This is a genomic window from Pseudomonas sp. DSP3-2-3 (genome assembly GCF_049898225.1).
Classification (GTDB): domain Bacteria; phylum Pseudomonadota; class Gammaproteobacteria; order Pseudomonadales; family Pseudomonadaceae; genus Aquipseudomonas.
This window is the reverse complement of record NZ_JAFCXH010000005.1, coordinates 1-113,606: the sequence shown is the minus strand read 5'-3', so window position 1 is coordinate 113,606 and position 113,606 is coordinate 1. Positions and strand designations below refer to the sequence as shown.

106 protein-coding genes, 1 tRNA gene, 1 rRNA gene and 2 pseudogenes (1 of these 110 running past the window's edge) are annotated in these 113,606 nt (G+C 59.1%); 51 read left to right on the top strand and 59 right to left on the bottom strand.

Annotation, left to right across the window (positions count from 1 at the left end; translation table 11 throughout):
- Positions 1 to 659 carry the 5' portion of a D-isomer specific 2-hydroxyacid dehydrogenase family protein gene (locus ACP7E4_RS07875; protein ID WP_426115143.1) on the bottom strand. The gene continues 292 nt to the left of window position 1, outside the view, so the window shows 659 of its 951 coding nt (coding positions 1–659); the start codon lies at positions 657 to 659; its stop codon lies off the left edge, out of view.
- A gap of 52 nt (positions 660 to 711) precedes the next feature.
- Complete coding sequence (locus tag ACP7E4_RS07870; RefSeq protein ID WP_426115145.1) at positions 712 to 2,082, bottom strand: LLM class flavin-dependent oxidoreductase; 1,371 nt, start codon at positions 2,080 to 2,082, stop codon at positions 712 to 714.
- A gap of 430 nt (positions 2,083 to 2,512) precedes the next feature.
- On the opposite strand from ACP7E4_RS07870, the gene ACP7E4_RS07865 reads away from it, so the two are divergent.
- From ACP7E4_RS07865 to ACP7E4_RS07845, 5 genes are read left to right on the top strand one after another with little or no spacing between them, the layout of a single operon-like run.
- The gene (locus ACP7E4_RS07865) at positions 2,513 to 5,041 is read left to right on the top strand and encodes a TonB-dependent receptor plug domain-containing protein (RefSeq protein WP_426115147.1); all 2,529 of its coding nucleotides are present in this window, start codon (positions 2,513 to 2,515) and stop codon (positions 5,039 to 5,041) included.
- A 44-nt stretch (positions 5,042 to 5,085) separates the two neighbouring features.
- Entirely contained in the window at positions 5,086 to 6,762 is a 1,677-nt protein-coding gene (locus ACP7E4_RS07860) for an ABC transporter substrate-binding protein (protein ID WP_426115149.1), read from the top strand.
- Positions 6,763 to 6,771: 9 nt separating this feature from the next.
- Positions 6,772 to 7,689 (top strand): ABC transporter permease, encoded by a 918-nt coding sequence (locus ACP7E4_RS07855; protein ID WP_426115151.1) that lies wholly within the window; start codon positions 6,772 to 6,774, stop codon positions 7,687 to 7,689.
- Positions 7,686 to 8,603 (top strand): ABC transporter permease, encoded by a 918-nt coding sequence (locus ACP7E4_RS07850; protein WP_426115153.1) that lies wholly within the window; start codon positions 7,686 to 7,688, stop codon positions 8,601 to 8,603. Before ACP7E4_RS07855 ends, ACP7E4_RS07850 begins: the two co-directional genes overlap by 4 nt.
- Positions 8,600 to 10,309: an ATP-binding cassette domain-containing protein gene (locus ACP7E4_RS07845; protein ID WP_426115155.1), complete on the top strand. Its 1,710-nt coding sequence runs from the start codon at positions 8,600 to 8,602 to the stop codon at positions 10,307 to 10,309. The genes ACP7E4_RS07850 and ACP7E4_RS07845 overlap by 4 nt, the downstream gene beginning before the upstream one ends.
- Before the next feature lie 168 nt (positions 10,310 to 10,477).
- Here the strand turns inward: ACP7E4_RS07845 and ACP7E4_RS07840 are convergent, their stop codons facing one another.
- Positions 10,478 to 11,371, bottom strand: a complete 894-nt coding sequence (locus ACP7E4_RS07840; protein ID WP_426115157.1) for a LysR substrate-binding domain-containing protein — start codon at positions 11,369 to 11,371, stop codon at positions 10,478 to 10,480.
- A 245-nt stretch (positions 11,372 to 11,616) separates the two neighbouring features.
- On the opposite strand from ACP7E4_RS07840, the gene ACP7E4_RS07835 reads away from it, so the two are divergent.
- Together ACP7E4_RS07835 and ACP7E4_RS07830 are read left to right on the top strand one after the other, a co-directional pair.
- The gene (locus ACP7E4_RS07835; protein ID WP_426115318.1) at positions 11,617 to 13,698 is read left to right on the top strand and encodes a TonB-dependent siderophore receptor; all 2,082 of its coding nucleotides are present in this window, start codon (positions 11,617 to 11,619) and stop codon (positions 13,696 to 13,698) included.
- 212 nt (positions 13,699 to 13,910) lie between these two features.
- Positions 13,911 to 14,198 (top strand): hypothetical protein, encoded by a 288-nt coding sequence (locus ACP7E4_RS07830; RefSeq protein ID WP_331148873.1) that lies wholly within the window; start codon positions 13,911 to 13,913, stop codon positions 14,196 to 14,198.
- Between the two features lie 23 nt (positions 14,199 to 14,221).
- Here ACP7E4_RS07830 and ACP7E4_RS07825 read toward each other — a convergent pair whose 3' ends face one another.
- Positions 14,222 to 14,452 carry a DUF2934 domain-containing protein gene (locus ACP7E4_RS07825; RefSeq protein ID WP_426115160.1) on the bottom strand — a complete coding sequence of 77 codons (231 nt, stop codon included), beginning with the start codon at positions 14,450 to 14,452 and terminating at the stop codon, positions 14,222 to 14,224.
- A 396-nt stretch (positions 14,453 to 14,848) separates the two neighbouring features.
- Here ACP7E4_RS07825 and ACP7E4_RS07820 point away from each other — a divergent pair, with 396 nt between their 5' ends.
- The gene (locus tag ACP7E4_RS07820) at positions 14,849 to 15,868 is read left to right on the top strand and encodes a fatty acid desaturase (protein WP_426115162.1); all 1,020 of its coding nucleotides are present in this window, start codon (positions 14,849 to 14,851) and stop codon (positions 15,866 to 15,868) included.
- On the opposite strand, the gene ACP7E4_RS07815 is transcribed toward ACP7E4_RS07820, so the two are convergent.
- Complete coding sequence (locus ACP7E4_RS07815; RefSeq protein ID WP_426115164.1) at positions 15,817 to 16,407, bottom strand: flavin reductase family protein; 591 nt, start codon at positions 16,405 to 16,407, stop codon at positions 15,817 to 15,819. The genes ACP7E4_RS07820 and ACP7E4_RS07815 overlap by 52 nt on opposite strands.
- A gap of 289 nt (positions 16,408 to 16,696) precedes the next feature.
- Between ACP7E4_RS07815 and ACP7E4_RS07810 the strand changes: the two genes are divergently transcribed.
- The gene (locus ACP7E4_RS07810) at positions 16,697 to 16,963 is read left to right on the top strand and encodes a DUF2790 domain-containing protein (RefSeq protein ID WP_426115166.1); all 267 of its coding nucleotides are present in this window, start codon (positions 16,697 to 16,699) and stop codon (positions 16,961 to 16,963) included.
- 119 nt (positions 16,964 to 17,082) lie between these two features.
- Here the strand turns inward: ACP7E4_RS07810 and katG are convergent, their stop codons facing one another.
- Complete coding sequence (gene katG / locus ACP7E4_RS07805; RefSeq protein WP_426115168.1) at positions 17,083 to 19,347, bottom strand: catalase/peroxidase HPI; 2,265 nt, start codon at positions 19,345 to 19,347, stop codon at positions 17,083 to 17,085.
- A gap of 357 nt (positions 19,348 to 19,704) precedes the next feature.
- The gene (locus tag ACP7E4_RS07800; RefSeq protein ID WP_426115170.1) at positions 19,705 to 20,139 is read right to left on the bottom strand and encodes a GNAT family N-acetyltransferase; all 435 of its coding nucleotides are present in this window, start codon (positions 20,137 to 20,139) and stop codon (positions 19,705 to 19,707) included.
- Between the two features lie 431 nt (positions 20,140 to 20,570).
- Here ACP7E4_RS07800 and pcaD point away from each other — a divergent pair, with 431 nt between their 5' ends.
- Complete coding sequence (gene pcaD / locus ACP7E4_RS07795; RefSeq protein WP_426115172.1) at positions 20,571 to 21,359, top strand: 3-oxoadipate enol-lactonase; 789 nt, start codon at positions 20,571 to 20,573, stop codon at positions 21,357 to 21,359.
- Between the two features lie 9 nt (positions 21,360 to 21,368).
- Here pcaD and ACP7E4_RS07790 read toward each other — a convergent pair whose 3' ends face one another.
- From ACP7E4_RS07790 to ACP7E4_RS07750, 9 genes are all read right to left on the bottom strand, one after another.
- Positions 21,369 to 23,945, bottom strand: coding sequence for a bifunctional diguanylate cyclase/phosphodiesterase (locus ACP7E4_RS07790; protein ID WP_426115174.1), 2,577 nt, complete (start codon positions 23,943 to 23,945; stop codon positions 21,369 to 21,371).
- A gap of 123 nt (positions 23,946 to 24,068) precedes the next feature.
- The gene (locus tag ACP7E4_RS07785; RefSeq protein WP_426115176.1) at positions 24,069 to 24,830 is read right to left on the bottom strand and encodes a 1,6-dihydroxycyclohexa-2,4-diene-1-carboxylate dehydrogenase; all 762 of its coding nucleotides are present in this window, start codon (positions 24,828 to 24,830) and stop codon (positions 24,069 to 24,071) included.
- Between the two features lie 10 nt (positions 24,831 to 24,840).
- The gene (benC, locus tag ACP7E4_RS07780) at positions 24,841 to 25,863 is read right to left on the bottom strand and encodes a benzoate 1,2-dioxygenase electron transfer component BenC (protein WP_426115178.1); all 1,023 of its coding nucleotides are present in this window, start codon (positions 25,861 to 25,863) and stop codon (positions 24,841 to 24,843) included.
- A 10-nt stretch (positions 25,864 to 25,873) separates the two neighbouring features.
- On the bottom strand, positions 25,874 to 26,362 hold the full coding sequence (gene benB / locus ACP7E4_RS07775) for a benzoate 1,2-dioxygenase small subunit (protein ID WP_426115180.1): 489 nt from the start codon (positions 26,360 to 26,362) through the stop codon (positions 25,874 to 25,876).
- Entirely contained in the window at positions 26,359 to 27,735 is a 1,377-nt protein-coding gene (locus ACP7E4_RS07770) for a Rieske 2Fe-2S domain-containing protein (RefSeq protein ID WP_426115182.1), read from the bottom strand. Before ACP7E4_RS07770 ends, benB begins: the two co-directional genes overlap by 4 nt.
- A gap of 106 nt (positions 27,736 to 27,841) precedes the next feature.
- A complete protein-coding gene (locus tag ACP7E4_RS07765) occupies positions 27,842 to 28,789 on the bottom strand; it encodes an AraC family transcriptional regulator (protein WP_426115184.1) in 948 nt (315 codons plus the stop codon).
- Between the two features lie 92 nt (positions 28,790 to 28,881).
- Positions 28,882 to 29,787: a catechol 1,2-dioxygenase gene (catA, locus tag ACP7E4_RS07760; protein WP_426115186.1), complete on the bottom strand. Its 906-nt coding sequence runs from the start codon at positions 29,785 to 29,787 to the stop codon at positions 28,882 to 28,884.
- Between the two features lie 51 nt (positions 29,788 to 29,838).
- Positions 29,839 to 30,129, bottom strand: a complete 291-nt coding sequence (gene catC, locus ACP7E4_RS07755; protein ID WP_426115188.1) for a muconolactone Delta-isomerase — start codon at positions 30,127 to 30,129, stop codon at positions 29,839 to 29,841.
- 75 nt (positions 30,130 to 30,204) lie between these two features.
- Positions 30,205 to 31,326, bottom strand: coding sequence for a muconate cycloisomerase family protein (locus ACP7E4_RS07750; protein WP_426115190.1), 1,122 nt, complete (start codon positions 31,324 to 31,326; stop codon positions 30,205 to 30,207).
- 102 nt (positions 31,327 to 31,428) lie between these two features.
- On the opposite strand from ACP7E4_RS07750, the gene ACP7E4_RS07745 reads away from it, so the two are divergent.
- Entirely contained in the window at positions 31,429 to 32,295 is an 867-nt protein-coding gene (locus ACP7E4_RS07745) for a LysR family transcriptional regulator (RefSeq protein WP_426115192.1), read from the top strand.
- A 14-nt stretch (positions 32,296 to 32,309) separates the two neighbouring features.
- Here the strand turns inward: ACP7E4_RS07745 and ACP7E4_RS07740 are convergent, their stop codons facing one another.
- The 12 genes and pseudogenes from ACP7E4_RS07740 to ACP7E4_RS07685 form a co-directional block, all read right to left on the bottom strand.
- Complete coding sequence (locus ACP7E4_RS07740) at positions 32,310 to 33,191, bottom strand: NAD(P)-dependent oxidoreductase (protein WP_426115194.1); 882 nt, start codon at positions 33,189 to 33,191, stop codon at positions 32,310 to 32,312.
- 19 nt (positions 33,192 to 33,210) lie between these two features.
- A complete protein-coding gene (locus ACP7E4_RS07735; RefSeq protein ID WP_426115196.1) occupies positions 33,211 to 34,554 on the bottom strand; it encodes an MmgE/PrpD family protein in 1,344 nt (447 codons plus the stop codon).
- 47 nt (positions 34,555 to 34,601) lie between these two features.
- Positions 34,602 to 35,369, bottom strand: coding sequence for an SDR family NAD(P)-dependent oxidoreductase (locus tag ACP7E4_RS07730; RefSeq protein ID WP_426115198.1), 768 nt, complete (start codon positions 35,367 to 35,369; stop codon positions 34,602 to 34,604).
- A complete protein-coding gene (locus tag ACP7E4_RS07725) occupies positions 35,366 to 36,214 on the bottom strand; it encodes an N-acyl homoserine lactonase family protein (protein ID WP_426115200.1) in 849 nt (282 codons plus the stop codon). Before ACP7E4_RS07725 ends, ACP7E4_RS07730 begins: the two co-directional genes overlap by 4 nt.
- A 21-nt stretch (positions 36,215 to 36,235) precedes the next feature.
- Positions 36,236 to 37,018: a carboxymuconolactone decarboxylase family protein gene (locus ACP7E4_RS07720; protein ID WP_426115202.1), complete on the bottom strand. Its 783-nt coding sequence runs from the start codon at positions 37,016 to 37,018 to the stop codon at positions 36,236 to 36,238.
- A gap of 24 nt (positions 37,019 to 37,042) precedes the next feature.
- Complete coding sequence (locus ACP7E4_RS07715; protein WP_426115204.1) at positions 37,043 to 37,432, bottom strand: cupin domain-containing protein; 390 nt, start codon at positions 37,430 to 37,432, stop codon at positions 37,043 to 37,045.
- On the bottom strand, positions 37,429 to 37,863 hold the full coding sequence (locus ACP7E4_RS07710; RefSeq protein ID WP_426115320.1) for an NAD-binding protein: 435 nt from the start codon (positions 37,861 to 37,863) through the stop codon (positions 37,429 to 37,431). The genes ACP7E4_RS07715 and ACP7E4_RS07710 overlap by 4 nt, the downstream gene beginning before the upstream one ends.
- Positions 37,864 to 37,869: 6 nt before the next feature.
- Positions 37,870 to 38,343 (bottom strand): annotated as a pseudogene (locus ACP7E4_RS07705) (NAD(P)-dependent oxidoreductase); the annotation flags it as partial.
- 40 nt (positions 38,344 to 38,383) lie between these two features.
- The gene (locus tag ACP7E4_RS07700) at positions 38,384 to 39,736 is read right to left on the bottom strand and encodes an MFS transporter (RefSeq protein WP_426115206.1); all 1,353 of its coding nucleotides are present in this window, start codon (positions 39,734 to 39,736) and stop codon (positions 38,384 to 38,386) included.
- A gap of 50 nt (positions 39,737 to 39,786) precedes the next feature.
- Entirely contained in the window at positions 39,787 to 40,182 is a 396-nt protein-coding gene (locus ACP7E4_RS07695) for a carboxymuconolactone decarboxylase family protein (RefSeq protein WP_341523479.1), read from the bottom strand.
- A gap of 91 nt (positions 40,183 to 40,273) precedes the next feature.
- Positions 40,274 to 41,701 carry an aldehyde dehydrogenase family protein gene (locus tag ACP7E4_RS07690; protein WP_426115208.1) on the bottom strand — a complete coding sequence of 476 codons (1,428 nt, stop codon included), beginning with the start codon at positions 41,699 to 41,701 and terminating at the stop codon, positions 40,274 to 40,276.
- A 38-nt stretch (positions 41,702 to 41,739) separates the two neighbouring features.
- Positions 41,740 to 42,630: an NAD(P)-dependent oxidoreductase gene (locus ACP7E4_RS07685; RefSeq protein ID WP_426115210.1), complete on the bottom strand. Its 891-nt coding sequence runs from the start codon at positions 42,628 to 42,630 to the stop codon at positions 41,740 to 41,742.
- 177 nt (positions 42,631 to 42,807) lie between these two features.
- On the opposite strand from ACP7E4_RS07685, the gene ACP7E4_RS07680 reads away from it, so the two are divergent.
- On the top strand, positions 42,808 to 43,134 hold the full coding sequence (locus ACP7E4_RS07680; RefSeq protein ID WP_426115212.1) for an NIPSNAP family protein: 327 nt from the start codon (positions 42,808 to 42,810) through the stop codon (positions 43,132 to 43,134).
- A gap of 231 nt (positions 43,135 to 43,365) precedes the next feature.
- On the opposite strand, the gene ACP7E4_RS07675 is transcribed toward ACP7E4_RS07680, so the two are convergent.
- The 3 genes from ACP7E4_RS07675 to ACP7E4_RS07665 all read right to left on the bottom strand — a co-directional run bounded on the left by ACP7E4_RS07675 (position 43,366) and on the right by ACP7E4_RS07665 (position 44,676).
- Positions 43,366 to 44,046 carry a GntR family transcriptional regulator gene (locus ACP7E4_RS07675; protein WP_426115214.1) on the bottom strand — a complete coding sequence of 227 codons (681 nt, stop codon included), beginning with the start codon at positions 44,044 to 44,046 and terminating at the stop codon, positions 43,366 to 43,368.
- 155 nt (positions 44,047 to 44,201) lie between these two features.
- Complete coding sequence (locus tag ACP7E4_RS07670; protein ID WP_426115216.1) at positions 44,202 to 44,483, bottom strand: helix-turn-helix domain-containing protein; 282 nt, start codon at positions 44,481 to 44,483, stop codon at positions 44,202 to 44,204.
- 4 nt (positions 44,484 to 44,487) lie between these two features.
- Positions 44,488 to 44,676, bottom strand: a complete 189-nt coding sequence (locus ACP7E4_RS07665; RefSeq protein WP_426115218.1) for a hypothetical protein — start codon at positions 44,674 to 44,676, stop codon at positions 44,488 to 44,490.
- A gap of 33 nt (positions 44,677 to 44,709) precedes the next feature.
- On the opposite strand from ACP7E4_RS07665, the gene ACP7E4_RS07660 reads away from it, so the two are divergent.
- Together ACP7E4_RS07660 and yghU are read left to right on the top strand one after the other, a co-directional pair.
- Positions 44,710 to 45,321: an SDR family NAD(P)-dependent oxidoreductase gene (locus ACP7E4_RS07660; protein ID WP_426115220.1), complete on the top strand. Its 612-nt coding sequence runs from the start codon at positions 44,710 to 44,712 to the stop codon at positions 45,319 to 45,321.
- Positions 45,322 to 45,387: 66 nt separating this feature from the next.
- The gene (gene yghU, locus ACP7E4_RS07655; protein WP_426115222.1) at positions 45,388 to 46,227 is read left to right on the top strand and encodes a glutathione-dependent disulfide-bond oxidoreductase; all 840 of its coding nucleotides are present in this window, start codon (positions 45,388 to 45,390) and stop codon (positions 46,225 to 46,227) included.
- Positions 46,228 to 46,406: 179 nt separating this feature from the next.
- On the opposite strand, the gene ACP7E4_RS07650 is transcribed toward yghU, so the two are convergent.
- The 4 genes from ACP7E4_RS07650 to ACP7E4_RS07635 all read right to left on the bottom strand — a co-directional run bounded on the left by ACP7E4_RS07650 (position 46,407) and on the right by ACP7E4_RS07635 (position 51,153).
- Positions 46,407 to 47,360 (bottom strand): 2-hydroxyacid dehydrogenase, encoded by a 954-nt coding sequence (locus ACP7E4_RS07650; RefSeq protein ID WP_426115224.1) that lies wholly within the window; start codon positions 47,358 to 47,360, stop codon positions 46,407 to 46,409.
- Between the two features lie 76 nt (positions 47,361 to 47,436).
- Positions 47,437 to 48,597, bottom strand: coding sequence for an L-talarate/galactarate dehydratase (locus ACP7E4_RS07645; protein WP_426115226.1), 1,161 nt, complete (start codon positions 48,595 to 48,597; stop codon positions 47,437 to 47,439).
- A 36-nt stretch (positions 48,598 to 48,633) separates the two neighbouring features.
- Entirely contained in the window at positions 48,634 to 49,947 is a 1,314-nt protein-coding gene (locus ACP7E4_RS07640) for an MFS transporter (protein WP_426224884.1), read from the bottom strand.
- A gap of 261 nt (positions 49,948 to 50,208) precedes the next feature.
- Positions 50,209 to 51,153 (bottom strand): LacI family DNA-binding transcriptional regulator, encoded by a 945-nt coding sequence (locus tag ACP7E4_RS07635; RefSeq protein WP_426115230.1) that lies wholly within the window; start codon positions 51,151 to 51,153, stop codon positions 50,209 to 50,211.
- Between ACP7E4_RS07635 and ACP7E4_RS07630 the strand changes: the two genes are divergently transcribed.
- Positions 51,152 to 51,292, top strand: a complete 141-nt coding sequence (locus ACP7E4_RS07630; protein ID WP_426115232.1) for a hypothetical protein — start codon at positions 51,152 to 51,154, stop codon at positions 51,290 to 51,292. The two genes, ACP7E4_RS07635 and ACP7E4_RS07630, sit on opposite strands and share 2 nt — an antisense overlap.
- Positions 51,293 to 51,407: 115 nt before the next feature.
- Here ACP7E4_RS07630 and ACP7E4_RS07625 read toward each other — a convergent pair whose 3' ends face one another.
- Positions 51,408 to 51,872, bottom strand: coding sequence for a hypothetical protein (locus ACP7E4_RS07625; protein WP_426115234.1), 465 nt, complete (start codon positions 51,870 to 51,872; stop codon positions 51,408 to 51,410).
- Between the two features lie 290 nt (positions 51,873 to 52,162).
- Entirely contained in the window at positions 52,163 to 53,128 is a 966-nt protein-coding gene (locus ACP7E4_RS07620; protein ID WP_426115236.1) for an AraC family transcriptional regulator, read from the bottom strand.
- A gap of 105 nt (positions 53,129 to 53,233) precedes the next feature.
- Between ACP7E4_RS07620 and ACP7E4_RS07615 the strand changes: the two genes are divergently transcribed.
- Complete coding sequence (locus ACP7E4_RS07615) at positions 53,234 to 54,484, top strand: MFS transporter (RefSeq protein WP_426115238.1); 1,251 nt, start codon at positions 53,234 to 53,236, stop codon at positions 54,482 to 54,484.
- Between the two features lie 265 nt (positions 54,485 to 54,749).
- Here the strand turns inward: ACP7E4_RS07615 and ACP7E4_RS07610 are convergent, their stop codons facing one another.
- Genes ACP7E4_RS07610 through ACP7E4_RS07595 form a run of 4 tightly spaced genes read right to left on the bottom strand, consistent with a single transcriptional unit; the run spans position 54,750 to position 59,766 of the window.
- Positions 54,750 to 57,131: a hypothetical protein gene (locus ACP7E4_RS07610; RefSeq protein ID WP_426115240.1), complete on the bottom strand. Its 2,382-nt coding sequence runs from the start codon at positions 57,129 to 57,131 to the stop codon at positions 54,750 to 54,752.
- A 45-nt stretch (positions 57,132 to 57,176) separates the two neighbouring features.
- Entirely contained in the window at positions 57,177 to 57,926 is a 750-nt protein-coding gene (locus tag ACP7E4_RS07605) for an ABC transporter permease (protein ID WP_426115242.1), read from the bottom strand.
- Positions 57,927 to 57,937: 11 nt separating this feature from the next.
- Positions 57,938 to 58,930: an ABC transporter substrate-binding protein gene (locus ACP7E4_RS07600; protein WP_426115244.1), complete on the bottom strand. Its 993-nt coding sequence runs from the start codon at positions 58,928 to 58,930 to the stop codon at positions 57,938 to 57,940.
- On the bottom strand, positions 58,927 to 59,766 hold the full coding sequence (locus ACP7E4_RS07595) for an ABC transporter ATP-binding protein (protein ID WP_426115246.1): 840 nt from the start codon (positions 59,764 to 59,766) through the stop codon (positions 58,927 to 58,929). Before ACP7E4_RS07595 ends, ACP7E4_RS07600 begins: the two co-directional genes overlap by 4 nt.
- Before the next feature lie 146 nt (positions 59,767 to 59,912).
- On the opposite strand from ACP7E4_RS07595, the gene ACP7E4_RS07590 reads away from it, so the two are divergent.
- On the top strand, positions 59,913 to 60,644 hold the full coding sequence (locus ACP7E4_RS07590) for a GntR family transcriptional regulator (protein ID WP_426115248.1): 732 nt from the start codon (positions 59,913 to 59,915) through the stop codon (positions 60,642 to 60,644).
- 730 nt (positions 60,645 to 61,374) lie between these two features.
- Here the strand turns inward: ACP7E4_RS07590 and ACP7E4_RS07585 are convergent.
- Positions 61,375 to 61,462, bottom strand: a tRNA-Ser gene (locus tag ACP7E4_RS07585).
- 122 nt (positions 61,463 to 61,584) lie between these two features.
- Between ACP7E4_RS07585 and ACP7E4_RS07580 the strand changes: the two genes are divergently transcribed.
- From ACP7E4_RS07580 to ACP7E4_RS07550, 7 genes are all read left to right on the top strand, one after another.
- A complete protein-coding gene (locus tag ACP7E4_RS07580) occupies positions 61,585 to 62,256 on the top strand; it encodes a Bax inhibitor-1/YccA family protein (protein ID WP_020290233.1) in 672 nt (223 codons plus the stop codon).
- A 102-nt stretch (positions 62,257 to 62,358) separates the two neighbouring features.
- The gene (gene tusD / locus ACP7E4_RS07575) at positions 62,359 to 62,751 is read left to right on the top strand and encodes a sulfurtransferase complex subunit TusD (RefSeq protein ID WP_426115250.1); all 393 of its coding nucleotides are present in this window, start codon (positions 62,359 to 62,361) and stop codon (positions 62,749 to 62,751) included.
- 1 nt (position 62,752) lies between these two features.
- On the top strand, positions 62,753 to 63,115 hold the full coding sequence (tusC, locus tag ACP7E4_RS07570; protein WP_426115252.1) for a sulfurtransferase complex subunit TusC: 363 nt from the start codon (positions 62,753 to 62,755) through the stop codon (positions 63,113 to 63,115).
- Entirely contained in the window at positions 63,115 to 63,414 is a 300-nt protein-coding gene (gene tusB / locus ACP7E4_RS07565) for a sulfurtransferase complex subunit TusB (protein ID WP_426115254.1), read from the top strand. Before tusC ends, tusB begins: the two co-directional genes overlap by 1 nt.
- Positions 63,411 to 63,746, top strand: coding sequence for a TusE/DsrC/DsvC family sulfur relay protein (locus tag ACP7E4_RS07560; RefSeq protein WP_426115256.1), 336 nt, complete (start codon positions 63,411 to 63,413; stop codon positions 63,744 to 63,746). The genes tusB and ACP7E4_RS07560 overlap by 4 nt, the downstream gene beginning before the upstream one ends.
- Positions 63,743 to 64,744: a glycosyl transferase family protein gene (locus ACP7E4_RS07555; RefSeq protein ID WP_426115258.1), complete on the top strand. Its 1,002-nt coding sequence runs from the start codon at positions 63,743 to 63,745 to the stop codon at positions 64,742 to 64,744. Before ACP7E4_RS07560 ends, ACP7E4_RS07555 begins: the two co-directional genes overlap by 4 nt.
- A 94-nt stretch (positions 64,745 to 64,838) precedes the next feature.
- Entirely contained in the window at positions 64,839 to 65,846 is a 1,008-nt protein-coding gene (locus tag ACP7E4_RS07550; RefSeq protein WP_426115260.1) for a glutathione S-transferase family protein, read from the top strand.
- A gap of 77 nt (positions 65,847 to 65,923) precedes the next feature.
- Here ACP7E4_RS07550 and cysG read toward each other — a convergent pair whose 3' ends face one another.
- The 6 genes from cysG to ACP7E4_RS07520 all read right to left on the bottom strand — a co-directional run bounded on the left by cysG (position 65,924) and on the right by ACP7E4_RS07520 (position 73,478).
- On the bottom strand, positions 65,924 to 67,318 hold the full coding sequence (cysG, locus tag ACP7E4_RS07545; RefSeq protein WP_426115263.1) for a siroheme synthase CysG: 1,395 nt from the start codon (positions 67,316 to 67,318) through the stop codon (positions 65,924 to 65,926).
- The gene (gene serS / locus ACP7E4_RS07540; protein WP_426115265.1) at positions 67,319 to 68,599 is read right to left on the bottom strand and encodes a serine--tRNA ligase; all 1,281 of its coding nucleotides are present in this window, start codon (positions 68,597 to 68,599) and stop codon (positions 67,319 to 67,321) included. It abuts the gene before it with no gap.
- A 16-nt stretch (positions 68,600 to 68,615) separates the two neighbouring features.
- Positions 68,616 to 68,990, bottom strand: a complete 375-nt coding sequence (gene crcB, locus ACP7E4_RS07535) for a fluoride efflux transporter CrcB (RefSeq protein ID WP_426115267.1) — start codon at positions 68,988 to 68,990, stop codon at positions 68,616 to 68,618.
- A 2-nt stretch (positions 68,991 to 68,992) separates the two neighbouring features.
- Complete coding sequence (locus ACP7E4_RS07530; RefSeq protein WP_020290223.1) at positions 68,993 to 70,315, bottom strand: replication-associated recombination protein A; 1,323 nt, start codon at positions 70,313 to 70,315, stop codon at positions 68,993 to 68,995.
- A 19-nt stretch (positions 70,316 to 70,334) separates the two neighbouring features.
- Positions 70,335 to 70,958: an outer membrane lipoprotein chaperone LolA gene (lolA, locus tag ACP7E4_RS07525; RefSeq protein ID WP_426115269.1), complete on the bottom strand. Its 624-nt coding sequence runs from the start codon at positions 70,956 to 70,958 to the stop codon at positions 70,335 to 70,337.
- A 78-nt stretch (positions 70,959 to 71,036) separates the two neighbouring features.
- The gene (locus tag ACP7E4_RS07520) at positions 71,037 to 73,478 is read right to left on the bottom strand and encodes a DNA translocase FtsK (protein ID WP_426115271.1); all 2,442 of its coding nucleotides are present in this window, start codon (positions 73,476 to 73,478) and stop codon (positions 71,037 to 71,039) included.
- A 429-nt stretch (positions 73,479 to 73,907) separates the two neighbouring features.
- Here ACP7E4_RS07520 and aat point away from each other — a divergent pair, with 429 nt between their 5' ends.
- From aat to infA, 3 genes are all read left to right on the top strand, one after another.
- Positions 73,908 to 74,621, top strand: a complete 714-nt coding sequence (gene aat, locus ACP7E4_RS07515; RefSeq protein WP_426115273.1) for a leucyl/phenylalanyl-tRNA--protein transferase — start codon at positions 73,908 to 73,910, stop codon at positions 74,619 to 74,621.
- Positions 74,622 to 74,644: 23 nt separating this feature from the next.
- Positions 74,645 to 75,352, top strand: a complete 708-nt coding sequence (locus ACP7E4_RS07510) for an arginyltransferase (protein ID WP_065833781.1) — start codon at positions 74,645 to 74,647, stop codon at positions 75,350 to 75,352.
- 100 nt (positions 75,353 to 75,452) lie between these two features.
- Positions 75,453 to 75,671 carry a translation initiation factor IF-1 gene (gene infA, locus ACP7E4_RS07505; RefSeq protein ID WP_002553999.1) on the top strand — a complete coding sequence of 73 codons (219 nt, stop codon included), beginning with the start codon at positions 75,453 to 75,455 and terminating at the stop codon, positions 75,669 to 75,671.
- A 141-nt stretch (positions 75,672 to 75,812) separates the two neighbouring features.
- On the opposite strand, the gene clpA is transcribed toward infA, so the two are convergent.
- Together clpA and clpS are read right to left on the bottom strand one after the other, a co-directional pair.
- Positions 75,813 to 78,083 carry an ATP-dependent Clp protease ATP-binding subunit ClpA gene (clpA, locus tag ACP7E4_RS07500; RefSeq protein WP_065833780.1) on the bottom strand — a complete coding sequence of 757 codons (2,271 nt, stop codon included), beginning with the start codon at positions 78,081 to 78,083 and terminating at the stop codon, positions 75,813 to 75,815.
- 30 nt (positions 78,084 to 78,113) lie between these two features.
- Complete coding sequence (gene clpS, locus ACP7E4_RS07495; protein WP_341523450.1) at positions 78,114 to 78,476, bottom strand: ATP-dependent Clp protease adapter ClpS; 363 nt, start codon at positions 78,474 to 78,476, stop codon at positions 78,114 to 78,116.
- Between the two features lie 222 nt (positions 78,477 to 78,698).
- Here clpS and cspD point away from each other — a divergent pair, with 222 nt between their 5' ends.
- On the top strand, positions 78,699 to 78,974 hold the full coding sequence (gene cspD, locus ACP7E4_RS07490) for a cold shock domain-containing protein CspD (protein ID WP_426115276.1): 276 nt from the start codon (positions 78,699 to 78,701) through the stop codon (positions 78,972 to 78,974).
- A gap of 93 nt (positions 78,975 to 79,067) precedes the next feature.
- On the opposite strand, the gene icd is transcribed toward cspD, so the two are convergent.
- Positions 79,068 to 80,324, bottom strand: a complete 1,257-nt coding sequence (gene icd, locus ACP7E4_RS07485; RefSeq protein ID WP_426115323.1) for an NADP-dependent isocitrate dehydrogenase — start codon at positions 80,322 to 80,324, stop codon at positions 79,068 to 79,070.
- A gap of 487 nt (positions 80,325 to 80,811) precedes the next feature.
- On the opposite strand from icd, the gene ACP7E4_RS07480 reads away from it, so the two are divergent.
- From ACP7E4_RS07480 to nuoN, 22 genes are all read left to right on the top strand, one after another.
- The gene (locus ACP7E4_RS07480; protein WP_426115278.1) at positions 80,812 to 83,040 is read left to right on the top strand and encodes an NADP-dependent isocitrate dehydrogenase; all 2,229 of its coding nucleotides are present in this window, start codon (positions 80,812 to 80,814) and stop codon (positions 83,038 to 83,040) included.
- A gap of 130 nt (positions 83,041 to 83,170) precedes the next feature.
- Positions 83,171 to 83,617 (top strand): NUDIX hydrolase, encoded by a 447-nt coding sequence (locus ACP7E4_RS07475; protein WP_426115280.1) that lies wholly within the window; start codon positions 83,171 to 83,173, stop codon positions 83,615 to 83,617.
- A 60-nt stretch (positions 83,618 to 83,677) separates the two neighbouring features.
- On the top strand, positions 83,678 to 84,808 hold the full coding sequence (mnmA, locus tag ACP7E4_RS07470; protein WP_426115282.1) for a tRNA 2-thiouridine(34) synthase MnmA: 1,131 nt from the start codon (positions 83,678 to 83,680) through the stop codon (positions 84,806 to 84,808).
- Complete coding sequence (hflD, locus tag ACP7E4_RS07465; protein WP_426115284.1) at positions 84,808 to 85,428, top strand: high frequency lysogenization protein HflD; 621 nt, start codon at positions 84,808 to 84,810, stop codon at positions 85,426 to 85,428. Before mnmA ends, hflD begins: the two co-directional genes overlap by 1 nt.
- A gap of 130 nt (positions 85,429 to 85,558) precedes the next feature.
- Positions 85,559 to 86,929 carry an adenylosuccinate lyase gene (gene purB, locus ACP7E4_RS07460; protein WP_426115286.1) on the top strand — a complete coding sequence of 457 codons (1,371 nt, stop codon included), beginning with the start codon at positions 85,559 to 85,561 and terminating at the stop codon, positions 86,927 to 86,929.
- A gap of 84 nt (positions 86,930 to 87,013) precedes the next feature.
- Complete coding sequence (locus ACP7E4_RS07455; protein WP_426115288.1) at positions 87,014 to 88,180, top strand: JmjC domain-containing protein; 1,167 nt, start codon at positions 87,014 to 87,016, stop codon at positions 88,178 to 88,180.
- The gene (locus ACP7E4_RS07450; RefSeq protein WP_020290208.1) at positions 88,173 to 88,598 is read left to right on the top strand and encodes a GNAT family N-acetyltransferase; all 426 of its coding nucleotides are present in this window, start codon (positions 88,173 to 88,175) and stop codon (positions 88,596 to 88,598) included. The genes ACP7E4_RS07455 and ACP7E4_RS07450 overlap by 8 nt, the downstream gene beginning before the upstream one ends.
- A 162-nt stretch (positions 88,599 to 88,760) precedes the next feature.
- Positions 88,761 to 89,501: a secretin N-terminal domain-containing protein gene (locus tag ACP7E4_RS07445; protein ID WP_426115290.1), complete on the top strand. Its 741-nt coding sequence runs from the start codon at positions 88,761 to 88,763 to the stop codon at positions 89,499 to 89,501.
- 554 nt (positions 89,502 to 90,055) lie between these two features.
- Complete coding sequence (gene aceA, locus ACP7E4_RS07440) at positions 90,056 to 91,381, top strand: isocitrate lyase (RefSeq protein WP_020290206.1); 1,326 nt, start codon at positions 90,056 to 90,058, stop codon at positions 91,379 to 91,381.
- Positions 91,382 to 92,094: 713 nt separating this feature from the next.
- Positions 92,095 to 92,508 (top strand): NADH-quinone oxidoreductase subunit A, encoded by a 414-nt coding sequence (locus ACP7E4_RS07435; RefSeq protein ID WP_426115292.1) that lies wholly within the window; start codon positions 92,095 to 92,097, stop codon positions 92,506 to 92,508.
- Positions 92,509 to 92,518: 10 nt separating this feature from the next.
- Positions 92,519 to 93,193 (top strand): NuoB/complex I 20 kDa subunit family protein, encoded by a 675-nt coding sequence (locus ACP7E4_RS07430; RefSeq protein ID WP_020290204.1) that lies wholly within the window; start codon positions 92,519 to 92,521, stop codon positions 93,191 to 93,193.
- Between the two features lie 74 nt (positions 93,194 to 93,267).
- The gene (gene nuoC / locus ACP7E4_RS07425) at positions 93,268 to 95,049 is read left to right on the top strand and encodes an NADH-quinone oxidoreductase subunit C/D (RefSeq protein WP_426115295.1); all 1,782 of its coding nucleotides are present in this window, start codon (positions 93,268 to 93,270) and stop codon (positions 95,047 to 95,049) included.
- A 2-nt stretch (positions 95,050 to 95,051) separates the two neighbouring features.
- Entirely contained in the window at positions 95,052 to 95,549 is a 498-nt protein-coding gene (gene nuoE / locus ACP7E4_RS07420) for an NADH-quinone oxidoreductase subunit NuoE (RefSeq protein WP_020290202.1), read from the top strand.
- Positions 95,546 to 96,904, top strand: a complete 1,359-nt coding sequence (nuoF, locus tag ACP7E4_RS07415) for an NADH-quinone oxidoreductase subunit NuoF (protein WP_331152172.1) — start codon at positions 95,546 to 95,548, stop codon at positions 96,902 to 96,904. Before nuoE ends, nuoF begins: the two co-directional genes overlap by 4 nt.
- A gap of 135 nt (positions 96,905 to 97,039) precedes the next feature.
- Complete coding sequence (nuoG, locus tag ACP7E4_RS07410) at positions 97,040 to 99,757, top strand: NADH-quinone oxidoreductase subunit NuoG (protein WP_426115297.1); 2,718 nt, start codon at positions 97,040 to 97,042, stop codon at positions 99,755 to 99,757.
- Positions 99,754 to 100,761 carry an NADH-quinone oxidoreductase subunit NuoH gene (nuoH, locus tag ACP7E4_RS07405; protein WP_065833767.1) on the top strand — a complete coding sequence of 336 codons (1,008 nt, stop codon included), beginning with the start codon at positions 99,754 to 99,756 and terminating at the stop codon, positions 100,759 to 100,761. Before nuoG ends, nuoH begins: the two co-directional genes overlap by 4 nt.
- A gap of 11 nt (positions 100,762 to 100,772) precedes the next feature.
- Positions 100,773 to 101,321 (top strand): NADH-quinone oxidoreductase subunit NuoI, encoded by a 549-nt coding sequence (nuoI, locus tag ACP7E4_RS07400; protein ID WP_020290198.1) that lies wholly within the window; start codon positions 100,773 to 100,775, stop codon positions 101,319 to 101,321.
- A gap of 9 nt (positions 101,322 to 101,330) precedes the next feature.
- Positions 101,331 to 101,840 carry an NADH-quinone oxidoreductase subunit J gene (gene nuoJ, locus ACP7E4_RS07395; protein WP_426115300.1) on the top strand — a complete coding sequence of 170 codons (510 nt, stop codon included), beginning with the start codon at positions 101,331 to 101,333 and terminating at the stop codon, positions 101,838 to 101,840.
- On the top strand, positions 101,837 to 102,145 hold the full coding sequence (gene nuoK / locus ACP7E4_RS07390) for an NADH-quinone oxidoreductase subunit NuoK (RefSeq protein ID WP_020290196.1): 309 nt from the start codon (positions 101,837 to 101,839) through the stop codon (positions 102,143 to 102,145). The genes nuoJ and nuoK overlap by 4 nt, the downstream gene beginning before the upstream one ends.
- Positions 102,142 to 103,995: an NADH-quinone oxidoreductase subunit L gene (gene nuoL, locus ACP7E4_RS07385; protein ID WP_426115302.1), complete on the top strand. Its 1,854-nt coding sequence runs from the start codon at positions 102,142 to 102,144 to the stop codon at positions 103,993 to 103,995. Before nuoK ends, nuoL begins: the two co-directional genes overlap by 4 nt.
- Positions 103,996 to 104,034: 39 nt before the next feature.
- Positions 104,035 to 105,567, top strand: coding sequence for an NADH-quinone oxidoreductase subunit M (gene nuoM, locus ACP7E4_RS07380; RefSeq protein ID WP_426115304.1), 1,533 nt, complete (start codon positions 104,035 to 104,037; stop codon positions 105,565 to 105,567).
- Between the two features lie 7 nt (positions 105,568 to 105,574).
- Positions 105,575 to 107,044 (top strand): NADH-quinone oxidoreductase subunit NuoN, encoded by a 1,470-nt coding sequence (gene nuoN, locus ACP7E4_RS07375; RefSeq protein WP_426115306.1) that lies wholly within the window; start codon positions 105,575 to 105,577, stop codon positions 107,042 to 107,044.
- Positions 107,045 to 107,102: 58 nt separating this feature from the next.
- On the opposite strand, the gene ACP7E4_RS07370 is transcribed toward nuoN, so the two are convergent.
- From ACP7E4_RS07370 to ACP7E4_RS07340, 7 genes and pseudogenes are all read right to left on the bottom strand, one after another.
- Positions 107,103 to 108,167 carry an AI-2E family transporter gene (locus ACP7E4_RS07370; RefSeq protein ID WP_426115307.1) on the bottom strand — a complete coding sequence of 355 codons (1,065 nt, stop codon included), beginning with the start codon at positions 108,165 to 108,167 and terminating at the stop codon, positions 107,103 to 107,105.
- 169 nt (positions 108,168 to 108,336) lie between these two features.
- Positions 108,337 to 109,092, bottom strand: coding sequence for a methyl-accepting chemotaxis protein (locus tag ACP7E4_RS07365; RefSeq protein WP_426224883.1), 756 nt, complete (start codon positions 109,090 to 109,092; stop codon positions 108,337 to 108,339).
- Between the two features lie 102 nt (positions 109,093 to 109,194).
- Positions 109,195 to 109,926, bottom strand: a pseudogene (locus tag ACP7E4_RS07360) (cache domain-containing protein); the annotation flags it as partial.
- 227 nt (positions 109,927 to 110,153) lie between these two features.
- The gene (locus ACP7E4_RS07355) at positions 110,154 to 111,479 is read right to left on the bottom strand and encodes a sensor histidine kinase (protein ID WP_426115309.1); all 1,326 of its coding nucleotides are present in this window, start codon (positions 111,477 to 111,479) and stop codon (positions 110,154 to 110,156) included.
- Positions 111,476 to 112,144, bottom strand: a complete 669-nt coding sequence (locus ACP7E4_RS07350; RefSeq protein ID WP_426115311.1) for a response regulator transcription factor — start codon at positions 112,142 to 112,144, stop codon at positions 111,476 to 111,478. Before ACP7E4_RS07350 ends, ACP7E4_RS07355 begins: the two co-directional genes overlap by 4 nt.
- Positions 112,144 to 112,452, bottom strand: a complete 309-nt coding sequence (locus tag ACP7E4_RS07345; protein ID WP_426115313.1) for a PepSY domain-containing protein — start codon at positions 112,450 to 112,452, stop codon at positions 112,144 to 112,146. The genes ACP7E4_RS07350 and ACP7E4_RS07345 overlap by 1 nt, the downstream gene beginning before the upstream one ends.
- A complete protein-coding gene (locus ACP7E4_RS07340) occupies positions 112,453 to 112,761 on the bottom strand; it encodes a PepSY domain-containing protein (protein ID WP_426115315.1) in 309 nt (102 codons plus the stop codon). It lies immediately after the preceding gene.
- 251 nt (positions 112,762 to 113,012) lie between these two features.
- On the opposite strand from ACP7E4_RS07340, the gene queD reads away from it, so the two are divergent.
- Complete coding sequence (gene queD / locus ACP7E4_RS07335) at positions 113,013 to 113,369, top strand: 6-carboxytetrahydropterin synthase QueD (protein WP_080290856.1); 357 nt, start codon at positions 113,013 to 113,015, stop codon at positions 113,367 to 113,369.
- A gap of 125 nt (positions 113,370 to 113,494) precedes the next feature.
- On the opposite strand, the gene rrf is transcribed toward queD, so the two are convergent.
- A 5S ribosomal RNA gene (rrf, locus tag ACP7E4_RS07330) occupies positions 113,495 to 113,606 on the bottom strand; the annotation flags it as partial.

Genomic DNA, 113,606 nt, shown 5'->3' with positions numbered 1-113,606 from the left:
GGCTTGGCGTGGCGCAGCAGTTCGCTATCGACCAAATGCCGGGTGCCGCCGGTCGCGGGCGCAGCCAGAACCACATGGTCGGATTCGGCAAACAACGCTTGCAGGCTCGGCGCCCGTTCCACGCCCTGCACATCAAATGGTTTACCCGAGCGATTCAGCGCAATCACCTTGATGCCCAACGCCAACGCCCGAGTGGCCAGCGCACTGCCGATCGCCCCGAAACCGACGATACCCAACACGCTGCCGCTGACCAGTTGCAAAGTGAAGCGCTGCCACTGCGATACGTCCTTGATCCACACCTGCGGAAAGTTCTTGGCCCCCGCAAAAATCGCCGCCAGAGCAAACTCCGCCACCGCCACCGACGAAGTGCCACGCGCTGAAGATACCTTGGGCACCTCGAACAACCAGTCGGGATAAGTATCGATGCCGGACGAGGACAATTGCACCCATTGCAATTTGAAGGGCCAGCCTTGGGGCCGCGCTGGCTGGACGCTGGTACCCGGTTTGATCAGCGGGCGCGCCAGCAGAATCGTCGCTTCGGCGGGAATCGACAGCGGCAAACCAGGCCCGATGCCAATGATGTTGTACTCCGGCAAACGCTGGCGCAGCAGCGCGTTGACCTCTTCGTCGTGCTGACTGGCTATTACGGTCTGTGTCATCAGTTACCTCGTGCCGATGGCTGGGCGAACAGGAATTCAGCGGCGCAGCGCATCAATGCGCCACTTCGGGGATTTGCTCGGCGGCGGTGTCTTGACTGGCCGGTTGCGCACGTGCGGAATGGCGATTGGCCGGAACCGGCAGGCCGAGATGCCCGCGCAAGGTGTCGTGGCTGTATTCGCTGCGGAACAGGCCACGCTCGCGCAGGATTGGCAGGACTTTGTCGGCAAACGCGGCAAAATCACTGGGCGCGGTGAGGCGGATATTGAAACCGTCCACTGCGCCTTCAACGAACCAGCGCTCGATTTCATTGGCCACGGTCAACGGCGATCCAACGAAGGTGGAATAGCGCGTGGCGAAGCGCAGCGCGGCCTGGCGCAGGGTCAGGCCTTGCTCGCGCGAAGTGTTCTTGATGTGTTCGGCATGCCCGCGATAACCATTGCTGCCCAGGTCGCCCAGCTCCGGAAAGGGTTCGTCCAGCGGGTACTGGCTGAAGTCGTGATAGTTGAACGGCCGGCCCAGCTCCACCAACGCTTTGTTCAAATCCAGCTCGCCATGCAAGTCACGTTCGATCTGCCGCGCCTGCTCGTCGGTGTCGGCGATGATCGGCGCGATGCCGGGCAGAATCACCACGTGATCAGGATTGCGTCCGGCCGCCGCAGCGCGCTGCTTGATGTCCTGGTAATACGCCTGGGCATCTTCAAAGTTGTCCACCCCAGCGAAGATTCCTTCCGCGAAATCTGCCGCCAGGGCGCGGCCCGACTCGGAAATACCGGCCTGGAAAATAACCGGCTGACCTTGCCTGGAGCGCTGGATATTCAGTGGGCCGGTGACCGAAAAGAATTCACCTTGATGGTCGAGCCGATGCTGGCGCCGTTTATCAAGGAAGGTCCGGCTTTGTTTGTCGCGGGGGAAGGCATCGTCTTCGTAGCTGTCCCACAAACCCTGCACCACTTCAACGTGCTCACGGGCACGGCGATAGCGGTCAGTGTGATCAATGTGTTGTTCGCGACCAAAATTGCCGGCGGCACCCTCAAGCCCGGTCGTCACCACGTTCCATCCGGCGCGGCCGTTGCTGATCAAATCCAGCGAGGCAAACTGCCGCGCCACATTGAAGGGTTCGGTGTAGGACGTGGTGAGGGTGGCCACCAGGCCGATCTTCGAAGTGGCCCCGGCAACGGCTGACAGCAGCGTCAACGGCTCCAGTCGATTGAGGTAATGCGGCGCCGATTCCGGGGTGATGTACGGGCTGTCGACGATGAACACCAGGTCGAATTTTGCCGCCTCGGCCTGCTGCGCCTGACGCCGAAACCAGTCGATATCCACGCTGGCATCGCCGGGAATTTCCGGGTTCAGCCATTCGTTTTGAGTGGTGCCCACGCCCGTGAGGATCGCCCCGAATTTAAGTTGACGCTGCTTCGCCATGCTGAATATCCCCTGTGTCGTTGGCGGCTAACAAGCCGGGTTCGGGGATGAACATAAGCGTTGGATGCAAGCCTGTGAAATGCCGAAGGGATCTAACCTAATATTATTTTAGGTTATCAAATCATCCTGATTAATCAGAAGATCGCATAATCATGCGATGAAATTCTTATCGCGTTAAGAAGTTAACCAATCGATGGACCAGTCATTTTGGTTATAAACACAACATGATTAATTATTATATTTATACGAATTCATAATGCTAAATTCTGATCAACATCTCGCCAAGCGTGCTACCAGACATCTGCATTGACATAGATTCAGGGCCACCACCACCTTCCCCTCGAATGTGCACGAACTCCGTCAGGCGACCATAACCAGAGAAACCACGAACCTGCCGGAACTTGCATCCGGCGGCGCACGGAGCGATGCCTTGACTATCCATTTCGCACACAGCAACCGGGTCGCCAGACCCGCGAAGAAAAACCTTGCCGCCCGACGCGCCGGTGCCCTGTTACCCCTGACCTTGCTGGCGTTTTCAGTCAGCGTCGCGGCGCAGGAAACCGACACCGAAGAAAAACGCCTGGCCACGGTGGTGTCCACCGGCGTCCGCGGCGCCGAGCGTACCGTGGCCGAAAGTCCAGCGCCCATTGACGTGATTTCTGGCGACGCGGTGCGCAAATCCGGACGCGCCGGGCTTTCCGAAGTGCTCTCCAAGCTGTTGCCGTCGATGAATTTCGGCTCGAACAACGGCGGCCTGGGTCAGATCAACCGACCGCTGACCAACCGCAGCCTGGCACCCGCCTACACCCTGGTGCTGGTCAACGGCAAACGCCGCCACAAGACGGCATTTCCGGCGTCCGGTTCGGTGGATAACAGCGGCGCCAACGCGGTGGACCTGGACACCATTCCGGTCAGCGCTGTGCAGCGCATTGAAGTGCTCAAGGACAGCGCGGCTGCGCAATATGGATCGGACGCCGTGGCCGGAGTGATCAACGTGATCCTCAAGGACGCGTCCAGCGGCGGGCATATCTCGGCGCAAACCGGGCAGTTGTACGAGGGCAACGGCGAATCGAGCCAAGTGGAGGGCGACACCGGTTTCGAACTCGGCGACGGCGGTTTTCTGCACCTAAGCGCTGATGTGCGCAAACGCAATGCAACGACCTACAACAACAAGGCCAGCGGCAGCAATTGGTTCGCCCTGCCCAACGGCCAGCCTGACCCGCGAGAAGCCAACTGGGATCGCGACGGCTTGCATAACGGCGATCCGGAACTGAAGAATTACAACCTGGCCTACAACGCCGTGCTGCCCATCAATAACGGACTGGAGCTGTACTCCAACGGCACTTACGGCGAGCAGGATGCGGTGATCGGCAACAACAAACGCCGGGCCAATGGAGACGGCAACATTCTGGAGCTGTTCCCCAACGGTTATTTCCCCACCAATGACATTCACTCCGAGGATTTCCAGGCACTGGCCGGCATACGCGGCGATCTGGGCGAGTGGAAATGGGACATCAGCAGCAGCCTGGGGCGCAACCGCGTCGAACACGCCAGCGACTTCACCATCAACCCGTCACTTGGGCCGACCTCGCCCACCAGTTTCAGCGATCTCGGCACCTGGCAGAACACCGAATGGACCAACAACCTCGACGTCAGTCGCGGCTATGAGATCGGTCTGGCCAAGCCGCTGCAGGTTTCCTGGGGGGCGGAGTTCCGTCGCGAACGCTTCCAGACTTTCGCCGGGGACGAGATCGGCTATCGCAACGGCGGCTATGTCTACCCAGCGCTGCAACCCAACGGCAGTCCCAACCCGCTGGCAGGTTTGCCAGCTCAAGTCGGCGCCCAGGCAGCGACCATCGTGCGGCCGGAATACGAAGTCGATATCGAGCGCAAAAGCTATGCGACCTATCTGGATCTGGGGATCAATCCCACGGAAAAATGGTATGTGGGCCTTGCCGGACGCTTCGAGCATTTCGACGACAGTTCGGGCAACACCTTCAACGGCAAATTCAATTCGCGGTATGACCTCACCGACACCTTCGCCATTCGCGGCACGGTGGGCAGCGGTTTCCGTGCCCCGTCGTTGACGCAGATCGCTTTCACCGACGCCAACAGCCTGACCGCGCGCAACCCCGACGGCTCCATCGTGCCGGCCTTGAACTTGCTGGCGCCAGTCGATTCGGACGTCGCCAAGGCGTTGGGCGCTGAAGATCTCAAAGCCGAGAAAACCTTCAACCTGGGCGCCGGTTTCGTCTGGCGGCCGCTGCCTTCGTGGAACCTCACCGCCGATGCCTACCAGATCGACATCAAGGACCGCATCAGCCGCACCGAAGCCATCTATGGCCCGGCGCTGTCGCCGATCCTCAGCCAAGCCGGGCTGAACTCGGGCTATCGGGTTTCGTACCACGCCAACGCGTTCGACACCCGCACTCGTGGCGTGGATGTGGTCAGCGACTACACCTGGCGCCCGCAAGCGTTGGGGCTGGTGCGCTGGACGACGGCCTTCAATTACAACAAAACCACCATCACCGGGCGCAAGGCTGCGCCGGATGTGTTGTCGTCCTTGGGCAGCAATAGCGGCGGCAGCCTGACCTGGGTAGGTCGCTCCCGTGAAGGTGACCTGACCGAAGCCACGCCGAAAACCAAGTGGGTGTTGGGCGCGAACTGGCTGATCAACGACTTCGACATCAATCTGCAAACCACCCGCTACGGCAAGGTCAAGGTCTTGCAACAGCTGGAAAGCGGCGACCGCAGTTTCGGCGCCAAGTGGATTACCGACCTGGACGTCAGCTACGCGCTGACTGACGCAATCACCGTGTCGCTGGGCGGCGTGAACATTTTTGACGTGCGCCCCGATGACAACGCTGTCGTCAACAACACCGGCGGTTACATCTACGGCAACCCGCCGTTCTCCCCTGCTGGCGGGTTCTGGTACACCAAACTCGCTTACGACTTCTGATCCCATTCACGCAAATGGTCGGCTTGCCGACCCTAAGGTTCACCATGAAAACGTTGCCCTACAGCCTTGCCTTCACTCTGGTCGCCAGCACCTTGCTGGCTGGCTGCGACAACCCGAAAACGCCAACCCAAAGCGCTGCCACGAACACCACTGCCACAAAAACCGTGGACACCAGCAAACCCGCGGCCGGTGGCGAAGTTTCATGGGGTATTACCACCGAGCCGGTGTGCTTCGATCCGCACCGCTCGGGGCAGCAAAACAGTTTTATCGTGATCCGTAACTACGTGGATTCGCTGATCGGTAAACAGGCTGACGGCAGTTTCGCGCCATGGCTGGCCAAGAGCTGGAGCGTATCGCCGGATGGTCTGAATTACACCTTCGTTCTGCGCGATGACGTGACGTTCACCGACGGCGCGCCGTTCGACGCTGCGGCAGTCAAAGCCAACCTGGATTACACCAAAGACCCGAAAAACACCGCGCTTGCGGCGGCGTTTCTTGAGTATTACGACCGTACCGAAGTGGTTTCCCCCCATGAAGTGAAAATCGTGCTGGCGCGCCCGGATTCGGCGATGCTGGAGTCTCTGTCCAGTGTCAAACTGGGTTTCCTGTCACCCAAGACCTTGACCAACGGCGCCGATCTGTGCGCTGGCGGCCCAGGGCTGGTGGGCACCGGGCCGTTTGTTTTCCAGAGTTATCAGCGTGGCCAGTCGGCGCGTTTCGTCAAGAATGCCAGTTACAAATGGGGTCCGGGTTACGCGAAAAACAAAGGCGCGCCGTATCTGGATGCAGTGACCTATCGCTTTATCCCGGAATACGCGGTCCGTGCCGGGGCCTTGAGTTCCGGGCAAGTGGACCTGATCGAAGGTGTGCAACCCAGCGATATCCCGCTGTTCAAGGACGCCGAAGGCTTTCAGTACCTGGTCGGCCCCTCGGCGGAAACCTCGTTCACGCTGAACATCAATTACACCCATGGCGTCGGCACCGATGTACGCGTGCGTCAGGCGTTGCGCGACGGTTTTGACGTGGATGCGGTGGTCAAGAGCCTGTATCTGGGCACCGTGCCGCGCGCCTGGTCGAACATCGGCCCGGATAACCCGGCCTACAACAAAGCCCTGGTCGGCACCTGGGGCAACAACGTTGCCAAGGCCAACGCGTTGCTGGATGACGCAGGCTGGACCGGTCGCGACGATCAGGGCTATCGCACCAAGGATGGCCAGCGCCTGCGCATCGAAGTCGGCTTTCCGCAGCCCTACGTGCGCGACAATCGCGACCTGTTGATCCAGTCGATTCAGGCCGCTGTGAAGAAAAACATCGGCTTCGATCTCGACCTGCGCATCACCACCGGCGGCGATTGGGCCAAGACCCGCGCCGACGGCAGCTGGCACATTTATCCGAATACCCTTAACCCGTCCGACAGCGCCCTGTCGTTGCGCGACGTGCTGGGCAGCACCGGTTTTTACAGCGGCGTTCGCGAGAAAACTGACCCGATTATCGTCGGACTGATCGACAAAGCGCGTGCGACTTCTGACCTTGCAGCACGTCAGCCGATTCTCGACAGCATCCAGCAACGCGCCGTGGACCAGGCCTACATCGTGCCGCTATTCGCCCCCAGCTATCAGATCGCCGCCAAATCCAGCCTGCATGACCTGAGCTTCGAAGCGCAGCTCGACTCGCCCTCCAACCTCTACGACGCCTGGTTAAGCTCGGGTCCGTCCAAATAAGGAGCTGTCATGTGGCGTCCGGTGCTTACCCGAATATTGAGCAGCCTGATGGTGATCTGGCTTAGCGTTTCCGCGGCCTTTGTCGCCCTGCATTCATTGCCGGGCAACATCGCTGATGTGCTGGCCGGTGATGTGGAATATCCCGGCCTGCGCGAAGCCATCGCGGCGGAATGGGGTCTGGATAAATCGCTGCCCGAGCAATATCTGGATTTCCTCGGACGTCTGGTGGAAGGCAATCTCGGCACGTCCTACATCATGCGCATGCCGGTTTCCGACATCCTCGCCTCGCAGCTCTGGCCGACCATTGAGCTTGCGCTGAGCGCTGGCGCCCTGGCGATTGTGCTGTCCATCGGCATCACGTTGCTCACTGCCGGGCGCAGCTTGCGGCTGCGCAAAGTGGCGTCGCTGTTCGAACTGGTCTGCACCTCAACCCCGGTATTCTGGATCGGCATCCTGCTGTTGATGCTGTTTTCGTTCCAGTTGCGTCTGTTCCCGGTAGCCGGCGCGCAAGGCTGGCGCTCGCTGGTGCTGCCCGCCGTGACTCTGGCGCTGCCCACCGTGGGCCTGCTCTCGCAGGTGCTGCGCGAATCCATGGAGAAAGTCCTCGAACAGCCCTTTATCACCACGCTGCGCTCGCGGGGCCTGAGCGAAACCCGGCTGCGCAGCGGTCACGTGTTGCGCCATGGCTTGCTGCCAATCGTCACCCTCGGTGGCTGGCTGATTGGCGGCTTGCTGGGTGGTGCGGTGATCACTGAGAAAGTATTCGGCCGACCGGGGCTGGGCACCGTCACCCTCAACGCCATCACCAGCCAGGACGTGCCGGTGGTGCTCGCCGTGGTCCTGCTGGCAGCGGCTATCTACGTGTCGATCTCGACCTTGCTCGACATCGTTTATCTGTTCATCGACCCGAGGCTGAGACATTCATGACCCTTTCATCGGCACGCTCGACCGTACGTTCACCGCAGCCACTGGATACACCGTCGGAAAACCCGACCGTCGTGCTGCCGGAAAATCTTGCGTGGCAACCCGCACGTCAGTCACTGCCGTTGGGGGTCAAGCTGTCGCTGGGGTTTTTACTGGTGCTGTTGGTAACCGTGACGGTGCCGCAGTTATTGACCAGCTACGACCCGCTGAGCGGTGACATAAGCCAGAGCCTGCAAGCGCCGGGCACCGCGCATTGGTTTGGCACTGACCGGCTGGGCCGCGATGTGTTTGCCAGGGTGATTCACGGCGCGCGTTACTCATTGCTGATCGGCATTGCGGGCATGCTGATCAGTCTGGTGCTGGGCGTATTTTTGGGGATCATTGCCGGGATGAAGAACCGCTGGCTGGATGAAATCGCCTCGCGGATTTTCGACGTGCTGTCAGCCTTTCCCGGCGTGTTGCTGGCGCTGCTGGTGATCGCCTTGATCGGCCCCGGCATGATCAACGTTGCGATTGCCATTGGCATCGCGGGCATTCCGAAATTCGGCCGAATGGTGCGCAGCCAGACGCAACTGGTGCGCAAGGCTGATTACGTGACTCACGCCAGTTTCTACGGCCAGAGCCGCGCCCAGGTTTTCTACAAGCACTTGCTACCGAATGTGATGGTCGCAATCCCGATTCTGGCCACCATCGATATCGGCAGCTCGATCATGGCCGTGTCCGGGCTGAGTTTTCTTGGCCTTGGCCCACAACCCCCCACGCCGGAATGGGGCGTGATGCTCGCCGAAGGTCGCGATGTGTTGCGCACCGCCTGGTGGCCCAGCGTATTTCCCGGTGTCGCGATCACGTTGACGGTGATCGCCTTCAGCCTGATCGGCAGCCATGTCCAACGTCGTTTCGAGGGCCGTCAGCCATGAGCGTTTCCCGGTTGAATAACCTGCCACAAGCGCTGGTTGAGGTGCATAACCTGAGCATCGGTTTCGCCGGTGCCAACGGCGGTCGGCCGCTGGTACGCAACGTCAGTTTCAGTATCAAGCCGGGGCAATGTGTCGCGCTGGTGGGCGAGTCGGGATCGGGCAAAAGCATCACTGCGCGAAGCGTATTGGGCCTGTCCGGGGACGGCGCGCAGATAAGCGCCGACAGCTTTCGCATTGCCGGACGCGATGCGCTGGCGTTCACCGGGCAAGACTGGCGGGCGCTGCGCGGCACCTTTGCCGGGCTGGTCATGCAGGACGCGCTGGTGTCCCTGGACCCGCTGCGCACCATCGGCCAGGAAACCGCCGAAGTGCTGATCCGCCACGACTTGCTCAAAGGTCGCCAGGCGCTGACCGCCAAAGTCCATGACGTGCTGCAACAGGTGGGCATAACTGACCCGCAATTGCGCGCCGGGCAATACGCCCATGAACTGTCCGGCGGCCTGCGCCAGCGCGGTCTGATTGCCTCGGCGATTGCCGCAGGTCCGGCGCTGATCATCGCCGACGAACCGACCACCGCGCTGGACGTAACCGTGCAGCAGCAAGTGATCAGCGTGCTCGCCGAGCGGGTGAAGAACGGCGCGGGCCTGCTGTTGATCAGCCATGACCTGGCGCTGGTGGCGCAGATCGCCGACTTCGTGCACGTGCTGCATGAAGGTGCAGTGGTGGATGCCGGACCGGTGGCCGAAGTGCTGCGCAATCCCCGCCACGCTTACACCCGACAATTGCTGGCGGCGGTGCCATCGGCGCAATCGCGCGGGCACAAACTCAGCTCGGCGCGCATCGTCGCAGCGGTTCCCGGCGCTGAAGGTTTGTCAATTCGCCGTGAAACATTGACCCGACACCAGATTGAAGATCGAACCGTGCTTGAGGTGCAGAACATCTCGAAACGCTATGGCGCAGGCGGCTGGGGTCGCAAGGCGCGGCCATTCACAGCCCTGCACGACGCTTCGTTTGCGATCCGCAAGGGTGAAGTGCTGGGCATCGTCGGCGAGTCCGGTTCCGGCAAGACCACTTGCGCCAACATTGTGCTCGGCTTGCTGACACCGGACACTGGCAGCGTGAAAGTACTCGGCCAGACCTGGAGCGGCATCGCCGAACAACAGCGCCGCCCGTTGCGTCGGCACATGCAGTACATCCCGCAGGACCCGCTCAGCTCATTCGATCCGCGTTACACAGTGCTGCAAGTGATCGCAGAGAACCTGCCAGACCCAACGCTCAATCCGGCGCAACGCCAGGAGCAGGTGGTGGAACTGCTGCGCCAGGTCGGTCTCAACGAAAGCCTCTTGCAGCGTCGCCCGCTGACGCTGTCCGGCGGCCAGCGTCAACGCATCGCCATTGCCCGCGCCCTGGCGGCGGCCCCTGCCCTGCTGATCTGCGACGAACCGGTTTCGGCGCTGGATGTCTACGTGCAAGCGCAGGTTCTGGACCTGATCGCCGAGTTGCAGGCGCAGTACCAGATGTCGCTGCTGTTCATCTCCCATGATCTGGGCGTGGTGCAGCACATCAGTGATCGGGTGCTGGTGTTTCATCAGGGCCACATCGTCGAACAAGGGCCCACCGAACAACTGTTCGCCGCGCCGCAACATGCGTATACGCGGACGTTGTTGGGGGCGGTGGCGCACAACAAAGTACCGTCGCTCGATTGATATGGATTGGAATGAGGGAATTTATTCCCGAAGCGATCTATCCGGCGCTGGAGATGCATCGCCTGTCCTGGCGCTTTCCCGGATAAATCCGGTCCCACACAGTCTGCACAGGTTCGCGAGGCGCTATTTCTGATCACCCAGGACCGACGCCTCGCCAACAGGTTGGCTCTACGGAACCAGCTCCTTCAGCTCTTGCGTGAGGAAATCCAGAAACGCCCGGGTTTTCATCGGCACCCGCCGCGCTGACGGGTAAACCGCGTTGATGGAAATCGGCGGTGCCTGCCAGTCGCACATCACCGCCACCAGGCGTCCTTCAGCAATCGATTGTTCGACGATGAAGGTCGGCAGCAATGCGATGCCCATCCCCGCCTCCGCCGCCTGTGCCAACAGGTCGCCATTGTTGGCGTGCAACGGGCCGGTTACGTGGACTTTCTGGGTTTCCTTGCCATTGCTCAATTGCAGGCTGACGCCGCTTTGCAGATAGCCATAATTCAGACACTGATGCGCCGCCAGATCCCGTGGGACTTGCGGCGTACCTGCGCGGGCCAGATAGGCCGGTGCCGCCACCAGGACGCGAGGCGCAGGCGCCAGATGCCGCGCCACCATTGAAGAGTCGGCCAGGCTGGCGATACGGATCGTGATGTCGAAGCCACCCTTGACCGGGTCGACCTGCTGATCGCTGAACACCAACTGCAGCTCCACTTTGGGATGCAATTCGTAGAATTTGGGGATCAATGGCCCGAGTCGGCGCAAGCCGAAGGACATCGGCGCGTTGACCCGCAATACCCCGCGTATTTCACCGAGACCGGTGCGGGCGCGCTGCTCCGCCTCATCCACCGAAGCCAGGACCTCACGACATGCCTCGTAGTATTCCGCGCCTGCTTCGGTCAGATGCAGGCTGCGCGTGGTGCGTTGCAGCAATTGGACGCCGATGGCTTCTTCCAGCGCCTGAATCTGCTTGCTGACTTTGGATCGCGGCACCGCCAGCGCTCTGGCTGCGGCAGCGAAGCCGTTTTCGCCAACGGTGGTGACGAAGGTGCGCATGCATTCGATACGATCCATGACCGTCCCTGAAATGGAAACAATGAGGCGCGACTTTAATTAAATGTTTCCAAAGTTGCCATCTTGATCATTCAGCAGCGCCGGCGTGAGCCCTCCATCTGAATGTATGCAAGTTGATACAGTCCCGGAATTGGCAGATATGTCTTGGCTTACCCCGGCCAACAAAGTAATAATAAACATTCTCATTTACATCTTTTTACGGAATGAATTCAGTGCTCACCCGACCGCGTTCTTATCGCTGCGCCATGCTTGCCCTAGGTTGTGTTCTGCTGCCCACGCTCTCCAACGCGGACGATTCGGTCACCGAATTGGGCGCGACTGACATTCAGGCTACCGGCGAATCGCAAAGCGCCGGTTACACCCGGGCGACCACCAGCACCGCGAGCAAGTCCGAAGTGCCGGTCAAGGATGAAGCACAGACCGTGAATTCAGTGACGCAACAGACACTGGACGACTATCAGATCAAATCACTGAACGACGCAATGAAGTTCGTCAGCGGCGTTTCGGAAACCAACACCCTGGGCAATAGCAAGGACGCGGTAATCAAGCGCGGCTTTGGTTCCAACGACGACGGGTCGATCCTGCGCGACGGCATTCGTTCGGTCGTGGGCCATAACGTGGGGGCCACCACTGACCACATCGAAGTGCTCAAAGGCCCGGCAGCGCTGCTCTACGGTGCGGCGGAACCGGGTGGCATGATCAACGTCATCAGCAAGCAGCCGCAGTTCACCCGGCAAACCACCCTCTCGGGCTCGGCCTTCAGCGAAGGCGGCGGGACGTTCGGCCTGGATACGACCGGCCCGTTGGGTGACACCGGCCTGGCGTACCGGTTGGTCGCCGAGCGCGGCAATGAAGACTACTGGCGCAACTACGGCACCAATGAAAATACGCTGGTTGCCCCTTCGCTGAGCTGGGTCGGCGACCGCGCGAGCATGACTCTGGCTTATGAATACAACGACTATTCCAGCCCGTTCGACCGCGGCACGGTGTTCAGCAACGGCAGTCCGGCAGCGGGCAGCTACAGCAAACGCCTGGACGAGAGCTGGGCCAAGACCGTCGGCATCAGCGAGACCGCCACGGCACGGTTCGAGTACCAGCTTAGCGACACCTGGAAAACCCGGGCAACCTACGGCTGGAACAACGACCGTTACAGTCTTTCCATCGCCCAGCCGACCAGACTCAGCAATGGCACGCTGACCCGCCAGGCCAATGGCGGCCATTACGACTATGAAAGCCGCTACAGCGCGCTGGATTTCATTGGCGAACAGCAGCTGTTCGGCCAGCGCCATGACCTGCTCGTGGGCATAGACAACGAAGCCTCAGACAAGTATCGCGGCAAGACCTATCGCAACACGACCACCCAGACCATCAACATCTACGATCCACAGTACGGCAAGCTGGCCGAGCCCAGTGTGGTCAGCGCAGCACAGAGCAACACGCGCAACGAGCTGACGTCCACGTCGGTGTATTTCAAGGATAACTGGCACTTGAACCAGCAGTGGATTCTGGTCCTTGGCGGTCGCCAACAGCACTACGACCAGTACGGCGATCAGGGCCTGGGCAAGTCTTACCAGCTGAACCGCGACGACAACGGCGATACGTTCATTCCATTTGCCGGACTGGTCTATCAGCCCACTGAAGCGCTGTCGCTGTATGGCAACTACAGCCGCTCCTTCGTCCCCAACGACACGGTGGACGACGTCGGCAATACCTTTGATCCAGAGGAAGGTCGCAGCTATGAAATCGGTGCCAAGTACAACCCGTCACAAGCGCTGAACATCAACCTGGCGCTGTTCGACATCGTCAAGAAAAACGTCGTGACCACCTCGACGATCAATGGCGTGAGCGTCGCTGAAGCGGCAGGCAAGGTCGGCTCCCGTGGGCTGGAACTGGACGTTACCGGAAAAATTGCACCGCGCTGGGACGTGATCGGCACCTACGCTTATACCCACACCGAGATTCTTGACGATCCGGACGACGAAGGTAATCGCCTCAATAATGCCCCCATGCACACCGCCAGTCTGTACCTGACTCACCATCTCGCCTTCCCGGAAACCACGGGGCAGTGGCATGCCGGCAGCGGCGCGCGGTATGTGGGCAAGCGTCCGGGCGACAACGACAACAGTTTCTGGATGGACAGCTACACCGTTGCCGACGCGTTCCTGCGTTGGGATCTGCCTACTCAAGGCTATAAGACGCGCCTGCAGTTCAACGTCGACAACCTGTTCGACAAGCACTACTACCCGTCAAATACCGGCAGCGGTGAACTGCAAGTCAATGTCGGTGAGCCGCGAACAGCACGTCTTTCAGCAAGCGTGACGTTCTAGACCGCAAACCGACAGTCGCAAGCATCGTTTTCCAGGATGCTTGCGACAGCCCCTCCTTTGCCCCGCTTCGCCGGTTTCTAAAGAGATTTGCTGCGCCCGTGAACCTTTTTGCAGTTTTCCGGTCGCGGACGCTAAAGTCTGCCTGCACCTGCCGATACAAGTTGTAGAGCGCGGAAATCACCGGCGCAGCTTTGATGACAGACAGGCATTCAATGGACACTATTTTTTTGCTGGTTGAGCACGGTCGCGACCAAGGTGAAGTCTACATTCATGGCTGGTTCGACGATGAACGAGCGGCGAAAGAGACCGCTGAAGCGATGGAGTGGAAGGCCTACCGCGAGGAGTCCAAGCGCCAGCACCAATGGTCTTCCCAGCCTCTGCTGGCACCCGACCAGACAACTCATCGGCGCTTCTGGGTCAAGGGCATTGCCAAAATGGAACAGGCTTTTGCACCCGCAGCGATGATGCCTGCTGTGACCGCGTCTACCGCCGTTCACTGATCAGACGCTCCGCCCTCGCAACCTCAGCGTCGCTCGGAGCCCGGCTTGTCAGGCTGATCGGGGTCTTGCTGATCCGGGTCGGGCAACAACGCCTCGACGGCCGCCCTGTCGACACTGCGCGAAGGCGTCATCGCCACTGATTCGGCCAGTTTGGTCGCCATCTGCCAGTGACGCTCGTGATGGCCCTCGGGTTTGCCCTCGGTTTCCCAGATCATTGTCGCCAGCTGACGCACGGTTTCTTCGTCGACGTTCATGTGCTGTGTTCTCCAATAGGATCGTGTGACATCGCCGGCCTTGGCGTAAGCACTCCGGCCAACGTTACGCCAGTTCACAATCGAAACAATACGCGTCACAGGCTCGATCTCCCTAACGTAAACAATTTGCCGAGGCTACCGGTCGATGGTTCGGACATCTGGGCTGTCCCAAACGATAAGTGGAAACGGTAGACCCCTGCCTTTTCTGCCGAGTTCAGTCGGGTTTGGTTAGCGGTAGCGCTCCATGCCCCATAAAGACGCGCTGACTAATTCGAAACAGCTATATAAAGCTATGGATTAGTGATTATTCACGCATAACAAAGCTTGATAGGGTGCGTCTACCAGACCACTGGCCGCCACGACATCCTGAATGCCGAGAATCTGGTCACTTGCCCTATGTCTAACTACCTCGACGCCGCACACCGCGTTCGCATCCTTGAGCTGCAAGCCTCCTGGACTGCCCGCAGCGACTGGCCCACCTGGCTGCTGTTGCTCGGCACTTACTCGGCATGGTTCGCCCTGATTCATTACGCGCCGCTGTTGGGCCAGACGCTAACGCTGCTGCTGTTGATTCCGGTCATCACCTTCTGGATGTCGCTGCAGCATGAGCTGCTGCATGGCCACCCTTCCCCGTGGCGCTGGCTGAATAAACTTTTGGGTTATGCGCCGCTGGCGATCTGGTATCCCTACACGCTGTATCGCGACAGCCATCTGCTGCACCACCGCGACGAGGAATTGACCCGGCCGCAAATGGACCCGGAGAGCCGCTACCTTGACGCGCAAGCCTGGCAGCGCAGCGGCGTCTTGCGGCGCGCTGTGCACTGGTTGAATAAAACCTTGTACGGGCGCCTGTTGGTGGGGCCCGCGCTGGCGCTGGGCGGTCTTATTGTCGAAGAGTCTTCAAGGCTGCGGCGCGGCGTGCTGCAAGCCTGGCTGATGTGGCTCAGCCACGGCGCGTGCGTGGTCGCGGTGCTGGCGTTCGTCACGCTGCATGGCGAACTGCCGATACTCGGTTACCTGCTGTCCAGCGTGCTCGCCTTGGGGCTATCCATGGTGCGCTCCTACTACGAACACCGCCCCGCCCAGGCACCGGAGCAGCGTTCGGTGATCAACGAGGCGGGCTGGCCGTGGCGCTGGCTGTTCCTGAACCTGAATTTGCATCTGATCCATCATGACCTGCCCGGCCTGCCCTGGTATTTGCTGCCCATGGTCTACACCGAGCGTCGCGAAGACTGGTTGCGCCGCAGTGGCCAGTTTCTGGTCAACGGCTATGGCGAACTGTTCCAGCGCCACGGCTTGCGACCCATCGACAGCCCGCAGCATCCCTGGCATTCAGGCTCGACAACTGATGTCACGCCGAATCGTCAGTCACTCTCGGTCGCTGGCTCGACATTGAGCACTTCACCGATCGCATAGAAATGCCCGCCAGCGATGTAGTGCAGGCTGCGCAATGCCGGATCGGCGTGCTCGAAATGCCAATGCCCATCGCGGAACACGCGAGTGTCGGACCATGCGCCAACCACTTCACCAATAAACAGATCGTAAGCCTGCTGATTGTGCGGCTCAGGAATCAGCTTACAGAGCAGCCAGCCGGAACATCCGGCGACGCAAGGCACGTCCTGCCCCGCCAGATCAACCCACTCCACGCCCGCATGCGCCAGCTTTTGCGCATCATCATTCAGGCTGGTGGTGCCCACTTGGTGGGTCAACTGCAACTGCGCCACGGTGGGCACCTGAATGACGAACATGCTGCTGCCCTCGACAAACTCCCGGGTCCTGGTGGCTTTATCCAGCACTACGGTCAGTTTTGGCGGCATGAAATCCAGGGCGCAGGCCCAGGCGGCGGCCATGACGTCGACGCCGCCATCATGGGCAGCAGACACCAGAACCGTCGGGCCGTGATTGAGGAGTCGATAGGCCTTGGCGAGATCGACCGGAGCGATGTGACTGTTCAAGCAACTTCTCCTGCAGGACGAGCAGACGGCGTTGCGCCGCCGATAGTCCGCAAGCATGTCGAATACGCAGAGCACCGGCAAGGGCCAGGCAGTGATCCTGCGAAGAGCCCGTTCTTGCGCCCCAACGCTCGTTCTCGGCCCAACTGTCGTCAATGTGTATCAGCGCGACTGATGCCAGCTATTGCTCATTACTATTTCTGCAAATTCCTCAAGGCGCACAGAATCGCTGCCAGAAGCAAACGAAATGAAACGTTGCTTCCAACCACTTCTCACTTAAGGAATACACACCATGAAAACTCCACTGTTCGCCGCACTCTTGATGGTTAGCGCATTCGCCTCGGCCAATGACAATGTCCCTAACGTCGCAGCTGCCGAAGTTGAGCAGTACAGCTACTCCGAGCCGCTGGATATCAACAAAGTCATCAGCATCACCACCGCTGAGAACGTCAATCCAATCCGCGGTACTGTTGAGTCGCACATGGTCTACACCGATCACAAAGGTGTCATCCACAACCTCGAATACACCACTGAAGCCTACAGCGACCAGGACAGCTGATCGTGATTCACGATTCCGAGGTAGCAGCGAACCCAGCTTGTCGCTGCCTCGTCCAACTTGATAGCCACAGGCAGCCTCGCCTCCACGAAGCTGCCTGATTCATTTATCACACCGTCAGTTCATCGAAGATCAAAGCGATCGAGATTCATCACCTTGTCCCAGGCAGCCACGAAGTCTTTTACGAACGTCTCCTGCGCGTCCGAGCTGGCGTAGACTTCAGCCAGCGCCCGCAGCTGCGCGTGGGAGCCGAAGACCAGGTCTACCCGGGTGCCCATCCATTTCACCTGGCCGGTTTTGCGATCACGCCCTTCAAACTCCTCCGCTGCTTGCGAAACGGGTTTCCACTCGGTGCTCATGTCCAACAGGTTGATGAAGAAGTCATTGGTCAACGCTTCGGGCCGACTGGTGAACACACCATGGGGGCTCTGTTTGTAGTTTGTATTCAACACCCGCAGGCCACCGAGCAGCACGGTCATCTCTGGCGCGGTCAGGGTCAGGAGTTGCGCCTTGTCGATCAGCAAAGCCTCGGCCGAAAGGCTGTAGCGACCTTTGGCATAGTTACGGAAACCATCGGCAGCGGGTTCGAGAAAGCCGAACGACTCCACATCTGTCTGCTCCTGAGACGCGTCCATGCGCCCCGGCGAAAATGGCACGGTCAGGGTTTGTCCGGCATTTTTTGCCGCCTGTTCGATGCCGGCACAGCCGCCCAGTACGATCAGGTCCGCCAGCGAGATTTTTTTGCCGCCAAACTGCGTCTGATTGAATTCGGCCTGAATCCCTTCAAGGGTTTCCAGCACGCTCGCCAATTGCTCGGGCTGGTTGGCCTGCCAGAACTTTTGCGGTGCCAGACGCAGACGCCCACCATTGGCACCACCCCGTTTGTCCGAGCCACGGAAGGTGGACGCGGCTGCCCAGGCGGTGGACACCAGCTGCGCCACCGACAAGCCGCTGGTCTGGAGCTTGCTTTTCAGCGCGGCAATGTCGGCTTCATTGACCAGACCATGATCGACTTCCGGAATCGGGTCTTGCCAGAGCAACTCTTCAGCCGGCATTTCCGGGCCGAGGTAGCGCGACAGCGGTCCCATGTCGCGATGGGTCAGCTTGAACCAGGCGCGGGCGAACGCATCGGTCAACTGGTCGGGGTTTTCAAGAAAGCGCCGGGAGATTTTTTCATAGATCGGATCAAAGCGCAGGGCCAGGTCCGAAGTCAGCATCGACGGTGCGCGGCGCTTGGACGGGTCATGGGCATCCGGCACGGTATCGGCACCCGCGCCATCTTTGGGCCGCCATTGATTGGCGCCAGCCGGGCTTTTGGTCAGCTCCCATTCAAAACCGAACAGGTTTTCCAGATACTGGTTGCTCCATTGAGTCGGCGTTGAAGTCCAGGTCACCTCCAGGCCACTGGTGATGGTGTCGGGGCCTTTGCCCGTGCCAAAACTGTTTTTCCAGCCCAGCCCTTGTTCTTCAAGACCGGCGGCTTCCGGTTCGGCACCCACATTGTCCGCAGGCCCGGCGCCATGAGTCTTGCCGAAGGCGTGACCACCCGCGATCAGCGCGACCGTTTCTTCGTCATTCATCGCCATACGACCGAATGTTTCGCGGATATCTTTTGCCGACGCTACCGGATCCGGATTGCCTTCCGGGCCTTCGGGGTTAACGTAGATCAGCCCCATTTGCACCGCAGCGAGGGGATTTTCCAGGTTGCGGCCCTGGTTGTCAGTGCGACTTTCTTCGGTGCCATGCTTATCGGCTTCGGCCACCAGCACACCCTCTCCCGGCGGTTGGGCTTCCTTGCCGTAGCGGGTATCACCGCCGAGCCAGGTTTTCTCGGACCCCCAATAGATGTCCTCATCAGGTTCCCAGACGTCCGGACGCCCGCCCGAAAACCCGAAGGGCTTGAAGCCCATGGACTCCAGCGCGACGTTGCCGGTGAGCACGATCAGGTCGGCCCAGGAAATCTTCCGCCCGTATTTCTGCTTGACCGGCCAGATCAGCCGGCGCGCCTTGTCGAGGCTGACGTTATCCGGCCAGCTGTTGAGTGGTGCAAACCGCTGTTGACCGGCACCGGCACCGCCGCGACCGTCACCGGTGCGATAGGTACCCGCGCTGTGCCAGGCCATGCGAATGAACAGCGGCCCGTAATGACCAAAGTCCGCCGGCCACCAGTCCTGGGACTCGGTCATCAGCGCATGCAGGTCTTGCTTGACCGCTGCCAGGTCGAGGCTCTTGAATGCCTCGGCGTAGTTGAAGTCTTCGCCCATGGGATCGGACAAGGACGAGTGCTGGTGAAGAATTTTCAGGTTCAGCTGATTCGGCCACCAGTCGCGGTTCGTGGTGCCACTGCCAGCGGCTTGACTGAACGGACATTTCGATTCATTTGCCATGTGCGAGCTACCTTTGGTCGAGTTCATCCGCTTGCCCGGGCCGGTCTGAGCGACGGGGGAAGATGAATAGAATCAATGGCACGGGACCAGCTGCTGGTTTTTCTACCGTTGTGTCCACACGAATTCTTGATATCGGCAATCAGCTTGCCTACGGGGGCGGTCCACGGCGGCAGAGCAGGCGCCTGGCTCATGCCTCTCTCCTGCTATCAGGTCAACCGCTGGCCTGCGCCAACGGTAGATCAAGCCTAGTCGCCTCCTGTGAAGGTTTCTAATAGACGCAGCGTTAATAGGTGATAGTCATACTCTGTCAGCTGCCCGCGCGTTCAGGCTACGAGAGAAGGTGTTGAAAACGTCGTATCAAGCGTTGCCATGCCCCGACCGGGTAAACGAATACCGGTCAATGTCGGTTCGAAGCTGCCAGCCCTGGCCTTGCCAATACTGCGCGGCGGCTGCATTGGTCTTGAACACATCAAGGTGACATTTAAGGATGCCCTGCGCTTCAAGACTGGAAAGACAATGCTGGACCAGCGACGTGGCGATGCCTTGCCGGCGATATTCGTCAAGCACCACCAAATGTTGCAGATAACCCCGGCGACCGTCATGTCCGCACATCACGCACGCGGCGAGCGCGCCCGCAACTTCGGCAACGAAACTCATTTCGGGATTGCGCAGCAAGTAACGAGCAGTCGCCTCGCGAGAGTCGGCATCACGTAACGAGATGCCTGGAGTCTTGCTCATGAGCTCGATGACCGCATCGTAGTCGGCCAGGGTCATGACGCGGATAGTGAACATTGGAATTAGCCCGGTTGATGAATTTGGGGTTCAGCAGATTAACACTCGCTGGAGCGTGGCTCGCATGGTTGAACTTGAAGTCACCCGATGTTCCATGTGACGGAACAATCCATGGTCAGGCCATTTCCTGTGGGAGAGGACTTGCCCTCGATGGCGGTAATTTCAGCACTGCAAGTGGGTCAGTGATCAGGGTCGTCTGGGCTGGCTATCGAGGACAAGTCCTCTCCCACAAAAGCTCTTCCGTCACAGTCGGGCATTCCCACCATGGAATCTCCAACGTTGGTCTCGAATCCGACAATCAACTCATTCTCCAATACCTGCCCGGTATCAAGCCAGACCCATCGGATATTGGACCCGTGACCAGACGGGATGCGATCTTGAGTCGGATAAACCATGTATTGCTCGCATCGTAGCGAGTCCAAGGAACCTCAATGCCGACAATTTCTCTGCCTGATGGCGATCTCTACTACCAGCTGGACGGGCCCCAATCTGCACCGGTCTTACTGCTCTCCAATTCCCTCGGCACCCACTTGGGCATGTGGGACGCGCAAATTCCGGCGCTAACCGAGCATTTGCGGGTGTTGCGTTATGACACGCGCGGGCATGGCCAGTCATTGGTCAGCGCTGGCCCTTACACCATCGAGCAAAATGGCCGGGACGTGCTCGCGTTGCTGGACGCGCTGGGCATCCGGCAGGCAGATTTTTGCGGTTTGTCGATGGGTGGCCTGATCGGCCAGTGGCTGATGCTCAATGCCCCGCAGCGGCTCAGACGCGTGGTGCTGTGCAACACCGCCGCGAAAATCGCCAGCCCTGAGGTGTGGAATCCGCGCATTGAAGCGGTACTGCGCGACGGCCGCCCGGCGATGCTGGCCCTGCGTGACGCAACCATTTCCCGCTGGTTCACGCCCCGCTTCGCCGAGACGCAGCCTGGGCAAGTCAACCGCCTGGTCGAGATGCTCGCCAACACTTCGCCCGCAGGCTATGCGGCCAACTGCGCAGCGGTGCGTGACGCCGACTTTCGCGAGCAGATTGCGACGGTACGCTTGCCGGTGCTGGTGGTCAGCGGCGACCAGGACCCGGTGACTACCGTGGCAGACGGAAATTTCATGGTGAACGCAATCAAAGGCGCTAAAGGGGTGGTATTAAATGCAGCACACCTGTCGAATGTGGAAGCGGGTCAAGCCTTTACCGCCGGGGTTCTGGATTTCCTCCTGAGTTAATGCTGTCGGTCATGTGCCCTCAATCTCTAATGTTCCCAGGAGCGCATTGAAGGATTGAACGTCCATTGGCCGGTTCAGGAAATAACCCTGGCCCTCATCGCAGCAAACGGCTTTGAGCAGTTCAAGATGCTCCGCCGTTTCGATGCCTTCGGCCGTTACCGTCAGGGACAATGCACGTCCCAGACCGACGATGGCCCGGACAATGGACTGGTCATCCGCGCTTTCGCTCAGGCGATTGAGGAAGCTGCGGTCGATTTTCAGGCCATCGAACGGGAACGAGCGCAGGTAGCTCAGCGAGGAATAGCCCGTGCCGAAATCATCCATGGACAGCCGAACGCCAAGCCGTTTAAGGGCATGCATGAGCTCAAGCGCACCTGCGGCGTCGTCGAGCATGACGCTTTCAGTAACTTCGAGTTCGACCCGCGACGGATCGATCCCGGTGTCGGCGAGCGCCTGCTGAATCCGCTCGACCAGGTTGCCGCGCTGGAACTCTGTCGGCGACAGGTTTACGGACACGAACAGTCCTGCGGGCCAGTCGGACGCGCATTGGCAAGCGGTATTCAGCACCCAGTTGCTCAACGGCAGAATCAGCCCGGTTTCCTCGGCGATGGGGATAAATGTGTCTGGCGGTATCAGGCCGCGCTGCGGATGTTGCCAGCGCACCAGCGCTTCGGCACCCACCATCCGGCCGTCCGCGATGCGGTAGCGCGGCTGGAAATGCAGGCGAAGTTCGCCGTTTTTGATGGCAAAGCGCAGATCGTTTTCCAGTCGCCGACGTTCGATGATCCGGGCGTTCATGTCATCGGCGAAAAAGCGCCAGGTGTTGCGGCCGCCGGCCTTCGCCTCGTACAAGGCCATATCGGCGTAGCGCAGCAGTTCGGCTGCCAGGGAAGCATCGTTGGGGGCCATGGCGATGCCAATGCTGGCGCTGATGAAAATATCCTGCTCATCGATGTCTATCGGCTGCTCGATGGAATCGATCAACCGACGGCACAAGGCTTCGACGCCTTCCTGGGAGCTGATATCGGTGAGGATCAGTACGAACTCGTCACCGCCGATCCGCGCTACGAGGTCGCCGCTGCGCAGGCACTCCGCCAGACGCCGCGAAACTTCGTTGAGCACCCGATCACCGGCAGCGTGGCCCAGCAGGTCGTTGACCGGCTTGAAGCGGTCAAGGTCCAGACTGAGCATTACCAGCGGCTGGTCGGGGGTCGGCATCGCCTTGAGCTTCCCGTCAAGAAACTCCTGCAGCCGTATCCTGTTCGGCAATCCGGTCAGCGCATCATGCTGCGACAGGAACTCGATGCGCCGCCGCGCTTCAACTTCCTCGGTGACATCTGTCGCAGTGCCACGAAAACCATTGCCTGGCAGTTCACGCGCAGACAAACGGGTGATTCTTGCATCGCCTCTTACATCCACATAATTGCACTGGAAGCTGATGCAGGGCCGACGATTGGGAATGCTCAGGCACTGCGATAAAGCGCCGAGTTCGGTGCGCAGCAAATCGTCGATGGTTGCGCCAATCCAGGTTTCTCTGGACAGGCCGGTGACGATTTCAAAACGTTCGGACAGGTAGGTGAAACGCCAGTCGGCATCGATTTCCCATATCCAGTCAGAGCTGGCTTCAACCACATCACGAAAACGCGCTTCACTGGTCGCCAATGCTTGCTGACTGGTTTGCAGAGAGGCAAAGCTTGAATCAAGGGCTCGTGCGGCAACCGTCGTACGCCGCAAAATGGCCCAGGTCATCAGCCAGACCAACAACGCGGCGAATCCGATCACAGGCAGCACAAGCCCCAGCAGTTGCTGGCCCGGCTTGGGCGGTTGCCAATGCAATGCACCTGCGGCACCGTTTTCACCCAAGGGCAGTATTGAGGTCTCATGGACTTCATCGGAGGTTGAGATGTGCAGCCCTTCGACCCCGTAGTCCTTGCCTATCGCTGCAAGCCGGGAGCTGTCGAGCATTTCCACGAAAATCAACACCGATGGCAGTCCGTCGTCCGGCACCGCGGTCGGATCAGTACCCGGCGTAATCGCTGCCGCCGCAACCACAGCCGGAATGCCGCGCACATTGACGAGGGTCGTTATCGGCGTTTCATTCTCTGCTCCGGCACGGGCCCGATCGAGAATCGCGTCGATGGGTTGTGCCAGCCACTGCGCGAAGTCCACGTTCTGCAGCGTGCCATTGATGACCGAGTATGCGGTTCGATTGGCAGCATCGACTACAAACAAGCCTTGAAAGCCGAAATCCTCGTAAAGAGTTGGACCTACGTTCTGCCGCACGAACGCCCAATCGGTATCCAGCTCGGTATGCAAGTGCTTGTAGGCATCGCCCCAAAAGGCGTAATCCTTGACGGTCAGGCGCAGGGATTTTTCCAGCGATTGCACAGCCTTCCGGGTGTAGAAGGCACTTTCAACTTCTTCGATGTCGTCGAGATTGGCCGCAACGTAGACGAGCAGACCGCTGGCCAGCAGAATCACCCCCGCCAACAACCCGGCAAACTTGAACAACGAACCCCGCGCCAGCGCTACGCTGGAGCGGTTCGGCACCGGATGGACAGCCATTTGCGGGTCGGATTTTGGCATGTAATTCCAGGCGGCTTGACGTGAAACAAAGACTCGATACCGCTGTATCGGCTGACTTTGCTTATCAATGAGCCTGGGCAGATGGCCGGTTTTTCAGTACCGGCAAACGCCTGTCGTCCAATGTCAGCCCAGATCGCCGCCGCCCACTGGAAGGGTTACCCCGGTGATATACGAGGCCTCGTCGGAAGCCAGAAACAGAATGGCTGCCGCCTGTTCGTCGATGGTGCCGTAGCGCTTCATCAAGCTGCTGTTGAGCGTCTGATCGACGATTTGCCGGTACCACACGCTTTCCTGCTCGCTCTGCGGCTGAGCGTTGCGCGGGATGCGCCGAGGCGGGGCTTCGGTGCCGCCAGGCGCGGTTGCATTGACCCGCACGCCGCTGCCGGCGGTTTCCAGCGCCAGGCACGCGGTCAGCGCGTTGACGCCACCCTTCGCCGCACCATAGGGAACCCGATTGACGCTGCGCGTGGCGATGGATGACACATTGACGATGGCACCGCTGCCCTGCTCAAGCATGTACGGCAATACGGTATGGCAACACCACAACGTCGGGAACAGCGAACGGCGCACTTCGGCTTCGATCTCGTCCTCTGCGTAGTGCTCGAACGGCTTGGCCCAGATCGTCCCGCCGACGTTATTGACCAGAATGTCGATGCGGCCAAAACGTTTTTTCGCGGCAGCCATGACGTTGGCGCATTCAGCATGGCGTTCCAGATCTGCCGTCAGGGTCAGCGCGCGATCGTGCTGCAACTCATGCACCAGCTCCGAGCGGTCCACCGCCACCAGCCAGGCGCCCTCCTCCAGCAAACGCTCGGCGACGCGCAGACCGATGCCCTGGGCCGCGCCGGTGACCAGCGCGACCTTATTGTTGAAACGTGGGTTCATGTTGTTTTCCTCAGGCAGCGTCGCCGGTCACAATCGCGTTGGGCGTGAACTTCTCGTAATGGAAGCTGGCCGGGGTCACGCCAGCCGCCGTGAAGTGCTTGCGCACCGCATCGACCATCGGCGGCGGGCCGCACAGGTAGACATCGACATCTCCGTCGTTGAGCATGTGCGGCGCCATGTGCTGAGTGACATAACCCTGCTGCGCATGGCCGGTCTGCGGGTCGGCCACACAAGTGACAAAACTGAAGTTGCTCAGGCGCGCAGCGAACGCTTGCAGGGCCTGGACCATGACCAGATCCTGATCCCGGGTCACCCCGTAGATCAGCCTTATCTGGCGGGTTTCATTGCGTTCGGCGAGCACTTCAAGCATCGACAGGAACGGCGCCAACCCGGTACCACCGGCCAGCAACAACAAGGGCCGGGTGACCGCACGCAGATAGAAGCTACCCAACGGGCCGGTCATGGCAACCGTGTCGCCGACCTGCGCCCGCTCCAGCCAGCCGCTCATCAAGCCGCCTGGCACCTGTTTGATCAGGAAGCTCGCACGGCGCTCCCCGGGTTTGCTGCTGAACGAATACGAGCGCGTCTGGTTGCTGCCGGGCACGCCAATATTGACGTACTGACCGGGCAAAAATACCGGCACCTGATCCAGATCGAAGCTGACTTCCAGTGCAGCATCGGCGTGCGTAGTGAGGCTGGCCACAGAGGCGGCGAACTGCGCGGTGCCGGTCTTGCAGGTGCTGGACGGGACGGGCACGGCGATGACGCAATCCGATTGCGGCACCATCTGGCAAGTCAGCACTTGCCGCTGCTCGACTTCGTCCTCGCTCAAGGCGTCTTCGATGTAGTCGTCACCCAATTCATAGTCGCCGGCTTCACAGCGACATTTGCAGGTCCCGCACACACCGTCCGAGCAGTCCATGGGCAAGTTGATGCGCTGGCGGAAGGCGGCATCCAGCACCTTTTCGCCGATCTTGCAGTCGATGAAACGGGTCACCCCGTCCTCAAAGTTCAAGGCTATGGAGTACGTCATGAGCGTGCCCTCAGATGTGGTAGATATCGATGACCTGATGGATGTAGTCGTTCTTGAGCACCACTTTCTTGCGCGTGATCAGCGGCTGTTCGGGCCGCACATCGAGGCGATAGAACGAGGTGCCGAAGTACGTATCCGTGGTCTTGTAGCGATGGCTGAGGGTTTGCCAGTTGAAACGCAACTCGACAGTGGCGCCGTCATCGGCCAGCACCTCCAGGTTCGCCACGAAATGCGCGGTGCGCGGTTCGGGCATGCTGGCACTGGAGCGTTCGGTCTTGATCCGGAACACGCGATCTTCAAGGCCGTCACGACTCGGGTAGTAAATCAGCGAAATCTCGCGTTGCGGATCTTCGGTCAGGCTGTCCTGGTCATCCCAGGCCGGCATCCAGAACTCCACGTTTGGCGAGTAGCATTCCAGCCACTGGTCCCACTGCCGGTCATCGAGCAGGCGGGCCTCGCGGTACAGGAAATCCAGCAGACGATCACGGGAAATGCTCACGAGCGCACCTCCTTGTCCGTGGCGATCAAGCCTTGCTGCTCGATTTCGATCGCCTTTTGCAGGGTCGCGGCCCAATGCGCATGCTGGCGCACGAACAAGCCTTCGTCTTCGGTCTTCACGCCGCTGAGTTGCGGGTTGATGCCCATCTCCCGGGCATTTTCGTCCGCGCCGTCGATCCACTGCGTGGCACCGCGACTCAGGTCATTCCACAGATTCGTGGTGCCCTGATAACCGGTCTGGCAGGCACGAAATTCTTCCAGGTCGTCCGGCGTACCCATGCCGCTGACGTTGAAGAAATCTTCGTATTGACGAATCCGCGTCGCACGTTCCTGGGCACTTTCGCCCTTGGGCGCCATGCAATAAATCGTGACTTCGGTCTTGTCCACCGAGAGGGGTCGCACTACACGAATCTGCGTCGAGAACTGGTCCATCAGGTAGACATTGGGATACAGACAGAGATTGCGGGTCTGGTCGACGATGAAGTCGGCACGCGCCTGCCCCAGACGTTCGGCCAGCGCCTCGCGATGGGCATGCACCGGACGCACTTCGGGGTTGAGCAAACGGGTCCAGAGCAGAATATGCCCATGCTCGAAGGCGTAAACACCGCCCAGGCTTTTCGACCAGCCATTGGCGTCTACGGTGCGCGTGCCTTCGGCTTCGTAATTGCGGCGGCCCATGGTTGCCGAGTAATTCCAGTGCACCGAGCTGACGTGATAACCGTCGGCGCCGTTCTCGATTTGCAGCTTCCAGTTGCCGTCATACACGTAGGACGAACTGCCGCGCAGCACTTCCAGGCCTTCCGGCGCCTGATCGACCATCTGGTCGATGATGACCCGGGTTTCGCCCAGGTAATCGCTGAGCTCAGGCACGTCAGCGCTGAGACTGCCGAACAGGAAGCCACGGTAGCTTTCGAAACGGGCCAGGCGTTGCAGATCGTGGGAGCCGTCGCAGTCGAAACTGTCCGGGTAGGCGCCGGTCTTGGCGTCCTTCACTTTGAGCAGTTTGCCGGCGTTGCTGAAGGTCCAGCCGTGAAACGGGCAGGTGAATGAACCTTTGTTACCTTGTTTGCGGCGGCAAAGCATGGCACCGCGATGGGCGCAGGCATTGACCAGGCCGTGCAGCACGCCTTGTTTGTCGCGGGTGACGACAACCGGCTGGCGGCCGATGTAGGTGGTGAAGTAGTCGTTGATGTGCGACACCTGGCTTTCGTGAGCCAGGTAGACCCAGCCACTTTCGAAGATGTGTTTCATCTCCAGGGCGAATAATTCGGTGTCGATGAAGATGTCGCGGCGGCAACGGAAGATCCCGGTAGCGGGGTCATCCTGAACGGATTCGCTGAGTTGACGGGCGAGTCGGTCGAGCGTGCTGATCATGGGGAAGGCCCTCGGTTGTTCTTGTATCAGGCACCTTCACCATATGTCCTTGCTTGCCCCCTCAATATCCAGTGGCTGCGGATCGCTATCCGCCCGGTGCGAATTTTCAGCGCTGCCGCCGCCAGGTTTGCGAGGGTAACTCACCGAACCGCGTGCGATAGGCGCTGGAGAACCTGCCCAGATGCAGAAAACCATGATCCAGCGCGACCTCGGTGACGCTGCGCGCCGTTGCCAGTTGTAGCACCGCGTGGACCCGCTCCAGCCTGCGCTGGCGCACAAACTCACGGGGCGCCAACCCGACCTGACGCTCGAACAAGGTGTACAGCGTGCGTTCGCTGACCCGGGCCACCGCCATCAATTGCTCGATGCTGATGTCTTCGGTCAAGTGCTCCTCGATGAATTGCCGCACCACTTCAAAGCCGCCATTTCCCTCAGGTTTGGGGATGACCCGCAACACGTTGCTGCTCACCAGCTCCAGCAGTTTGTTGGCAACGATGCGCTCATACAGCCCTTGCACTTCGGCGCCTGCGGCATTTTCGGCTTCCTGGCAGATCAATCCCAACAGCTGCACAAAGCCGCCCATGGTCTTCAGGTGCTGGCGCGCGGCAGCAAAACGGATGCCCTGTTGCGGCAGCGTCCAGTGCTGCTCAAGGCAGGCGTTTTCGATCAGGCGCACCGGCAGCTTGACGATGAATTTTTCGCAGTCGGCGGAATAGGTCAGGTCCACCGGATCATCGGGATTGATCAGCAGGATCTCGCCCGGCCGATAGATCTGCTCTTCACCCCGCTCACTGGAGCGGCAATGCCCGTGCAGAAGAATCTGCAAGTGATAAATCGTTTCCAGCGCTGGCGAGGTCACCCGTACCGGCGCGCCATAACTGATGCGGCACAGGTCAAGACTGGAAAAGGTCCGATGGCTGATGCTCGCCTGAGGTCGGCCTTTGGGCAGTAAACGAATGCGGTGACTGCCCACATGCTGATTGACGTATTCCGACACGGCGTAGGCATCGGCGTGGTCGTAGATCTGGCTGCGTTCGCTTAATAACTGATTCATGGCTGGCTTCTCTTGTTTTTATCAGGCTGGCGTACGACGAACGCTCCCGCAGGCGGCGAACTGCCGGCGAGAGCGTTTTGAACACCAAAGCTTCAGGCTTCCAGCGCCCTCACCCGACCCTGCCGCTGTTCATCATGGGTTTGAGCTGCGGGCTGCAATTCAAAATCGAAGTCGATGTCAGCGTGCCTGCCGTTGGCATCGTCGCTGAAACGGATCTCGGCGATCAGCTCATCGCGGGTGGCGTAGGCAAAATCGTCGTGCAGGTATTGATCGCCGGCGAGATTGATCTGTGTCGTCAGGTGGCGATGGCCGGGGGCCGAGATAAAGAAGTGGATATGCGCGGGCCGCTGGCCATGACGGCCCAGCTGGTCGAGCAAGTGTTGCGTCGGACCATCCGGCGGGCAGCCATAACCCGAAGGCACGATGCTCTGGAATTCATAACGACCCTGAGCATCGGTCTGAATGCGGCGACGCAGGTTGAATTCCGATTGCGCAGGATCGAAGTACGAATAGGTGCCGCCGGTATTGGCGTGCCAGACATCGACGATGGCGTTGGCCAACGGCGCGCCATCGGTGCCGCGCACCTGGCCACGCATGAACAACACGGTGCCCGCGTCCTGACCGTCATCCAGCCGCGCCTTGTGCTCGCACAGTGGCGCACCCGCGACATACAGCGGACCCTCAATGGTGCGCGGCGTGCCGCCGACATGGCCGGCCTGCGCGTCTTCGGCGTCCATCAGCAAATCGAGGTAGTGCTCAAGGCCGAGACCGGCCACCAGCAATCCGGCTTCCTGGCGGCTGCCCAGCTCATTGAGATAGTTGACGGCTTTCCAGAATTCTTCCGGCGTGATCTGCAGGTCTTCGATGATTTTGACGGTGTCGTTCAGCACCCGATGCACCACAGTCTTCATGCGCTGGCTGCCTGCCGGTTGGTCGAAACCGGCAGCGCCTTCGAGAAACTGCTGAACCTGTGCGGTTTGGGAAATACGAATAGTCATGGCGGTGGTCCTCATCATTGTTCTTGTGATGGAGCGGTGGCTGAAACGAACTCAGCGATCGTCGGCATGAATCGAAGACGGATGCCGACACAGCGCCATGACTTCGATTTCCATGTACGGATAAAGCGGCAGTTGCATCAGCGTGTCGTGCAGCGCCTGGGCGTCCGCCACGTCGAATACGCTGACGTTGGCATAGAGCCCGGCGAGGCGCCAAAGGTGACGCCAGGTACCCTCTTGTTGCAGACGCTGGGCGAGTTGCTTTTCATCGGCCTTGAGCCGGGCGGACTGCTCGGCCGGCATGTCGACGGGGAGTTTAACGGTCATGCGTACGTGAAAAAGCATGGCGTGGGTGTCCTCTTGTATGGGTCAGATTTCTTTTGCACAGTTGCTGCAGAGTTGCTGTAGAGCCGTCGCGAATCAGTGGCGGGCAAAGCGCGCCAGGCGTTCGTCGTCCAGTTCCAGCCCTAGGCCCGGCGTGCGCGGAATCAGCAGCTGGAAATCCCGGTAGACCGGTGGCTCGACCAGAATGTCCTCGGTCAGCAACAGCGGCCCGAACAGTTCGGTGTGCCACTCAAGCTTGTCCAGCGTGGCAAAGGCATGAGCGGCGGCCAGGGTGCCGACGCTGCCTTCGAGCATGGTGCCGCCGTACAGGCCGATGCCCGCCGCCTGGGCGATGGCCGCCGTGCGCAAGACCGCCAGCGGGCCACCGGTCTTGGCGATCTTCAGGGCAAAAATCGACGCAGCGCCCATTTGCGCCAGGGCAAAGCTGTCCTGTACCGACTCAATGGCTTCATCGGCCATCAACGGAATCGGGCTGTGGGCGCTCAACCGCACCATCCCGGCGCGATCATGCCGCGACAGTGGTTGCTCGATCAGCTCCACGCCCGCATCGGCCAATAACCGGCAAGCGCGCACGGCGACGGCTTCGCTCCATGCCTGATTGATATCGACGCGCACACTGGCGCGATCACCCAACGCGCGCTTGATCGCTGCGACGTGAGCAATGTCACGAGCCGGTTCGCCCGCACCGATCTTCAGTTTGAAGTGGCGGTGGCGGCGAATATCGAGCATCCGTTCGGCCTCCTCGATATCCCGGCTGGTATCGCCACTGGCGAGGGTCCAGGCGACCTCGACCCCGTCGCGCACTCGCCCGCCGAGCACTTCGGCTACCGGCAGGCCAAGGCGTTTGCCGAGTGCGTCGAGCAGCGCTGTTTCCACCGCCGAGCGGGCGAAAGTATTGCCACGAATGGCGTGATCGACCCTTTGCATCGCGGCGTTCAGGTTGCTGGCGTCCTGCCCGATGAGCAACGGCGCGAACCATGTGTCGAGATTGACCTTGATGCTTTCCGGGCTTTCCCCGGCGTAGGCCAGGCCACCGATGGTGGTGGCTTCGCCGATGCCGACGATGCCGTCGCTGCACTGGATGCGCAGGATGACCAGCGTCTGGCCATGCATGGTGTGCATCGCCAGTTTGTGCGGGCGGATAGTGGGCAAGTCGACGATCTGGGTATCGAAGCGTTCGATGGTAATGGCAGTCATGGGCGTGTCCATCTACGTTTTATTTGTCTTACGCAGAGATTGACGCTGGAGAACAACACCGTCCAATATTGAATAGGTCTCGCTTAATACCCTGGAGGTATCGTGGAGCTTCGTCATTTACGCTATTTCAGGGTGCTGGCCCAGACCCTTAATTTCACCCGCGCCGCTGAACAACTGAACATCGCCCAGCCGCCCCTGAGTAGACAGATCCAGCAACTGGAAGACGAGTTGGGCGTGGCGCTGCTGGAGCGTTCAAGACCGCTACGGCTGACCGACGCAGGCCGCTTCTTTCACGAGCATTCCAGCCAGTTACTGGAGCAGCTGGCGCGCATCAGCGACGATACCCGACGAGTGGCAGCGGGCGAGAAACGCTGGCTGGGCATCGGCTTTGCGCCTTCGACGTTGTATGGCGCCTTGCCGGATCTGATACGCCGCCTGCGCGCCCTGGGCGACATCGAGCTGGGTTTGTCCGAGCTGATCACCTTGCAGCAACTCGAAGCTCTGAAAAGCGGACGCATCGACGTCGGCTTCGGACGGCTGCTGTTTGATGATCCGGCGATCACCCAGCAGATTCTTCGGGAGGATCCGTTGGTCGCAGCGCTGCCCGCCGGGCATCCGTTGCTGGCGGGCCCGGCGACCCTCAAGCAACTGGCGGCGGAGCCTTTTGTGCTGTACCCAGGCAGCCCAAGGCCGAGTTACGCCGACCATGTGCTGGGGATATTTGCCGGACAAGGCTTGCGCATCCGTGTCGCGCAAACCGTCAACGAGATGCAGACCGCTATCGGCCTGGTCGCGGCAGGTATCGGCATCACCCTGGTGCCCGCCTCGGTACAGCGTCTGCACCGCGACGACATTGGCTACACGCCGCTGCTGGACAGCAGCGCAACGTCGCCCATCGTGGTCAGTTATCGCGCTGGCGACGTCTCGCCCGTGCTCCAGCAATGTCTGGAATTGCTGAGCAAGAAATAACGGACGCGGGGCGATCAGTCTTGCGACCAGCCTTCAACGGTGCGCACCAGTTCGGTCAGGTCGCGTTCCCCGCCATCCTGTTGCGCGGCAACATTCCACAACTGTCGCGCCGAATTGCCCAGCCACATCGGCACGCCCAGCGCCTGACACTCCTCGATGGCCAGGCCGATGTCCTTGCACACGCTGGAAATCGGGAAGCCGAAATCGAAGGTGCCGGGCAGGACGTGTTTGGGAAACTTGTCCAGCGTCGCGCCATTCTTGCCGCTGCCGGCATTGATCACGTCCATCATCACTTGCGGGTCGAGCCCGCCCTTGACGCCAGCCACGAACGCCTCCGAGGTAATCGCAAACGCAGTGGTCGAGAGCATGTTGTTGAGCAGCTTCAGCAACTGGCCTTGACCGGGTTGTTCACCGACGATGAAGACTTTGCCGAACACGTCGAACAACTCGCGTACCTGAGCGACGGCTTCAGGCTTGCCGGCGACCATCATTGCCAGGGTGCCTTTGCTCGCACCCGCCGCACCGCCGCTGATGGGCGCATCGACGGTTTCAATGTCGTGCTTGAGCAAACCGGCCGCAACTTCCTGTTCGGCCCGCGAGCCTACGGTGGAAAGGTCGACCAGAATGCGCACCGCCTTGCCTTCGACGATGCCGTCCGGCCCTAACGCCACGGCACTGAAAATCGCCGGACTGGGCAGGCTGGTGAAGACGATCCTGGCGCTGTCGGCCACTTCCCGGGCGCTGTCGGCAACCCGCGCGCCGAGTCCGGAAAGCTCGGCCAGGGCTGCCGGGTCCTTGTCGAAGATCACCAGTGAATGGCCTTTTTCCAGCAGACGCCGAGCCATGGGCCGCCCCATGATGCCGACACCAATGAAACCCAGTGGTTGGTCTGTCATATCAATTTCCTGAATGAAGTTAGCCGCGCGCCAGACGCATCACCGCGCTGGCGTCGCTGGCGTGTTGCAGAGACCACAGCGCATCGATCAGCGGCTGTGGCGCGCAGGTTGAGCCGCCGTAGCGAGCCAGCTCGCGGAGTTTGTTTTCCAGTGATTCATCGCTAAGTGGCGCGCCCAGACTGCCCAGCGACACTTCGATGCGCTGGCTGAGGATTTCGCCGGAGCGGAAGAACAACCGAACCTGTGCCGACTCAACGGCGTATCCGCCATCGTCGATAAAGTGCAGCAGCGGATACAGCGCACGCAGATTGCTGTCCGCCACTGCCGCGTCGCTGAATTCGGCAAGACCTGCGCGACTGCTGGCCAGCGCAACGGCAACCGCGTGTTGCGCGCTGACCTGCGATTCGCGCCCGGACTGAATATCCGGGCGATCAGTTCGTTGGCGCAGCAACGGATGGCCGGTCAGTTCGATGCGGGTGAGGTCCTGCAATTCCCAGCGCCGCTTCCGGGACAATTCCAGGCAGGCTTCGATCACCGGGTTCAACACCACGCCGCACGGATAGGGCTTGTAGGTGTTGGCGCGCAAGGCCCAACACTCGCCCAGGCCTTGGGTGATCTCAACGTAGTCAGGACTTTCGCCCATGACGTTGAGAAACCCGCGCTCGCCTTCGAGGGGCAATTCAGGTCCGCTGAACCCGTCCTGCGCCAGCAACGCCGAGAGCAGGCCGTTACGTGCGGCATTACCGACACCGATGCTTTTTGCCGCGCTGCCCAACGTTTCCACCAGTCCGGAGGCCTGCGCGCTGGCATTGCCCATGGCCCAGCCCAGTTGCTGGACGTTCAGATCAAGCAGCTTGCCGACTGCGGCTGCGGCCCCGAATACCCCGCAGGTCGAGGTGATATGCCAGCCACGCCGGTAATGTTCGGGGGAAATCGCCATGCCCAGGCGACATTCCACTTCCACGCCGAGCACGAAAGCCAGCAACAGTTGCTCGCCGCTGAATGTTCGGGTTTCCGCCAGAGCAAACAGCGCCGCTGCGACCGGTGCGGTCGGGTGAATGATGGTCGGAATGTGCGTGTCGTCGAAGTCGAAGACATTGGCGCTCATGGCGTTGAGCGACGCAGCATTCAGGATGTCCAACGACTCCGAGCGACCAATCACCGGCGCGTCGGCGCCTGCGCTGAAGCGCTGGAACAGCGTCACCGCTTTGCTGACGTCCGGATCGCTGCAGCCAGCCAGCGCCACCGCGAAATAGTTGATCAGCGCACGTTTGGCCTGATGACGCACATCGAGCGGGATATCGGCCCAGATGCTGTGCGCGACAAACTCACAAAGCGGGCGGGTGACAGCAGGAACCTGCATGGTACCTCCTTTGTTGTGGATGATGGTGTGAGGGCCAGGAGCCCGGCTCATCCCGCCAACCAGCCATCGTCCACTGGCAAAGTTGCGCCAGTGATCGATGCCCCGGAATCACTGCACAAAAACACGATCAAGTCCGCCACATGCGCCGCGTCGACAAAGCGACCGGTGCCCTGCTTGCCAAGCAGAAACTCCCGCGTCGCTGTTTCCCGGTCCAGCTCTTTGCGCGCCATCAGATCGGTCAACCGCCCTTCGATATTCGGCGTCAGCACCGAACCTGGGCACACCGCATTGCACGTGATGCCCTGCCCCAGCGTCTCCATGGCGACCGCGCGGGTAAAACCCAGCAGCGCGGTCTTGGTGGTCACGTAATCGATACGGTTGGCAATCGCCCGCGAACCATAGGCCGAGGACATATTGAAGATCCGCCCCCAGGCCCGCGCGCGCATCCCAGGCAAACTCAGCTGCACCGCACGAAACGCTGCCGTCAGATTGACCGCCAGCGCCTGCTCCCAACGCTCGGAAGGAAAGTCTTCGATGGGCGAAAAGTGCCGCACGACAGCGTTATTGATCAGCACGTCAACAGCACCCGCCGCGTCGAGCATTACCTCGACGCCCGAGGCTTGCGACAGATCCGCCTGCACATAACTGATCGCCACGTGGTACTGCTGCGCCAGACCCGCGCAGGTCGCGCGCATGTCTGCCGACGATTCAAGCCCGTGCAGCACAACATCACAACCCGCTGCGGCAAGTCCTTGGGCCATCGCGAGGCCGAGCCCGTTGGACGAACCGGTGACCAGCGCCCGCTTGCCCTTCATACGCCTGCTCCGCTGGCATCGATACGCACGGCGAACGCCGGATCGGCAGGATCAACGGCGGCGAAGCGGTTCATCACGTCCGGGTCATGGCCGGGAATCATCACCGCGCCGGGCCGCTGCAACCATTCGCGGATCTGCACGTAGCCTTGATACATGTCCGCCAGGCTGTCGAGCACCGCGAACGGACGATCCTGTTCCATCTCGTCGTAATAGTGAATGGCGTCAGACGCCAGGATCACCGGCCCATCGGGCATTTCGATGACCACCGCCAGTTGGCCCGGCGTGTGGCCGCCGAGTTCGTGCAATTCGATGCCGGGGATCAGCGTGTTGCGCGGCTCATCCAGCAAGGTGATGCGCCCCGCATCCGCCAAGGCCTGAATACGCTGGATGTCCAGCGGATCGATGTGATGGGCGTACTGCGGACGCTTGCCCATGTCGGTGCCCCAGAACTCGAACTCACGTCGGGACATGACGATTTGCGCGTTGGGATACAGGCCGAGATTGCCGGCGTGATCATAGTGCGCGTGGGTCAGCACCAGCAGTTTCACATCCGCCGGATCAATGCCCAGCCTCGCCAGCGCATCGGCAGGCTTGACCACCGGTTGGCGCTTGCGGGCCAGCGCTGCTTCCGGGCTGAAACCGGTGTCGATGACGATGACTTGCTCGTCGTTGCGGAAGATCCAGAAGAAGTAATCCATGGTGATTTCTTCATCCGGCTCACGGTAGGCGCGGAAGTTGTAGTAGCACTCGCTTTTGCTGGTCTGCCGGGTGCCGTAACGCACCACGATCACTTCGGGGTGGCTCCAGTTCGGCTTTGCTGCGGTCGTCGGATTGTTATTGTTCATGTCGACTCCGATTGATTAGGGCTAAAGGTCTGGGTTCGGACTGGCGGGCCGGGCGGCTTCGCCCCAGGCGTGTTCCAGCATCGGCGCGGCGACCAGCGCCCCGTGAATGCCGATCACGCTGACGATCTCCAGCATTTCCATGATCTGTTCCTTGCTGGCGCCGTAACGCAAGGCGTTGCGCATATGCAGCTTGAGCCCCGGCACATACAGGTGCGTGGCAGCGGCATCGAAGGCGCAGTACATCAATTCCTTGACCATCGGCGACAGCACACCGGTGCGCCAGGGCACCGAGGAGAACTCGACGTAGGCTTCGAACAGCTCCGGGTCGAGTTCGAGCAAACCTTCCCAGGACGAATGCCAGTAGCCGCGATTCTCGATAAAACTGGATTTCAGGGCTTCGCGCCGGGCATCCAGCGGTTCCGGGCCATTGCGCAGGCCCTCTTCCTCCAGCACTTCGAGCAGCACCGGCACTCCGACATTCGAGGCATGGATGCCGACGGTGCTGATCAACTCCAGCACTTCCATCAGTTCCTCGCGGCTTGCACCGTGGGCGATGGCGACCCGCAAATGCTCGTGAATGCCCGGCTGGAACAAGTGTGTCGCGGCTGCGCTGGCCGCAATGCCGATGAACGCCTTGACCTTGTGTTCCAGGTGATTTTTCTGCCGCGGCACGGCGGCGAAACCGGCATACGCCTCAAGGAAACCGGGGTCCAGACGCAGGAGGCTTTCCCACGCCGGATTCCAGGTGCCGCCGCTACGCTCGAATGCGTCCCTGGCCTGTTGTTGTTTTTCGGTGAATGCCATGTGCGGGTCTCCCTTGTTTCAGGATCAGCGCGCCGCGCGCAGGTAGTCAGGGTCGGCAACCGCTTCCTGCCACACCGTTTTACCGATGGAGGTCGCGGTGTGGACCATGAAGTTCTCGGTATTGGCGCCATGCCAATGCCGCTCGCCGGGGCCGATCCACACCGTGTCGCCCTGACGAATCACCTGCGGTTCGTTGCCTTCCAGACAGATCCAGCCGCTGCCGGCGGTGACGTACAGCACCTGACCGAACTCATGAAAATGCCAGAAGGTGCGCGCACCAGGATTGAACGAGACGTTGTTGATGGTCACGCCGTCAGTGGTCGGCATCACCGGATCAGCCCAGACCACGCCGGTAAACGTTGCGCCGCGCTGCTCGGAAATTGCCCCTTCGATGCTGCCGTGAATAACCCTCATGCCTTGTCCCCTTTCCAGGTTTGGTGAAGCCGGACGCCACCGGACATATCGCCGATGGCGTCCACGACTTTGTTGCTGATCTGATCGCCGTAACCCAGCGCGACTTGCAGGCCGAAGCTCGCCAGAGGTCCGGACGCATTGAGCGAAGCAACGCCCAGCTCACGTACCCGGTCGAGGTAGAGCACCACGTCCTTGCTCATCAATTTGCCGGTCAGGCCGCCTTCCAGATAATTGCCGTCGACGATGTACGGGAAGCGCTTTTGCGTGGCGAAATTGACCCCGCTGCTGCTGTTGAGCACGTCGAGTAACTGGTGCAGGTCCAGACCGGCTTTTTTGCCCGCGACCATTACTTCGGCGGTGGCGGCAAGGCTCACCGCATTGAGGAAGTTGTTGAGCAACTTGGTGGTGTGCCCGGCACCGCTTTCACCCATCAAAAACACCTTGCTGGCGATGGGCGCAAATACCCAGTCCAGCGCCGCGACACTGGCGGCATCGCCGCCGACCATCAGGGTCAGCACGCCCTTCTCCGCCGCAGCCGCGCCACCGGAAATCCCCGCGTCGATGTACTGCACGCCACGCTCGGCGAACAGACCGTGCAAACGCACGGTCGAACTGGCGGCGGCGGTGCTCAGGTCAACCACGATCTGGCCTTCGCGGCAATGCCGCAACAAACCCTCCGCGCCTTCGACGACCGCCTCGACCACTTTGCTGTCAGGCAGCGACAGCAGCACCACGTCCGCTTGTGCTGCGACCTGGCCGATGGATTCTGCAACCTGTGCGCCAGCGCTTTCGACCCGCTGGCGATCCGTGTCATAGCCCAGTACCGCAAGCCCTGCACCCACCAGACAGCGGGTCATGCGACCGCCCATGTTGCCCAGGCCGATGAAGCCAATGGTTTTGTTGTCCACAACGTTCTCCCGTTGGTTATTGTTCTGTCAGGTCAACCAGGCATCAGAAATCGACGTCCTTGGTTTCCGGGCCCATGTACGCGCCGATGGTGGCAATGACGCCGCCCACACACAGCAGGACTGCCGGGGTCATGGTGAAAGGAATGATCTGGCCCAGCCACGCCATGTAGAAGGCGTAGAACGACGGGATGATCACCGACAGGCTGAAGCCGACACCAAAACCGGTGGCGCGCACGTCGGTGACAAAACGCTCGTTGATGTACGTCACGATCACGCCCCACGGCGCGGTGACCACCACCGAAAGCAGGCACACCAATGTCATGATCACCGGCAGCGACAAACCAGGAACGTTAGCCAGCACGTACATGACACCCGCACCGACCGTGGCGATGATCGGTCCCAGGATCAGGAAGAAGCGTCGACGGCCGATTTTCTGGCCGATCATCCCCGAGGCGATGTAGCTGAAGAACAGCACCGAGTAGGAAATCAGCAGCGTGCCGGTCACTTGCATCCCCGACAGATGCAGGGTGTTCACCAGCAATCCGGTGGGCAGGAAAATGGTGATGATATTCTGCGTCAGCCAGAAGCCGGTCATCATCAGCAGCACTTGCAGCAAGTTGCGACCGCTTTTGCCCTTGAGCAGATCAGTCAGCGGCAGTTTTTCCCGAGGTTTTTTCTCGGCGTCCTCTTCCCAGATCTCGGATTCCGAGACCGCATAGATGTAATACAGCGCCAGCACGCCAGCCAGCACAGCGCCGATCACAAACGGAATCCGCCAGCCCCATTGCACGTACGGCGAATCGGGGCCGGCCAGCGGGAACAGCATGAACATCAGCATCGCCACCAGATTGATACTGACGTAGGCCAGCGGAAAACCGGCGATGATCAGCCCGCCAACGAAGCCACGCTGATGCTTTTTCGAATACTCGATGGCCAGCGGCATGGCCCCGGTATAACCACCGCCGAGGAAAATACCGTCGACGAAACGCAGCAGCACCAAGGCCCAGTACGAGGCTATGCCGATAGTCTCGTAGCCCGGCAACAAGGCAATCAGGAAGGTCACCACGCCGAAGCCCGACACCGAATAAATCGAGGCCATGCGCCGCCCGGTCCGGTCGGCGATCATGCCGAACAACAGTGCACCGATGGGTCGCCCAAGCAGCGTGGTGATGAACACCAGTGAGGCGAGAATCGCCGCCATGCCCGGCGACAACTGGGCTGGCTGGAAGAAGAACAACACAGGAGAAAGCACGACGACCGGCAAATAGATGTCGAACATATCGATGTATTCGGAGAAGAACGCACCTTTGATTGCGTTCCTTCTTTTCTTCTCGATCGACTGATCGGTCTCGGCCAACGGTCTGGCCTGGGCTGGGACGTGGGCATGGGTACTCATGACGTTTCCTTATAATTATTGTTGAACGGCAAGGGAGGTTAGGAAGCGGATCAGGCGCCGGCGATTTCTGCCTCGTAGGCCTTGATCGCCGCTGATGCGACACGGAACGCCGCCAGGCCCAGCGGCACGCCGCAGTAAATCGAGGCCTGCATCAGCACCGCGCGGATTTCTTCCTTGGTCACCCCGTTACGCAAGGCGCCGCGCACGTGAACGCCCAGTTCGTGGTGCTGGCTCATGGCGGTGAGCATCGCCAGATTGACGATGCTGCGGGTCTTGAACGGCAAGGTTTCGTCGCCCCAGATTTCGCCCCAGCACACTTCAGTGACCAGCTTCTGGATCGGCCGATTGAAGTCATCCGCTGCGGCCCAGGATTTCTCCACGTGTAAATCACCGAGGACCTCCTTGCGGTTGTTGAAGCCTTGGTTGAAGCGTTCGTTGTCGTCCATCGTTATCTCCAATTTCGTACTATCGACAGATTGTCATACAGTCTTTGCAGGCAAATTTTTTAGCTGCAAGCTGTGGGTTACAGCCAGGGTTTCAGTCGCTGTAACCCACCAGGGATTTCACTTCCAGGTACTCGCGCAAACCGAACTCGCCCCACTCCCGGCCGTTGCCGGAACGTTTGTAGCCACCAAACGGCGCGGCGAAATCAGCAGGCGGGTAATTCAGATGAACGCTGCCGGCCTGCAAGGTGCGGGCGACATTGCGCGCCCGCTCCTGATCAGCCGACTGCACGTACGCCGCCAGCCCATAAGGCGTGTTGTTGGCAATCTGAATCGCTTGCGCCTCGCTGTCGTAGGCGATCATCGACAGCACCGGGCCGAAGATTTCTTCCTGGGCAATCGACATTTGCGGCGTCACGTTGGCGAACACCGTGGGTTTGACGAAATAGCCTTTGGACAGACCTTCAGGCTTGCCCACGCCACCGGTCACCAGCTGCGCGCCCTCGTCGATGCCAGCCTGGATCAACGCCTGCACCCGACGCCATTGCGCATGATTGACCAAAGGCCCGAGCTGGGTGGCTTCGTCGGTGGTCGCGCCGACCTTGAACGCTTCGGCGGCGTGTTTGGCGATCTGGATCGCATCGCCCATCAGGCCACGGGGAATCAGCATGCGGGTCGGAATCGAGCACGACTGGCCGCTGTTGGTGAAGCAGGCTGCAACGCCTCGGGTTACGGCGTGTTGCAAATCCACGTCGTCGAGCAGGACATTCGCCGACTTGCCGCCCAGTTCCTGGGCAACACGCTTGACCGTGTCCGCCGCTGATTTCGCCACCAGCACGCCCGCGCGGGTCGAACCGGTGAACGACAGCATGTCGACGTCCGGATGCGACGACAGCGCGGCGCCAACGCCCGGTCCGTCGCCATTGACCAGATTGAACACGCCCGCTGGCACGCCCGCCTCGTCCAATACTTCGGCAAACAACAGGCTGCTCAGCGGCGAATATTCACTGGGTTTGAGCACCATGGTGCAACCCGCTGCCAGCGCGGGCCCGACTTTCACCACGATCTGGTTGATGGGCCAGTTCCACGGCGTGATCAGCCCGCACACGCCCACCGGCTCATAGCGCAATACCGTGCTGCCCTGACGCTGCTCGAATTCGAAACGTTGCAGCACTTCAATCAACTGGTTCAAGTGCAACCAGCCACGCGGCACCTGAGCATTGCGCGAGGCGCTGATGGGCGAGCCCATTTCGAGGCGCATGGCCTGGGCGAACTCTTCCTGACGACGCTCATAAATCGAGACGATCCGGCGCAGTAGATCGATGCGCTGGGTAACGCTGGTTTGCGCGTACGCGGGCAAAGCCCTGCGCGCTGCGACGACGGCACGATCAACGTCCGTAGAATTACCCAAGGCAAGGCGGTCGACGATGGTTTCCGTGGCCGGATCAATCACGTCGAACCAATCGGGAGCTGCAGGCTTCACCCATTGTCCATCGATGTAAAAATCGGCTGCATGAGACATATGCTTCGCTCCGTTGACGATCTGCTGAAAGAACACGATTACTCGCCTTCTTTGGCCAGCATCCGGTACATCTCGGTGTGGTCGGTGGTAGGCGTTGCGTCTTGTGCCACCTCGTCCCAGACCTTGATCGCGCGCTGGCCGAACAACAGCGGGTAGTCCAGCGCATCCGACAGGCCCTTGGCGATCTTCAGGTCCTTGTTCATCAACTGCATCGAGAAGCCGGAAGCGAAGCTGCCGCTGAGCATGAATTGCCTGGCCTTGTTCAGCGACGTGTTACTGCCGCCGCTGGAGGCGTTGAGCACGTCGACCATCACGCCGGGATCGATGCCGAAACGCTTGGCCACATGCAAGGCCTCGACAGTCGCCATCAGGCCAGCGGCGGAGACGAAATTGTTCAGCGCCTTGGCCGCATGGCCGGAACCGGCTTCGCCGATGTGCAGGATGTTCTTGCCCATCGCGTCGAGCACCGGCTGACAACGCTGCATGACTGCCGGATCGCCGCCGACCAGAATCGCCAGGCTGCCGTCCACCGCGCGCTTCACGCCGCCAGAGACCGGCGCATCCAGATACGCGAGGCCGACACTGGCGAGTTTCTGCCCCAGATCCCGGGAGCGCGCCGGTTCCGAGGAACTCATATCGATGACCACGGTGTCGGCCGCCAATGCTGCGGCCCAGCCGGATTTGCCGTCGGCGCCCAGCAACACGCTTTCAACAATGTTCGAATTGGGCAGCATGGTGATCAAGACATCGAGGGTTTTGGCGTTGTCAGCATCCAGTGCGGATGCGCCAAGCGAAGCCTGGATTTCGTGTAGGCGCCCGGCATCGGCGTCAGAGAGAAACAGCTGAAACCCGGCCTTGCTCAGGCAGGTGGTCATAGGCAGGCCCATCATGCCGAGGCCGATGAAACCGATGCGTGTTGGTTGAGTCATTTTCGCGCCCTATTGTTTTTGGAAACGGGTTCTTCAAAACGGGTTCACGGCGGCACCTGAAGTTTTTTTCTGCTCGGTGCGCGCCAGCAATTGCGACAAAACTATATGACTGTCATACAATCGGTCAATAGGCTACTTTGCCTATTTCCTGATCGGCATTTACCAGAGGAGCAGAAAATGATCGTTGAACTACGTACCTACCATTGCGCACCGGGCCGCCTGCCAGCCCTGCATGAACGCTTCAGCAAAGTCACCTTGGGTTTTTTCGAAAAGTATGGAATTGAACAAGTGGGTTTCTGGACGTCGCTGACGGGCGAGAGCAATCAGACCCTCACCTATCTGCTGAAATGGGACAGCCTTGCCGACCGGGAAATCAAGTGGAACGCTTTCCAGAGTGACCCCGAATGGATCGTCAAACGCGCCGAAAGCGAAGCCCAGGCGATCATCGTCCAGCGCATCGAAAACCAGTTCCTCACGCCGACCGCGTATTCAGCATTGCGCTGATTGCTGGGTGTTCTGTAGGAGATTTCGCCGTGTTGTTGACACGGCGCTGTCACCCAGCAAACACCGAACTGTGGGACCGGATTTATCCGGGAAGGCGGCATTTCTCACGACGAAATGCAGTGAATGCACCGGCCTCTTCCCGGATAAATCCGGTCCCACGGGGTCATCATCTGTCAGATGCTTATGTGGTGTTTGATAAGAGCGTGGCAATGGGCCTGCGTCCACCATTATTTATTGCACCGAGTGAGCCCCGTTCAGCGCCAGCAATTCCAGCACGTTCTTCGAGGCGTTTTCCACGTGAAGCAACGCGGCGGCACAGGCGCCGGGTTCATCGCGCAGCTGAATCATGCGCACGATTTCCTTCAGTTCGGCCAGGGTATGCACCATTCGCCCCTGACGACCGAGGGACAAGGCACGCAACAGGCTGACGCGATTGTTCAACTGCTCCAGCATGCTGCCGACCACGTTGCTCTGCTCGATATCCAGCAGCACATGATAGAAGCGCCGCTTGATGTCCAGCAGCGCTGCGCCGTCGAGGGCTTCAGTGTGCGATTGCTCGACAAACTCGTCGAACACGTCCGCCAGCTCGGTCACGTCTTCGTCAGTGGCGTAGCGCACGAAGTTGCGCACGGCGAGCACTTCCAGAACGCCGCGCACGTCGTAGATCTGAATCGCATCCTTGGCGTCCACTGATGCCACGTAGGCCCCGCGATGGGGTACCTGCTCCACCAGACCCTCCGCTTCCAGTTGCCGCAACGCTTCGCGCAATGAGGTGCGACTGACATCCAGCGCCGTGTAGAGCTGCTGCTCCACCAGCCGGTCACCGGGTTTGAACCGACCGGAGATGATTTCGTTGCGCAGTGCATCCTGCACCTGATGCCGCAAAGATGACGCCTGGCGTTGTACTTTCATGGTGGATTCCCTGAGACCTCTACATTCATTGCTGCGACGCCGCGCGGGCCGTCGCCTGGATCGAGCGCAACCAATCCTCATGATCGGCTGCGTTATACACAATCGTATTGTATTACAGCGGTTTTAGGCGAAATAATTCCCTCAACCTGCCGGGCTCAGCCCCGACGGTACTCACGCAGCGTAATTCCGGTGTGACGCTTGAAGACGTGAGCAAAGTGATTGGGGCTGCCATAACCCACTTCGAGGGCAACTTCGATAACACTTAAGGTCGATTTCAACAGCAACCGGCGGGCCACCGTCATTCGCATCTGAATGAAATACTGCGACGGCGATTGCCCCGTTGCCCTGTGGAACAGGCGACTGAAATAAAACTCGCTCATGCCTGCTTCTGCTGCCAGCGCAGCCAGGCTGAACTCTGTTGCAAGCCCCTGCTCCATCCGATCAATTGGTGAGGAAGAAATCGTCGGCGCTCACCGCGCTTGCAACCCAGTCCTGGCCGATCGCCCGCTCCTGCACCAGCGCGCTTCCCGACAACACCAGCACCAGCAAAGGCTCGGCCACCGCCGGGACAGTCAACGTCTGTGCCGTGCCGCGCGGATAAGCGACAGTGCAGGCATCGGTCAGCAGCAATCAAGCCGCTGAACCCGGAAGCCGGATTAAATCATGTCTGATATGAATCAAGAGTTTAAAGGTCAAGTCGTGCTTGTCACTGGCGCTGCCAGTGGCATAGGTCGCGCCGTAGCGCTGTTGTTGCATGAACGCGGCGCCAGCGTGGTCGCCGAAGACAGGAACGCGACAGTGCAGGATCTCGCCCGACCAGGTCTGGTGCCGCTGGTTGCGGACATCACCGCAGACGGCGCGGCCGCGTTTCTCCATGCGCGCGAAGCCGTAAAAGTCATGATCCCCAACAGTGCCGGGGCAATCGTCAACATCGCCTCTTACGCTGCGTATCAATCTTTCCCGACCATCGCAGCTTACGCGGCATCAAAAGGCGCGCTGACCCAGCTGACCCGGACCCTCGCGCTGGAAGTCATCGACCACGGAATCCGGGTGAACGCGGTCGGTTCCGGGGATGTCGTCACCAACATCCTCAATGAGGTCGTCGATGACGGCCCGGCTTTTCTCGCCAGACATGGAGAAACCACGCCGATCAAACGCGCCGCTCAGCCCGAAGAAATTGCCGAAGTAGTTGCATTTCTGGCTTCCAGTCGAGCGTCCTATATGGTTGGATCGGTGGTCATGGCAGATGGCGGGATGAGTGTCACCGCTGGCTGAGGTCTATCGAAAGCCGTCTATCCGCGATCCACCGGATCAGAACTGGCACATTACGAGGTTCGTCTGATGAGCAACGCTGCGTATGTTCCCCCTACAGTCTGGAAAGATGACGCCCCGTCTGGTGGCCAGTTTGCCAATATCAACCGCCCGATTGCCGGACCGACCCACGATAAGGTATTGCCGGTCGGCAAGCAGCCGTTGCAGCTGTATTCGCTGGCCACGCCCAATGGCGTAAAGGTGACGATCCTGCTTGAGGAGTTACTGGCGCTCGGGCATTGCGGCGCCGAATATGACGCCTGGCTGATTCGCATCAACGAAGGGGATCAATTCTCCAGCGGCTTTGTCGAGATCAATCCCAACTCGAAAATCCCGGCGCTGCTGGACCGCAGCGTCGAGCCGGCTATCCGGGTTTTCGAGTCTGGTTCGATTCTGCTGTATCTGGCGGAAAAGTTCGGCGCACTGCTGCCCACCGATCTGGCCGGGCGCACTGAAACCCTGAACTGGCTGTTCTGGCAGATGGGGGCCGCGCCCTACCTGGGCGGCGGCTTCGGGCACTTCTACCTGTATGCGCCAGAAAAACTTGAGTACCCGATCAACCGCTTCACCATGGAGGCCAAGCGGCAGCTGGATGTGCTCAATCGCCGACTTGGCGACAGCCCTTACCTGGCCGGCGACCGCTACAGCATCGCCGATATCGCGGTCTGGTCGTGGTATGGCCAGGTGGTGCTCGGCAACGTGTATTCGGCTGCGGAATTTCTTTCCGCTCACGAGTACACCCATGTGCTGCGCTGGGCGCACGAAATCGCCAATCGGCCTGCAGTAATTCGTGGGCTGCGCGTCAACCGGACCTGGGGCGATGAGGCCACTCAGGTGCCGGAGCGGCATCAGGCCAGTGATCTGGACTGAGCGTACGTTTGGCGGAGAAGGCAAGCCATCCGGTGATTCTGCTGGAGCGTGGTTTGGAATGCCGTCTTCCCGGCTAAAGCCGGTCCCACAAAATCAGCGCGATCCAGTGGGACCGGCTTTAGCCGGAAAGACGTCGGTTCAGACAATACTTCTGCGGCGTCTGGACGACAGGAAGTCTCCTATAGACTCACTGGCGTCAGCAGCTTGCCTTGCTCAAACCACGCAGCAAGATTCGCGTAGACCAGATCCGCCATGGCCTGGCGGGTCTCGTGAGTACCGCTGCCGATGTGCGGCAGCAGCACAACGTTATCCATCGCGATCAATTCGGCCGGAACATTCGGCTCGTCATCGAACACATCCAGCCCCGCTCCACCGATTTCGGATTCAAGCAACGCGGCCACCAAGGCCGCTTCGTCAACCACGGTGCCCCGGGCAACGTTGATCAAGAATGACGACGGGCCGAGCGCGCGCAGGACTTCATGGTTGATCAGGTGTCGCGTGTCCGCGCCACCGGGAACGATGACCACCAGGTAGTCCGCAGCCGCTGCGAGCTGTTGAAGATCAGCGTAATGAGTGTAGGAAACATCGGCATAAGGCCCGCTTGGCCGGAAATAGGCGACGTGCATATCGAATGCGCTGACAAGTTTGGCGATGGTTTTGCCGATTTTCCCCAACCCGACGATCCCGCAGGTTTTGCCATGCAGGTCGTTGCCCAAGGGGAATTTCGCCTGCTGCCATTTGCCTGCCCGCACGAAGCGTTCGGCTTCACTGATGCGCCGTGACACGCAGAGCATCAGCGCCAGCGCGGTTTCGGCCACGCTGTTGTTGAGCACGTCGGGCGTGTTGCTCAGCTGAATGCCGCGACCGGCCAGGTAAGCGGTGTCGACCGCATCATACCCAACGCCAAAACTGGTAATCGCTTCAAGATTGGGCAGCTTGTCCAGCGTCGCGTTATCGGCCCCGTACACACCGCTGGTCACCACGACCCGTATGGCTTGGGCGTGGGAAACCGCCCAACTGTCAAAGTCGGCGATTTCCCAACGCTTGTGCGCAGTGACGTTGGCTTCCAGCGCCTGCATCAAGGATGCATGCATGGGACCCCAGACTAAAACATCGCCTTTGCTGTCGATCATCGTTGTTCATCCTTTTATAGAGGTTCTGGTCAGAGCCTCGCACACCGGAGCGCTTCAGGCCACAGCGCGGTTGAGTTCAAGGACGCGTCCCGACTTCCGCTTCCTGCGCAGTCCAGGGTTTGACCTGCCCGCTGAGCGTCAACCCAAGACCGGGTCGTGTAGGCACAAGCATTCGGCCATCACGGGTTTCCAGACGCTCGTTGAACAGCGGTTCGAGCCATTCGAAATGCTCGACCCAAGGCTCGGTCGGGTAAGCAGCGGCCAGGTGAACGTGCAGTTCCATAGCGAAGTGCGGTGCGAGCATCAGGCCTGCCTGCTCGGCCATTGCCGCGACTTTCAGGTAAGGCGTAATGCCGCCAACTCGCGGTGCGTCGGGCATCAGAAAGTCAGCGCCGCGCAGCTTGATGAACTCGGCATGCTCGGCAACGCTGGTGAGCATTTCGCCGGTGGCAATCGGCGTGTCGAATTGCTGTGCCAGCGCGGCATGGCCTTCCGCGTCGTAGCAGTCCAGCGGTTCTTCGATCCAGATCAGGTTGTACTCTTCAAACCGACGGCACATGCGCTGGGCTGTTGGACGATCCCATTGCTGGTTGGCATCGACCATCAGCGGAAAGTCATCACCCAGGTGCTTGCGAACCGTGCTGACGCGCGTGATGTCGATGGCACAATCCGGCTGGCCGACTTTCAGCTTGATGCCGCCAATGCCCTTTTCGCGGGACAGGTCGGTATTCTTCATCAACTGATCCAGCGGCGTATGCAGGAAGCCACCGGACGTGTTGTAGCAGCGCACCGAATCTCGTTGTGCGCCCAGCAAACGGGCCAGCGACAGATTGGCGCGCTTGGCTTTCAAGTCCCACAACGCCACATCGAACGCGCCGATAGCCTGGGTCGACATGCCGCTGCGGCCCACTGAGGCGCCCGCCCAGCACAGCTTGGTCCACAGCTTGGAAATATCGCTGGGATTTTCGCCGATCAGCGCCGGGGCAATTTCCTTGGCATGAGCAAATTGGCCCGGCCCGCCTGCACGCTTGGAGTAGCTGAAGCCGAGGCCGCTGTGGCCGTCTACGGTTTCGATTTCAGCGAACAGGATGACGATTTCGGTCATCGGCTTCTGCCGTCCGGTCAGGACCTTGGCATCACTGATCGGGTTGGCCAGGGGCAGGATCACCGACGAGACCCGAACCCAGGCAATGCGGTCGTCGTCGGCGGACTTGATGGATTGTTGTTGTGCGAGCATGTGCGCTCTCCTTCAATAATTAGGTTTGAACGGAAATCAACGGGGGTTGGTCAGCTCGGGATTCACCGCTGCGGCTTCAACGGGCCGAGCCGGTGGATCTTCGAAGTCATCGAGTTCCAGCCGCTTGAGTGGCCCGACGATGAACAGATAGGAAAATGCACCCAGCAGGCCCATACCGGCGACGTACATCAGCGCGACATCGAAGGAGCCCAACTGATTGATCATCACGCCGATGGCGATAGGCGTAACGATGCTGGCGAGGTTGCCGCAGAAGTTGAACATCGCGCCGCTCAAACCCATGGCGCGTGCGGGCGAGACATCACCAACGATGCACCAGCCCAGATTGCCGACGCCCTTGGCGAAGAAGGCAATGGACATCACCAGAATCACTAGCGTGATCGACTGCGTGTAGTTGGCGACCATGATGCTGCTGGAGAGCAACAGCCCACAGATGATCGGCGTCTTGCGTGCAGCGGTCAGGCTGAAATTCTTGCGCAGCATCCAGTCGGACCAGACGCCGCCGATCATGCCGCCCAGGCAACCGGCAATAGGCGGAATGGCCGCGACCAGGCCCACCTTCAACATGGTCATGCCCTTGGCTTCGATCAGGTAGGTCGGGAACCAGGTCAGGAAAAACCAGGTGATTGACGTCAGGCAAAACTGGCCCAGATAGATGCCGACCATCATGCGGTTGCCACCGATGGCCTTGAGGCTTTTCCAGCTGAAGGGGGTCTTTACGTCGCCGATGGTTGGCAAGCCACCACCCGCCTCGATGTAGTCGATTTCCGCCTGATTGGCGCGCTTGTCCTTGCGCGGTTCCTGAACCATCCGGAACCACAGCAAACCGATCAGGATGCCCGCGCCGCCCGTGACCCAGAACACGTGCTGCCATCCCCAGGTGCTCACCAGCCAGACCATCAACGGTGTGAAGGCGGCCAGCGCGAAATACTGGGCGGACTGGAATACAGCCGTGGCCAGTCCCCTTTCGTGCCGCGGGAACCACATCACCGTCAGGCGATTGTTGGCCGGAAACGCCGGTGCTTCAGCGACGCCCATCATGAAGCGCAAGACAAACAGCGCCAGAAACGCGGAACTGAACAGGTCAACGTAACCTTGCAGGAAGGTGAACACCGACCAGATGATCAGGCTCAACCCCAGCACCAGACGTGAACCGAACCGGTCGAGGAGGATGCCGCCGGGCAGTTGCATCGAGGTATACGCCCAACCGAATGCCGAGAACGCAATGCCCATGGTCAGGGCATCGAAGCCCAGATCGGTGCGCATGCTGGGCGCGGCAATGGACAGCGTTGCCCGATCTACGTAGTTGAAGACGGTGACGATGAAGATCATCACGAGAATGAGATAGCGGACGTTGGTCTTGGCTATCGATTGCGCAGGATCAATCACTCTTATTTTCCTTATTGTGAAATTCGGCATTGGAACGGCGCGGCTTTGAATCTCCTGGTACTCACATGATCGAGCAATGATTGCGCAATCATTCGAAGGTATAAAAAAAGGCGCTGTCCAAGAAAACAGGTGACCTCGGTGCCGATACTACACTGATTGCGCAATCATTCAACTGTCAGAAGATCAACACCTGCAAGTTTTTAATCAGGTACTGGCGCGATCAATCAGAGTGAACCCGGTATCAATACGTACCGGATCGTGGCTGCCTGACGGATAGGCGAAGCGCTCCAGCAGCGCTTGCGCCACTTGCAGGCCGATTCTTCTGCCATCAACGCTGACCGTCGACAAGGCAGGATGAACCTGCGCCGCACTGCTCAAATCGCCGAAGCCCATCACCGCGAGATCCGAAGGTACCTGCATCCCGCGACTGGCGGCTTCCGCCAGCACACCCTGGGCCACGGTGTCGGAGCTGCACACGACGATATCCGGTTGCACCGGTTGTTCCAGCAGGCGCCGAAGCCCTTCCCGTCCGACTTCAAGCGTCGCCGGCGGAGCCAAAACCTCCATCGGCACTTCGTCCATACCCAAGCGTTTGAGCTCGGCAATCAGGCTATTGCAACGGCGCAAGCCACGGGGGTCGCTGATGGTCACCACCGAGAAACGTTTGTAGCCCTTGCTCACCAGATGGCGCGCGGTCGCCTCCCCGACTTTTTCATGCGAGAAACCCACCAGCATGTCCAGCGGGTCTTCACTCAAGTCCCAGGCCTCGACCACAGGAATGCCTGCCTGAGCAAGGCGCAAGCGGCTGGATTCAGTGTGCAGTGTGCCGGTCAGAACGATGCCATCCGGACGGCGGCCGAGAACCGCTTCCAAAAGCTTTTCTTCCTGCTCGGCGGAATAGCCGGTGAGGCCCAGCAGAGTCTGGTAGCCCGCTTCGGTCAGCCGATCCATCAGCGATTGCACGGTGTCGGCAAAAATCGAGTTGGCAATGGTCGGCAGGAAAATCGCCACCAGACGGCTTTTGTTACTGGCCAGGCCGCCGGCCAGCATGTTCGACACATACCCGGTCCTGCGCACAGCCTCGCGGACCTTTTCCCGGGTTTCTTCGGTCACCAGTTCCGGTCGGTGCAATGCTCTGGAGACGGTCATGGGTGAGACACCTGCAACCTTTGCCACATCAATCAAGGTCAGGCTGGAGCCCTTCCTGGATGCCGCCGACGATGAATCAAGGGGGGATGCTGCGGGTTTCTTTGCCATGAACATTCCGAATCTGAAGCTTGATATCTGAAACTGCTGTGCAAGCAGGCGGTAAGCGCAGTGAATCTATCAAAGCTACGCGGAACATTCACGATACTTGGTTTTGGCTTGAGGGATGGAAAGCCTGCGCGCTCGCAGATCGGGGATTAGTTGAGCAACCAATACCCAATTCCGCCCCAGCATAAAACTGTCACCAGCAGCCACAACCGGCTGGATTTTTGCCGAGGCTTGTCGCCATATCTGATTCGCAACTGTTCCTGAAATGACACCGGACAAATGGGTAGCGCACTGCACAGGCGTTGGTCTAGCGCTCGGGAGATATCCCCACAGTTACTGGGATAGACAACATCACGCGGCTGATCCGGGTCACGCCGGACATAGCCATCGATCAGGACCTCACAGCTGCAGTCAGTAATGGCGGTGATCACCACCGTAATGGATTCGAGCGGCACGGCCGCCGAACAGCCGGCCCTGGCATCGATGATCAGGTTGAGGATGGATTCGTAGCGAACGTCCACGCCCAATTGCGGAAATACCTCCAGCAATGCCGTGTGAACAATGTCACCGGGATGCTGGTAATTGAGTTTCAGGGTTGACCCACCCAAGTGCATCGTCTTCAACCTCCCTGTCAAGACTCCCTACAGCATAGTCCCGGGCTGGAAAAGAACGCGGGCAGTCGATTCAGTGACAGCTGTAATTGCGTTGATTCCGGTGGTGCTCTTTTCGCTAGTCAGCCCAGGCGCTTTTCATCCGACCGAGGCTTAGAACAAGGAGCGCCATATTCTGATTTGAGGGGTTTCGTCGACGCAAGCGTCTACCAGAGCTCAACAACCAGGCCCACTTGGCGCAGGATCGAGATTGCTAGCGGCAGTCGATTATCCTGGCGCTTCGCCCACGAACCTCAGGAAATAAGCAGCCTGTGAGAGAGTCGGCTGGCACCAGGCGGTTGGCCCGTGATGCGTTTGAAAGCGCGGCTGAAGGCGGCTTGAGAGGTGTAACCGAGGTTCTGCGCCACGGTTTCGATGGGGAGCCTCTCCTGGATCAGCCACTGACTGGCGAGGCGCATCCTCAATTCGGTGGCATAGCGCAGGGGCGGCGTTCCGATTGTTGCCTGGAATCGTTCCGCAAAGACGGAGCGCGAGGAATTGCACTCCTCTGCCAGCTCCGACACTGTCCAATTGCGGCCCGGGTGGCGATGGAGCGCCAGAATGGCGCGGGCCAGTCTGGGGTCACGCAGCGCTGCGACCAAGCCAGACGCATAGTCACAACCACATTCAACCCAACCACGTACGATCATCGCTGCGACCACATCGGCAAGACGCGCAAGAATCCCGGCGAAGCCAACGCGTCCCGAGCAGATTTCTCCTTTCATGGCGGCAAGTATCGGCATCAGCCCAGGGTAGCGATCGCTCATGGCATCGACCGTCATCAAGCCCGGCATCAGCGGCCCCAGTCCCTGCATGCCGCCAAGATCGAATTGCATACATCCGTAAAAAAGAATGGCGCTGGGAATGGCGCTGGTTGTAGGGCACAGATTGACAGCGCTGACCGTGTCACCCAGAGGAGCCGACTCGAAAAAGCTGATGTCCTGGGTTGGCGCGTCCGGGCTGGACAGCAGTTGATGCGCCGCACCCTGCGGCAGAAACACTGCTTGCCCTGCGGACAATTCATGCAACACCCCGTCTTCCGTACGCAGCACAGCGGAACCGACCGCAAGATAGTGAAAGTAGGCATGTCCAGGCCGGGCATTCAAGCTTATGCCGAACGATGGACCGGTCTGGATGCGACGGTACTGGACGCCACGCAGGCGCATGCCGGTCAGTAATTCGCTGATGAGATCGGAGGAAAGGGCGAAATGATCTGACATGTTAAATCCGGAGTTTTAATCAAAAGTTACAGACGATTCATCATAGATCATCCTGTTTTTGATGCCTAGACTTGGGCTAGCGTCAATTTTAGGGAGGTCTCTGTAATGAACAGCAGCGTATGTGACACCGGATCCACTGCTCAAGGTGGAGTTGTTGGAGATGTAGAACCGAAAGTACCCGCCTGGATGGCCGTATTCTCGCTGGCGATGGGGGTGTTCGGACTGTTGACGGCGGAGTACCTCCCCGCCAGTCTGCTTACCCCGATGGCCACCGACCTGAGTGTGTCCGAAGCGATCGCGGGACAAGCGGTGACGGTGACCGCAGTCGTGGCATTATTTGCTGGATTGCTGGTGCCAGGCTTCACGCGATCGCTTGACCGGCGCACTGTGCTTTTGGGGTTTTCGGTACTGATGATCGCTTCCAACCTGTTGGTTGCCTTGTCCTCCAGCATGTGGGTGCTAATGGTGATGCGCGTTCTGCTAGGGGTGGCACTCGGTGGTTTTTGGTGCATGGCCGCAGCCGTCGCCATGCGTTTGGTTCCGGCCTCCTTGCTTCCCCGCGCGCTGTCGATCATTTTCAGCGGCATTGCAGTGGGAACGGTGGTCGCGGTCCCACTCGGTAGCTACCTGGGCGGACTGTACGGCTGGCGTTCCGCTTTCCTCGCAGCTGCGGCCGTGGGCTGCCTTACCCTGCTCTTCCAGTGGTTCACACTGCCACAGATGGCGCCGCGCAGGCCGGCACGACTTAGAACTGTGCTGGACGTGCTGATGCGCCCGGGCATCGCTATCGGTATGTTTGGCTGTGTACTTGCACACACAGGTCATTTCGCCCTCTTCACCTATATCCGCCCTTTCCTGGAAAGCACCACCGGAGTGGGTACGGATGGGCTCGCTCTCATGTTGCTGGGGTTCGGGGTAGCCAACTTTGTCGGCACAATGCTGACCGGGTGGCTGATTGCGCGGAGTCTTAGCGTGACACTGGCGCTTATGCCTGCGTTGGTGGGGCTGGCAGCGCTGGCTCTGGTGTTCTTGCCTGCCTCAGTACCGGGGCAAGCGCTGTTGGTTGCGTTTTGGGGGTTGGCGTTCGGGGGCGTCCCAGTGGCGTGGTCCAACTGGGTAGCACGTTCAGTGCCTGACCAGGCAGAAAGCGCGGGCGGAATGGTGGTGGCATCGGTGCAATCGTCCATCGCAGCGGGTGCCGCTGCGGGAGGAGCAATGTTTAGCTTCAGCGGCATCACTGGCGTCTTTATCGCTGGCGGGATCGTGATGCTGCTGTCAGCACTTCTGATTGCACGGCGCGTCAAAGTCCAACCGTCCCCACTCGGCGAAGCCAGAGGTCCGGCGCTGCATCTCTAAGGCCCCCATATCAGGACGCCTTGCTCATCGCTGGACCTGGAACGCAACTCGCCCAACTCCATGGTCAAGGGTGAAGTGCACGGCGTTGCTCGCTACTTCTATCAGAACTTCGCCCACCGCCCCACTCCCGACCTCGACCTCGACCTCGACCGCCTGAGCGTACCTGGGCTAGACAACCTGTACCTGGTAGGTGCCTTCATGCACCCCGGTGGCGACGTGTCCGGTGCAGGTCGCGGCACAAACCGGAGGCCTTCCCGCGGAGCGCTTACGACTCGTGGGGCCGCGTCAGAAACAACGCCGATGTCCAGACCCTTGACTGGTCACGCTGGCGGGCGCAGATAAACAACGGGTGCTCGCGTCCCGCCTGCAACTGCAAATCCTTGATCGCCAGCCGCCCTTGAACTTCACGCGGTAACGCTTGGGCAGTCATGCGCTCCAGCGACAGTTTCAGCTCCGCACCGGGCAATTCCACAACATGCTGTCCCTTGTTCAACAACTCGTCGCCGCTTAGTACCAGCTCAACGTCAGGCGCATGCACGAAAGCTTCCGGCGAGGCTGGATCACCCACCTTGACGTAGTTGTCGATGCGGCTGCGGACTTCCAGACGTGCGCCTGCCAACTGCGACAACTCGATTTCGATGCTGTCGGTATCGCCGTTGGTATCGGTGCGGAATGCGAGACTGGTCGAGTCCTGGCGCCATACGGTTTGCTCGGGGTGATCCAGCCCACAGGCGTCGAAATGCTTGATCACGGCACCCGTCACCCGAATTTCCCCAGTCCAATAGGCTCCGCGATAACGGTCCTTGATGCGTGCGCCGCCCAAGCGCAGGCGAATACGCTGGCTGCTCAAGCCCAGTTCTTCATGCAGGTTGCGCGACCAGATCAGTTGCTCGCCATCGAACAGATCGATCTGCTCCCAACCGCTTTCACCCAGCAAACGATAATCAAGGCTGGCATTGTCCGAAGCGGTGAAGACCTCCCCCATCAGATGCGCTCCCGAACTCAGACTCGCAAATGAGCGCTCGCCAGTGGTGGCAAAGGTGCGACGGGCTCGCAAAGCCTGACCAACGCTTTTGCGGTCAAAGCCTGAGGACAACACCCCAGTCAGACCGCCCCGGGAGCCGAATACAGCAGTAGCAGGCACGCCACCGCCGCAGCGCCCCTGATGCTCGTCACTGTTGGCGGCCGCACCGACCCGATAGCCACGCTGCAACGCTTCGGCATACACCCAGTGAAACTGGCCCCATGCCGAGCCCACTTCAATCAGCCGCTCGAGTGCCGGATGGTGCCAGTCCAGATTGCAACGCCGACCGCCCACGTGCGGCATCATCAAGTGGCCTTCAGGGTCCTTGGCATAGGCTGCGTAGAGTTCATCCACCGGCCAGGCACCTGGTTTGATAGTGCCGGCAGTAAATTCATTCCACTCGAAAGAACGAACCAGACGGCCTTGGTTATCGAACGGGAACTCGGGTTTGCGATCATGCAGAAATACCACGTTGCGGTCGCCGCCAGCGCAGGAGTTACCGCACCACTCGGTACCCGGATAGCAGACGAACCGTCCCGGCTCGTTCAATTGGTGAATGAGCTTGACCGCTTGATCCCAGCGCTGCTCAGTGATGTTGAAATCATTGGCGGTGTAACCGAGCACATCCAACCCGGCGACATCACGTCCGTAACTGAGGTTGTAGAGCGTGTCATTAGTGCCCACGGTGTCGTCGGAATGCACATGCAAGTCGGCATATAACGGCCGTAGCCCCGCACCTTCCGGGTCGACATTGATGAACGCATTTGCAGGTCGGGCGCTGGAGTTGGTAACGCTGGCACGCAACTTCCACTCGCCGGTTTCACCAAGGCGCAATGCAGGCAAACGCACCACTGCCCAGCCCTCGCTGGCAAGAGTGAAAGCTATGTCGCGCTCTGTCCCGTCCGGTCCGGTCAGTTGCAGGTTGCCTTGCAGCGGCAACTGACGGCAGGTATTGCCCCACGCATCGTCGACCCGCAGCAAGACATCGAAGGCTTCCTCGGCACTGACCAGACGTGGCGCAATAACCTGCAACTGACTGGCCGCACCAGGCACGATGTTCCACAACAGATCTCCCGGGACTTCAGCGAATTTCGAGCTGCCCAGCGGATCAATGAACAGCCGCAGCCGGAAGTCTTTCTCGACAAAGCTCTGCACGCGAGTACCCGCCCCACCCTGCCGACGATCACCGAGGCGAATCACAATCCGATCACCCGGGTTCAGATAACCGTCGATAATGTCGATGATGATCGCCTTTTGGAACGGCCGTTCATGCCCCTTCTGATCGAAACGCACTTTCAAATGCTGCACGGTCGCCTGACTTTGCCCCGGGGCCAGTTCACCCGCCTGATATTCGGCGCTGACGTAGTTGGCGCCCGAGGGGTTGGAGGTCTGAAACAGCGCCCAGTCCGAATAGAACTTGAACGCCAGCTTCAACCAGGCACCGTCAGCCAGGCCGCTGGCGCCCACTTCGTAAGTCAGGGTGATCTCGTCCCATTGCCCGGCTACCAGTGTCTGCCGGTCGCCGCTGATACCACCCAGAAACGGGCGGGCCTTGTTGCGTTCATAGAGGCCAACAGGGGCGGTATATTCGCCAGCATCGCGTGGATCGAAGGATGTCGTCAAAATGCACCTCGTGCAGGATCGAGTGAAAGTGGGTTTAAACAGGTATCAGTGAGCGCGCCAGGCCTGGTAATGGCGCTCGATACGACGAAACACCAGGCTTTCCATCAGCCAGGCCAGCAAGCCGATCAAGGCGATGCCCAGCAATACCTGACTGCTGTTGCCGATTTGTCCGCCCATCGACACCATCCAGCCAATGCCCTGAGACGCGCCGATCATTTCTGCTGCGACCAACGCACGCCAGCCCTGGCTGAAGCCAATACGGAGTGCGGCAGTCAGGAATGGCAGCGAAGCCGGCAGATAAACATGAGCCAGTAATTGCCGGGTATTCGCGCCCAGGGTGCGCGCCGCTCGTACTTCACCACCTCGAATGCTCTGCACACCCTCCTGGATCGTGACCGCCATGGGAAACACGGCGGCGATGAATATCACCAGGACAATGGAGAAAAAACCCAGGCCGAAGATGATCAGTATCAGGGGTGCCCAGGCGATGGGCGGAATCGCCATGAACAGGCTGTTGAGCGGAGCGATGAAGTCGCGAAAGTGTCGCGACAACCCTCCGGCAGTACCCAGCAGCACGGCAACCAGCACCGCAGAGAAAAATCCGGCCAGCTCCTCCAGCATGCTGGCGCGAAATTGTTTCCACAGCGATCCGTCATAGATCCAGCGGAGCGCCTCCTGGGCGACAACCCAGGGTTGCGGCAGCACGTAGCTGGGGAAGCGCGAAGCCAGGACAATCCAGACCACGAGCAAAAATGGTAGCGAGGCCCAGCCCCAATTCGGCTTTGCTATCGACATCAGAGAGAGGCTCACCGCGAGGCTTTATCCAGGTAAGAAGTGTCCACCAGATCCTTGGTATCCAGGTGGGTGTTCATGAAGCCCAGTTGCGTCGAGTAATTCATCAGCCGCTGGATGAACTGGATATCGCTGGTCTGCAAGTCCGCTGACCACCCCAGGCGAGTGCGCGCCTGAGCAACAATCTGTTCCGCACTGATGGTTTCGCCGTCGGCGCCCTTCACAGCCTCCAGCTTGAAAGCCTCGGCGATGATCCGGTTGGACTCTTCAGGGTGCTGATTGAGAAAATCCACGGCCTTGCGGTGGGCCCGAAGCAGCTTGACCACATCATCCGGCCGATCCTGCAAGGTCTTGGGTAATGCGATGACCACGTACCAAGGGTATTGCGGCAGCGCCTGATTGACGTCGAACAACACTCGGCTGTTGCCACGCAACAGCGCCTGGCTGACAAAGGGTTCCCAGGTGAACGCCGCATCGACGATGCCCCGCTCCAGTGCTGCATTCATGTTGCCTGGCGGCATGTCGATGATATCGACATCACTGTCCGGATTGAGCCCGGCGTTTTCCTTGAGCACATAGCCGCGTAACAGCACATCCATGCCGCTGCCTTTCTTGACCCCAGAAAGTTTCTTGCCCTTGAGGCCAGCCAGGTCATGGATCGGACTCTTGTTGTCAACGATGACCGCCGCCTGTCCATAGTTGACCTTGGCGAGAATGGTGCTTTTCAGCCCCCGCGAGTACCACTGGTATACCGGTGGAGTGCCCACGTAAGCCACGTCCAGTTCACCTGCGGCCAATGCCTGCTGAATCACAGGGCCATCGCCCAGCGCCTTGAGGTCAACGTCCAGTCCTTCCTGCTTGTAGAAACCTTCTTTGTCAGCAATCAACGCCGGCGCATTGGCCATGGCAAAGACATAGCCGATACGCAGGGGTTTGTCGGCTGCCGAAACGTTGCCAGCCAGCGTGAAAGCAGACAGGGAAGCGGCCAGGAGCGTGCGTTTGATCATGCGGTCAACTCGGGAGAGGGAGAGGTTTGAATGGCGCCAGGCGCGTGCGCCATAACTTGGGAAATCCGCGCCATGAGTTCATTGCGATAGTCGAGAAACGCGGGCAAACGGCGTGTTTGCAAATTACTGCGCGGGCGTGGCAGGTCGATGCGTAATTCACTGTGAATGCCGTCCGGAGCGATGTTCAACACCACCACACGATCAGCAAGAAAAACCGCCTCATCAATGTCGTGAGTAATGAACAATACGGTCTGGCCCAACTGCGCCCAAATGCGCAGGGTTTCTTCATTCATGCTGTTGCGACTGATCGCATCCAGCGCCGCGAAGGGCTCGTCCATCAGCAAGACGCTGGGCTCAAGCGCCAGGGTTCTGGCCAACGAAACTCGCTGCTGCATACCGCCGGACAGTTGTTGCGGCAACCGTTGCGCGGCGTGCTCAAGCCCGACCAGACGCAAGTAGCAAAGGGCTTTCTCGCGCTGCCCGGCGGCACTGCCCTGCCCGGCCATACGTAAACCGAATCGAACATTTTCCAGCGCACTGAGCCAGGGAAAAAGCTGCGGGGACTGGAAGACATAACCCAGCTCGGCACGCTCAGGACGTATCGCCTCGCCGTTGATGTGCACTTGCCCCTGACTGGGCTGCTGAAATCCCGACAACAGGTTGAGCAGCGTGGTTTTGCCGCACCCCGAAGGCCCGAGAATCGCGACGAATTCCCCGGCGCAAGCGCTCAGACTGAACTGGTCGAACACCTCATGGCCGTTGGGGTAACTGAAGCTGACGGCATCAACGCTCAGCGCATCGACAGGCGGGTGAGGCTTTAACGGGAGAGAAGACATGGCAAGTGCGATCAGGTCGTTTACAATGGAGGTCCTGACATAATACGTATTAATACAAGCTGAAGTAATATCATCTTGTCATAACCTTATAAGCAAGTGCAGAAGGTGCCGTTTGAGGCGGCCTGCAGCGCTCACGGAATAGAACAGTGACCATCCTTCGCGACAGCACCACCTCGCTCTACCAGCAGATTGCCCAACAATTGCTGGATGAAATTCAACGAGGTGACTTTGAACCGTCAGGCAAGCTGCCTTCGGAGGCCGAATTGGGTCAGCGCTTTGCAGTCAGTCGAGTGACCGTGCGCCTGGCGATCGGCAAGCTCAGCGACGAGGGCGTGGTTGAACGCAAACAAGGCAAAGGCACCTTCGTTGCGGCCAAACAATTGCGCCATGGGCTGGATGCATTGCGCAGTTTTCATGAGGCATTGTTGCTCCAGGGTCTTGAACCGACGATGCAGGTGATCGCTCATCAACTGGTGACCACGCCGGAAGCCCTGCGCAGCCTCTTCCCGGATGCGGCCCAATCGCTCTGCGTCGAACGCCTGCATTTCGTAAAAGACGAAGCCATCGCCCTGGGCCGCAGCCACCTTCCTGCTGAGCTGGCAAGCGTGGTGTGGAAAGACGTCGAACAACAGCCGATCTATTCGGTGCTGGAGCAAACGACCGGCTGCGCAGTCAGCCGTGCCGATATGGCCATACGTGCTCAGCAGGCCGACAAAGGATTGGCAACAGCCTTGAGCATCAAACGCGGCGCAGCCTTGCTGGTGATGGAACGCACATCCTGGTTTGCCGATGGCCGCTGCTGCGACCGGACAACCTTTTACATCAGGCCGGAGCGTTATTCGTTCGTGCTCAGCAGCGTATTCAAGGTGCGCGGATAGAATCTGTTTTTGGCAGCGCCTCAATGGATCGAGCAACGAGATCAAGCGCGCTATCGCCTGTTCAAGGCTGACACAAACCAACGCGTCCTTAGAATCGAATTTTGGCGAGTGCTTAATGCTCAATATTTCGGAGTCCCCCAGCAGCGTCGCCGCATATTCCTGCCCCCCATGGAGCTGCTGGCTGACGCCGCGCCAGTGGACGCAATACCTCCAGCGTCTGGCGCGATCCAGTGGCCACAGCCCGCAGATGCATGGGCTGCCAATACTCTGTTGGCAAACAACTCAGGGTCACAGATCGCTGTAGGCTGCACAACTTTCGTCGCTCACCCGCTCGGATGGGATCAGATGGTTAAGCGGCAGCGAGCGTCTGAAGATGATGGGCTTTGCCTCGGACTGGATGCGGCCAACCTTGCGGAGGCTTTCGCTGTCGGAAACGCCGTTGTCACGCAAGTCGCGGAGTGGATTGGGCGGAGGCTGATCGCGGCGCAATGAGCACCAGGCACGCGTAGGCACTTGCTGGCGCCAGACAAAGTGCAAAAAATCGGACGAATTCAGGGCGGGGGTGGTGCCAAACATCCTGCAAAGTGGTGCCAAATCTGGCGCGAACTTACACCAGAGTTGCGGAAACGATTCAAAAGATGCGGAAAACGATCGTGATTCCCCCGAGGTGTTTTCCCAAACCCCAGATACGAAAAAGCCCTGAATTTTCAGGGCTTTAGCGTTTCAAAAGTGGCGGAGACATAGAGATTCGAACTCTAGGACCTGTTACAGTCGGCAGTTTTCAAGACTGCTGCCTTAAACCACTCGGCCATATCTCCACTTGCATTGCGGGCGCCATAATACCCGAATGAAACACGCTGTCAAACTCTCTGGGTAGCCGTTTGCGGGCTCTCTGTTATGATCTTTGCAACTCAACATTTCAACCACTAGGAGTTTCGCCATGCGCGAACAGGATTACGCAGTTAACAACGGCGTGCAGGCCGATCAGCTAGAGGTTAGCCGCGTCCTGCGCAACACATACGGTCTTCTGGCCCTAACCCTTGCATTCAGTGGCGTCATGGCTTTTGTCGCCCAGCAGATGCGTGTGGGTTATCCCAACATTTTTGTGGTGCTGATTGGCTTCTACGGCCTGTTCTTCCTCACCAACAAGCTGCGTGATTCGGCATGGGGCCTGGTTTCGACCTTCGCCTTGACCGGTTTCATGGGTTTCCTGCTGGGCCCGATCCTCAATCGTTATCTGGGCATGGCTGGCGGTGCTGAAATTGTCAGCTCGGCGTTTGCCATGACGGCTCTGGTATTTGGCGGCTTGTCGGCGTACGTGCTGATCTCCCGCAAGGACATGAGTTTCCTTGGTGGCTTCATCACTGCCGGTTTCTTCGTCCTGCTGGGCGCGACGCTAGCAAGCTTCTTCTTCCAGATCAGCGGACTGCAACTGGCGATCAGCGCGGGTTTTGTGCTGTTCTCTTCCGTCTGCATCCTGTTTCAGACCAGCGCGATCATCCACGGTGGCGAGCGCAACTACATCATGGCGACTGTCAGCCTGTATGTATCGATCTACAACCTGTTCATCAGCCTGCTGCAAATCTTCGGCATCATGAGCCGCGACGACTGATAGATAGCCAAGCGTCAACAAAAAGCCCGCATTGCGGGCTTTTTGCTGTCCAGCGCCTGCGAATTCTTTATCATTGCCGGAGTTTCTCTGAACGAGCATCCCATGAAGTTCGCCATTGCCCTTTTTTCCGCCGCACACGCGCCCTCTTCTCGCCGGGCACTTTTGTTTGCCCAGGCTGCGCTGGCGGGTGGACATGAAATCGTGCGACTGTTTTTTTACCAGGATGGCGTCTACAGCGCTTCGGCCAACATCGTCTCGCCTCAGGACGAACAGGACATCGCTGCGCAATGGCGCGAATTCGTCAGCGAGAATCAGCTTGATGGTGTCGTTTGTATCGCCGCGGCTTTGCGTCGTGGAGTACTGAACGAAGAAGAAGCGCAACGCTATCAGCGTCCAGCGGCCAATCTTTCAGCACCTTGGGAGCTTTCCGGACTGGGGCAGCTACACGACGCCGCGCAGTCAGCCGATCGCCTTATCTGTTTCGGAGGGCCTTGAGATGGCCAAGTCATTGCTGGTGGTCAGCCGTCAGGCACCCTGGTCTGGATTGAGCGCTCGTGAAGCACTGGATATCGTGCTGGCAGGCGGCGCTTACGATTTGCCGAACGGGCTGCTGTTCATGGATGACGGCGTTCTTCAATTGCTTCAAACACAAGACGCCGCAGCCGTGCAGCAGAAAGACCTCACGGCGAATCTCAAGGCGCTGGAGATGTTTGGCATCGAAGATATTTTTGCCTGTGGCAAAAGCCTTGCGGAGCGTGGGATGTTTCCCGGCAATTTGAACATTGCTATCCGCCAGCTTCCCCAGGAGCAGGATATTTCCGAACTCATCGACCGCTACGACCACGTGATTACAATCTGATGGCAACCTTGCATGTGTTATCTCATTCCCCGTTCGCCGACAGCCGCTTGACCAGCTGTCTGCGCCTGCTTGGCAGTAAAGATGCGCTGCTGCTGTGTGGCGACGCCACTTACGCGCTGACTCAGGCCACTGCGCCGCTGCAAGCGCTGGAAGATCGCATCAATACCTTTGAGCTGTATGCGCTTGAAGAAGACATCAAGGCGCGCAACATGACGGTTCCGAGCTGGGTGAAGCGGGTGGACTATGCGCAATTTGTCGAGCTTTCGATCCGTTACGACAGGGTCAATACGTGGCTATGAAACATCTGACTGTGGACGGACGCACTATTGCCCTGGACAAGGACGGCTTTCTTGCCAACCTCGACGATTGGTCGCTGCAGGTCGCTGATGCCTTGTCCACTCAAGAAGGTATCGAATTGAGTCCAGAGCACGTGGAGATCCTGCAGACGCTGCGGGACTTCTACGCCGAATTTCAGTTATCACCTGCGACCCGGCCACTCATCAAATACACCGCATTGAAGCTTGGCCCTGAAAAAGGCAATAGCCTGCACCTCAATCGCCTGTTCAACGGCACTCCTGCCAAACTCGCCGCCAAGCTGGCGGGCCTGCCAAAGCCGACCAATTGCATATGACCGACTACGCCCCGCTAACACTGGAAACTCCCGCAGAACACCCATTTGCGCCCTTCGTGCGCATTCTTGGCAAAGGCAAGCGTGGGGCCCGCAACATGACGCGCGAAGAAGCTCGCGAGGCCATGGGCATGGTGCTCGACGAAAAGGTCGAAGACACGCAACTGGGTGCCTTCCTGATGTTGTTGCGCCACAAGGAAGAAAGCGCAGAAGAGCTGGCGGGTTTCACCGAGGCGGTACGCGAACGGCTGAATGCGCCACCGTTGCCCGTGGATATCGACTGGCCGACCTATGCTGGCAAGAAGCGCCATCTGCCGTGGTATCTGCTGGCGGCCAAATGCCTGGCGCAAAATGGCGTAAAGGTGCTGATGCATGGCGGCGGCGCGCATACCGCCGGACGTTTATATAGCGAACAGCTACTGGGACTACTGGGTATTCCACTGGCTCGAAACTGGCAGGAAGTCGGTTCCGCGCTTGAACAGCATAATCTGGCGTTCATCCCGCTCGCCGACTGGGCGCCGCAATTGCAGCGCATGATCGACCTGCGCAACACGCTCGGCCTGCGCTCACCCATTCACTCGCTGGCACGAATCCTCAATCCGCTGGGCGCGCGTTGTGGTTTGCAGAGCATTTTTCATCCGGGTTATCAGAGCGTTCATCGCGACGCCAGCGGCTTGCTTGGCGATCACGCCATCGTGGTCAAAGGTGACGGCGGCGAGGTTGAAATCAATCCTGACACCATCAGCCATCTTTATGGCACCACCGATGGCCAGCCTTGGGACGAAGAATGGCCTGCACTCTCGGATCGTCGCCACGTGAAGCCGGCATCGCTTGATCCGCAACAACTCGTCGCTCTGTGGAAAGGTGAGGTGCAGGACAGCTATCCGCAACTCGCGCTGATTTCCACCATCGCCCTGGCCTTACGCGGCCTTGGCTTACCCCGGGATGAAGCTTTCGAGCGTGCGGAACATTTTTGGGCGAATCGAGATACATCGATTTAACTGATCGTTACGCCCCACCCTTTGCGCTTTTTGTTCGAACGAATCGGCCTAGACTGTCCTCCAAAGCACGTAATCAACGAATTTGGAGTCAGATATGGGCCTTCTCGTAGAAGGACGCTGGCACGACCAGTGGTACGAAAGCAGTAAAGACGGGGCGTTTCAGCGTGAGCAAGCACAGCGCCGTAACTGGATCACTGCGGACGGCAGGCCCGGCCCTTCCGGCGAAGGCGGCTTCAAGGCCGAAGCTGGCCGCTATCACCTCTATGTTTCGCTGGCCTGTCCATGGGCTCACCGCACGCTGATCTATCGCAAACTCAAAGGGCTGGAAAGCCTCATCGATGTGTCGGTGGTCAGTTGGTTGATGCGCGAAAACGGCTGGACCTTCGACGTTGAAAAAGGCTCCAGCGGCGACCCACTCGATAACCATAGCTTTCTGTACCAGCGTTACCTGGCCGATACTGCGGACTACACCGGGCGTGTGACAGTGCCGCTGTTATGGGACAAAAAGCTGCAACGTATCGTCAGCAACGAGTCGGCCGAAATCATTCGCATGTTCAACTCTGCGTTCGACGGGCTGACCGGCAATCGCCTGGATCTGTATCCCGATGCGTTGCAGCAGCCGATCAATGAGCTGAACGACCGCATTTATCCCGCCGTGAATAACGGTGTTTATCGTGCCGGTTTTGCGACGTCGCAAAGTGCCTACGAAGAAGCCTTCGACGATGTGTTCGCTGAACTCGATGCCCTCGAAAAGCTGCTGAGCGAAAAACGTTACCTCACCGGCGAATACCTGACCGAAGCCGACATCCGCCTGTTCACGACAATCGTGCGTTTCGACCCGGTGTATCACGGTCATTTCAAATGCAATGAGCGTCGTATCGCCGACTACCCGAACCTGCGCAACTGGCTTTTAGAGCTGTATCAGTGGCCGGGCGTGGCTGAAACGGTCGATTTCGAGCACATCAAGCATCACTACTACGCCAGTCACAGCACCATTAATCCGACAGGCATTGTGCCGAAAGGTCCGCAGCAGGATTTGAGCGTTGCCCATGACCGGGCACGCCTGACCGGACGCAACATCTGGCAGAAAACCGGGCAATAAAAAACGCCGGACTGCTTGAAGACTCTGGAATCAGAGGCCTCGAACAGTCTGGCGTTGTTGTGTGCGTCTCTAGAGGATCAAACGCTAGCCTGAGCCCCTTCGAACCAGGCCAGTTTTTCCCGCAGCTTGACCACTTCGCCCACAATCACCAGGGTCGGAGCATGAACTTCATGCTCGGCCACCAATTGCGGCAAATTCGCCAATGTTCCGGTGAACACTCGCTGATTAACCGTCGTGCCTTGCTGGATCAGCGCTGCAGGCGTATCTGCCGAGCGGCCATGCTTGATCAACTCTTCACAGATGATCGGCAGACCGATCAGGCCCATGTAGAACACCAGCGTCTGGCCAGGCGAGACAAGATCGGTCCACGGCAGATCCGTGGTGCCATCTTTCAGGTGCCCCGTCACGAAACGAACTGATTGTGCATGATCCCGATGGGTCAGCGGGATGCCGGCGTAGGCCGCACAGCCGCTGGCGGCAGTGATACCCGGCACCACCTGAAACGGAATGCCGTGGGCTGCCAGCTCCTCGATTTCCTCGCCACCACGCCCGAAGATGAACGGATCGCCGCCCTTCAAGCGCAATACGCGCTTGCCCTGTTTGGCCAGATCCACCAACTGTCGGTTGATCTGATCCTGAGGCAAAGCGTGATCGGCGCGCTGCTTGCCGACGTAGACACGTTCGGCATCGCGACGGCACAGGTCCAGAATTGCAGGCGCCACCAGTCGGTCGTAAAGCACCACGTCGGCTTGCTGCATGAGGCGCAAGGCGCGGAACGTCAGCAAGTCCGGATCGCCCGGCCCTGCGCCAACCAGATACACCTCGCCCGGCGCATGTGGCGGCTCGCCCGCAACCTTGGCCATCAGCAAACGTTCTGCTTCGGCGCCCTGCCCGGCCAGTTGTCGATCAGCGATCGGTCCCTGGAAAACCTCTTCCCAGAAAGCGCGACGCTGCGTGACGTCCGGATAAAGGTGCTTTACCTGACTGCGAAAACGCGCTGCCAGACCGGCCAACTGACCATACGTCGAAGGAATCCAGGTTTCCAGCCTGGCACGAATCAGCCGTGCCAGCACCGGAGCATCACCGCCACTGGAGACCGCGATCACCAGTGGCGACCGATCAACAATCGCCGGGAAGATCACGCTGCACAAGGCAGGCGCATCGACCACGTTCACCGGCACGCAACGCAGCTTGGAGTCCTCGGAAACCCGGGCATTGAGCGGTTCGTCATCGGTGGCGGCAATGATCAGCACGCAGCCATCGAGATCACTTTCGCGATAGCCACGAAGAATCAACTGGCCGCCATTGGCCTTGACCAACTCCACCAGTTGCGGCTCGATTTCAGGTGCAACCACCCGCAACAGCGCACCGGCGTCGGCAATCAAGCGGGATTTGCGCAAGGCAATCTCGCCACCGCCCACGACCAGCACTTGGCTGCCACGCAGGTTATGGAACAGCGGCAGAAATTCCATTTAGCCGATGACCTCGATACCGCCCATGTAAGGCTTGAGCACTTCAGGTACACGAATCGAACCGTCAGCCTGCTGGTAGTTTTCCAGCACCGCGACCAGGGTACGGCCAACTGCCAGACCCGAACCGTTCAGAGTATGAACCAGTTCCGGCTTGCCGGTTTCCGGATTGCGCCAGCGGGCCTGCATGCGGCGCGCCTGGAAATCACCGCAGTTGGAGCACGACGAAATTTCACGGAATTTGTCCTGGCTCGGGATCCAGACTTCCAGATCGTAGGTTTTCACTGCGCTGAAACCCATGTCGCCGGTGCACAAGGCCAGTACGCGATAAGGCAGCTCAAGCAGTTGCAACACACGTTCGGCGTTGCCTGTCAGCGATTCAAGCGCCGCCTGGGACTGGTCCGGCGCAACGATCTGAACCATTTCGACCTTGTCGAACTGGTGCTGACGAATCATGCCGCGGGTATCACGGCCCGAAGCGCCCGCTTCACTGCGGAAGCACGGTGTATGCGCGACGAACTTCAATGGCAGCTGCTTGGCGTCGAGAATCTCACCGGAAACGATATTGGTCAGCGACACTTCCGCCGTCGGGATCAGGTACAGATCCGCCTCACCTTCGCGGGAAATCTTGAACAGATCTTCTTCGAATTTTGGCAGCTGGCCAGTGCCTTGCAACGCTGGCGCCTGAACCAGATACGGCGTGTAGGCTTCTTCGTAGCCGTGCTCATAGACGTGCAGATTGATCATGAACTGCGCGAGCGCACGGTGCAGACGCGCGATCGGTCCGCGCAGCAAGGCGAAACGGGCACCGGAAAGCTTGGCGGCGGTTTCAAAGTCGAGCCAGCCGTATTTCTCGCCCAGCGCCACGTGGTCCTGAACGGCGAAATCGAACGCAGTCGGCGTGCCCCAGGTGCGGACTTCGACGTTGTCGTCTTCGTCCTTGCCAACCGGTACGGATTCGTGAGGCAGGTTCGGCATGCTCAGCAGCATGGCGTCCAGTTCTGCCTGGATCGCGTCCAGTTCCACTTTGCCGGTGCTCAGCTCTTGCGCCATGCGCTCGACATCAGCCATCAGCGGCGCAATGTCTTCGCCGCGCTGCTTGGCCTGACCAATGGATTTGGAACGGGCATTGCGCTCGGCCTGCAATTGCTCGGTGCGGGTCTGTACCGTCTTGCGCTGGGTTTCCAGCGCTTCGATGCGGGCTACATCCAGTGTAAAGCCACGGGAAGCCAGGCGATCCGCTACGTCCTGAAGTTGAGTACGTAACAGTTTGGAATCGAGCATATCGTTCTCTCGTCTATCAAAGTCTGGTCAGGGACAGGCCAACCCACGTCGCGAGCAGCCCGCCGAACACGCTGATCCCTGCATAGCCCAGGGCCAGAGGCATTTGCCCGCTTTCCAGCAGGCGCAGCGTATCCAGTGAAAAGGATGAAAAGGTCGTAAGACCACCAACAAAGCCGACAATCAGGCCGGCGCGAATCTCGATCGGCACTTCCGGACGCAACAGGAACAGCCCGTAAAGCACACCAATGATCAGGCAACCGACGATGTTGACCGCCAGCGTCGCCGTATAGAAATGTCGCGGCCAGTTCGCGCTGACCCAAGTGCCAGCAGCGAAGCGCAATAATGTACCAGCGATACCGGCAACCGACACCGCAAGAATCGTTTTGATCACAACTACTTTCTCCGCTGCCGGGGGCTCGCCGCGTCCAGCGCAGCCAGATGACGCAATTTTTCGCCGATTTTCAGTTCCAGGCCGCGAGGCACCGGCTGGTAATACTGGCGCGGTTCGAGCTCGTCAGGAAAGTAGTCTTCGCCGGCAGCGTAGGCATCAGGTTCGTCGTGGGCGTAGCGGTATTCTTCGCCGTAACCCAGTTGCTTCATGAGTTTGGTCGGCGCGTTGCGCAAGTGCAGCGGGACTTCGAGAGAGCCGTGCTCGGTCGCTTCGCGCATCGCCGTCTTGAAGGCCATGTACACCGCATTGCTTTTCGGCGCACAGGCCAGATATACAATCGCCTGCGCAACCGCCAGTTCGCCTTCCGGACTGCCCAACCGTTCTTGCACATCCCAGGCGGACATGCACAACGGCAGCGCGCGTGGGTCAGCATTGCCGATGTCTTCGCTGGCCATGCGCACCACCCGGCGCGCCAGATACAGCGGATCGCAGCCGCCATCGATCATGCGCGCGAACCAGTACAGCGCCGCGTCAGGATTGGAGCCGCGAATGGATTTGTGCAGCGCGGAAATCTGGTCGTAGAACGCTTCACCGCCCTTGTCAAAGCGACGTCGGCTGTCACCCAGCAGACTTTGCAGCAAGTCGAGGCCGATTTCCGAACCGTCTTCAGCCAGGTCAGACGCGTTCTCCAGCAGATTGAGCATGCGCCGACCGTCGCCATCGGCGGCGGCCATCAGCATCGCAAAGCCCTCATCGCTCAAGCTCAAGCGATGCTGACCCAGCCCACGGTCTTCGGTGAGCGCGCGCTGCACCAGCTTGCGCAGCGCTGACTCGTCTAGACTCTTGAGCACGTAGACACGGGCGCGGGACAGCAAGGCGTTGTTAAGCTCGAACGAAGGGTTTTCCGTGGTGGCACCAATGAAAATCAGCGTGCCATCTTCGACATAGGGCAGGAATGCATCCTGCTGAGACTTGTTGAAGCGATGCACTTCGTCGACAAACAGAATTGTGCGTCGACCGTATTGCCCGGCCTGCTGCTTGGCCACTTCGACAGCCAGGCGAATTTCTTTCACGCCTGCGAGCACTGCCGAAACGGTTTCGAAATGCGCGTCGGAAACCTTGGCCAGCAGCCGCGCCAAAGTGGTCTTGCCGACGCCCGGCGGCCCCCAGAAGATCATCGAGTGCAGCGCGCCCTGCTCCAACGCTTCGCGCAAAGGCTTGCCGTGGGCAAGCAAATGCTCCTGGCCGACGTATTCGTCCAGGTTGGTCGCACGCAAGCGTGCGGCCAGCGGCTGAGCTATCGGGTCACTTCGAAACAGGTCCATGGGCGACGTTTAAAACCTCTTATTCCTGAATGACATCAGCGCCTTTCGGAATCTGGAACTGGAATTTGCTCGCCGCGATCGGCTCATTGGCCTTCACGCCAGTGAACAGGATATTGGTGCGCTGACCCACGCTGTCGATCAACTGCATGTCATTGATGATGCCGTTGCGAAACGACAGGCGCAGGCTGTCGAACAGCGTGTCCTTGGTCTTGGGCTTGAGCACGAAGTCGATAACGCCGCCCGCTTCCTTGGACGAAATGTCAAAGCTTTCGCTGATCTTCGATACATCGCCGGACAGCAGCAGCGCTGGGGTTTGAGTCAGGCGCTGGTCCAGGGTCTTGATCGTGACTTGTTCAAGATCGGGGTCCCACAGCGAAACCTTCTTGCCATCGGAAACCATCAGCTGTTCCTGTGGCGCATCGGTGTGCCAGTTGAACAGGCCAGGACGCTGCAAGGCCATCTGACCGGCAGTTTCCTGCAACTGAGTGCCGCTGCCATCCAGGGTCAGCTGGGAGAATCGTGCGGTAAGTGTCTGGGATTTTTCCAGCAACTGGGTCAGCCGCGCGACATCCTTGGGGTCGGCATGGGCCGGAATCGCGGAAAAGGTCAGTGCAGTTACCAACAACATGCGGATAAGACGCATGGGAGTCCTCATTGAGTTCGGTGAAATCCCGCCGACGCATCCAGTGCATCGGCGGACAGGTTGTTCAAATTCTTGCTGTCAGTCACGCATCGGCGCTGGCGCGATGACTTCGCGAGACCCGTTGGTGTTCATGGAAGTGACGACGCCCGCCATCTCCATGGCTTCGATCATGCGCGCAGCGCGGTTGTAGCCGATCTTCAGCTTGCGCTGGACCGCAGAAATCGAAGCGCGACGACTTTCGAGGACGAATTTGACCGCTTCGTCGTACAGCGCATCACTTTCACTGTCGTCGGAACCTTCGCTGCTGCCGCCATCGAAGCCACTGCCGGGCTCTTCAACGCCTGCCAGAATATCTTCGTTGTAGTCCGGCGTCCCGCGCAGTTTCCACGCTTCGACGACACGGTGAACCTCATCGTCGGAAACGAAGGCGCCATGGACACGGATTGGCAGGCTGGTGCCCGGCGGCATGTAAAGCATGTCACCGTGACCCAGCAATTGCTCGGCGCCGCCCTGGTCGATGATGGTCCGTGAGTCGATCTTGCTCGACACCTGGAACGCCATCCGCGTCGGAATGTTGGCCTTGATCAGACCGGTGATCACATCTACCGAAGGTCGCTGGGTCGCGAGAATCAGGTGAATCCCCGCCGCACGGGCTTTTTGGGCAATACGTGCGATCAGCTCTTCAACCTTTTTGCCGACGATCATCATCATGTCGGCAAATTCGTCCACCACCACCACGATGGTCGGCAACTTGGTCAACAGCGGCGCTTCGTCGTGAATGCTTTCGCGCTTGTACAGCGGATCGACTAGTGGAGTTCCGGCTTCCTGCGCTTCCCGAACCTTCTGGTTGAAGCCCGACAGGTTACGCACGCCCATCTTCGCCATCAGCTTGTAACGACGCTCCATCTCGGCAACGCTCCAGCGCAGAGCGTTGGCGGCGTCCTTCATGTCCGTTACCACTGGGCAGAGCAAGTGCGGAATGCCTTCGTAGATCGACAGCTCAAGCATCTTCGGGTCGATCATGATCAGCTTGGCGTCTTCCGGGCCGGACTTGAACAGGATCGACAGGATCATCGCGTTCACACCGACCGATTTACCGGAACCGGTGGTACCCGCGACCAGCAAGTGCGGCATTTTCGCCAGATCGGTGATCACCGGCTTGCCGCCGATGTCATGTCCCAACGCCAGGGTTACCGGGGATTTGGCATCGTCATACTCGGGAGTCGCCAGCACTTCGGAGAAGCGCACGATCTGCCGGTCTTCATTGGGGATCTCGATGCCGACCGTGGTCTTGCCGGGAATGACTTCCACAACCCGCACGCTGGTGACCGCGAGGGAACGCGCCAGGTCCTTGGCGAGGTTGGAAATACGGCTGACCTTCACGCCCGCAGCGGGTTGAATTTCATAACGGGTGATGACCGGACCAGGATGGATCGAATCGACGGTAACCTCGACGCCAAACTCCTTGAGTTTGATTTCGAGCAGATTGCCAACTGCGGCCAGGGATTCTGGCGAGTAATTGAGCTGTTTCTTTTCTGCCGGATCAAGAATCGAGATCGGCGGCAAAGTGCCTTCCACCGCGCTGTCGACAAACAACGACGCTTGCTTTTCCTTCTGCACGCGCTTGCTTGGCTCGGGCGCCTTGGCAGGTGCTGGCGGGATAACCGCAGCAATGTGTTTTTCTCGCTCGGCCACGGGCTTGGTGAAAACCTGTTCACGGGGCGGCTCGACCGGTCGCTCTCTGGGCTTGACCGGCTCGCGACGCTCACCAGCAACCGGCGCCACTTTGTCGTAGTCCCGGCTATCGGCTTCACGCAGTTGCGCGACCATCTGCTTGCGCTCGTTGCGCGCCGTCCACCAACGGCTGGCCGCGCCCTGAAACAGCTCCAGCAGATCCAGTGTGATCTTGCCGGTCACGTCCATGACCTTGAACCAGGACAGATCGGTAAACACCGTCAGGCCGAACAGAAACAAGGCAATGAACAACAAGGTGCTGCCCTGGATGTTCAAAGCTTTCTTGGCCATGTCGCCCAGAATTTCACCCAGAACGCCGCCCGCCGAACCGGGGAAACCTGCCGCGAAATGGAAATGAATATGCGCCAGCGCGGCACCGGCCAGAACCAGGAACACCAGGCCGATCAGGCGCCAGGAGAACAACCAGCCGCTCCACTGCCAGGGTTCGTGGCGATGACGGAAGATCTGCCAGGTCTTGATCGCCAGCAACAACGGGAAGATGTAGGCAAAGTAGCCCAGCACCATGAACAGGATGTCAGCGCAGAAAGCACCCGCACGCCCGGCCGCGTTCTGGACTTGCACCGCGCTGCTGGTGTGGCTCCAGCCGGGATCATTCTGGTCGTAGGTCAGCAGTGCCATCATCAAATACAGGCACAGGGCGCCGAAAGCGATCAGCGCACCTTCCTTGAGCCGGTAGTGCAATTGCTGCCGCCAAAGCGGAACGGGGCTGGGTGCTGCGGTGGATTTCTTCAAAACGCTTTTTTTCCTGCGCTGGAGCGCGAACATCTGATGGTTGACGTCGAACGTACTGTATTCACGAAATAAGGATCGTCAGTCCTGAAAACGGGTGTAGACGGCGCGCTGCCAGGCGCTGACCGGACGATAACTCGAAAGACAAGCAACACGGTTGGCATTGTACGGGTTTGCACCGTCGATGCCACGCTAGTCTGGCTTGGGTGTAGCATATCTTCAAGGCTCACCGGGAACGGTCAATTTGAGCACGCATTGCCTTTGCTGACAAAGACTTATGAGACGTACCTTGCTCAGCTTCGCGAAACGTTACAGGCCGTACGAATTCAGGGTGACTTATCGCCCAAAAAGCCATCATACGGTCAGGAGACCGACCTCAAAAGGACGACCGCTTATGACCACACATGTTACGCAGAGTTGCAGCATTGCGCTTATCGCCCTCCCCTCTCGCACAGTCTTGACCTCATGCTGACCTGGTTGCAACGCAACAGCCTGGTATTTCCGCCGCTGGAAAAAGCCCTGCGCGAGCCTGACGGTTTGCTCGCCGCAGGCGGCGACCTGTCCGCAGACCGGCTGATTCAGGCTTACCGCCATGGCTGCTTCCCGTGGTTTCAGGAAGGCCAGCCGATCCTCTGGTGGTCGCCGGATCCGCGCACGGTGATATTTCCCGAGGAGCTGCATGTATCTCGCAGCCTGGGCAAGGTCATCCGGCAGGCGCGCTTTCAGGTGACCTTCGATCAGGACTTTGCCGGGGTAATACGCGCCTGCGCAGGGCCGCGCAGTTATGCGGACGGCACCTGGATCACCGGCCCGATGCAGACCGCTTATCTGGAATTGCACCAGCGCGGTCACGCCCACAGCGTTGAGGTGTGGGAAAACGGTACGTTGGTGGGCGGCTTGTATGGCCTGGCCATGGGGCAGCTGTTCTTCGGGGAATCGATGTTCAGCCATGCCGATAACGCCTCGAAAGTGGGTTTTGCCACTTTGGTGGAGCGTTTGAGCAGTTGGGGGTTCGTATTGATCGACTGTCAGATGCCAACCGACCATTTGCACAGCTTTGGCGCTCGGCCCATCCCGCGCCGGGAGTTTGCCGATTACCTGCGTCGACATCTGGACCAGCCGAATAACGCCGACTGGTTGCCTAGGCGAGTTCAGCAGGCTGACATACACTCTAACTAAAGGTTTTTATCAGGGGGGCGATCATGACAGAGCTGGCCCGGCTTAAGTTTTATGCCACTCAACCCCACTCCTGCAGCTATTTGCCTGAGGAGCAGGCGACCACGCTGTTCCTGGATCCCAGCCAGCCGATGGACGTCAAGGTCTATGCCGACCTATCGGACATGGGCTTCCGCCGCAGTGGCGATCATCTGTATCGACCTCATTGCCAGAATTGCAGTGCATGCGTGCCTGCCAGAATCCCCGTCGACCTGTTTGTACCGAATCGCCAGCAGAAGCGCATTTTCAAACGCAACGCGGATATCCAGGTCAGCAGTACCAAGCCGCACTTCACCGAAGAATATTTCGATCTTTATCAGCGCTATATCGAACAAAGACACGCTGATGGCGACATGTTTCCACCCAGTCGCGACCAGTTTTCGACTTTTTTGGTTCGCGACCTGCCCTTCTGCCGGTTCTACGAGTTTCGTGTCGAAAAACGCCTGGTTGCAGTCGCAGTTACCGACCTGCTGCCCAACGGCCTTTCAGCGGTTTACACCTTCTACGAGCCGACCGAAGAGCGCCGCAGTCTGGGGCGATACGCTATTTTGTGGCAGATAGCAGAAGCCTCGCGCCTCAAGCTCCACGCGGTCTATCTGGGGTACTGGATAAAGAACTGCCAAAAGATGAATTACAAGACCCAATATCGGCCCATTGAACTGCTGACAAATCAGAGATGGGTCACTCTTTACTGAAGCCCTTGGCTTAAACATCATTTTTCGGGCACAATGCACGCCGCTTTTGCCTGGCGCCACTTGCACCGGGCCACTCATTGGATACCGAGGGCTTTACTGCATGTCGAAAGAAGACAGCTTCGAAATGGAAGGCACTGTCGTCGACACCCTGCCCAACACCATGTTTCGTGTGGAGTTGGAAAATGGGCACGTCGTAACCGCGCATATATCCGGCAAGATGCGCAAGAACTACATCCGTATTCTTACCGGCGACAAGGTGCGTGTTGAACTGACGCCCTACGACTTGAGCAAAGGGCGCATTACTTACCGCGCCCGTTAAGCAGGTCTTAACAAAAACGCCCGGCATCTGCCGGGCGTTTTTGTTCGTCTGAATTTTGTTCGAATTCAAGCGTGCCGCCAACAAAAAGCCCCGCGCCTCTTGCGAGATGCGGGGCTTTTTCCCGGGAGCTGCCTCCGGGACTTAGGCCATTTCTGCCGTAGTCTCGAAATCGAAGGTCATCTCGCCATCCTTGACGTCGATGTGCACAACGCCACCGTGCTCAGCCAATTCGCCGAACAGGATCTCTTCAGCCAGCGGACGCTTGATCTTGTCCTGGATCAAACGAGCCATTGGTCGAGCACCCATCTGCGCATCGTAACCACCCGCCGCCAACCAGCTGCGCGCTGCATCGGTGACTTCGAGCAGGACCCGCTTGTCTTCCAGCTGCGCCTGAAGCTCGGTGAGGAACTTGTCCACCACGCTCTTGATAACCTCATGACTGAGGCGACCAAATTGAATGATGGTGTCCAGGCGGTTGCGGAACTCAGGCGTGAAGCTCTTCTTGATCACTTCCATCGCATCAGACGAGTGGTCCTGATGAGTAAAGCCGATGGATGCACGCGCTGCGGTTTCCGCGCCTGCGTTGGTGGTCATGATCACGATCACATTACGGAAGTCAGCTTTGCGGCCGTTGTTATCGGTCAAGGTCCCGTGGTCCATCACCTGCAACAGCAGGTTGAAGACTTCCGGGTGAGCTTTTTCGATTTCATCGAGCAGCAACACGCAATGCGGCTGCTTGGTGATCGCTTCAGTAAGCAAACCGCCCTGGTCAAAGCCGACATAGCCCGGAGGCGCACCGATCAGACGCGATACGGTGTGACGCTCCATGTACTCGGACATGTCGAAGCGTACCAGCTCGATACCCAATGCCTTGGCCAACTGACGAGCCGCTTCGGTCTTGCCGACACCGGTAGGACCGGCGAACAGGAAGGAACCGACTGGCTTGTCCGGCGACTTCAGGCCCGCACGAGACAATTTGATGGCTGTCGACAGTGAATCAATAGCTGCATCCTGACCAAACACCGTCAGCTTGAGATCGCGCTCAAGGTTACGCAGCAGTTCCTTGTCGGAGCTGTTGACGTGTTTAGGCGGAATACGTGCAATTTTCGCGACGATGTCTTCAACCTGCGCCACTTCAATGCGTTTCACACGCTTCTCGATTGGCTGCAGGCGCTGATAGGCACCTGCCTCGTCAATCACGTCGATCGCCTTGTCCGGCATGTGCCGGTCATTGATGTAGCGTGAGGCCAGCTCAGCAGCTGCGCGCAGTGCTTCGTCGCTGTACTCGATATTGTGGTGCTGCTCGAAACGCCCTTTGAGGCCCCGAAGAATGCCGATGGTGTCTTCCACCGACGGCTCGGAGACATCAACCTTCTGAAAGCGGCGTGCAAGCGCGCGATCTTTCTCGAAAATGCCGCGAAATTCCTGGAACGTGGTGGAACCGATGCAACGGATATCACCGGAAGAAAGCAGCGGCTTGAGCAGATTCGAAGCATCCATGACGCCGCCGGATGCAGCACCTGCACCGATGATGGTGTGGATTTCATCAATGAACAGAATGGCATGCGGACGTTTTTTCAGCTCATTGAGCAGCGCCTTGAAGCGCTTCTCGAAATCGCCACGGTACTTGGTCCCGGCCAGCAATGCGCCAAGATCAAGGGAGTAGACGACGCTGTTGGCGAGCAGATCAGGCACCTGATTGTCGACAATACGTTTGGCCAGGCCTTCGGCGATTGCCGTCTTGCCAACACCAGCCTCGCCTACCAGCAGCGGGTTGTTCTTGCGGCGTCTGGCGAGGATTTGCGCAACGCGCTCGACCTCAAGCTCACGACCGACCAGCGGGTCGATACGACCCTGGCGCGCCAGTTCGTTGAGGTTGCTGGCATAGGCATCCAGAGGATTGCCTGAAGAAGAAGACTCACCGCCCTCGTCGTCCTGCATATCTTGCTCACCTTCAGAGTGATCGCCGTGCCCAGGCACTTTAGAAATGCCATGCGCGATGTAGTTGACAACATCGATGCGTGCAACGCTCTGCTGTTTGAGCAGAAACACTGCCTGGCTTTCCTGCTCACTAAAAATCGCAACCAGCACGTTGGCGCCAGTGACTTCACGCTTGCCGGAACTCTGCACGTGGAAGACAGCACGCTGCAGCACACGCTGGAAGCCCAGGGTTGGCTGGGTTTCGCGATCCTCGTCGTGGACCGGGATCAGCGGCGTGGTGGAGTCGATGAACTCCTGCAGATCATGCTTGAGCTTATCGAGGTTTGCGCCGCAGGCACGCAGAACTGTGGCGGCAGCCTCATTATCCAATAGAGCCAGCAGGAGGTGCTCGACGGTCATGAATTCATGACGCTTGGAGCGGGCCTCCTTGAAGGCCAGATTGAGGGTGACTTCGAGCTCACGGTTTAACATAGCTTCACCTCATACCCAAGTGGTCGGCGTTTAACCGTCCTTCTCGATCTCACAGAGTAGCGGATGCTGGCTTTCCCTGGCGTATTGGTTCACCTGCGTTGCCTTGGTCTCGGCGATGTCGCGGGTAAACAATCCACATACTGCCCGTCCCTCTGTATGGACGGCCAGCATGACCTTGGTCGCCAGCTCACGATTCAGGTTAAAAAACACCTCGAGCACTTCAACAACGAAATCCATCGGGGTGTAATCGTCGTTAAATAAAACCACCTTGTACATCGGCGGCGCCTGTAGCGTCGGCTTGGCGTCCTGAACTGCGATGCCAGCCGCGTCATCCTCACCGGAACCTGGACTGTCCTGATTGAATGTTAGTCGAATCTTGCTGATTGCATGCATGGAAAGAAAAGTTCGTAGAAGGCGGATTGAAAATAATTAGCCTCAGTCTGACCGGTTTTCAAACGGACCGCCGCATGACCTTGACTATCGGCTAAACGGTGTTACAAACAATAGAACCCACATTGGGTAAAAAGGGTCCGCGCAGTCAACCAAAATTTTTTTAGGTCCGGCGGATGAGGTGGATGATACTCCCAACGGAGTCCTTTGCAGAGGGATGTGACTATGCTCAGCGGTAAGGTCAAGTGGTTCAATAATGCAAAAGGCTATGGCTTCATCCTTGCCGACGGCAAAGACGAAGATCTGTTCGCCCATTACTCGGCCATCAAGATGGACGGCTACAAAACCCTCAAGGCTGGCCAGGCGGTCAATTTTGAGATCATTCAGGGGCCCAAGGGCTTGCATGCTGTGGATATTCAGGCAGCTGTCGTAAGCGAAAACGCTTCGGCACCCGCTGAAATCCCAAGTCACGCGAGCAAGACCGATAAAGTTACTGCCTGACGACTCCGGCGTGCGACCCACTACGCCAACTGACAAATCGGCCGGTTCAGAGACTTGAACCGGCCGATTTGGCTTACTTCACAGCAATCAGATTCACATGTGAGCTATCAGCGCATCTCCGAAGGCTGATGAAGACAGCAGCGTCGCCCCTTCCATCAAGCGCTCGAAATCATAGGTAACAGTTTTCGCGGAAATAGCGCCGTTTGTGCCCTTGATGATCAGGTCTGCCGCTTCCAACCAGCCCATGTGACGCAGCATCATCTCTGCGGACAAAATCAACGAACCCGGATTGACTTGATCCTTGCCTGCATATTTGGGCGCCGTGCCGTGCGTGGCCTCGAACATCGCGACCGTGTCGGAAAGGTTGGCCCCGGGCGCAATGCCGATCCCGCCCACCTCGGCGGCCAACGCATCGGAAAGATAGTCGCCGTTGAGATTCAGGGTGGCGATCACGTCATATTCGGCGGGACGCAGCAGAATTTGCTGAAGCATCGCATCGGCGATGGCGTCCTTGACGATGACGTTCCTGCCGGTCCTCGGGTTCTTGAACTGCATCCACGGACCACCATCAAGCAGCGTGGCACCAAACTCCTGCGCTGCGATCTCGTAGGCCCATTCCTTGAAGGCACCTTCGGTGAATTTCATGATGTTGCCTTTATGCACAATGGTCAGCGACTCACGGTCGTTGTCCACGACATACTGCAAGGCCTTGCGCGCCAGACGCTGCGTCCCTTCCTTTGAGACCGGCTTGACGCCAATCCCGCAGTCCTGATCGAAGCGAATCTTGGTGACGCCCATTTCCTCCTTGAGGAACTTGATGACTTTGATCGCCTCGGGCGAGCCGGCTTTCCACTCGATCCCGGCATAAATATCTTCGGAGTTTTCCCGAAAGATCGTCATGTCGACGTCGCCGGGCTTCTTGACCGGGCTGGGCACGCCTTCGAACCAGCGCACCGGGCGCAGGCAGACATACAGGTCCAGCTGCTGGCGCAGAGCGACGTTCAAGGAACGAATGCCGCCGCCGACCGGGGTGGTCAGCGGTCCCTTGATCGACACGACGTAATCTTTGACTGCATCCAGCGTTTCCTGGGGGAGCCAGGTATCCTGATCGTAAACCTGAGTCGCTTTTTCGCCAGCATAGACTTCCATCCAGGAGATCTTGCGCTTGCCGCCGTAGGCTTTATCGACGGCCGCATCGACCACCTTGATCATGACCGGACTGATATCAACGCCGATTCCGTCACCTTCAATGAAGGGAATGATCGGGTTATCAGGCACGTTCAAGGAGTGATCGGCATTGACCGTGATCTTTTCGCCGACGGCTGGAACCTGAATCTTCTGGTAGCCCATTGTTGTTGTACTCCCTATTGCTTGTATTGCGGTGGGGGTGTGGGTCTGTTGAGACATCCTGGCTGCGATTGAGCGTAGTCAGTCGTGGCCCTGCCCGCAAACTCCCGACCGCGCCGCCCGGCTGGCAAAGCCTCGCGGGCCGTTGCCGGGCAAGCGTACAGCTGGGGTTCTACCCACAACCCTCGACCAACGGCCTATATCGCTCATTCGTTAGCACGCATAGCATTAATGCTTAAGACCAAGGGTTTGATATACTCCCGGCGTGACTACCGGGTCATAGGGGCCGACCCGTCTGAAACATGACGTTCAGCCTTTATAGGCGTTGGGCTGCCATAACAGCTCACCGCTCGACGCTCGACTGATGCACCCACCATCATCAATCGCGAATAAACCTCGACTTAGGCTCATGAAGCGACTGTGAGCAAGAGTGCATACCCTGCGCGCATCGAGATTTTGTGCATGCTCAGCAAAAGAGAGTTCATACGAAATGTCCAACCGCTCGAAGATCATCTACACCTTCACCGACGAAGCCCCTGCCCTCGCCACCTACTCGCTGCTCCCTATCATCGAAGCGTTCACTGCCTCCTCTGATATCGACGTTGAAACGCGAGACATCTCTCTGGCAGCCCGCATTCTTTCCAGCTTCCCGGAATCGCTGCGCGCCGATCAGCAAGTAGCGGATCATCTTGCCGAACTGGGCAAACTGGCCACCACGCCAGAAGCCAACATTATCAAGCTGCCCAACATCAGTGCCTCGGTCCCGCAACTCAAAGCGACTATCAAAGAACTGCAGGAGCAGGGCTTTGCTATTCCCGACTACCCGGAAGCACCGAGCACCGACGCTGAAAAAGACGTTCGCGCCCGCTACGACAAAACCAAAGGCAGCGCCGTGAACCCGGTTCTGCGCGAAGGCAACTCTGATCGCCGCGCCCCGCTGTCGGTCAAGAACTACGCCCGCAAGCACCCGCACAAGATGGGCGCGTGGAGCCCCGAGTCCAAATCTCACGTTGCACACATGAGCGAAGGCGATTTCTACGGCAGCGAGAAAGCTGCCCTGATTGAAGCCGCCGGCAGCGTCAAGATCGAACTGATCGCTCAAGACGGCACGACCACCGTCCTGAAAGAAAAGACCGCCGTGAAAGCAGGCGAGATCATCGATTGCTCCACCATGAGCAAAAAAGCCCTGCGCAGCTTCATCGCCGCCGAGATCGAAGACGCCAAAGCCAAGGGCGTACTGTTCTCCGTGCACTTGAAAGCCACCATGATGAAGGTCTCCGACCCGATCATGTTTGGTCAGATCGTCGCCGAATACTACAAAGATGCGCTGGCCAAGCACGCTGACATTCTCAAGGAAATCGGCTTCAGCCTGAACAACGGCATTGGCGATCTGTACGACCGCATTACTGTGCTGCCGGCCGAGAAACAAGCCGAAATCAAGGCAGATATCGAAGCCGTCTACGCCGTGCGCGCTCCGCTGGCGATGGTCAACTCCGACAAAGGCATCACCAACCTGCACGTGCCAAGTGACGTAATCGTCGACGCATCGATGCCGGCAATGATCCGTGACTCCGGCAAAATGTGGGGCGCCGACGGCGAACTGCACGACACCAAGGCGGTGATCCCGGACCGCTGCTACGCAACCATCTATCAGGCCACCATCGAAGACTGCAAGAAACACGGTGCCTTCGATCCGACCACCATGGGCAGCGTGCCTAACGTGGGCCTGATGGCGCAGAAAGCCGAAGAGTACGGCTCTCACGACAAGACCTTCCACATCCAGGCCGATGGCGTTGTTCGCGTCACCGACAGCGACGGCAAACTGCTGATGGAACAAAAGGTTGAAGCCGGCGATATCTGGCGCATGTGCCAGGCCAAGGACGCACCGATCCAGGACTGGGTCAAACTGGCCGTCAACCGCGCTCGCGCCAGCAATACCCCGGCGGTGTTCTGGCTCGATCCGGTCCGCGCCCACGACGGCGTGATGATCGAAAAGGTCCAGAAGTACCTGCGTGACCACGACACTTCGGGTCTGGACATCCGCATCATGTCGCCTGTCGACGCGATGAACTTCACCCTGGAGCGCACTCGCGCCGGCAAGGACACCATTTCGGTGACCGGTAACGTGCTGCGCGACTACCTGACTGACCTGTTCCCGATCATGGAACTGGGCACCAGCGCCAAGATGCTGTCGATCGTACCGCTGATGAGCGGTGGCGGCCTGTTCGAAACCGGCGCTGGCGGTTCGGCACCGAAACACGTTCAGCAACTGGTCGAAGAGAACTTCCTGCGTTGGGATTCCCTGGGTGAATTCCTGGCGCTGGCGGCTTCCCTGGAACACTTGGGCAGCACCTACAACAATCCGAAAGCGCTGGTTCTGTCCAAGACTCTGGATCAGGCCACCGGTGAGTTCCTGGACCGCAACAAGTCGCCTTCGCGCAAAGTCGGCAACATCGACAACCGCGGCAGCCACTTCTACCTGGCGCTTTTCTGGGCTCAGGCACTGGCGGCACAGAACGACGACGCGGCGCTGAAAGCGCAGTTCACCCCGCTGGCGAAAACCCTGGCCGACAACGAAGAAAAAATCGTTGCCGAGCTCAACGCCGTTCAAGGCAAGCCTGCGGACATCGGCGGTTACTACTACCCGAACGCCGAGCTGACCAGCAAGATCATGCGTCCAAGTGCAACCTTGAACGCAGCGATCGCTTCACTGGTTTAAGGCTGCATCGGTCAGGCGTCTTAAAACGCCTGCTCTAAAGGAACCCCGGCCTCGCGCCGGGGTTTCTGTATCTGCGACAGGCAAAACCGCAACACTGTCGCACCCACCGTTCGCTCAGAGAACATTGACCATGCAATGGCAAGCCCACGTTACCGTCGCGACCATCGTCGAAGATCAGGGCCGCTTCCTGATCGTTGAAGAACTCAAAGCCGGGAAAGCCGTACTCAACCAGCCTGCCGGCCATCTGGACCCGGATGAAACCCTGCAAAACGCCGCAGTGCGCGAAACCCTGGAAGAAACCGGCTGGGACGTCGAACTCACCAGCGTCATCGGGATTTACCTGTACACCGCGCCCAGCAACGGCGTGACTTATCAACGTATCTGCTTTGCCGCCAAACCCCTTCGCCATCATCCCGAGTATCAGCTGGACGACGGCATCATCGGCCCGTTGTGGCTGACCCGTGACCAGTTACAGGCTGAACAGGAGCGCTGGCGCAGCGAGCTGGTGATGCGCTGCGTAGACGACTACCTGAGCGGCGAGCACTTCAGTCTGAGCCTGCTGCGCGACAGCGTGTGAGACTCGGCGACCTCAGCCTGTTAGAATCGCGTCCTTTTCGAAGCCACCCATTGAATCCTTATGCGTGATCCAGCCCTTTCCGATTCAGCAACGAAGCGCGTCATCGTCGGCATGTCCGGCGGCGTAGATTCTTCCGTTTCCGCCGTTCTGCTCATGGAGCAGGGTTATCAGGTGGAAGGCTTGTTCATGAAGAACTGGGAAGAAGACGATGGAACGGACTACTGCACCGCTCGCGAAGACCTGGCCGACGCCCAGGCCGTCTGCGACAAGATTGGCATCAAACTGCACACCGCCAACTTCGCCGCAGAATACTGGGACAACGTGTTCGAGCATTTCCTGGCCGAATACAAGGCCGGCCGCACGCCGAACCCGGACATCCTCTGCAACCGCGAAATCAAGTTCAAGGCGTTTCTCGACTACGCCCTGATGCTCGGCGCCGACCTGATCGCCACCGGCCATTACGTGCGCCGCCGCGATATCGACGGCCGCACCGAGCTGCTCAAGGGCCTGGACGCGAACAAAGACCAGAGCTACTTCCTGCATGCCGTGGGCGGCGAGCAGATCGCCAGGACCTTGTTTCCGGTCGGCGAGCTGGAAAAGCCCGCGGTGCGCGCCATCGCTGAAAAACACGGCCTGGCCACCGCCAAGAAAAAAGACTCCACCGGCATCTGCTTCATCGGCGAACGACGCTTCACGGATTTCCTGCGCCAATACCTGCCCGCCCAACCCGGCGAGATCAAGACCACCGAAGGTGAAGTCATCGGGCGCCACAGCGGCCTGATGTACCACACCATCGGCCAGCGCCAGGGCCTGGGCATCGGCGGCCTGAAAGACGCCAGCGATGATCCGTGGTACGTGCTGGTCAAGGATCTGGAAAACAACGAGCTGATCGTTGGCCAGGGCAACGACCATCCATGGCTGTTTTCCCAGGCACTGATCGCCTCGCAGATCTACTGGGTCAACCCGGTTGATCTGAGCACACCGCGCAAGCTGACGGCCAAAGTGCGTTATCGCCAGGGCGATCAGCAATGCACGCTGGAACAGACCGCTGATGGCTATCGAGCCACGTTCGACGAGCCTCAACGTGCCGTGACACCCGGTCAGTCCGTAGTCTTCTACGACGGCGAAATCTGCCTGGGTGGTGGCGTGATCGAAATCGCCGAACCGTGGCACAGCAAGGACAAGCGTTGATGACCCCGATTCAGGAACAACTGATTGCCCTGGCCGGCGTCTTTCAAGCAGCAGTGCTGGTGGACCGCATCGCCAAGACCGGGCAATCCAGCGAGGCCGCGATGAGCTGCATGCTCGGCAGCCTGCTGGTGCTGGACCCCAAGGACACGCTGGACGTGTATGGCGGCGACGATCTGAACCTGCGCGAGGGCTATCGGGCACTGGCCAGCGCTCTGGAGCGCGATCCGGCGACCCTGCAACGCGAGCCGCTGCGCTACGCCTTGTCGATGCTGGGCCTTGAGCGCCAGCTGGCCAAGCGCGACGACATGCTGGAAGTCATCGGCAAGCGCATGCCGCAGATTCAATCCCAGGTCGAGCATTTCGGCGTTGTCCATGAGAATGTGGTTTCCGCCTGCGGTGCGCTGTATCAGGACACCCTGAGCACGCTGCGCCAGCGGATTCAGGTTCACGGTGACATGCGCAACCTGCAACAACCGAACAATGCATCGAAGATCCGCGCGCTGTTGCTGGCCGGTATCCGCTCGGCCCGTCTGTGGCGACAAGTTGGCGGTCACCGCTGGCAGTTGGTCGTGAGCCGGCGCAAGCTATTGAAAGAATTGTACCCACTGATGCACGGCTGATTCGCCGGGCATCAGTAACCGATACTTACAAACGCCGCGCAGCATACGCTGGTCAGACCGCACGGATCTGGCCCGTTTTTCATGTATGATACGCGCCCCATTTCGTTGCCCGACTGTCCGAGAACACCCCATGCAGCTTTCTTCGCTCACTGCGGTTTCCCCTGTAGACGGCCGCTACGCCGGCAAAACTCAGGCCCTGCGCCCAATTTTCAGCGAATACGGCCTGATCCGTTTTCGCGTCATGGTTGAAGTGCGCTGGCTCCAGCGCCTGGCCGCACACCCGGAAATTACCGAAGTCCCGGCGTTTTCCGCCGAAGCCAACGCAATCCTCAACACCCTGGCTGAAGACTTCTCGATCACCCACGCCGAGCGCGTGAAAGAGATCGAGCGCACCACCAACCACGACGTCAAGGCCGTGGAATACCTGCTCAAGGAACAGGCTGCCAAGCTGCCTGAGCTGGACAAGGTCAGCGAGTTCATCCACTTCGCCTGCACCAGCGAGGACATCAACAACCTGTCCCACGCCTTGATGCTGCGCGAAGGCCGTGACAACGTCATGCTGCCGTTGATGCGCCAGATTGCCGAGTCCATCCGCGAGCTGGCCATCCGTTTCGCTGACGTGCCAATGCTGTCCCGCACCCACGGCCAACCGGCCTCGCCGACGACCCTTGGTAAAGAGCTGGCGAACGTCGTCTACCGTCTGGAGCGTCAGATCACCCAGATCACAGCGGTGCCGCTGCTGGGCAAGATCAACGGTGCGGTCGGCAACTACAACGCACACATCTCGGCTTATCCGGCCATCGACTGGGAAGCCAACGCGCGCGCCTTCATCGAAGATGAACTGGGCCTGGGCTTCAACCCCTACACCACCCAGATCGAGCCGCATGACTACATCGCCGAGCTGTTCGACGCGATCGCCCGCTTCAACACGATCCTCATCGACTTCGACCGCGATATCTGGGGTTACATTTCCCTGGGCTATTTCAAGCAGCGCACCATCGCTGGCGAAATCGGTTCGTCGACCATGCCGCACAAGGTCAACCCGATCGACTTCGAAAACTCCGAAGGCAACCTGGGTATCGCCAACGCGCTGTTCCAGCATCTGGCCAGCAAACTGCCGATCTCCCGCTGGCAGCGTGACCTGACTGACTCGACAGTGCTGCGCAACCTGGGCGTGGGCTTCGCTCACAGCGTCATTGCCTATGAAGCCAGCCTCAAGGGCATCAGCAAGCTGGAGCTCAACGAGCAGAAGATCGCCGCCGACCTGGACGCCTGCTGGGAAGTCCTGGCCGAGCCGATCCAGACGGTCATGCGCCGCTACGACATCGAAAACCCGTACGAAAAACTCAAGGAACTGACACGCGGCAAGGGCATCAGCCCTGAAGTGCTGCAGACGTTCATTGACGGCCTGGACATGCCAGCCGAGGCCAAGGCCGAGCTGAAAAAGCTGACCCCGGCCAATTACATCGGCAATGCCGTGGCGCAAGCCAAGCGAATCTGAGTTGCGGTAATCGATTGCACACGCCCGGCAGTGCCGGGCGTTTTTATTCCTGTCTATAAAATACGCTTTTTCAATAGGTTACACATGAATCCTGATATTCCTCTTCAATTGTTGGGCGGCATCAGCGCTCGCGTCTTCCTGCGTGACTACTGGCAGAAAAAACCTCTGCTGATCCGTCAGGCGATACCGGGCTTCGAAAGCCCGATCGATCCTGACGAACTGGCCGGCCTTGCCCTGGAAGAAGAAATCGAGTCGCGCCTGGTCATCGAAAACGGCGAGCGCCCGTGGGAGCTGCGTCGCGGCCCTTTCGCCGAGGACGAATTCAGCAAACTCCCGGAACGTGACTGGACCCTGCTGGTACAGGCAGTGGACCAGTTCGTCCCGGAAGTCAGCGAGCTGCTGGAAAATTTCCGTTTTCTGCCTAGCTGGCGCATTGACGACGTGATGATCAGCTATGCCGCACCGGGTGGCAGCGTTGGCCCGCACTTCGATAACTACGATGTGTTCCTGCTGCAAGGTCACGGTAAGCGCCACTGGCAGATAGGCCAGATGTGTGATTCCGAGAGCGCCCTGCTGCAACATGCCGACCTGCGCATTCTTGCTGACTTCCAGGCCACCGAAGAATGGACCCTGGAACCCGGCGACATGCTGTATCTGCCGCCACGCCTTGCTCACTGCGGCGTCGCGGTCGATGAGTGCCTGACCTATTCAGTCGGTTTTCGCGCACCCAGCGCTGCCGAAGTGCTGACCCACTTCACCGACTTCCTCAGCCAGTTCATCCCTGACGAAGATCGCTACACTGACGCCGACGCACAACCGGTCAGCGATCCGCACCAGATTCAACATGACGCGCTGGATCGTCTGAAAGCCTTGCTGGCCGAGCACATGGGCGATGAGCGCCTGCTGCTTACCTGGTTCGGCCAGTTCATGACCGAGCCGCGCTACCCTGAACTGGTGGTTGGCCCTGAGCTGGAAGAAGAAGACTTGCTCGGTAGCCTGGAACAGGGCGCAGTTCTCATCCGCAACCCAAGCGCACGCCTGGCGTGGTCCGAAGTTGACGAAGACCTGCTACTGTTCGCCAGCGGCCAGAGCCGCCTGCTGCCCGGTCACCTGCGTGAGCTGCTGAAAATGATCTGTGCCGCGGATGCGCTGCACAGCGAAAATCTTGCTCCGTGGTTGAGCGACGAACAAGGAAGAAACCTGCTCTGCGAGCTGGTCAAACAAGGAAGCCTGGGGTTTGCCGATGAATAAAATCCACGTCCGAGTCGCCGACTGGCAAAAGGACAACATTGAGATTCGCAGAATTCGCGAAGCGGTGTTTATCGCAGAACAGTCCGTACCTGCAGAACTGGAATGGGACGCCGAAGACGCTGGCGCGATTCATTTCCTGGCCTATGAAGGTGATTTTCCGATTGGCACCGCACGGCTGCTGCCGGACGGCGAAATCGGCAGACTGTCGGTTCTCAAGGACTGGCGCGGCCTGAAAGTCGGCGATGCGTTGCTCAACGCCGTCATCGACGATGCCGAACGACGGGGTCTGAAGCCACAGAAGCTCAGCGCTCAGGTGCATGCCACAGCGTTTTATCAACGCCATGGCTTTACTGTCGTCAGCGCAGAGTTTCTGGAGGCCGGCCTCCCGCACGTGGATATGGTTCGCGATATCCGCTGATCTCCCGATACAGCAAATAAGCGCCCCACTTCCCCAGTTCAGCCTGACCAGGCCGAAATGAGGTCGCGGGGCGTTTTGCCGTGCACGATTCAACTTGCCCCCTTTCAAGCCGACAAAGTGGCAAACTCAAGTCTTTCCAGACGTATCAGTGGAGATAGGGACATGTTCCTGCGCAGCCTGCTCACCTCAGTACTCATCACATGTAGCGTGTGTGTCATGGCCGCTACGGAAGTCGTCCCGCTCAATTTTCGCACCAGCGATGAGCTGCTGCCGGTGGCCAAGTCGTTCCTCGGCCAGGATGGCAAAGTCAGCGCTTACAACAACCAACTGATCGTCAACGCAGAGCCGCGCAAGATCGACGAGCTGCGCGCCTTGATCACGCAACTCGACACCGCACCCAAGCGCCTGCTGATCAGCGTCGATACCAGCGACAGCGCGGCGCGCAATGCTCAAGGCGCCAATCAGTCGCGCATCATCAATTACGGCACCGCCAGCCGTGAAGGGGGCGTTCAGCAGGTGCAGACCACTGAAGGTGCGCCAGCGCTGATCCAGATCGGGCAAAGCGTGCCACTGACCACCTCGCAATCCGACTCCTACGGCTATGCACAAAGCAACACCGAGTACCGCAACGTCACCCAAGGCTTTTACGTGACTGCCAGTGTCACCGGCGACACGGTACACCTGAGCATCACCACCAACCGCGACCGCCTGAGCCAGGAACGGCCGGACGTCATCAAGGTACAAAGCACTGACAGCCAGGTCAGTGGACACCTGGGCGAATGGATCACCCTCGCCGGCGCCAGCGATCAGTCGGTCGCCGATCAGCAAGGCCAGGCGCAGCGCTACTCCACGCAAGGCCGGGAAGACATGACCTTGCGCGTCAAGGTCGAAACGCTCGACTGAAGCCACTACCTGCGGGCAGTCGCAGAAATATCAGCACTCAAGGGCCCGAAACTGACTGATTAGTCGTATTAGACCAAAGATGTAGTGGCATTGAAAAAGCACTACAAAACGTTTGACGGACTAAAAACGACGAGGCATGATTGCCCCGCTCCCGCTAATCAGAGGCCCTGCAAAGAGCCTTCGGATCGCTGCTCTAACCTACCCACCTGAGCCGATTCGTGTCTGTACCGCCCACAAGGCAGTTTGACGAGGTTGCTACTGGAACGAAGTTGTCCTGAGGGACGGAAGCGTAATAGGTCGATAGCTCAACCCGTCAAATGACTGCATCAAGGCATCCACGAGCCGAACTGCAGACAGGGGTCAGGCCATATACCCGCTCTTCCCGACTTGAGCTCATCGTTCACCCGTCGCAACCACGCAAACCAGGCTCGATCAGCCACTTCTCTGATCAGCGAGCAGCCATCCATGTGCCTTCGATAACCGGGGCGTTTTGGCGGAGCAAGGAATTTTCCACCCAAAACCGATGCGATACTTTTGCGACGAGGTTTATCTCCATGGCACTGACACGCGAACAACAAATAGCAGCTCTCGAAAAAGACTGGGCTGAAAATCCGCGCTGGAAAAACGTGACCCGTACTTATTCCGCCGCTGATGTCGTCCGCCTGCGTGGCTCGGTTCAACCTGAACACACATTCGCCAAACTGGGCGCGGAAAAGCTCTGGAATCTGGTCACCCAAGGTGCCAAGCCTTCGTTCCGTCCTGACAAAGACTTCGTCAACTGCATGGGCGCCCTGACCGGTGGCCAGGCTGTGCAGCAAGTCAAAGCTGGCATTCAGGCGATTTACCTGTCCGGCTGGCAAGTGGCCGCCGACAACAACTCGGCCGAGTCGATGTACCCCGATCAGTCGCTGTACCCGGTGGATTCGGTTCCAACTGTGGTCAAGCGCATCAATAACTCGTTCCGCCGCGCAGACCAGATCCAGTGGAAAGCCGGTAAAAACCCGGGCGATGAAGGCTATATCGACTACTTCGCGCCAATCGTTGCCGATGCCGAAGCCGGTTTTGGCGGCGTACTGAACGCTTACGAACTGATGAAAAGCATGATCGAAGCGGGCGCTGCAGGCGTTCACTTCGAAGATCAGCTGGCCTCGGTCAAGAAATGCGGTCACATGGGCGGCAAGGTGCTGGTGCCGACTCAGGAAGCCGTGCAGAAGCTGACGGCTGCGCGTCTGGCAGCAGACGTCGCCGGCGTACCGACCATTATTCTGGCCCGTACCGATGCTAACGCCGCAGACTTGCTGACTTCGGACTGCGACCCGTACGACAAAGAGTTCGTGACCGGCACCCGCACGCCAGAAGGCTTCTATAAAGTTCGCGCCGGCCTGGACCAGGCGATCTCCCGCGGCCTGGCCTACGCGCCGTACGCCGATCTGATCTGGTGTGAAACCGCCAAACCGGATCTGGACGAGGCCCGCCGCTTCGCCGAAGCGATCAAAAAGGAATACCCGGACCAACTGCTGTCGTACAACTGCTCGCCATCCTTCAACTGGAAGAAGAACCTGGACGACGCGACTATTGCGAAATTTCAGCGCGAGCTGTCGGCAATGGGCTACAAGCACCAGTTCATCACCCTGGCCGGCATCCACAACATGTGGCACAGCATGTTCAACCTGGCGCATGACTACGCCCGCAACGACATGACTGCCTACGTAAAACTGCAAGAGCAGGAATTTGCTGACGCAGCCAAAGGCTACACCTTTGTGCAGCACCAGCAGGAAGTCGGCACTGGCTACTTCGACGACATGACCACGGTCATTCAAGGCGGCGCTTCATCGGTGACGGCGCTGACCGGCTCAACCGAAGAAGAACAGTTCCACTGATTGGCTTGTACCTGATGTGAAGAAACCGCCCTTCGGGGCGGTTTTTTTATGGGTGAAGCCTGAGCGGACGCCGCAATGGATCACATCACTCAGTTGGCGCGAGGCTTGCCCGCGAAAAGTTCGACACGCTCACCGGACATCGGGATCTGAACTATGGCCTTCGCGGGCTAGCCTCCAACGGATCTGCACGTACAGCCGATGCATTTGCGTCTACTGGAATGCCGTCTTCCCGGCTAAAGCCGGTCCCACAGTGGGACCGGCTTTAGCCGGGAAGGCGTCGGTTCAGACAATACGTCTGGCGCCTGGCGGTTGCCCCCGGACATAGAATCTCCAACGAACACCCTTCCGGCTGACAGTCCATTACTAGTTGCAACTTGCTGTTGTATTAAACACTCCACTGTTTTGCGTGTTTTATTGAAAACTGCCGGGACAGCATCAAATGATACTTATTATCATTTAGCAATCAATCCTTGTTCCTTACATTTTGCAGGAAACATAATTAACCAAAACCCTGCCAATGCCCGCCCAGCCTGCCCTCAAGCCGATCCTCCTATGCGCAAGTGATTAATTCATCAAATTAATTTGATGTAGAAAATTTACTTGCCAACTGTTTACCCATAAAATCACCGCGGTTGATGTCGCTGCGACATATAGTCACTGCCTATACTCTATTCAAGCCCAGAGACCTTTGATCTCTGTCAAGGAAATCCAGCATGCACGAACCGACAGGATTGATTGCCCACAACTGGGGCTTCGCCATTTTCCTTTTAGGTGTTGTCGGCCTCTGTGCCTTCATGCTCGGTGTCTCCGCCCTTCTGGGCAGCAAAGCCTGGGGCCGCAGCAAAAACGAACCGTTCGAGTCCGGCATGCTGCCTACTGGCAGCGCCCGCTTGCGCTTTTCGGCAAAATTCTATCTGGTCGCGATGCTTTTCGTGATCTTCGACATTGAAGCCCTCTTTCTCTTTGCCTGGTCTGTGTCCGTCCGCGAAAGCGGCTGGACCGGATTCGTCGAAGCACTCGTTTTCATAGCAATTCTGTTGGCAGGTCTTGTCTACCTATGGCGGGTAGGGGCGCTCGATTGGGCTCCCGAAGGTCGCCGTATTCGGCAAGCGAAGCTAAAACAATGAGGCTTTGGCGATGCAATACAATCTCACCAGGATCGACCCGGATGCTCCCAATGAAGAGTATCCAATCGGCAAGCGGGAAACTGTTTCCGATCCGTTAGAAGACCAAGTCCACAAAAACATCTACATGGGCAAGCTGGAAGACGTGCTGAACGGTGCAGTCAACTGGGGGCGTAAAAACTCCCTGTGGCCGTACAACTTCGGCCTGTCGTGCTGCTATGTGGAAATGACCACCGCCTTCACGGCGCCCCACGACATCGCCCGCTTCGGCGCCGAGGTTATCCGGGCATCACCGCGTCAGGCGGATTTCATGGTTATTGCCGGGACCTGCTTCATCAAGATGGCGCCGATCATTCAGCGTCTCTACGAGCAAATGCTCGAACCCAAGTGGGTCATCTCCATGGGTTCGTGCGCCAACTCCGGTGGCATGTACGACATCTATTCCGTGGTTCAGGGCGTGGACAAGTTCCTGCCCGTGGATGTCTATGTGCCTGGCTGCCCGCCCCGCCCCGAAGCATTTCTGCAAGGCTTGATGCTGTTGCAGGAATCCATCGGCCAGGAGCGTCGCCCTCTGTCCTGGGTCGTCGGTGAACAAGGCGTGTATCGCGCCGAGATGCCGTCGCAAAAGGAACAGCGCCGCGAACAGCGAATCGCAGTGACCAATCTGCGCAGCCCCGACGAAGTCTGATCCAGTTCTGCTCCTGTTAAAGAGACGAGAACCTGGCTTCATTCTTTACGTTGACCGAAAGCGATAAAAAAATCATGACTACAGGCAGTGCTCTGTACATCCCGCCTTACAAGGCTGACGACCAAGATGTCGTCGTTGAACTGAACAACCGTTTTGGCGCCGAAGCGTTCAGCGCCCAGCCGACCCGCACTGGCATGCCTGTGCTGTGGGTCGAGCGCGCGCGGTTGATCGAAGTGCTGACGTTCCTGCGTCAGCTGCCCAAACCCTACGTCATGCTGTACGACCTGCATGGCATGGACGAGCGTCTGCGTACCAAGCGTCAAGGCTTGCCGGGCGCCGACTTCAGCGTGTTCTACCACTTGCTGTCGATCGAGCGTAACAGCGACGTGATGATCAAGGTCGCCTTGTCCGAGAGCGACCTGAGCGTGCCGACGGTGACTGGCATCTGGCCAAACGCCAACTGGTACGAGCGCGAAGTCTGGGACATGTTCGGTATCGACTTCCCTGGTCACCCGCATCTGACCCGGATCATGATGCCGCCGACCTGGGAAGGTCACCCGCTGCGCAAGGACTTCCCGGCCCGTGCCACCGAATTCGACCCGTTCAGCCTGACCCTTGCCAAACAGCAACTGGAAGAGGAAGCCGCGCGTTTCCGTCCGGAAGACTGGGGCATGAAGCGTTCCGGCACGAACGAAGACTACATGTTCCTCAACCTGGGTCCGAACCACCCTTCGGCCCACGGTGCGTTCCGCATCATCCTGCAGCTGGACGGTGAAGAAATCGTCGATTGCGTTCCCGACATTGGTTACCACCACCGTGGTGCCGAGAAAATGGGCGAGCGTCAGTCCTGGCACAGCTTCATCCCGTACACCGACCGGATCGATTACCTCGGCGGCGTGATGAACAACCTGCCGTACGTGCTTTCGGTAGAAAAACTGGCCGGCATCAAGGTGCCGGAGAAAGTCGACGTCATCCGCATCATGATGGCGGAGTTCTTCCGGATCACCAGCCACCTGTTGTTCCTGGGTACTTACATCCAGGACGTGGGCGCGATGACTCCGGTGTTCTTCACCTTCACCGACCGGCAAAAAGCCTACACGGTGATCGAAGCCATCACCGGTTTCCGCCTGCACCCGGCCTGGTACCGGATCGGCGGCGTCGCGCACGACCTGCCGCGCGGCTGGGAAAAGCTGGTCAAGGATTTCGTCGAGTGGATGCCCAAGCGTCTGGACGAATATCAAAAGGCGGCTCTGGACAACAGCATCCTGCGCGGCCGGACCATCGGCGTCGCGGCGTACAACACCAAGGAAGCGCTGGAATGGGGCGTCACTGGCGCCGGCCTGCGTTCGACCGGTTGCGATTTCGACATCCGTAAAGCGCGGCCGTACTCGGGTTACGAGAACTTCGAATTCGAAGTGCCGCTGGCCGCCAACGGTGATGCCTATGACCGCTGCATCGTGCGTGTCGAAGAAATGCGCCAGAGCATCAAGATCATTGATCAGTGCATGCGCAACATGCCGGAAGGCCCGTACAAGGCGGATCACCCGCTGACCACGCCGCCGCCGAAAGAGCGCACGCTGCAACATATCGAAACCTTGATCACGCACTTCCTGCAGGTTTCGTGGGGCCCGGTCATGCCAGCCAACGAATCCTTCCAGATGATCGAAGCGACCAAGGGCATCAACAGTTATTACCTGACGAGCGACGGCGGCACCATGAGCTACCGTACCCGGATCCGCACCCCAAGCTTCCCGCATCTGCAACAGATCCCTTCGGTGATCAAAGGCAGCATGGTCGCGGACTTGATCGCGTACCTGGGTAGTATCGATTTCGTTATGGCCGACGTGGACCGCTAAGCATGAATAGCCCGCTTATCCAGACAGACCGTTTCGCCCTCAGCGAAACCGAGCGCTCGGCCATCGAGCATGAGTTGCATCACTACGAAGACCCGCGTGCGGCGTCTATCGAAGCCCTGAAAATCGTGCAGAAGGAACGTGGCTGGGTGCCTGACGGTGCCATTTATGCCATTGGCGACCTCCTGGGCATTCCCGCCAGTGACGTTGAAGGCGTGGCAACGTTCTATAGCCAGATCTTCCGCCAGCCGGTTGGCCGCCACATCATCCGGGTCTGCAACAGCATGGTCTGCTTCATTGCCGGTCACGAGTCAGTGGTCGAAGAAATCCAGAACTCCCTGGGCATTGCGCCAGGCCAGACCACTGCCGACGGGCGTTTCACCCTGTTGCCGGTCTGCTGCCTGGGTAACTGCGACAAGGCTCCGGCCGTGATGGTCGACGATGACACTTTCGGTGACGTGCAGCCTTCGGGCGTTGCCAAGATGCTGGAGGGTTACCCATGACCATCACTTCCTTCGGCCCCGCCAATCTCATTGCGCGCACGGCAGAAACCCATCCGCTGACCTGGCGCTTGCGCGATGACGGCGAGCCGGTCTGGCTCGACGAATATCAGGCCAAAGACGGCTACGCAGCTGCCCGCAAGGTGTTTGCCGAGCAATCGCCTGATGAAATCGTGCAGTCCGTGAAGGACTCCGGCCTCAAGGGTCGCGGCGGCGCGGGCTTCCCCACAGGTGTGAAGTGGGGGCTGATGCCTAAAGACGAATCCATGAACATCCGCTATCTGCTGTGCAACGCGGATGAAATGGAGCCCAACACCTGGAAAGACCGGATGTTGATGGAACAGCTGCCGCACCTGTTGGTGGAAGGCATGCTGATCAGTGCGCGGGCCTTGAAAGCCTACCGCGGCTATATCTTCCTGCGTGGCGAATACGTCACCGCTGCCAAGCATTTGAACCGCGCCGTGGCCGAAGCCAAGGCGGCGGGCTTGCTCGGCAAGAACATTCTCGGCACTGGTTTTGACTTCGAGCTGTTCGTGCACACCGGTGCCGGGCGTTACATCTGCGGTGAAGAAACCGCGCTGATCAACTCCCTGGAAGGCCGCCGCGCCAACCCGCGTTCCAAGCCGCCCTTCCCCGCCGCTGTTGGCGTGTGGGGCAAGCCGACCTGCGTGAACAACGTCGAAACCCTGTGCAACGTGCCAGCCATCGTTGGCAACGGTAACGACTGGTACAAATCCCTGGCCCGCGAAGGCAGTGAAGACCACGGCACCAAGCTGATGGGTTTCTCCGGCAAGGTGAAGAACCCTGGCCTGTGGGAACTGCCTTTCGGCGTGCAGGCCCGCGAGTTGTTCGAAGACTACGCGGGCGGCATGCGCGATGGCTTCAAGCTCAAGTGCTGGCAGCCAGGCGGCGCCGGTACCGGCTTCCTGTTGCCGGAGCATCTGGACGCGCAAATGTATGCCGGCGGCATCGCCAAGGTCGGTACGCGGATGGGTACCGGTCTGGCCATGGCGGTCGACGACAAGGTCAACATGGTTTCGCTGTTGCGCAATATGGAAGAGTTCTTCTCGCAGGAGTCGTGCGGTTTCTGCACACCTTGCCGCGATGGCTTGCCGTGGAGCGTGAAGATTCTGCGCGCCATCGAGAAAGGTCATGGTCAGCCGGGGGATATCGAAACCCTGCTGGGCCTGGTGAACTTCCTCGGCCCTGGCAAGACCTTCTGCGCCCACGCACCGGGCGCCGTGGAACCTCTGGGCAGTGCGATCAAGTACTTCAGGCCTGAATTCGAGGCAGGTATCGCGCCAGCAGTGGCGGGCAGCCTGACCCAGGTCATCAGCCCGACCCTGGTTGGCGCATAACAAGACAGACCGGTCGGCGGCCCACAAGGCTGCCGTCCTTATCCGACTGCGCCATGACAGGCTGTTTGAGTCGGATAGCACCGAGATTCCATTAGCCACGCCCGCTGACACCGGGCCAACGAAGAACTTTGAACCATGGCCACTATCCACGTAGACGGCAAAGCGCTCGAAGTCGACGGTGCAGACAACCTGTTACAGGCTTGTCTGTCGCTAGGCCTCGACATCCCTTATTTCTGCTGGCATCCCGCCCTTGGCAGCGTTGGCGCCTGTCGCCAGTGCGCGGTCAAGCAGTACACCGACGAGAACGACACCCGTGGTCGCATCGTCATGTCCTGCATGACGCCCGCCACCGACAACACCTGGATTTCCATCGAAGACGATGAATCCAAGGCCTTCCGCGCCAGTGTCGTCGAATGGCTGATGACCAACCACCCGCACGACTGCCCGGTCTGCGAAGAAGGTGGTCACTGTCATTTGCAAGATATGACCGTGATGACCGGCCACAACGAGCGCCGTTATCGCTTCAGCAAACGCACTCACCAGAATCAGGACCTCGGCCCGTTCGTCGCTCACGAGATGAACCGCTGTATCGCCTGCTACCGCTGCGTGCGCTTCTATAAAGACTACGCGGGCGGCACTGACCTCGGCGTATTCGGCGCCCACGACAACGTGTACTTCGGACGCGTCGAAGACGGCACTCTGGAAAGCGAGTTCTCCGGCAACCTCACCGAGGTCTGCCCGACCGGCGTGTTCACCGACAAGACTCACTCCGAGCGCTACAACCGTAAATGGGACATGCAGTTTTCGCCAAGCATCTGCCACGGCTGCTCAAGTGGCTGCAACATCAGCCCCGGCGAGCGTTACGGCGAGATCCGCCGGATCGAAAACCGCTTCAACGGCTCGGTAAACCAGTATTTCCTGTGTGACCGTGGTCGTTTCGGCTATGGCTATGTGAACCGCGAAGACCGCCCACGCCAGCCGCTGCTGGCTGACGGCCAGGTCAAACTGAGCCTCGACGGTGCCCTGGACAAGGCTGCCGAGCTGCTGCGCGGTCGCAACATTGTCGGTATCGGCTCACCGCGCGCCAGTCTGGAAAGCAACTTTGCCCTGCGTGAACTGGTAGGCGCCGAGCATTTCTACTCCGGCATCGAAGCCGGTGAACTGGAGCGTCTGCGCCTGATCCTCAAGGTGCTGAACGACAGTCCGCTGCCGGTTCCGACCTTGCGCGACATCGAAGACCACGACGCGATTTTCGTGCTCGGCGAAGACTTGACCCAGACCGCTGCGCGCATGGCTTTAGGGCTGCGTCAGGCTGTCAAAGGCAAGGCTGAAGACATGGCCGCAGCGATGAAAGTCCAGCCGTGGCTCGACGCCGCCGTGAAAAACATCGGTCAGCACGAACTGAATCCACTGTTCATCGCCAGCCTGGCAGAAACCAAGCTCGATGATATCGCCGAAGAATGCGTTCACGCAGCGCCGGACGATCTGGCCCGTATCGGTTTCGCCGTAGCCCACGCGCTGGATGCCAGCGCACCCGCCGTGACCGGTCTGGACAGCGAAGCATTGGCGTTGGCGCAACGCATTGCCGATGCCCTGCTGGCCGCCAAGCGTCCACTGATCATTTCCGGTAGCTCGCTGGGCTCTACCGCATTGATCGAAGCCGCGGCCAACATCGCCAAGGCGCTGAAACTGCGTGACAAGCAAGGCTCCATCAGCCTGATCGTGCCGGAAGCCAACAGCATGGGTCTGGCGATGTTCGGCGGTGATTCCGTTGACGCTGCCCTGCAAGCGGTGATTTCCGGTCAGGCCGACGCCATCGTGATCCTTGAAAACGATCTGTACCGTCGCGTTGATGCGGCTACGGTCGATGCCGCATTGAACGCCGCCAAAGTGGTAATCGTTGCGGACCATCAGAAAACTCCGACCAGCGAACGCGCTCACCTGATCCTGCCAGCGGCCAGCTTCGCGGAAGGCGACGGCACTTTGATCAGCCAGGAAGGCCGCGCCCAGCGCTTCTTCCAGGTGTTCGATCCGACTTACCTGGATGCCAGCATTCTGGTTCACGAAGGCTGGCGCTGGCTGCATGCTCTGCGTTCGACCCTGCTGAACAAGCCGGTTGACTGGACTCAACTCGATCACGTCACCGCCGCCTGTGCTGCAAGCACGCCGCAACTGGCCGGGATCGTCAACGCTGCGCCGTCCGCATCGTTCCGCATCAAAGGCTTGAAACTGGCGCGCGAACCGTTGCGCTACAGCGGCCGGACCGCCATGCGTGCCGATATCAGCGTGCATGAGCCACGCACTTCCCAGGACCAGGACACCGCGTTCGCGTTCTCCATGGAAGGCTACTCGGGTTCGGTCGAGCCTCGTCAGCAAGTGCCATTCGCCTGGTCTCCGGGCTGGAACTCGCCGCAAGCCTGGAACAAGTTCCAGGACGAAGTCGGTGGTCATTTGCGTGCAGGCGATCCGGGCACTCGCCTGATCGAAAGCACCGGCGACGCACTTTCCTGGTTCGCCAGCGTACCGGGCGCATTTTCGCCAGCGCGCGGCACTTGGCAAGTGGTGCCGTTCTACCACCTGTTCGGCAGTGACGAGACTTCGTCCCTGGCTGCGCCGGTGCAGGAGCGTATTCCAGAAGCTTATGTCGCTATCGCCAAATCTGAAGCTGATCGCCTTGGCGTCAACGACGGCGCTCTGCTGAGCTTGAGCGTTGCCGGCCAGACCTTGCGTCTGCCGCTGCGCATCAACGAAGAGCTGGGTGCCGGTCTTGTTGCACTGCCAGCCGGTCTGGCCGGCATTCCGCCTGCCGTGTTCGGCAAAACCGTTGATGGTCTGCAGGAGGCAGCGCTATGACCTGGTTCACACCTGAAGTGGTCGACGCGATCATCTCGGTAGTCAAGGCGATTGTCATTCTGCTGGCCGTGGTGGTCTGCGGTGCATTGCTCAGCTGGGTCGAGCGTCGCTTGCTCGCCCTCTGGCAGGATCGTTACGGCCCGAACCGGGTTGGCCCTTTCGGTGCCTTCCAGATTGCCGCCGACATGATCAAGATGTTCTTCAAGGAAGACTGGACGCCGCCGTTCGCTGACAAGGTGATCTTCACCCTGGCGCCGGTCGTGGCCATGAGTGCCTTGCTGATCGCCTTCGCCATCATCCCGATCACCCCGACCTGGGGCGTGGCGGACCTGAACATCGGTTTGCTGTTCTTCTTCGCCATGGCCGGTCTGTCGGTGTATGCGGTGCTGTTCGCTGGCTGGTCGAGCAACAACAAGTTCGCCTTGCTCGGCAGTCTGCGGGCTTCGGCCCAGACCGTGTCTTATGAAGTGTTCATGGGCCTGTCGCTAATGGGGATCGTTGCGCAGGTCGGTTCGTTCAACATGCGCGACATCGTTGAATACCAGGCCCAGAACCTGTGGTTCATCATTCCGCAGTTCTTCGGCTTCTGTACGTTCTTCATCGCAGGCGTTGCAGTGACTCACCGTCACCCATTCGACCAACCGGAAGCCGAGCAGGAACTGGCCGACGGTTATCACATCGAATATGCCGGTATGAAGTGGGGGATGTTCTTCGTTGGCGAATACATCGGGATCGTGCTGATCTCGGCGTTGCTGGTGACGCTGTTCTTCGGCGGCTGGCATGGCCCGTTCAACATCCTGCCTTCGCTGGCCTTTGTCTGGTTCGCCTTGAAGACCGCGTTCTTCATCATGCTGTTCATCCTGCTGCGCGCATCGATTCCGCGCCCACGGTATGACCAGGTGATGGATTTCAGCTGGAAATTCTGCCTGCCGCTGACCCTGATCAATCTGTTGGTGACCGCCGCGGTCGTGTTGCTGAACACGCCCGCCGGCGTGGCTCAGTGAGGATATAAACCATGCTCAAGTATTTGTTCAATATCGTGCATGGCACCTACACCCAGCTTCGCAGCCTGGTGATGGTGTTCTCACATGCATTTCGCAAGCGTGACACGTTGCAGTACCCGGAAGAGCAGGTTTACTTGCCGCCGCGTTACCGTGGCCGCATCGTCCTGACCCGTGATCCCGACGGCGAAGAGCGTTGCGTGGCGTGCAACCTGTGCGCGGTGGCCTGCCCGGTCGGCTGTATCTCGCTGCAGAAAGCCGAGACTGACGACGGTCGCTGGTATCCAGAGTTCTTCCGTATCAACTTCTCGCGGTGCATTTTTTGCGGCCTTTGCGAAGAAGCCTGCCCGACCACGGCAATCCAGCTGACACCGGATTTCGAAATGGCCGAGTTCAAGCGTCAGGATCTGGTCTACGAGAAGGAAGATCTGCTGATCTCCGGCCCCGGCAAGAACCCCGACTACAACTTCTATCGCGTCGCCGGCATGGCCATCGCTGGCAAGCCTAAAGGCTCTGCGCAGAATGAAGCCGAACCGATCAACGTCAAGAGCTTGCTGCCTTAAGGAAGAAAGATGGAATTCGCTTTCTATTTCGCATCGGGTGTCGCTGTGGTGTCCACTCTAAGAGTGATCACCAACACCAACCCGGTGCACGCCCTGCTCTACCTCATCATTTCACTGATCGCCGTGGCGATGACATTTTTCAGCCTCGGCGCACCCTTTGCCGGCGTGCTGGAAGTCATCGCTTATGCAGGCGCGATCATGGTGCTCTTCGTCTTCGTGGTGATGATGCTCAACCTGGGTCCGGCTTCGGTTCAGCAGGAACGGACCTGGCTCAAGCCCGGCATCTGGATCGGCCCGGTCATCCTCGGCACGCTGTTGCTGGCTGAACTGCTGTACGTGCTGTTCAGCAGTTCGACCGGCGCCAGCATCGGCCACACCACTGTCGATGCAAAAGCGGTCGGTATCAGTCTGTTTGGACCGTATCTGCTGGTGGTGGAACTCGCCTCGATGCTGCTGCTCGCTGCAGCCGTCACGGCATTCCATCTGGGCCGTAACGAGGCGAAGGAGCCAAGCCAATGAATGCAATCCCTCTGGAACACGGCCTGGCTGTCGCCGGTATCCTGTTCTGCCTCGGCCTGGTCGGCCTGATGGTGCGCCGCAACATACTCTTCGTGCTGATGAGCCTGGAGATCATGATGAACGCAGCTGCACTGGCGTTCGTTGTTGCCGGTAGCCGCTGGGCGCAGCCGGATGGACAGATTATGTTCATCCTGGTGATCAGCCTCGCAGCCGCCGAGGCCAGTATTGGTCTGGCGATCCTGATGCAGCTGTATCGCCGCTTCCACACTCTCGATATCGACGCTGCCAGCGAGATGCGCGGATGAACCTTCTCTTTCTGACTTTCGTATTTCCCCTGATCGGTTATCTGCTGCTGTCGTTCTCTCGCGGACGCATCTCGGAAAACCTCGCGGCGCTGATCGGCGTCGGCTCCATCGGGCTGTCGGCCATTGTTTCGGCCTGGGTCATCTACCAGTTCAACGTTGCGCCGCCTGATGGCGGTCACTACACCCAGGTGCTATGGCGCTGGATGACGGTGGATGGCTTTGAACCGAACTTCGCACTGTATCTGGATGGTCTTTCCGTCACGATGCTCGGCGTCGTGGTCGGTGTCGGCTTCCTGATCCACCTGTTTGCATCGTGGTACATGCGTGGCGAGGCGGGTTACTCACGCTTCTTCGCGTACACCAACCTGTTCATCGCCAGCATGCTGTTCCTGATTCTGGGCGATAACCTGTTGTTCCTGTACTTCGGCTGGGAAGGCGTGGGCCTATGCAGCTATCTGTTGATCGGTTTCTACTACAGCAACCGCAACAACGGTAACGCCGCACTCAAAGCCTTTATCGTGACCCGGATTGGCGATGTGTTCATGGCCATTGGCCTGTTCATCCTGTTCCAACAACTGGGCACCCTGAACGTGCAAGAGTTGCTGGTTCGGGCGCCGGAGCACTTCAAGGTCGGTGACTTCTGGATTGTGCTGGCGACCCTGATGTTGCTCGGCGGTGCAGTCGGTAAATCCGCGCAACTGCCGCTGCAAACCTGGCTGGCGGATGCGATGGCCGGTCCTACTCCGGTTTCGGCACTGATCCACGCTGCAACCATGGTGACCGCAGGCGTCTACCTGATCGCCCGTACTCACGGCCTGTTCGCGCTGGCTCCGGACATCCTGCATCTGGTCGGCATTGTCGGCGGCGTTACCCTGGTGCTGGCAGGTTTTGCAGCACTGGTGCAAACCGACATCAAACGTATCCTCGCCTACTCGACCATGAGCCAGATCGGCTACATGTTCCTGGCGCTGGGCGTCGGTGCCTGGGAAGGCGCGATCTTCCACCTGATGACGCACGCGTTCTTCAAGGCGCTGCTGTTCCTCGCATCCGGTGCGGTAATCGTTGCCTGCCACCACGAGCAGAACATCTTCAAGATGGGCGGCCTGTGGAAGAAACTGCCACTGGCCTACACCAGCTTCATCGTCGGCGGCGCGGCCTTGTCTGCCCTGCCGCTGCTGACCGCCGGCTTCTACTCCAAGGACGAAATTCTTTGGGAAGCCTTCGCCAGCGGCAACCATGCGCTGCTATATGCAGGTCTGGTCGGCGCATTCATGACTTCGCTGTACACCTTCCGCCTGATCTTCATCGCCTTCCATGGTGAAGCCAAGACCGAAGCCCACGCAGGTCACGGTATCGCTCACTGGCTGCCGCTGTCGGTGCTGATCATTCTGTCGACCTTCATCGGCGCCATGATCACGCCGCCACTGGCTGATGTATTGCCGCAAAGCGTCGGCCATGCCGGCGGCGACGCCAAGCACAGTCTGGAAATCGCTTCGGGCGCCATCGCCCTGGCCGGAATTCTGCTGGCAGCCTTGCTGTTCCTCGGCAAGCGCCGTCTGGTTACTGCCATTGCCAACAGCGGGCCGGGACGTTTCCTCTCGGCCTGGTGGTTCGCGGCATGGGGCTTCGATTGGGTTTACGACAAGCTGTTCGTCAAACCTTATCTGGCTATCAGCCATGTGCTGCGTGGCGATCCGCTGGATCGCACCATTGGTTTGATCCCACGTCTGGTCAAGGGGGGTCATGACGCCATGAGCCGCACCGAAACCGGCCAACTGCGTTGGTACGCTGCTTCGATTGCCGTAGGTGCCGTACTGGTACTCGGCGCCGTCGTTGTGGTTGCGGTCTGACATGAACCTTGCGAATTTGCGAAAGGAATTGAGCCCGTCATGATTCTGCCTTGGCTAATCCTGATCCCCTTTATCGGCGGCCTGCTGTGCTGGCTGGGTGAGCAATACAGCTCCACCCTGCCGCGCTGGATCGCGCTGCTGACCATGTCCCTCGAACTGGCCCTGGGCCTCTGGTTGTGGAGTACTGGCAACTTCAGCTACGCACCGGCTCCCGGCGCCGATCCAACCTGGGCGCTTGAATTCAAGCACCTGTGGATCTCCCGCTTCGGTATCAGCGTGCACCTGGCGCTGGACGGTCTGTCGCTGCTGATGATCCTGTTGACCGGCCTGCTCGGCATTCTGTCGGTGCTGTGCTCGTGGAACGAGATCCAGCGCAAGGTCGGCTTCTTCCACCTGAACCTGATGTGGATTCTGGGCGGCGTCATCGGCGTGTTCCTCGCCATCGACCTGTTCATGTTCTTCTTCTTCTGGGAAATGATGCTGGTGCCGATGTACTTCCTCATCGCGCTCTGGGGTCACAGCTCATCGGACGGCAAGAAGACTCGAATCTACGCTGCGACCAAGTTCTTCATCTTCACTCAGGCCAGCGGCCTGATCATGTTGGTGGCGATCCTGGGTCTGGTGTTGGTCAACTTCAACCAGACCGGCGTGATCACCTTTGATTACGCCACGCTGTTGAAGACCCAACTGGCGCCGGGCACTGAATACATCCTGATGATGGGTTTCTTTATCGCCTTTGCGGTGAAGCTGCCGGTGGTGCCTTTCCACTCCTGGCTGCCGGACGCTCACGCCCAGGCGCCAACAGCGGGTTCGGTCGATCTGGCCGGTATCTTGCTGAAAACCGCCGCGTACGGTCTGTTGCGCTTCGCCTTGCCGTTGTTCCCCAACGCATCGGCTGAGTTCGCGCCAATCGCGATGGTGCTGGGCCTGATCGGCATTTTCTACGGTGCTTTCCTGGCGTTTGCCCAGACTGACATCAAGCGTCTGATTGCCTATTCCAGCGTCTCGCACATGGGCTTCGTCCTGATCGGGATTTATTCCGGCAGCCAGCAAGCGCTGCAAGGCGTTGTGGTGCAGATGATTGCCCACGGCCTGTCGGCAGCTGCGTTGTTTATCCTCAGCGGTCAATTGTACGAACGCATGCACACTCGGGACATGCGTGAAATGGGCGGCTTGTGGTCGCGCATCGCCTATCTGCCGGCGATCAGCCTGTTCTTCGCTGCCGCCTCTCTGGGTCTGCCGGGAACCGGTAACTTCGTCGGTGAATTCCTGATCCTGCTGGGCAACTTTGTCGCCTCGCCATGGATCACGGCAATCGCCACTTCCGGTCTGGTGTTTGGCTCCGTCTACTCACTGATCATGATCCACCGCGCCTACTTCGGACCGTCCAAATCGGACGAGGTCCTCAAGGGCATGGACGCGCGGGAACTGATCATGGTGCTGGGACTTGCCGTATTGCTGGTGGTGCTCGGGGTTTACCCGCAGCCGTTCCTCGATACTTCGGCAGCGACCATGCATGGCGTGCAGCAATGGCTCGGCACCGCCTTCACTCAACTCGCTTCGGCCCGGTAAGAGCGCTATGGACCTGACGATTCAACACTTTATTGCGCTTGCGCCGCTGCTGATTACCAGCGCCACGATTGTCGTGGTGATGCTGGCAATCGCGTGGCGCCGCAATCACTCGCAAACATTCCTGCTGTCCGTTGCAGGCCTCAACCTGGCATTGCTGTCGATCTACCCGGCGCTGAAAGTCGCCCCGCTGGTCGTCACGCCACTGCTGCACATCGACAGCTTTGCCTGTCTGTACATGGCGCTGATCCTGGCTTCGACCCTGGCCTGTGTGACCATGGCTCACGCCTATCTCGGCGACGGCAAGGTTGGCTATCCCGGCAATCGCGAAGAGCTTTACCTGCTGATCCTGATGGCCGCTGCTGGTGGCATGGTTCTGGTCAGCGCGCAGCACCTGGCCGGATTGTTCATCGGTCTGGAGCTGCTGTCGGTGCCGGTGTACGGGCTGGTGGCGTATGCCTTCTTCAACAAGCGCTCGCTGGAGGGCGGCATCAAGTACATGGTCCTCTCGGCCGCAGGCTCCGCTTTCCTGCTGTTCGGCATGGCGCTGCTGTACGCCGAAGCCGGCACTCTGAGCTTCGACGGGATTGGCAAGGCGCTGGCAGCAACAGGCCTGCCGAGCCCTATCGCAAGTCTGGGCCTGGGCATGATGCTGGTCGGCCTGGCGTTCAAACTGTCGCTGGTGCCTTTCCACTTGTGGACGCCAGACGTCTACGAAGGCGCCCCTGCCCCGGTAGCAGCCTTCCTGGCAACCGCCAGTAAAGTCGCAGTGTTTGCCGTGCTGGTGCGTTTGTTCCAGATTTCCCCGGCAGCCAGCAGCGGTGTGCTGCATGACGTACTGGCGGTCATCGCCGTTGCGTCGATCCTCGTGGGCAACCTGCTGGCACTGACTCAGACCAACCTCAAGCGTCTGCTGGGTTATTCGTCCATCGCTCACTTCGGCTATCTGATGATCGCGCTGGTTGCCAGCAAAGGCATGGCGGTTGAAGCGATTGGCGTTTATCTGGTGACCTACGTCATCACAACCCTGGGCAGCTTCGGCGTCATCACCATGATGTCGTCGCCTTACAGCGGTCGTGATGCCGACGCGATGTTCGAATATCGCGGCCTGTTCTGGCGCCGTCCGTACCTGACTGCCGTGATGACCTTGATGATGCTGTCCCTGGCGGGCATTCCGCTGACTGCGGGCTTCATCGGCAAGTTCTACATCATCGCTACCGGTGTCGAAGCGCACCTGTGGTGGCTGACCGGCTCGCTGATCATCGGTAGCGCGATTGGCGTGTTCTACTACCTGCGCGTGATGGTCACCTTGTATCTGGTTGATTCGAAACTGCCGCGTCACGACGCACAGTTCAACTGGGCACAACGGACTGGCGGCGTCATGCTGCTGGCCATCGCTATCCTGGCATTCGCCTTGGGCATTTACCCGCAACCCCTGCTTGATCTGGTATTGCACGCGGGTCTGCAAGTCGCGAGCTGATCCGACCCGTATAAAAAAACCTGCTCACATGAGCAGGTTTTTTTTGGACTGATGAAAGCTAGCCTGGCAAGCGCACGGTTTTTTTGGCCCCGACGAACAGGCCCCAGGTCGACATGAACAGCGCCGCGACCATTGGGCCGATGACGAAGCCGTTCAGGCCGAATACCGCCATGCCGCCCAGGGTTGAGATCAGGATCAGGTAATCCGGCATCTTGGTGTCCTTGCCCACCAGAATCGGGCGCAGGACGTTGTCCACCAGACCAATCACGAATACCCCGAACAGCGAGAGCACTACGCCCTGCCAGATCATGCCGCTGAGCAGGAAGTACGCCGCAACTGGCGCCCAGACGATCCCCGCCCCGACCGCTGGCAACAGCGACAGGAACGCCATGATGACCGCCCAGAGTAATGCGCTGGGAATGTCGAGACTCCAGAAGATAAACCCGCCCAAAGCGCCCTGAGTGATCGCCACTACGACGTTGCCTTTGACCGTGGCGCGAACCACCCGGGTGAACTTCAGTTGCAGGCGACGCTTCTGCGGTTCGGCCAGTGGCACGGCGATACGAATCTTGCGTACCAGTTCCTGGCCGTCGCGCAGAAAGAAGAACAGCAAATAAAGCATGATGAAGAAGCTCACCACGAAATCGAACGTACCCTGCCCAAAGCTGAAAGCTTGAGTCGCAAGGTACTGGCTGCCCTGCATTGCCCCCTTGGCAATTTTGTCGCGCAGACCGTTCAGGTCACCCATGCCGAGGCGATCAAGCCAGTGCTGCAGGTACGGTGGCAGCAATTGTTTGAATTCAGCCAGATAGCTGGCGATATCCAGCTGCCCGCTTTCCACGTTTTTGTACAACGTGGCGCCCTCTTGAACCAGCAAGGCGCTGATGACAATGACTGGCAGGATGGCGATCACCAGACAAATCAACAGCGTGCACAAGGACGTCAGGTTCCGTTGCCAGCCGAATCGCAGCAGCAAGCGACGTTGCAGCGGAGCAAAGATGATGCCGAGGATCACAGCCCAGAATACCGCTCCGTAAAACGGCAGCAGGATCCAGACGAATGCGATGGTGACCAGCACCAGCAACATCAGTAAGGTTTTGTATTGCAACGTGGTTTCGTTCATGTCCTTTCCATGTCAGAGGCCCGCGAATCGCTGGACCTAGTGCTTAGTCCGCCAATCCACGGGCAAGTGCCATCATCCTGGCAATCAGCGAACTGATTGCTTGAGGATGGTGGAACAATGCTTGTCGAGTCAGGATTTCGGACAGGGCGCGCGCGCGCCCTGGAAAGGATCAGACGCGGAACTGGTTTACCAGCGCGCCCAGGCGACGGCCAAGGTCATCCAGATTGCGAGAAGTTTCGGCGCTCTGGCGGGTCTCGTCGGCCACGATATCAACGGCCGAAGCGATCTGGTGCACGCTGCGATTGATCTCTTCAGCTACGGCAGTCTGTTCTTCGGCCGCACTGGCAATTTGCGCGTTCATCGAGTTGATGGTGCCGATCAACTGGCCGATTGTATCCAGCGACGCACCTGCCTGATTGGCTTGCACGGAAGTGCCATCGCCGGCCTCGCTGGAGCGGCGCATGGCATCTACTGCCGTCTGCGTGCCCTTTTGCAGTCGATCGATCATCCCCTGAATTTCCTGGGTGCTTTGCTGAGTGCGACTGGCCAAGGCCCGCACTTCATCAGCCACCACCGCAAACCCACGCCCCGCTTCCCCGGCCCGCGCCGCTTCAATGGCGGCGTTGAGGGCAAGCAGGTTGGTCTGCTCGGCAATGGAGCGAATCACGCCGAGTACGCTGACAATTGAGGAAACGTCCTGCTGCAGGCTGTCCAGGGACGTGCCGCTATTACGGATATCCTCCACCAGCGCATGAATCTGCTTGATGCTGCCGTCCACCACACGCTTGGCAGACTGACCTTGCTCGTCAGTCTGCTGCGCGGCGACCGATGCGCCCTGTGCACTTTTCGCCACTTCCTGGGCTGCCGCAGACATTTCGTTGATCGCGGTAGCCACCTGATCCGTTTCGTGGCGCTGACGCTCCATCGCTTGTTCGGAACGTTGCGCCTGACTGGAAACCTGACCGACAAGCCCGGTCAACTGCGTTGTCATACCCGCGATTTGCTGCACCAGACCGTGGATTTTGTCGACGAAGCGGTTGAAGGATCCGGCAAGGTCACCAAGCTCGTCCTGGCTGGTAATCGCCAGGCGGCGAGTCAGATCACCCTCCCCTGCGGCGATGTCATCAAGATTGGCTTTCATCAGGCGAAGTGGGCGCAACAGCGTGCCCGCGAGGATGGTTCCGACTGCGGTGATGATGATCAGCACCAGCACAGCGATGCCAATGATGCTAAGCAGCATCTCCTGCAGACGTGCTTCGACGCTTGTTTCAACCACCGCAAGCTGAGCGTCGATGCCATCCAGATTTACCGATGACCCGACCGCCATGTCCCATTTAGGCAAATACTCGGTGTACCCGAGTTTTGGCAACAGCTCGGTTTTGCCCGGCAGCGGTGATGAATAAAGGAGGTAATGCGTACCGGCTTTGGCAACGGCGACCAGTTCGTTGTTGACATAAACGCCGTTGGGATCACGGGCGTCCTTGAAACTTTTGCCGATGCCATCCGGACTGCTGGCCTTGAACAGGCGCACCGATTGGGAATCGTAACCGAAGAAGTAGCCGTCTTTGCCGTAGGTGATATTAGAGAGCAGCTTGATGACCTGAGCGCGTGCAGCGTCGTCACCCGGCGCAGCAGCGTCGTAGATCGGCTTGATGGCGGTCATGGCGACCGCGACATAACTTTGCAGGGTCGACTTGGCTTCCGAGAGCAAACGCTCGCGCGTCTCACTGACCTCGCGCTTTGCCTGCTCGCGGAGCATGACGACGGTCGCAACGCTGATCACCAGCGCAAATATCAGCACCGGCAGCACCGCCAGCGAAAGTACTTTGGCTTTCAGGCTAATACGCATAGAGCTCCAGGAATCAGTTTGTTTTTATTGAGAAAACTGCAGTTACCTGTTTAACGGCCATTTGTCCGAAAAGTTGAGAATCCTCCGAATTGTTCGTAGGACCAAACCTTTATCGACCGCAGAAGTGTTGCACAGCCTCAGAGCAAGACCGGACCCAACGGCAGATCGATACGTACTTGTAATCCGCCTAGCGGACTTTCCAACAGCCTGAGTTCGCCACCCCAGGCCTGGATGATGTCTCGCACAATACCCAGGCCCAATCCGTGCCCGGTGATTTGCTCATCCAGCCGGGCGCCGCGGCTGAACACTTCCTCCCGTCTGGATTCAGGAATCCCCGGACCATCATCGTCAACCAACAAGCAAAAGCCCTGCTGCTGCTCAGTAATCGTCAGCAGCACCTCGCTGTCAGCCCACTTGCAGGCGTTGTCCATCAGGTTGCCGAGCAGCTCCAGGATGTCTTCGCGGTCCCAGGGCAGGCACAGACCGCTGGCCACCTTGGTCGCCAGCTCAAGATGATCGCCGTGAATCATGCGTAACGTCGCCAGCAGCCCCCCGAGTTCTGCATCGCAGTCGAAATGCGCGCCGGGTAAGGCATCTCCGGACAAGCGTGCCCGATTGAGTTCGCGAACCAACCGCTGCTCAATGTGCTCCAGCTGTTCGCGCAAGGTATTGCGCAATGCGGGGTAGGCATCTAGCTGGGAATTCGATGCCAGGCTGACTAGCACGGCCAGCGGGGTTTTCAGCGCATGCCCGAGATTGCCCAAGGCGTTACGGGAGCGCTTGAGGCTGTCTTCAGTGTGGGCAAGCAGATGATTGATCTGGGCAACAAGCGGCTCCAGCTCAAGCGGCACCTCACTATCAAGTTGCGATCGCTTGCCCTGTTGCAGCTGGAATATCTGCTTGCGAACATTCTCCAACGGCCTCAATGCACGACGTACGGTAACGCGCTGCAGAACAAGAATGACCAGCAGCGCCGTAAGTCCGAGCCCAAGGCCAAATTGCTGTACACGCTGGAAGCTGGCTCTGACGGGGGTGTAATCCTGTGCGACGGTGATCGAAATAGATTGCCCGAACTTGCGATATTCCGTGTTGAGCAACAACAGGGATTGGCCGGTCGTGCCCAGCTCAAGATTGGCATGCAGCCCGACGCCGTCGAGGTCAGGCAACTCAAGGTCCCACAGCGACCTGGACCGCCAGTGCCCTTGTTCGAAGTCCACGCGAAAGTAATGACCCGAGTAAGGTCGCTGATACGCCGGAGACAAGCGATGCTCATCAAGTTGCAAGCCGGTTGGCCCACGCACGAGCGCAACCAAGAGGTTTTCGCTCTCGTTACGCAGGCCTGCTTCAAGATAACGCTGCAAGCCAAGTTCAAATAGCCACAGGCTGGTTTGCGCCAGAATCACGCATACGACCACCATGACGCTGATCAGCCCCAGGCTGAGACGTCCCTGAATAGACTTCAAACAGGCGCTCCGCCAAATCGATAACCCTGGCCCCGGCGGGTTTCTATGACGGCCTTGCCAAGCTTGCGACGCAGGTGATTGACATGCACCTCAATCACATTGGAATCACGTTCATTTTCTCCGTCGTACAAGTGTTCAGCCAAATGACTCTTGGACAGGATCTGTTCGGGGTGAAGCATGAAGTAGCGCAGCAGCCGGAACTCTGCGGAAGTCAGCTGGATATCTACGCCATCACTGCTGACGCTTTGCCGTCCCTCATCAAGATGAAGGCCTGCGGACTCCAGACGGGGTTGATTGGCGAGTCCATGGGCGCGTCGCAACAGCGCCTGAATGCGCAACTGCAATTCTTCAGGATGAAACGGCTTGGTCAGGTAGTCATCCGCCCCAGCCTTGAGTCCTTCGATACGCTCGGACCATGATCCCCTGGCGGTCAGAATCAATACCGGGATGACGAGTCCCGAGGCGCGCCATTGCTCCAGAACCTGTAAACCCTGAAGGCCGGGAAGCCCCAGATCCAGGACGATCAAATCATAAGGTTCACTCTGGCCCTGATGCACCGCATCGCGGCCATCAGCGAGCCAGTCAACGGCATAACCCTGCTTACCCAGGCCGACCAGTAGCTCATCGGCTAATGGAACGTGATCTTCCACCAATAACAAGCGCATCAGTCATCTTCCTCGTCTTTCAAAAGTCGGCTGTCACGCGCATCGAACTTCAGTTCACGGACAACGCCTTCCCTGGTCAGCACCTCAAACTCATACACATAGACGCCGTGTTTCTCTTCAAGCTCGGCTTCGAGCAGCCTGGCGCCGGGATAACGCCCCAAGGCCAAATCGACCAGTTGTTCGAGCGGCAGGATGACACCGGTCTGACGCAAGGTCAGTGCTTCGTCTTGATCAAGGTCTCGTGCTTGCCCAGCGACGCACACCAGCATCAGGCCGCAGACGACTGCGAGACGCTTTTCAACTGTCATCTACTTGTCCTGATGGTCCTTGAGTATGGCGCCATTGGTGGCATCTACCTCCACGTCCCACTCAATACCTTGCGCATCACGCAAGTCGACCTGATAAACGTGTTTACCGTACTCTTCGTCCAGTTCGCTATCAGTAATGGTGGCGCCGGGGTGCGTGGTTAGCGCTGCGGCCTCCAACTGTTGCGTTGATTGAATGATGCCGGAGGCGCGCAATTTCGCTGCTTCCTCCTGACCAATATCGCGGCCGAAGGTCATACCGGCAGAGCAGACGAACAAAGCGGCAGTGAAAAGGGTTATCAATGTCTTCATTATCGATCTCCACTGAGACATTTGTTTTCCAGATTCAGAGGATACCCCGCTCAACTTAATTGAAGCTGAATCTGTCTGGCCAGAGGCCATCAACACAGATTTCGACATCCATTGATGCAAAGCGCGCGTTCGTCAGTATCGCAGGCAGGAGTCTGGAAGCGGTTTTAAACGCATCCGTCAAACCATTGCTGATAAACTCGTTGACTGCACGTATCGCTACGGCGATCGCCATTTTTAAGAGTTGATTGATTGTGGAAATTTTTAAAGAGTTTACCTTCGAGTCCGCCCATCGCCTTCCTCACGTGCCCGAGGGCCACAAGTGTGGCCGCCTGCACGGGCACTCGTTTCGGGTGGCAATCTATCTAGCGGGCGATGTCGATCCGCACACCGGGTGGATACGTGATTTTTCGGAGATAAAAGCAATCTTCAAACCTCTCTATGAACGCCTCGATCACAACTATCTGAACGACATTCCAGGCCTGGACAATCCAACCAGCGAAAACCTGGCGAAGTGGATTTGGAACGAGCTCAAGCCACTGTTGCCCGAACTCTCTGCAATTCGCATCCATGAAACCTGCACCAGCGGGTGCGAGTATCGCGGCGACTGACGCTGCGATAGATAAGAAGCCACCCAATGAGGTGGCTTTTTTATGGCTGCGATTTGAGGGCGTATAAATCGAGCAGACAAACAAAACCCCTGAACGCGTAAGCGATCAGGGGTTCTGCAATTCAATCTTGACGATGACCTACTCTCACATGGGGAAACCCCACACTACCATCGGCGATGCATCGTTTCACTGCTGAGTTCGGGATGGGATCAGGTGGTTCCAATGCTCTATGGTCGT

Bases quoted from the DNA above. Each gene is read 5' to 3' on its own strand.
- serS (WP_426115265.1), bottom strand. From the start codon at position 68,599: ATGCTCGATTCCAAACTGTTACGTACTCAACTTCAGGACGTAGCGGAT.
- pcaD (WP_426115172.1), top strand. From the start codon at position 20,571: ATGCCGACAATTTCTCTGCCTGATGGCGATCTCTACTACCAGCTGGAC.
- ACP7E4_RS07365 (WP_426224883.1), bottom strand. From the start codon at position 109,092: ATGGAGCGTCAGCGCCACGAAACGGATCAGGTGGCTACCGCGATCAAC.
- ACP7E4_RS07345 (WP_426115313.1), bottom strand. From the start codon at position 112,452: ATGACAGTTGAAAAGCGTCTCGCAGTCGTCTGCGGCCTGATGCTGGTG.
- ACP7E4_RS07640 (WP_426224884.1), bottom strand. From the start codon at position 49,947: ATGATCTTCATCGTCACCGTCTTCAACTACGTAGATCGGGCAACGCTG.
- ACP7E4_RS07830 (WP_331148873.1), top strand. From the start codon at position 13,911: ATGGACACTATTTTTTTGCTGGTTGAGCACGGTCGCGACCAAGGTGAA.
- ACP7E4_RS07730 (WP_426115198.1), bottom strand. From the start codon at position 35,369: ATGAAGGGCAAGCGGGCGCTGGTCACCGGTTCGTCCAACGGGCTCGGC.
- ACP7E4_RS07550 (WP_426115260.1), top strand. From the start codon at position 64,839: ATGGGCCTTCTCGTAGAAGGACGCTGGCACGACCAGTGGTACGAAAGC.
- nuoF (WP_331152172.1), top strand. From the start codon at position 95,546: ATGACCATCACTTCCTTCGGCCCCGCCAATCTCATTGCGCGCACGGCA.
- ACP7E4_RS07670 (WP_426115216.1), bottom strand. From the start codon at position 44,483: ATGGAGCAGGGGCTTGCAACAGAGTTCAGCCTGGCTGCGCTGGCAGCA.
- ACP7E4_RS07620 (WP_426115236.1), bottom strand. From the start codon at position 53,128: ATGTCAGATCATTTCGCCCTTTCCTCCGATCTCATCAGCGAATTACTG.
- nuoC (WP_426115295.1), top strand. From the start codon at position 93,268: ATGACTACAGGCAGTGCTCTGTACATCCCGCCTTACAAGGCTGACGAC.
- ACP7E4_RS07660 (WP_426115220.1), top strand. From the start codon at position 44,710: ATGTCTGATATGAATCAAGAGTTTAAAGGTCAAGTCGTGCTTGTCACT.
- ACP7E4_RS07870 (WP_426115145.1), bottom strand. From the start codon at position 2,082: ATGGCGAAGCAGCGTCAACTTAAATTCGGGGCGATCCTCACGGGCGTG.
- ACP7E4_RS07430 (WP_020290204.1), top strand. From the start codon at position 92,519: ATGCAATACAATCTCACCAGGATCGACCCGGATGCTCCCAATGAAGAG.
- ACP7E4_RS07835 (WP_426115318.1), top strand. From the start codon at position 11,617: ATGCTTGCCCTAGGTTGTGTTCTGCTGCCCACGCTCTCCAACGCGGAC.
- ACP7E4_RS07530 (WP_020290223.1), bottom strand. From the start codon at position 70,315: ATGGACCTGTTTCGAAGTGACCCGATAGCTCAGCCGCTGGCCGCACGC.
- ACP7E4_RS07850 (WP_426115153.1), top strand. From the start codon at position 7,686: ATGACCCTTTCATCGGCACGCTCGACCGTACGTTCACCGCAGCCACTG.
- ACP7E4_RS07370 (WP_426115307.1), bottom strand. From the start codon at position 108,167: ATGAACGAAACCACGTTGCAATACAAAACCTTACTGATGTTGCTGGTG.
- benC (WP_426115178.1), bottom strand. From the start codon at position 25,863: ATGACGTACTCCATAGCCTTGAACTTTGAGGACGGGGTGACCCGTTTC.
- hflD (WP_426115284.1), top strand. From the start codon at position 84,808: ATGACCCCGATTCAGGAACAACTGATTGCCCTGGCCGGCGTCTTTCAA.
- ACP7E4_RS07605 (WP_426115242.1), bottom strand. From the start codon at position 57,926: ATGTCGATAGCAAAGCCGAATTGGGGCTGGGCCTCGCTACCATTTTTG.
- ACP7E4_RS07455 (WP_426115288.1), top strand. From the start codon at position 87,014: ATGAATCCTGATATTCCTCTTCAATTGTTGGGCGGCATCAGCGCTCGC.
- tusC (WP_426115252.1), top strand. From the start codon at position 62,753: ATGGCCAAGTCATTGCTGGTGGTCAGCCGTCAGGCACCCTGGTCTGGA.
- ACP7E4_RS07555 (WP_426115258.1), top strand. From the start codon at position 63,743: ATGACCGACTACGCCCCGCTAACACTGGAAACTCCCGCAGAACACCCA.
- tusB (WP_426115254.1), top strand. From the start codon at position 63,115: ATGGCAACCTTGCATGTGTTATCTCATTCCCCGTTCGCCGACAGCCGC.
- ACP7E4_RS07840 (WP_426115157.1), bottom strand. From the start codon at position 11,371: ATGGATCGTATCGAATGCATGCGCACCTTCGTCACCACCGTTGGCGAA.
- ACP7E4_RS07785 (WP_426115176.1), bottom strand. From the start codon at position 24,830: ATGAACCCACGTTTCAACAATAAGGTCGCGCTGGTCACCGGCGCGGCC.
- aceA (WP_020290206.1), top strand. From the start codon at position 90,056: ATGGCACTGACACGCGAACAACAAATAGCAGCTCTCGAAAAAGACTGG.
- ACP7E4_RS07790 (WP_426115174.1), bottom strand. From the start codon at position 23,945: ATGCCAAAATCCGACCCGCAAATGGCTGTCCATCCGGTGCCGAACCGC.
- infA (WP_002553999.1), top strand. From the start codon at position 75,453: ATGTCGAAAGAAGACAGCTTCGAAATGGAAGGCACTGTCGTCGACACC.
- nuoJ (WP_426115300.1), top strand. From the start codon at position 101,331: ATGGAATTCGCTTTCTATTTCGCATCGGGTGTCGCTGTGGTGTCCACT.
- ACP7E4_RS07675 (WP_426115214.1), bottom strand. From the start codon at position 44,046: ATGAAAGTACAACGCCAGGCGTCATCTTTGCGGCATCAGGTGCAGGAT.
- catA (WP_426115186.1), bottom strand. From the start codon at position 29,787: ATGACTATTCGTATTTCCCAAACCGCACAGGTTCAGCAGTTTCTCGAA.
- ACP7E4_RS07700 (WP_426115206.1), bottom strand. From the start codon at position 39,736: ATGAGTACCCATGCCCACGTCCCAGCCCAGGCCAGACCGTTGGCCGAG.
- ACP7E4_RS07450 (WP_020290208.1), top strand. From the start codon at position 88,173: ATGAATAAAATCCACGTCCGAGTCGCCGACTGGCAAAAGGACAACATT.
- ACP7E4_RS07685 (WP_426115210.1), bottom strand. From the start codon at position 42,630: ATGACTCAACCAACACGCATCGGTTTCATCGGCCTCGGCATGATGGGC.
- ACP7E4_RS07715 (WP_426115204.1), bottom strand. From the start codon at position 37,432: ATGAGGGTTATTCACGGCAGCATCGAAGGGGCAATTTCCGAGCAGCGC.
- ACP7E4_RS07445 (WP_426115290.1), top strand. From the start codon at position 88,761: ATGTTCCTGCGCAGCCTGCTCACCTCAGTACTCATCACATGTAGCGTG.
- katG (WP_426115168.1), bottom strand. From the start codon at position 19,347: ATGGCAAATGAATCGAAATGTCCGTTCAGTCAAGCCGCTGGCAGTGGC.
- ACP7E4_RS07580 (WP_020290233.1), top strand. From the start codon at position 61,585: ATGCGCGAACAGGATTACGCAGTTAACAACGGCGTGCAGGCCGATCAG.
- ACP7E4_RS07680 (WP_426115212.1), top strand. From the start codon at position 42,808: ATGATCGTTGAACTACGTACCTACCATTGCGCACCGGGCCGCCTGCCA.
- ACP7E4_RS07820 (WP_426115162.1), top strand. From the start codon at position 14,849: ATGTCTAACTACCTCGACGCCGCACACCGCGTTCGCATCCTTGAGCTG.
- icd (WP_426115323.1), bottom strand. From the start codon at position 80,324: ATGGGCTACCAGAAGATTCAGGTTCCAGCCGTCGGCGAAAAGATCACG.
- nuoM (WP_426115304.1), top strand. From the start codon at position 104,035: ATGATTCTGCCTTGGCTAATCCTGATCCCCTTTATCGGCGGCCTGCTG.
- ACP7E4_RS07600 (WP_426115244.1), bottom strand. From the start codon at position 58,930: ATGATCAAACGCACGCTCCTGGCCGCTTCCCTGTCTGCTTTCACGCTG.
- ACP7E4_RS07615 (WP_426115238.1), top strand. From the start codon at position 53,234: ATGAACAGCAGCGTATGTGACACCGGATCCACTGCTCAAGGTGGAGTT.
- ACP7E4_RS07800 (WP_426115170.1), bottom strand. From the start codon at position 20,139: ATGTTCACTATCCGCGTCATGACCCTGGCCGACTACGATGCGGTCATC.
- mnmA (WP_426115282.1), top strand. From the start codon at position 83,678: ATGCGTGATCCAGCCCTTTCCGATTCAGCAACGAAGCGCGTCATCGTC.
- ACP7E4_RS07630 (WP_426115232.1), top strand. From the start codon at position 51,152: ATGGGTGAGACACCTGCAACCTTTGCCACATCAATCAAGGTCAGGCTG.
- ACP7E4_RS07720 (WP_426115202.1), bottom strand. From the start codon at position 37,018: ATGGCATTCACCGAAAAACAACAACAGGCCAGGGACGCATTCGAGCGT.
- ACP7E4_RS07810 (WP_426115166.1), top strand. From the start codon at position 16,697: ATGAAAACTCCACTGTTCGCCGCACTCTTGATGGTTAGCGCATTCGCC.
- ACP7E4_RS07480 (WP_426115278.1), top strand. From the start codon at position 80,812: ATGTCCAACCGCTCGAAGATCATCTACACCTTCACCGACGAAGCCCCT.
- ACP7E4_RS07845 (WP_426115155.1), top strand. From the start codon at position 8,600: ATGAGCGTTTCCCGGTTGAATAACCTGCCACAAGCGCTGGTTGAGGTG.
- clpA (WP_065833780.1), bottom strand. From the start codon at position 78,083: ATGTTAAACCGTGAGCTCGAAGTCACCCTCAATCTGGCCTTCAAGGAG.
- clpS (WP_341523450.1), bottom strand. From the start codon at position 78,476: ATGCATGCAATCAGCAAGATTCGACTAACATTCAATCAGGACAGTCCA.
- ACP7E4_RS07510 (WP_065833781.1), top strand. From the start codon at position 74,645: ATGACAGAGCTGGCCCGGCTTAAGTTTTATGCCACTCAACCCCACTCC.
- nuoH (WP_065833767.1), top strand. From the start codon at position 99,754: ATGACCTGGTTCACACCTGAAGTGGTCGACGCGATCATCTCGGTAGTC.
- nuoE (WP_020290202.1), top strand. From the start codon at position 95,052: ATGAATAGCCCGCTTATCCAGACAGACCGTTTCGCCCTCAGCGAAACC.
- ACP7E4_RS07740 (WP_426115194.1), bottom strand. From the start codon at position 33,191: ATGACAGACCAACCACTGGGTTTCATTGGTGTCGGCATCATGGGGCGG.
- ACP7E4_RS07350 (WP_426115311.1), bottom strand. From the start codon at position 112,144: ATGCGCTTGTTATTGGTGGAAGATCACGTTCCATTAGCCGATGAGCTA.
- ACP7E4_RS07855 (WP_426115151.1), top strand. From the start codon at position 6,772: ATGTGGCGTCCGGTGCTTACCCGAATATTGAGCAGCCTGATGGTGATC.
- ACP7E4_RS07435 (WP_426115292.1), top strand. From the start codon at position 92,095: ATGCACGAACCGACAGGATTGATTGCCCACAACTGGGGCTTCGCCATT.
- ACP7E4_RS07735 (WP_426115196.1), bottom strand. From the start codon at position 34,554: ATGCAGGTTCCTGCTGTCACCCGCCCGCTTTGTGAGTTTGTCGCGCAC.
- aat (WP_426115273.1), top strand. From the start codon at position 73,908: ATGCTGACCTGGTTGCAACGCAACAGCCTGGTATTTCCGCCGCTGGAA.
- nuoN (WP_426115306.1), top strand. From the start codon at position 105,575: ATGGACCTGACGATTCAACACTTTATTGCGCTTGCGCCGCTGCTGATT.
- ACP7E4_RS07340 (WP_426115315.1), bottom strand. From the start codon at position 112,761: ATGAAGACATTGATAACCCTTTTCACTGCCGCTTTGTTCGTCTGCTCT.
- ACP7E4_RS07650 (WP_426115224.1), bottom strand. From the start codon at position 47,360: ATGATCGACAGCAAAGGCGATGTTTTAGTCTGGGGTCCCATGCATGCA.
- nuoK (WP_020290196.1), top strand. From the start codon at position 101,837: ATGAATGCAATCCCTCTGGAACACGGCCTGGCTGTCGCCGGTATCCTG.
- catC (WP_426115188.1), bottom strand. From the start codon at position 30,129: ATGCTTTTTCACGTACGCATGACCGTTAAACTCCCCGTCGACATGCCG.
- ACP7E4_RS07860 (WP_426115149.1), top strand. From the start codon at position 5,086: ATGAAAACGTTGCCCTACAGCCTTGCCTTCACTCTGGTCGCCAGCACC.
- ACP7E4_RS07695 (WP_341523479.1), bottom strand. From the start codon at position 40,182: ATGGACGACAACGAACGCTTCAACCAAGGCTTCAACAACCGCAAGGAG.
- ACP7E4_RS07635 (WP_426115230.1), bottom strand. From the start codon at position 51,153: ATGACCGTCTCCAGAGCATTGCACCGACCGGAACTGGTGACCGAAGAA.
- ACP7E4_RS07770 (WP_426115182.1), bottom strand. From the start codon at position 27,735: ATGATCAGCACGCTCGACCGACTCGCCCGTCAACTCAGCGAATCCGTT.
- purB (WP_426115286.1), top strand. From the start codon at position 85,559: ATGCAGCTTTCTTCGCTCACTGCGGTTTCCCCTGTAGACGGCCGCTAC.
- yghU (WP_426115222.1), top strand. From the start codon at position 45,388: ATGAGCAACGCTGCGTATGTTCCCCCTACAGTCTGGAAAGATGACGCC.
- lolA (WP_426115269.1), bottom strand. From the start codon at position 70,958: ATGCGTCTTATCCGCATGTTGTTGGTAACTGCACTGACCTTTTCCGCG.
- ACP7E4_RS07725 (WP_426115200.1), bottom strand. From the start codon at position 36,214: ATGAACAATAACAATCCGACGACCGCAGCAAAGCCGAACTGGAGCCAC.
- nuoG (WP_426115297.1), top strand. From the start codon at position 97,040: ATGGCCACTATCCACGTAGACGGCAAAGCGCTCGAAGTCGACGGTGCA.
- ACP7E4_RS07520 (WP_426115271.1), bottom strand. From the start codon at position 73,478: ATGTTCGCGCTCCAGCGCAGGAAAAAAAGCGTTTTGAAGAAATCCACC.
- ACP7E4_RS07625 (WP_426115234.1), bottom strand. From the start codon at position 51,872: ATGCACTTGGGTGGGTCAACCCTGAAACTCAATTACCAGCATCCCGGT.
- ACP7E4_RS07645 (WP_426115226.1), bottom strand. From the start codon at position 48,597: ATGCTCGCACAACAACAATCCATCAAGTCCGCCGACGACGACCGCATT.
- ACP7E4_RS07595 (WP_426115246.1), bottom strand. From the start codon at position 59,766: ATGTCTTCTCTCCCGTTAAAGCCTCACCCGCCTGTCGATGCGCTGAGC.
- tusD (WP_426115250.1), top strand. From the start codon at position 62,359: ATGAAGTTCGCCATTGCCCTTTTTTCCGCCGCACACGCGCCCTCTTCT.
- cysG (WP_426115263.1), bottom strand. From the start codon at position 67,318: ATGGAATTTCTGCCGCTGTTCCATAACCTGCGTGGCAGCCAAGTGCTG.
- ACP7E4_RS07710 (WP_426115320.1), bottom strand. From the start codon at position 37,863: ATGGGTGAAAGCGGTGCCGGGCACACCACCAAGTTGCTCAACAACTTC.
- nuoI (WP_020290198.1), top strand. From the start codon at position 100,773: ATGCTCAAGTATTTGTTCAATATCGTGCATGGCACCTACACCCAGCTT.
- nuoL (WP_426115302.1), top strand. From the start codon at position 102,142: ATGAACCTTCTCTTTCTGACTTTCGTATTTCCCCTGATCGGTTATCTG.
- ACP7E4_RS07560 (WP_426115256.1), top strand. From the start codon at position 63,411: ATGAAACATCTGACTGTGGACGGACGCACTATTGCCCTGGACAAGGAC.
- cspD (WP_426115276.1), top strand. From the start codon at position 78,699: ATGCTCAGCGGTAAGGTCAAGTGGTTCAATAATGCAAAAGGCTATGGC.
- ACP7E4_RS07690 (WP_426115208.1), bottom strand. From the start codon at position 41,701: ATGTCTCATGCAGCCGATTTTTACATCGATGGACAATGGGTGAAGCCT.
- ACP7E4_RS07765 (WP_426115184.1), bottom strand. From the start codon at position 28,789: ATGAATCAGTTATTAAGCGAACGCAGCCAGATCTACGACCACGCCGAT.
- ACP7E4_RS07750 (WP_426115190.1), bottom strand. From the start codon at position 31,326: ATGACTGCCATTACCATCGAACGCTTCGATACCCAGATCGTCGACTTG.
- ACP7E4_RS07475 (WP_426115280.1), top strand. From the start codon at position 83,171: ATGCAATGGCAAGCCCACGTTACCGTCGCGACCATCGTCGAAGATCAG.
- ACP7E4_RS07825 (WP_426115160.1), bottom strand. From the start codon at position 14,452: ATGAACGTCGACGAAGAAACCGTGCGTCAGCTGGCGACAATGATCTGG.